The sequence below is a fragment of the Burkholderia sp. Ac-20353 genome, assembly GCF_017104785.1.
GTDB lineage: Bacteria > Pseudomonadota > Gammaproteobacteria > Burkholderiales > Burkholderiaceae > Burkholderia.
In genome coordinates this window covers 1-86889 of record NZ_JAAGPL010000003.1, presented here as the reverse complement: position 1 = coordinate 86889, position 86889 = coordinate 1, and the positions used below count along the sequence as shown (strand labels likewise).

General features: G+C 59.4%; 78 protein-coding genes and 8 pseudogenes. 41 read left to right on the top strand and 45 right to left on the bottom strand.

Annotated features, from left to right (window positions below; genetic code table 11):
- Positions 1-275: 275 nt before the first annotated feature.
- Complete coding sequence (locus tag G3N94_RS01280; protein ID WP_205790151.1) at positions 276-2012, bottom strand: AMP-binding protein; 1737 nt, start codon at positions 2010-2012, stop codon at positions 276-278.
- A 240-nt stretch (positions 2013-2252) separates the two neighbouring features.
- Here G3N94_RS01280 and G3N94_RS01275 point away from each other — a divergent pair, with 240 nt between their 5' ends.
- Positions 2253-2921, top strand: coding sequence for a MarR family transcriptional regulator (locus G3N94_RS01275; RefSeq protein WP_205790149.1), 669 nt, complete (start codon positions 2253-2255; stop codon positions 2919-2921).
- A gap of 777 nt (positions 2922-3698) precedes the next feature.
- Positions 3699-4652, top strand: coding sequence for an alpha/beta hydrolase (locus tag G3N94_RS01270; RefSeq protein ID WP_205790141.1), 954 nt, complete (start codon positions 3699-3701; stop codon positions 4650-4652).
- 325 nt (positions 4653-4977) lie between these two features.
- Here the strand turns inward: G3N94_RS01270 and G3N94_RS01265 are convergent.
- Positions 4978-5570 (bottom strand): annotated as a pseudogene (locus G3N94_RS01265) (IS5 family transposase); the annotation flags it as partial.
- Positions 5571-6583: 1013 nt separating this feature from the next.
- Positions 6584-7732 (bottom strand): porin, encoded by a 1149-nt coding sequence (locus tag G3N94_RS01260; RefSeq protein ID WP_205790139.1) that lies wholly within the window; start codon positions 7730-7732, stop codon positions 6584-6586.
- 366 nt (positions 7733-8098) lie between these two features.
- Between G3N94_RS01260 and G3N94_RS01255 the strand changes: the two are divergent.
- Positions 8099-8924: pseudogene (locus G3N94_RS01255) on the top strand (IS3 family transposase); the annotation flags it as partial.
- A gap of 261 nt (positions 8925-9185) precedes the next feature.
- On the opposite strand, the gene G3N94_RS01245 reads toward G3N94_RS01255, so the two are convergent.
- The 6 genes from G3N94_RS01245 to G3N94_RS01220 form a co-directional block, all read right to left on the bottom strand.
- Positions 9186-10037: a sugar phosphate isomerase/epimerase family protein gene (locus G3N94_RS01245; RefSeq protein WP_205790133.1), complete on the bottom strand. Its 852-nt coding sequence runs from the start codon at positions 10035-10037 to the stop codon at positions 9186-9188.
- Positions 10034-11032: a D-glycerate dehydrogenase gene (locus tag G3N94_RS01240; protein WP_205790131.1), complete on the bottom strand. Its 999-nt coding sequence runs from the start codon at positions 11030-11032 to the stop codon at positions 10034-10036. Before G3N94_RS01240 ends, G3N94_RS01245 begins: the two co-directional genes overlap by 4 nt.
- A complete protein-coding gene (locus G3N94_RS01235) occupies positions 11029-12180 on the bottom strand; it encodes an alpha-hydroxy acid oxidase (RefSeq protein WP_241021481.1) in 1152 nt (383 codons plus the stop codon). Before G3N94_RS01235 ends, G3N94_RS01240 begins: the two co-directional genes overlap by 4 nt.
- A 17-nt stretch (positions 12181-12197) precedes the next feature.
- Positions 12198-12479 carry a Rieske 2Fe-2S domain-containing protein gene (locus tag G3N94_RS01230; protein WP_205790127.1) on the bottom strand — a complete coding sequence of 94 codons (282 nt, stop codon included), beginning with the start codon at positions 12477-12479 and terminating at the stop codon, positions 12198-12200.
- Between the two features lie 43 nt (positions 12480-12522).
- Positions 12523-13509, bottom strand: a complete 987-nt coding sequence (locus tag G3N94_RS01225) for a PDR/VanB family oxidoreductase (protein ID WP_205790119.1) — start codon at positions 13507-13509, stop codon at positions 12523-12525.
- 116 nt (positions 13510-13625) lie between these two features.
- Positions 13626-14087, bottom strand: coding sequence for a hemerythrin family protein (locus G3N94_RS01220; RefSeq protein ID WP_241021480.1), 462 nt, complete (start codon positions 14085-14087; stop codon positions 13626-13628).
- Between the two features lie 465 nt (positions 14088-14552).
- Between G3N94_RS01220 and G3N94_RS01215 the strand changes: the two genes are divergently transcribed.
- Complete coding sequence (locus G3N94_RS01215; protein ID WP_346778624.1) at positions 14553-14990, top strand: porin; 438 nt, start codon at positions 14553-14555, stop codon at positions 14988-14990.
- A gap of 547 nt (positions 14991-15537) precedes the next feature.
- Here G3N94_RS01215 and G3N94_RS01210 read toward each other — a convergent pair.
- Positions 15538-16803 (bottom strand): MFS transporter, encoded by a 1266-nt coding sequence (locus G3N94_RS01210; RefSeq protein WP_205790117.1) that lies wholly within the window; start codon positions 16801-16803, stop codon positions 15538-15540.
- A 540-nt stretch (positions 16804-17343) separates the two neighbouring features.
- Here G3N94_RS01210 and G3N94_RS01205 point away from each other — a divergent pair.
- Positions 17344-18099 carry a 3-oxoacyl-ACP reductase family protein gene (locus G3N94_RS01205; protein ID WP_205790116.1) on the top strand — a complete coding sequence of 252 codons (756 nt, stop codon included), beginning with the start codon at positions 17344-17346 and terminating at the stop codon, positions 18097-18099.
- Positions 18100-18249: 150 nt separating this feature from the next.
- Here the strand turns inward: G3N94_RS01205 and G3N94_RS01200 are convergent.
- Positions 18250-19243: pseudogene (locus tag G3N94_RS01200) on the bottom strand (IS630 family transposase).
- Positions 19244-19371: 128 nt separating this feature from the next.
- Here G3N94_RS01200 and G3N94_RS01195 point away from each other — a divergent pair.
- The 3 genes and pseudogenes from G3N94_RS01195 to G3N94_RS01185 form a co-directional block, all read left to right on the top strand.
- Entirely contained in the window at positions 19372-19797 is a 426-nt protein-coding gene (locus G3N94_RS01195) for a lipocalin-like domain-containing protein (RefSeq protein ID WP_205790114.1), read from the top strand.
- 41 nt (positions 19798-19838) lie between these two features.
- Complete coding sequence (locus G3N94_RS01190; protein WP_205790173.1) at positions 19839-20354, top strand: DUF2867 domain-containing protein; 516 nt, start codon at positions 19839-19841, stop codon at positions 20352-20354.
- A pseudogene (locus G3N94_RS01185) lies at positions 20332-20411 on the top strand (MerR family transcriptional regulator); the annotation flags it as partial. The gene G3N94_RS01190 and the pseudogene G3N94_RS01185, both read left to right, overlap by 23 nt.
- 823 nt (positions 20412-21234) lie before the next feature.
- Here the strand turns inward: G3N94_RS01185 and G3N94_RS01180 are convergent.
- From G3N94_RS01180 to G3N94_RS01120, 13 genes and pseudogenes are all read right to left on the bottom strand, one after another.
- Positions 21235-22811, bottom strand: a pseudogene (locus G3N94_RS01180) (IS66 family transposase).
- A 62-nt stretch (positions 22812-22873) separates the two neighbouring features.
- Positions 22874-23221: an IS66 family insertion sequence element accessory protein TnpB gene (gene tnpB, locus G3N94_RS01175; RefSeq protein WP_148092775.1), complete on the bottom strand. Its 348-nt coding sequence runs from the start codon at positions 23219-23221 to the stop codon at positions 22874-22876.
- A complete protein-coding gene (locus tag G3N94_RS01170; RefSeq protein WP_346778623.1) occupies positions 23209-23592 on the bottom strand; it encodes a transposase in 384 nt (127 codons plus the stop codon). Before G3N94_RS01170 ends, tnpB begins: the two co-directional genes overlap by 13 nt.
- A 1827-nt stretch (positions 23593-25419) precedes the next feature.
- Positions 25420-25767, bottom strand: a complete 348-nt coding sequence (locus tag G3N94_RS01165; protein ID WP_205790112.1) for a hypothetical protein — start codon at positions 25765-25767, stop codon at positions 25420-25422.
- Positions 25768-25816: 49 nt separating this feature from the next.
- A complete protein-coding gene (locus G3N94_RS01160; RefSeq protein WP_205790105.1) occupies positions 25817-26839 on the bottom strand; it encodes a hypothetical protein in 1023 nt (340 codons plus the stop codon).
- Between the two features lie 210 nt (positions 26840-27049).
- Positions 27050-27304 (bottom strand): hypothetical protein, encoded by a 255-nt coding sequence (locus tag G3N94_RS01155; RefSeq protein WP_141661961.1) that lies wholly within the window; start codon positions 27302-27304, stop codon positions 27050-27052.
- A 9-nt stretch (positions 27305-27313) separates the two neighbouring features.
- On the bottom strand, positions 27314-27658 hold the full coding sequence (locus tag G3N94_RS01150; RefSeq protein WP_057929566.1) for a hypothetical protein: 345 nt from the start codon (positions 27656-27658) through the stop codon (positions 27314-27316).
- 311 nt (positions 27659-27969) lie between these two features.
- Entirely contained in the window at positions 27970-28308 is a 339-nt protein-coding gene (locus tag G3N94_RS01145; RefSeq protein ID WP_205790103.1) for a hypothetical protein, read from the bottom strand.
- Positions 28280-28573, bottom strand: a complete 294-nt coding sequence (locus tag G3N94_RS01140) for a hypothetical protein (protein ID WP_205790101.1) — start codon at positions 28571-28573, stop codon at positions 28280-28282. Before G3N94_RS01140 ends, G3N94_RS01145 begins: the two co-directional genes overlap by 29 nt.
- 363 nt (positions 28574-28936) lie before the next feature.
- On the bottom strand, positions 28937-29407 hold the full coding sequence (locus G3N94_RS01135) for a hypothetical protein (RefSeq protein WP_205790099.1): 471 nt from the start codon (positions 29405-29407) through the stop codon (positions 28937-28939).
- Between the two features lie 899 nt (positions 29408-30306).
- Positions 30307-30657, bottom strand: a complete 351-nt coding sequence (locus tag G3N94_RS01130) for a type II toxin-antitoxin system ChpB family toxin (RefSeq protein WP_205790097.1) — start codon at positions 30655-30657, stop codon at positions 30307-30309.
- Positions 30651-30902 (bottom strand): AbrB/MazE/SpoVT family DNA-binding domain-containing protein, encoded by a 252-nt coding sequence (locus G3N94_RS01125; protein ID WP_205790095.1) that lies wholly within the window; start codon positions 30900-30902, stop codon positions 30651-30653. The genes G3N94_RS01130 and G3N94_RS01125 overlap by 7 nt, the downstream gene beginning before the upstream one ends.
- A 202-nt stretch (positions 30903-31104) precedes the next feature.
- Positions 31105-31785 carry a site-specific integrase gene (locus tag G3N94_RS01120; protein ID WP_205790093.1) on the bottom strand — a complete coding sequence of 227 codons (681 nt, stop codon included), beginning with the start codon at positions 31783-31785 and terminating at the stop codon, positions 31105-31107.
- A 168-nt stretch (positions 31786-31953) separates the two neighbouring features.
- Between G3N94_RS01120 and G3N94_RS01115 the strand changes: the two genes are divergently transcribed.
- The gene (locus G3N94_RS01115) at positions 31954-32280 is read left to right on the top strand and encodes an H-NS histone family protein (RefSeq protein WP_205790091.1); all 327 of its coding nucleotides are present in this window, start codon (positions 31954-31956) and stop codon (positions 32278-32280) included.
- Between the two features lie 37 nt (positions 32281-32317).
- On the opposite strand, the gene G3N94_RS01110 is transcribed toward G3N94_RS01115, so the two are convergent.
- The 3 genes from G3N94_RS01110 to G3N94_RS01100 all read right to left on the bottom strand — a co-directional run bounded on the left by G3N94_RS01110 (position 32318) and on the right by G3N94_RS01100 (position 34726).
- Positions 32318-33079: an SOS response-associated peptidase family protein gene (locus G3N94_RS01110; RefSeq protein WP_205790089.1), complete on the bottom strand. Its 762-nt coding sequence runs from the start codon at positions 33077-33079 to the stop codon at positions 32318-32320.
- Positions 33080-33626: 547 nt separating this feature from the next.
- Positions 33627-33875 carry a hypothetical protein gene (locus G3N94_RS01105; RefSeq protein WP_205790082.1) on the bottom strand — a complete coding sequence of 83 codons (249 nt, stop codon included), beginning with the start codon at positions 33873-33875 and terminating at the stop codon, positions 33627-33629.
- A gap of 539 nt (positions 33876-34414) precedes the next feature.
- Positions 34415-34726, bottom strand: coding sequence for a winged helix-turn-helix domain-containing protein (locus G3N94_RS01100; protein ID WP_205790080.1), 312 nt, complete (start codon positions 34724-34726; stop codon positions 34415-34417).
- 338 nt (positions 34727-35064) lie between these two features.
- On the opposite strand from G3N94_RS01100, the gene imuA reads away from it, so the two are divergent.
- Genes imuA through G3N94_RS01085 form a run of 3 tightly spaced genes read left to right on the top strand, consistent with a single transcriptional unit; the run spans position 35065 to position 40336 of the window.
- Entirely contained in the window at positions 35065-35781 is a 717-nt protein-coding gene (gene imuA, locus G3N94_RS01095; RefSeq protein ID WP_205790078.1) for a translesion DNA synthesis-associated protein ImuA, read from the top strand.
- The gene (locus G3N94_RS01090; RefSeq protein WP_205790070.1) at positions 35702-37180 is read left to right on the top strand and encodes a DNA polymerase Y family protein; all 1479 of its coding nucleotides are present in this window, start codon (positions 35702-35704) and stop codon (positions 37178-37180) included. Before imuA ends, G3N94_RS01090 begins: the two co-directional genes overlap by 80 nt.
- Before the next feature lie 6 nt (positions 37181-37186).
- Entirely contained in the window at positions 37187-40336 is a 3150-nt protein-coding gene (locus tag G3N94_RS01085) for an error-prone DNA polymerase (protein ID WP_205790068.1), read from the top strand.
- Positions 40337-40348: 12 nt separating this feature from the next.
- Here G3N94_RS01085 and G3N94_RS01080 read toward each other — a convergent pair whose 3' ends face one another.
- Genes G3N94_RS01080 through G3N94_RS01065 form a run of 4 tightly spaced genes read right to left on the bottom strand, consistent with a single transcriptional unit; the run spans position 40349 to position 43291 of the window.
- The gene (locus G3N94_RS01080) at positions 40349-40897 is read right to left on the bottom strand and encodes a hypothetical protein (protein WP_205790066.1); all 549 of its coding nucleotides are present in this window, start codon (positions 40895-40897) and stop codon (positions 40349-40351) included.
- Positions 40898-40908: 11 nt separating this feature from the next.
- Positions 40909-42000, bottom strand: a complete 1092-nt coding sequence (locus G3N94_RS01075; RefSeq protein ID WP_241021479.1) for a type VI immunity family protein — start codon at positions 41998-42000, stop codon at positions 40909-40911.
- The gene (locus tag G3N94_RS01070) at positions 42000-42764 is read right to left on the bottom strand and encodes a VRR-NUC domain-containing protein (protein ID WP_205790059.1); all 765 of its coding nucleotides are present in this window, start codon (positions 42762-42764) and stop codon (positions 42000-42002) included. Before G3N94_RS01070 ends, G3N94_RS01075 begins: the two co-directional genes overlap by 1 nt.
- A complete protein-coding gene (locus G3N94_RS01065; protein WP_205790057.1) occupies positions 42761-43291 on the bottom strand; it encodes a PAAR domain-containing protein in 531 nt (176 codons plus the stop codon). Before G3N94_RS01065 ends, G3N94_RS01070 begins: the two co-directional genes overlap by 4 nt.
- A gap of 217 nt (positions 43292-43508) precedes the next feature.
- Between G3N94_RS01065 and G3N94_RS01060 the strand changes: the two genes are divergently transcribed.
- From G3N94_RS01060 to G3N94_RS01045, 4 genes are all read left to right on the top strand, one after another.
- Positions 43509-44015 (top strand): DUF2471 family protein, encoded by a 507-nt coding sequence (locus G3N94_RS01060; protein WP_241021478.1) that lies wholly within the window; start codon positions 43509-43511, stop codon positions 44013-44015.
- The gene (locus G3N94_RS01055; protein WP_205790055.1) at positions 44012-44170 is read left to right on the top strand and encodes a hypothetical protein; all 159 of its coding nucleotides are present in this window, start codon (positions 44012-44014) and stop codon (positions 44168-44170) included. The genes G3N94_RS01060 and G3N94_RS01055 overlap by 4 nt, the downstream gene beginning before the upstream one ends.
- Before the next feature lie 96 nt (positions 44171-44266).
- On the top strand, positions 44267-45193 hold the full coding sequence (locus tag G3N94_RS01050) for a tyrosine-type recombinase/integrase (RefSeq protein ID WP_205790053.1): 927 nt from the start codon (positions 44267-44269) through the stop codon (positions 45191-45193).
- 71 nt (positions 45194-45264) lie between these two features.
- Positions 45265-45738, top strand: coding sequence for a hypothetical protein (locus G3N94_RS01045; RefSeq protein WP_205790045.1), 474 nt, complete (start codon positions 45265-45267; stop codon positions 45736-45738).
- Between the two features lie 197 nt (positions 45739-45935).
- On the opposite strand, the gene G3N94_RS01040 is transcribed toward G3N94_RS01045, so the two are convergent.
- A complete protein-coding gene (locus G3N94_RS01040) occupies positions 45936-46256 on the bottom strand; it encodes a metalloregulator ArsR/SmtB family transcription factor (RefSeq protein ID WP_205790043.1) in 321 nt (106 codons plus the stop codon).
- A 127-nt stretch (positions 46257-46383) separates the two neighbouring features.
- On the opposite strand from G3N94_RS01040, the gene G3N94_RS01035 reads away from it, so the two are divergent.
- The 4 genes and pseudogenes from G3N94_RS01035 to G3N94_RS42100 all read left to right on the top strand — a co-directional run.
- On the top strand, positions 46384-47634 hold the full coding sequence (locus tag G3N94_RS01035) for an outer membrane protein transport protein (RefSeq protein WP_205790041.1): 1251 nt from the start codon (positions 46384-46386) through the stop codon (positions 47632-47634).
- Positions 47635-47725: 91 nt separating this feature from the next.
- Positions 47726-48175, top strand: a complete 450-nt coding sequence (locus G3N94_RS01030) for a YeeE/YedE family protein (RefSeq protein WP_205790038.1) — start codon at positions 47726-47728, stop codon at positions 48173-48175.
- Positions 48172-48615 (top strand): DUF6691 family protein, encoded by a 444-nt coding sequence (locus tag G3N94_RS01025; RefSeq protein WP_205790036.1) that lies wholly within the window; start codon positions 48172-48174, stop codon positions 48613-48615. The genes G3N94_RS01030 and G3N94_RS01025 overlap by 4 nt, the downstream gene beginning before the upstream one ends.
- Before the next feature lie 329 nt (positions 48616-48944).
- Positions 48945-49016: pseudogene (locus G3N94_RS42100) on the top strand (glyoxalase); the annotation flags it as partial.
- A gap of 104 nt (positions 49017-49120) precedes the next feature.
- Here G3N94_RS42100 and G3N94_RS42095 read toward each other — a convergent pair.
- Complete coding sequence (locus G3N94_RS42095; protein WP_241021477.1) at positions 49121-49603, bottom strand: hypothetical protein; 483 nt, start codon at positions 49601-49603, stop codon at positions 49121-49123.
- A 366-nt stretch (positions 49604-49969) separates the two neighbouring features.
- Positions 49970-50506: a PaaI family thioesterase gene (locus G3N94_RS01015; RefSeq protein ID WP_205790034.1), complete on the bottom strand. Its 537-nt coding sequence runs from the start codon at positions 50504-50506 to the stop codon at positions 49970-49972.
- Between the two features lie 60 nt (positions 50507-50566).
- Here G3N94_RS01015 and G3N94_RS01010 point away from each other — a divergent pair, with 60 nt between their 5' ends.
- The 3 genes from G3N94_RS01010 (at position 50567) to G3N94_RS01000 (ending at position 53197) form a co-directional block, all read left to right on the top strand.
- A complete protein-coding gene (locus G3N94_RS01010; protein ID WP_205790032.1) occupies positions 50567-51022 on the top strand; it encodes a MarR family winged helix-turn-helix transcriptional regulator in 456 nt (151 codons plus the stop codon).
- Between the two features lie 177 nt (positions 51023-51199).
- Positions 51200-52315, top strand: coding sequence for an alkene reductase (locus tag G3N94_RS01005; protein WP_205790030.1), 1116 nt, complete (start codon positions 51200-51202; stop codon positions 52313-52315).
- Between the two features lie 138 nt (positions 52316-52453).
- The gene (locus G3N94_RS01000) at positions 52454-53197 is read left to right on the top strand and encodes an SDR family NAD(P)-dependent oxidoreductase (RefSeq protein ID WP_205790028.1); all 744 of its coding nucleotides are present in this window, start codon (positions 52454-52456) and stop codon (positions 53195-53197) included.
- Positions 53198-53980: 783 nt separating this feature from the next.
- Here G3N94_RS01000 and G3N94_RS00995 read toward each other — a convergent pair.
- The 4 genes from G3N94_RS00995 to G3N94_RS00980 all read right to left on the bottom strand — a co-directional run bounded on the left by G3N94_RS00995 (position 53981) and on the right by G3N94_RS00980 (position 58705).
- The gene (locus G3N94_RS00995; protein WP_205790164.1) at positions 53981-55276 is read right to left on the bottom strand and encodes an IS701 family transposase; all 1296 of its coding nucleotides are present in this window, start codon (positions 55274-55276) and stop codon (positions 53981-53983) included.
- A gap of 62 nt (positions 55277-55338) precedes the next feature.
- Positions 55339-56406 carry a porin gene (locus G3N94_RS00990; RefSeq protein ID WP_205790026.1) on the bottom strand — a complete coding sequence of 356 codons (1068 nt, stop codon included), beginning with the start codon at positions 56404-56406 and terminating at the stop codon, positions 55339-55341.
- A gap of 299 nt (positions 56407-56705) precedes the next feature.
- On the bottom strand, positions 56706-58388 hold the full coding sequence (gene actP / locus G3N94_RS00985; protein WP_241021476.1) for a cation/acetate symporter ActP: 1683 nt from the start codon (positions 58386-58388) through the stop codon (positions 56706-56708).
- Positions 58385-58705, bottom strand: a complete 321-nt coding sequence (locus tag G3N94_RS00980; RefSeq protein ID WP_205790024.1) for a DUF485 domain-containing protein — start codon at positions 58703-58705, stop codon at positions 58385-58387. Before G3N94_RS00980 ends, actP begins: the two co-directional genes overlap by 4 nt.
- Before the next feature lie 1279 nt (positions 58706-59984).
- On the opposite strand from G3N94_RS00980, the gene G3N94_RS00975 reads away from it, so the two are divergent.
- Positions 59985-60995 carry an IS630 family transposase gene (locus tag G3N94_RS00975; RefSeq protein WP_241021483.1) on the top strand — a complete coding sequence of 337 codons (1011 nt, stop codon included), beginning with the start codon at positions 59985-59987 and terminating at the stop codon, positions 60993-60995.
- 345 nt (positions 60996-61340) lie between these two features.
- Here the strand turns inward: G3N94_RS00975 and G3N94_RS00970 are convergent, their stop codons facing one another.
- From G3N94_RS00970 to G3N94_RS00960, 3 genes are all read right to left on the bottom strand, one after another.
- Positions 61341-62402, bottom strand: coding sequence for an alpha/beta hydrolase (locus G3N94_RS00970; protein ID WP_205790020.1), 1062 nt, complete (start codon positions 62400-62402; stop codon positions 61341-61343).
- A gap of 170 nt (positions 62403-62572) precedes the next feature.
- On the bottom strand, positions 62573-63103 hold the full coding sequence (locus G3N94_RS00965; RefSeq protein WP_205790019.1) for a 2,4'-dihydroxyacetophenone dioxygenase family protein: 531 nt from the start codon (positions 63101-63103) through the stop codon (positions 62573-62575).
- Between the two features lie 81 nt (positions 63104-63184).
- Complete coding sequence (locus G3N94_RS00960) at positions 63185-64276, bottom strand: zinc-binding dehydrogenase (RefSeq protein WP_205790017.1); 1092 nt, start codon at positions 64274-64276, stop codon at positions 63185-63187.
- Between the two features lie 251 nt (positions 64277-64527).
- On the opposite strand from G3N94_RS00960, the gene G3N94_RS00955 reads away from it, so the two are divergent.
- Positions 64528-65613 carry an AraC family transcriptional regulator gene (locus G3N94_RS00955; protein WP_205790015.1) on the top strand — a complete coding sequence of 362 codons (1086 nt, stop codon included), beginning with the start codon at positions 64528-64530 and terminating at the stop codon, positions 65611-65613.
- 73 nt (positions 65614-65686) lie between these two features.
- Here the strand turns inward: G3N94_RS00955 and G3N94_RS00950 are convergent, their stop codons facing one another.
- Complete coding sequence (locus tag G3N94_RS00950; protein ID WP_205790013.1) at positions 65687-66376, bottom strand: TetR/AcrR family transcriptional regulator; 690 nt, start codon at positions 66374-66376, stop codon at positions 65687-65689.
- 583 nt (positions 66377-66959) lie between these two features.
- On the opposite strand from G3N94_RS00950, the gene G3N94_RS00945 reads away from it, so the two are divergent.
- The 7 genes from G3N94_RS00945 to G3N94_RS00915 all read left to right on the top strand — a co-directional run bounded on the left by G3N94_RS00945 (position 66960) and on the right by G3N94_RS00915 (position 74617).
- Entirely contained in the window at positions 66960-67721 is a 762-nt protein-coding gene (locus G3N94_RS00945) for an enoyl-CoA hydratase/isomerase family protein (protein WP_205790011.1), read from the top strand.
- Positions 67722-67723: 2 nt separating this feature from the next.
- On the top strand, positions 67724-68953 hold the full coding sequence (locus G3N94_RS00940) for a CoA transferase (RefSeq protein WP_205790004.1): 1230 nt from the start codon (positions 67724-67726) through the stop codon (positions 68951-68953).
- A gap of 9 nt (positions 68954-68962) precedes the next feature.
- The gene (fahA, locus tag G3N94_RS00935) at positions 68963-70327 is read left to right on the top strand and encodes a fumarylacetoacetase (RefSeq protein ID WP_205790002.1); all 1365 of its coding nucleotides are present in this window, start codon (positions 68963-68965) and stop codon (positions 70325-70327) included.
- A complete protein-coding gene (locus G3N94_RS00930) occupies positions 70324-70758 on the top strand; it encodes a 3-hydroxyacyl-CoA dehydrogenase NAD-binding domain-containing protein (protein ID WP_205790000.1) in 435 nt (144 codons plus the stop codon). The genes fahA and G3N94_RS00930 overlap by 4 nt, the downstream gene beginning before the upstream one ends.
- A gap of 80 nt (positions 70759-70838) precedes the next feature.
- Positions 70839-71962 (top strand): IS3 family transposase gene (locus tag G3N94_RS00925; RefSeq protein ID WP_205789999.1). Its coding sequence is split into 2 segments (ribosomal slippage): positions 70839-71106 and positions 71106-71962, totalling 1125 coding nucleotides; the frame shifts between segments, so codons are not numbered across the junction.
- Positions 71963-72017: 55 nt separating this feature from the next.
- Positions 72018-73198 (top strand): IS3-like element ISBcen17 family transposase gene (locus G3N94_RS00920; RefSeq protein WP_205789997.1). Its coding sequence is split into 2 segments (ribosomal slippage): positions 72018-72270 and positions 72270-73198, totalling 1182 coding nucleotides; the frame shifts between segments, so codons are not numbered across the junction.
- Positions 73199-73624: 426 nt separating this feature from the next.
- Positions 73625-74617 (top strand): NADPH:quinone reductase, encoded by a 993-nt coding sequence (locus tag G3N94_RS00915; RefSeq protein ID WP_205789995.1) that lies wholly within the window; start codon positions 73625-73627, stop codon positions 74615-74617.
- A 44-nt stretch (positions 74618-74661) separates the two neighbouring features.
- On the opposite strand, the pseudogene G3N94_RS00910 reads toward G3N94_RS00915, so the two are convergent.
- Positions 74662-75012, bottom strand: a pseudogene (locus G3N94_RS00910) (transposase); the annotation flags it as partial.
- A 1003-nt stretch (positions 75013-76015) separates the two neighbouring features.
- Positions 76016-77647: an AMP-binding protein gene (locus G3N94_RS00905; protein WP_205789993.1), complete on the bottom strand. Its 1632-nt coding sequence runs from the start codon at positions 77645-77647 to the stop codon at positions 76016-76018.
- Between the two features lie 627 nt (positions 77648-78274).
- Here G3N94_RS00905 and G3N94_RS00900 point away from each other — a divergent pair.
- Positions 78275-78937: a winged helix-turn-helix transcriptional regulator gene (locus G3N94_RS00900; RefSeq protein ID WP_241021475.1), complete on the top strand. Its 663-nt coding sequence runs from the start codon at positions 78275-78277 to the stop codon at positions 78935-78937.
- Between the two features lie 872 nt (positions 78938-79809).
- Here the strand turns inward: G3N94_RS00900 and G3N94_RS00895 are convergent.
- Positions 79810-80359 (bottom strand): annotated as a pseudogene (locus G3N94_RS00895) (helix-turn-helix domain-containing protein).
- Positions 80360-80577: 218 nt separating this feature from the next.
- Between G3N94_RS00895 and G3N94_RS00890 the strand changes: the two are divergent.
- The 8 genes from G3N94_RS00890 to G3N94_RS00855 all read left to right on the top strand — a co-directional run bounded on the left by G3N94_RS00890 (position 80578) and on the right by G3N94_RS00855 (position 86668).
- Positions 80578-81423 (top strand): alpha/beta hydrolase, encoded by an 846-nt coding sequence (locus G3N94_RS00890; protein WP_205790153.1) that lies wholly within the window; start codon positions 80578-80580, stop codon positions 81421-81423.
- Between the two features lie 55 nt (positions 81424-81478).
- Positions 81479-82573, top strand: a complete 1095-nt coding sequence (locus G3N94_RS00885; protein WP_205789991.1) for an alkene reductase — start codon at positions 81479-81481, stop codon at positions 82571-82573.
- A 90-nt stretch (positions 82574-82663) separates the two neighbouring features.
- Positions 82664-83452, top strand: coding sequence for an SDR family oxidoreductase (locus G3N94_RS00880; protein ID WP_205789985.1), 789 nt, complete (start codon positions 82664-82666; stop codon positions 83450-83452).
- A gap of 52 nt (positions 83453-83504) precedes the next feature.
- Positions 83505-83696: an SDR family NAD(P)-dependent oxidoreductase gene (locus tag G3N94_RS00875; protein ID WP_205789983.1), complete on the top strand. Its 192-nt coding sequence runs from the start codon at positions 83505-83507 to the stop codon at positions 83694-83696.
- A 920-nt stretch (positions 83697-84616) separates the two neighbouring features.
- Positions 84617-85462, top strand: coding sequence for an alpha/beta hydrolase (locus G3N94_RS00870; protein ID WP_205789981.1), 846 nt, complete (start codon positions 84617-84619; stop codon positions 85460-85462).
- Positions 85463-85577: 115 nt separating this feature from the next.
- On the top strand, positions 85578-85937 hold the full coding sequence (locus G3N94_RS00865; RefSeq protein ID WP_241021474.1) for a helicase: 360 nt from the start codon (positions 85578-85580) through the stop codon (positions 85935-85937).
- Between the two features lie 14 nt (positions 85938-85951).
- Positions 85952-86263: a helix-turn-helix domain-containing protein gene (locus G3N94_RS00860; protein WP_205789977.1), complete on the top strand. Its 312-nt coding sequence runs from the start codon at positions 85952-85954 to the stop codon at positions 86261-86263.
- A gap of 51 nt (positions 86264-86314) precedes the next feature.
- Positions 86315-86668 carry a hypothetical protein gene (locus tag G3N94_RS00855; RefSeq protein WP_205789975.1) on the top strand — a complete coding sequence of 118 codons (354 nt, stop codon included), beginning with the start codon at positions 86315-86317 and terminating at the stop codon, positions 86666-86668.
- The last annotated feature ends 221 nt before the right edge of the window (positions 86669-86889 follow it).

The window sequence follows — 86889 nt, the reverse complement described above, 5'->3', positions numbered from 1 at the left end:
GGCTTACATGCAATCTTGAGGTGCACTGAAACAACGCTCGATCGAACGGAGCCTGCCGTCGTTTTAACTTGGGGACTGGAACGCAATGGAGGCAATAGACCATTGGAACTCCCGTTCCACCCAAACGTGATTTAGCGCCATCCCATCATCACGCTCATCGGAGTCCATTGACGAGCCAGCCGCTACTTGAACTGGGCAGGCCTGAGCGATATTTAGTCTCACCCCAACCCGCACAATCATCTTGCTGGCACGCGGCCATTGCCTATTGAATTCCGTTATGCAGTCTTGCTTTCGGGCAGACTGAGTTCGCGGATCATGCTCTCGCGCATGACGAACTTTTGCGCTTTGCCCGTCACCGTCAGTGGCATGTCTTTAACGAAGCGGATATAGCGAGGGATCTTGAAGTGCGCGATCTGGTCGCGGCAAAAGAATCGAATCTCGTCCTCGGTGGCATCCTGGCCCGGCTTGAGCACAATCCAAGCGCAAATTTCCTCCCCGTACTTCTGGTCGGGTACACCAAACACCTGCACCGTCTGCACTTTGGGATGGAGAAAGAGGAATTCCTCAATCTCGCGCGGGTAGACGTTCTCACCGCCCCGAATGAGCATGTCTTTCACGCGGCCGACGATATTGCAGTAGCCGTCGGCATCGATCGTAGCCAAGTCACCGGTATGCATCCAGCCGTCGCGAATCGATTCGTTGGTTCGCGCTTCATCATCCCAATAGCCAAGCATGACCGAATAGCCACGAGTGCACAGCTCGCCGGTTGCGCCGACCGGCACGACATTCCCGTCCACGTCGACGAGCTTGCACTCCAAATGCGGCTGAATGTGCCCCACAGTAGAGACCTGCTTATCGAGCGGATCGTCCGTAGCGCTCTGGAAAGAGACCGGACTTGTTTCCGTCATGCCGTAGGCAATCGTGACTTCAGCCATGTGCATATCCGCCACCACCCGCTTCATCACTTCAACCGGACAAGGTGCGCCGGCCATGATGCCCGTTCGTAAACTGGAGAAATCGTACTTACCGAAGTCGGGGTGATCAAGCTGCGCGATGAACATCGTCGGGACGCCGTGCAGCGCGGTGCAACGTTCCTCGCTCACAGCCGCCATGGTGATCAACGGATCAAACGTCTCGCCTGGGAATACCATGCACGCGCCGGTCGCGCTACACGCGAGCACAGACATCACCATGCCAAAACAGTGATATAGCGGCACGGGCACGCACAATCGATCCGTCTCGCTCAGATTCATGGCCATGGCCACAAACCGCGCGTTGTTAACAATGTTCCGGTGCGTCAAGGTTGCCCCCTTGGGGGCGCCGGTGGTGCCACTGGTGAACTGAATGTTGATCGGGTCGTCGGCATCGAGCCCGGCCGTAATCGCGTCCAGCTCATCAACCGACACCCCCTCACCACAGGCGAACACCTGTCGGCAGGTCAGCATGCCAGGCGTGGGCACGTCCTCCATGCGGATCACCCACCGCAACGCGGGCAGCTTTGCTGCGCGCAAATCGCCTGGCTCGCTGCTTTGCAACTCAGGAGCTAATGCTTGCAACATCTCCAGGTACCGCGAACTCTTGAAGGACTCTGGCGCGACGATAGCCTTGCAGCCAACCTTGTTCAGTGCGTACTCAAGTTCTGCAAGCCGATAGGCTGGGTTGACGTTGACCAACACCAGACCGAGCCGAGCGGCCGCGAACAGCGTCACCGCCCATTCGAATCGGTTTGGAGACCAGATGCCGATACGATCCCCCCGCCGCAGCCCCAACGCATGCAGGCCAGCCGCCATGGCGTCGATCTCTGAGGCAAATTCCTGCCAACTCCAACGGACGCCCTGCGCACGAAATACGACCGCAGGACGCTGCCCGTGGTGCTTCACTGTGTCGGCTAGCAGCGCGGAAACGGTAAAACCGCTCAGAGGGCAGCTTGTGTCGCCTTTTACATAGGACAGTCCGTTGATCGGCAGAGTCGCACCGGCGCTACACCCGGATGTCTCAGACTGCATCTTCATACTTGTCTCCATAGTTCCCCAGACGAAAAGCGCTTCGCAACGCCCATCATATTATCTTCCCCGGAAGATCTCAAGATGAAGTTTTCTTGATTGAGGCTGAAAATTGTAGAGCGCGCGAATCGCCGATCGTCGGCTCGTTTCCGGCCGCATATTGATTCTTGTCGCCTGGAAAAACTGCGTAAGATGATGCGCAGTCGCTCATTCGGCGGCAGTCGTGACATCGTCCAAGGAAGCAATTCTATGAGTACCGCCGCCGAGAAGCGAGCCAGCAAGGACCAAGTAGCTGCCGCACCTTCTGACTCGAACAGGAGGCCCTTCTTATCAAGCAGCAGCCACATCGAACTCATCACGCGGCAATGGCGGTACGAGCGGAACGATCTCGATCTGTCGAATTTCCTGCTGGCGATTTGCTCTATGCGCCTGGGCACTCTGGTGGAGCGTAGCTTTGATCGGATGTGTCAGCATCTATGGAACATCAGCGGGTCGGACATGTGCGTCCTGCTAGCACTGCGCCGAGGAGGCCCGCCCTACGCAATGCGCCCGACCGATCTGTATCGGGCACTCATCGTCACATCTGGGGCGGTCACCAAGAAGATCGACCGACTTGCCAACCACGGCATGGTCGAACGCATGGTCGATCCGGGCCACGCCGGCGGCTTCATCGTCCATCTCACCAAGAAAGCGCTGGATACCGTGGAGCGAGCGGTGGTGCAGCTCGCAGAGGAATCGTCGATCGCCCCTGCAATGTCGTACTTCTCAGAAATCGAGCTCTCTGCCGGCAGCGACTTCTGCCTTGGAACGCTTGCTGTCATGGAAGAGCTAGCTCTTCCTGCAAGGGAAGTGGAGAACGAGGAAAACACCCCAACGACGCAACTGCAGTCCGAGGGACGGGCTCGACGAGATAGGTGACGGTCGCCAACGGAGGCGCAGGAATGTCTCGCGGCGCGGAATCACTATGCTCGAGTCTGCGCACTGATTGTGGTCGGCCCCGTTGCGCGGGCACGGCGCATGAGGCGAGAAGCTCTGCACTTTGGCACTGTTTCCTGCAGCGCGCCTTATCGTACTCCCCGATCAAATGATCAGCGCCGTCATACGCGTGACGAATCGCACTGCTTGGAACGGCCACACTACCCCAGCACACCGTTCTCGCACAACTTCATATTCACGACTAGCAACGTCATCGCCTTATCAGTGAAGCCGATGCGGACGGTGATGCCGCCGAATCAGCAAGGCTAGCGGCGAAGGTACCCCTGCGGCGTCCCGAACCCGGCAATCGCCGCCTGTCCGAACATCTTGCAGCGTTGACTGCTTCATTGTTTCTACCCAATGCGTTTCCTGAGATCGACGCCCCCGACCGCACGGCCTCGATGGCTTGCAGTACGAGCGAAGTGACTGCGCACGGCGGGATCCCTGCGAGCATGACTTTTCAAGGGTGCATTCTCCCATGGACTCACCAATTCCATACAAACTTCCACGAAAGACGCTTTTTCAGAGTCATCCGCACGCCAAGCCGATAAAATCGACTTACAACGCCATAGGTCGCCGTGTCACAGCAATGTCTGGGTAAATACCACTTTGACATTTCACCTTCCACGGACGATCCTACCACCGCCAACCAGCTTCCACCGCTGCTTCATCCGCGGTCGCTTTTACCTCGGCTGCACAACATCCTCGAACGAGCTCTATATGAACCAAGTGAACTCTCGCCGCACTTTTCTAGGGCGCGTATCGTCCGGACTTTTGGGGGCTGGATTGGCTGCTTGCGGCGGCAGTCAGGCAAACACCAACTCCAAACCGGCTTTTGTGCTGGTGCATGGCGCTTGGCACAACGCCAGTACTTACACAGAAGTCATTGCACAGCTAGCTGGACTTGGACACTTTGGGATTGCACTGGACCTGCCGGGTCACGGCGTGCGTGCGAAGCTACCCAGCACGTGGCAGCGGCGTCCCTTCGATGCCACCGCGTTTGCGAACGAGGCATCACCGATTGCGGGGATCACGCTTACAGATTACGCGTCCCACGTCATCGAAGTTATCGATCAGGTCCGCGCACTAGGTTACGACCGCGTCGTACTGGTAGGTCACAGTCTCGGTGGCGTGACGATCACTCAGGTTGGTGAGCAGGCAGCGGAAAAGATATCCAAGTTGGTGTACTTGAGCGCATTCCTGCCGTTCAATGGAAAGGCAATGCTGGATACGGCGACGAGTCCCGAAGGTGCAGGCAATCAAGTCTTTGGATTGGTGATCGGCGATCCAAGGGCCATCGGCGCGCAGCGCATCGATCCCGCCGATCCTGATGCTGACTATCGAGCCCGCGTGAAATCGGCCTTGTATGGCGACGTGCCCGACGACGAAGTCGCTGCCATGTGCAACCTGCTGACACCTGATGAGCCGGTGCAGCCAGCGGTGACACCAATTGTGCGCAGCGCGTCAAACTGGGGGGCGTTACAACGTCACTACATCAAGTGCCTGCAGGACAACGCTGTGACGCCCGCGCTGGCACAAAAAATGATCGATGTCGCCGACGCTGAATTCCCTCAGCAAAAAACCGTTGTCCACACTTTGAACTCAAGTCACTCGCCATTCCTATCGAACCCCGCTGGCGTGGCGCAGTTGCTCTCGACAATCGCACTTTCGTGATGTGGGGCGCCTGTCGTCACGGGAAAGGGCGACGCCCGAACTTCTTCATCTGATTACTGACGGCAGTGTGCCCGGACCCCAGGCCTTGCGCCGAGTGCGGACGTCCGGTGCAACGCAGCGCGATACGCTAGGGTGGTCACCCGTGGTGAATGCGCTGCCCCGCCCCTCCAATCCCCGCGTGACATGTCCTTGAGGCTGCGGGTCATCTTCTGTTGATCATTCTGGAACGAACAATGGAAACCGACCTCATCTTTAAACTTCGACTCGATGGGGCGTTGTTGCGTAATTCAAGCGTAAGGACTGAAAGGGTCCTATGTTCATGATTTCAAGCAATGCGAACGGATTGCGGGTGTGCGAGATCCGCCATGCGGTTCAGCACGCCCACGCGGATGGCGATCTCGGCCGCCCGCGTGTCGGCGTGTCGTGCCCACGGGCTGTCACCCGTGAGCGTCTTGAAGCGATACATCGCGCTCTCCGCGAGCGAGCGCCGATGGTAGCCGCTGACCTTCTTCCATTCGCGTCGGCCGACTTGGGCGATCGCATCGACTGCGTCGTTGCGCCACGTCGCGCCCGACGTGTTCGCGGGCCAATGAGCGGCGCGCGCGGCGGAATCGAGGGCATTGCGCCGCGCGCGGCGATCGCGGCGTGGCACGCCTTGGAGTCGTAGGCCCCGTCATCGCCGATAACATCGAACTGCTCGTCGTCCGGGATCTGGTCGAGCAGTTCGGCCAGAACGTCGCCGTTTGCGACATTCTGATGTGTCATCAGCGCGGCGCGCACCTGGGCCGTGTTCGCATCGAGCGCCAGATGCACCTTGCGCCACGTGCGACGCTTCGAGTGGCCATGCTGGCGCACTTTCCACTCGCCTTCGCCGTAGACCTTCATGCCCGCGCTGTCGACCACCAGATCGATCGGCTCGTGCGGCACGTCTGACGTTTACGCGCAACCGCCGGGGCGGTACCCCTGGTGAGGCATCCACGAAGCTTGAGGTTTCACTCCATGCGCGCTAGGCGAAATTGCGTCCACCTGTTCGCGTCGCGAAACTGGACAGGCATGTTCAAGGCCGAAATGTAGAACTCCGATAGTCGGTCTATATCGTTCGCTACGATATAGACCGCTTGCATGTCAACTTCTGCCATGTTTGTGCTTCGGAAAACTGTGGTGGTGGTATGCTCGATATAAGAAAAGGAGACTGATGTGCCGAGAATCGTGGTCAACGGCAGTGGACTGGCCGCAGGTTAGTAGTACCCAATCTCGAATCAGGGCTTGGCGCACCTGAGGTAATGTTCCACGCGTTTCCTGCGATTCCATCTTCGCGGGCACGACCGCATCACGGGGTGTGCAGCGGCGTCGCAAATTGCATCCGCCTAAAGGAAGCCCTTCTTGCCCCCCCTTGACGAGCGGGTGCACGAATTGATGAGAGATCGGCGTGACGGCATGCTCATGCTGATTGGGCTTGCGTGCCATCCAGTGAACGCTGCGCAGACCGCTTCCCGCGCCAAAAATAAAATGCCGTTCAATCGCTTAACTGAACGGCATTCCCATTTAGGTCTCACGGCACTGCCGGCGACTTCGATCACGAAATCAGATTCGCAATCCCTTCTTCCAGACTGTCGCCACAGCGGCGACTGGACCCTGAGCGCTTCCGCCCCGCGATCGAAAGCGTGTCGCTAAACGCATCCAAACTCGAGTAACGCTGCAGGGCCGCATACATGGAGATGGCCGCTATTCCTCCGCCAACAAGTTTCGGTTTCAGGCCAGCCAAACGCCGCAATGGTCGAAGCAGAAGTTCACGCTCCTGAATCTCGACACGCAGAGAGCCGATTCACAGCCCCCGCCGAAATCTGAATCGCGCGGGCAGCACCCGCACTGTTCCGTGACGACGCCGCTCACGACTGATGTGAAAAGGTCCGAGTTTTGCGTTCGCCAGGCTAGAATTGATGGCGGATGCCCACCATCACCCCTGTTTGATTCACTCCGGGCACTGGATTTGAGCCGCTCACCACGCCGCCGTCGATCGTGAATGTAGCGTTGCGCTGATTGAACATACGTCCTGCAGTGATGTATACCGCGGACCGCTTAGACAACAGGTAAGTGGCCCGCGCGGCGATCACGGAAGCCCCTACTGAACTCCCGCCATTTACCGATAAGTGGCCGAACTGGGCATCAAGGGCGATCTGCGGATCAGGGTAGTACGTTCCGCCAAGCCACCAGTAGTTGCTAACCGCGTCGAACACTGTCGGAGTCTGCGCCCCGTGGTTAATCCGATGAAGGAACCCGGTACCAATAGTTGCAGTACCGAACTTCACATAACCATCGACGACGATACGCGTGTCAGTCAGAGAACTGGTACGCAACGGCGATCCCGTACCGCCTCCGCCGTAGTTACGGTCAAAAGCAGTGGCTATCCCCCAGGTTGCCGCTTCATACTTCACCATCGCAGACATTGACTTACAGGCCCGCCAGTCTGTCGGCGACTGGCCTGCACATCCTCCCGCCTGTGCAGGAGCTACACCGTCACGCCCAAACGAATACGTCGCGCCTATAGTCAGACCAGACGACGAGAACGTGTATGCGACAGCGTTGTCGAGCCGCGGTTGAGCAAGGTACGTGTCCAGATCAGCAGCCGCATAGATGTTCGGTCCGATCGTGTCGCCGGGCAGCGCCCAAAAGATCTGTGAGTATTGCCGACCAAGCGTGAACGTCCCCCACCGCCCTGCCAACCCTACGTATGCTTGCCTACCAAACAAGCGACCGCCTTGATTCAGCGTCCCTTGCGCTGCAGCGAATCCTGATTCCAACACAAACACCGCGCTGAGACCGCCGCCAAGGTCCTCTTTGCCACGGAGGCCCCATCTCGAGGGCATCGATCCTGTCAGCGATGGCATACGCACAGCGCTCGATTTATTTGGACCAGTGTTGGTCACATATTCAACGCCTGTATCTACGATGCCATACAACGTGACGCTGCTCTGCGCCTGCGACACTGTTGGCCCACAGACAGCAAGCGACGAAACGCCCAAACAGATCGTTCGACGCCACGAGAAAACACTCCCCGCTCGACCCCATCGTGAACCCATTCTCCTGTCTCCATTTGGTTATATGCTTCCACGGAAGATACGCTTTGATCATCTTCCATGTCAAACATTTATCATTAAGGAGTTACCCGAATTTCACGACAGATCAGCTGACGATATCGACATCTAACAGTTCTGACACACAAAATTAGCAGCGTTTCACGTATACGCATTTGCCCTATCTCGACACCACTTCTCCCAAACATAATCTTCCTAGGAAGGGCTGTTATGATCAAAGAGTAGCCAGGTGTGCAGCCTGTCTCGCCGCTGAATGCCGAATGTGTCCCCGATGACATGGGAATCGAATGGACAGATAGGTCAACCCCAGCGTGCAAACAAAGGAAAGTCCTTCTAGAAGGGTACGGATTCATGAAGGCAAACCAGGCGCGGTGGCCCATTGCCACGATGGCACGGCTGCTGAAGGTCTCCACCAGCGGCTATTACGCGTGGCTGGAACGAGAGCCATCGAAGCAGGCGTCCAGCGATGCGCAGTTGCTGTCGCGTATCCGCCCGCTGCACGCGAGCTCGCGCGGCACCTACGGCGTGCCGCGCATCCACGCGCAACTCGCCCGTGAGAGCGTACACGTCGGACGCAAGCGCGTGGCGCGCCTGATGCCACTGGCTGGCCTATGCGGGGCAAGCCGCAGGCCCTGGAAGAGCACGACGCGTCAGCGCGCGGGCGCGCGGCGCGCGCCCGATCTGGTACAGCGGCACTTCAGCGCCGACGCTGCGAACGTACTGTTGGTGGCGGACGCCACCTACATCCCGACCGGCGAGGGATTCCTGTATCTGGCGGTGGTGCTCGACGTGTTCAGCCGGCGCATCGTCGGCTGGGCCATGTCCAACCACCTGTACACGGAACTGATGCTCCGGGCGTTGGACATGGCGCTTGCGCAGCGGCACGCCGACGGCGTGATCCATCACTCGGACCAAGGATGCCCAATATACGTCGATTGCCTTCGGGCGGCGCTGCCGTGAGGCGGGCGTGCAACCTTCGATGGGCACCGCGGGCGACTGCTATGACAACGCGATGTGTGAGTCGTTCTTCGGCACGCTGGAGGCGGAGTTGCTCATGCGCGAGCACTTCGATACGCGAGAGCAGGCACGACGCGCGATCTTCCGCTTACTCGAGGGCTGGTACAACATCCGTTGCTTGCACAGCAGCCTCGGCTATCGTTCACCGCTCGAATTCGAAGACGCGCACACAAAGGAAACAACCGTGCCAACTTGCGGGTTGCCCACCGTCGGGCGGCGTCGTGGTCGTGACAGGCGACCCGCCGCCCGCCCATGGACAACCCGCGACTCAACACTCAATGGAGGCTAGACCGTATATCGATTCCAACTGCAAACCTCTCCGTTGAAGCGGGTCAATCTCAGTCATGCCTTAAACAAGTATTTGTGGCCACAGGTTATGTTCCGAGCTCCTCCTCACCCACTTGCTCGGACGCCGCCGCGACTAGCTTCCGAATGCTGCCGCGTCCAACCGTCGCAACGTCTCCAAACCACGCTTTTCACTTGGCAGTCCAGGGGTTCGCCAGTCATACTCCAGTTCTACGAGTCCGGTATAGCCGTGGCCCGCAAGCTTGCGCAATACACTTTCGAAATTAATTTCGCCGCTGCCGGGCTCAAACCGACCAGGATTATCGACGAGCTGCACAATCTCGATGGCATCCCAGGTCTGATCCAGATGAAACAGGAGGTCCCCGTCCATCGACTGCACGTGGGAGGTATCAAAGATCAGTCGGACAGCGGGATGATTTGCCGCCTTGATGATCGCGTACGCGTCAGTGATATGCTCGAGCAGCATGCCGGCGACGCGCTTGCGACTCACCGTCTCCAGGCAGAGCGTCAGCCCGTGCCTACCCGCAATGTCCGCTGCCTCGCGCAGGTTTACGACAAACGCGCCAAGCTGTAGCGCGAGCGGACGATGCGGATCCGCACCTCCAAGCACCGCAAGCCGGCGGGCACCCACCCGCTCAGCGGCGGCAATCGCATGTTGCATCTCGTGCGCGATCCATGCACGAGCCTCTGCGCTGTCGTTCCCCCAACTAATGTTTCGAAGTTGATCGAACGTTGTGTAGAGGATGCACCCCGGTTCGAGCCCGTGGCGAGCAAGAGCCTCTCCCACGCGCATTTGTTCCGATGCGTCCCGCGAGCGCGCGGCAGCATAGAGCACGCCGGCAAAGCCCCTATCGGCCGCGAAGCCGATCTGATCGACGGGATCGGCGCTGCCCACTGTTGCCGAGAACATCGGCAGGAACGGCGGACGATATCCGAGGTGAGGTGCGTAGCGTAAATTCCACTTCATAGATCGCTCCCGAAATGAACCTTAGGTGTGGGCACCGACGGATTTAGGCAATTTGCTGACGTTTTGCCTACGTACAGCCATTGCTCAAGTGCTTCGATTGCAAGTCGCCCCATGGCAAGTCGTGCTTCGTAGGTGGCACTGCCGACGTGTGGCAAGAGTGTTGTGCGCGGCAGTGTGAGGAAACGTCGATCAATGTGCGGCTCGTTGCAGTAGACATCGAGTCCTGCGCTAGCGATTCGACCAGACTCAATCGCGTCCATCAGTGCCGCCTCATCGACGAGATCGCCGCGTGCGATATTGACGAACACTGCGCCTTCGGGAAGCAGTGCAATCCGATCCGCATTCAATGCACCCCGGGTCTGTTCGGTCGACGGCGCACATACGCACAGGACATCGCTTATTCCAAGCAGGGAATCGAGGCTCGGGTGGTATGTAATTCCAGCGTCTTCGGGATGCCGGGAGCGGTTGTGATAGTGAATGCGCATCCCGAAGGCTTGTGCACGCCTCGCCACGGCCAATCCTATCCGCCCCATTCCGAATAGCCCGAGGCGGCGCCCGGTCAATTCCTTTCCAAGAAAACGTGTTGGCGACCACGGTCCCCATTCGCCCGCACGAAGGATGGTCTCGGCTGTCGAAGCATCACGCGCGGCGGAGAGGATTAGAAGCAAGGCCGTTTCAGCTACAGCATCGCTTAGGACATCGGGCGTATAGAACACCGGCAAACCGAACTCGGTGGCGGCTTCAAGGTCAATATGGTCATAGCCCACCGAGTAGGTCGCCAGCGCTTGCACGTGCGAACTCATCGCCCGCAGCCTCACGCGATCCAGTCGGTCGGTGGCCATGACAAGCACAGCGTCGCTGGACTGTACGTAGGTCATCAGTGCATCGCCGATAGGCTCGTCATGTGGCCATAGTGTCACGTCGAATCGCTCACGTGCGAGGTCAAGCGCTGCGTCTGGCAGCGTGCGTGTGATCAGCAATCGCGCCCTGGTCATGCCCAGTATTCCTTACGCTGAACAAGCGTCGAATCGATGTCGCTCACACACGCGGTACCGCACAGTCGCATGGCACGCCGCAATTCGTCGGTAAGAATAGCTAACGCACGCTCGGCCCCGGCTTCGCCCCCAGCGGTCACGCCATAGAGTGTCGCGCGGCCGATCGCGACAGCGCTAGCCCCGAGCGCCAACGCTTTGACGATGTCGACGCCTCGGCGCACACCTGAGTCGATGACGACGGGAATCCGTCCGCGAAGCGCGTGGATAATTTCCGGCAATACATCAGCCGCGGCAACTGCTCCATCTAGTTGGCGTCCGCCATGGTTGGAGACCCAGACACCGTCAACGCCTAGATTGCAGAGTCGCGCCGCATCTTCACCGCGTAGCACGCCCTTTACCAACAGGTTTCGAGGCCAGCGATCACGTAGCCGTAGCAGCGCCTCCCAGTCAAAGGACGCGTCTAGGTTCTGTCCAACCTTCGCCGCGATCGCGGCGCGCGGATCCCTATTGCCCTCGAATCCGACCAAGTTCTCAAAGCGCGGTTGTCCATGGCGCAGCACCTGCAAGCACCAGCCAGGCCGGCTGGCAAAGTCAAATGCCGTACGCCAACTCATACGGAACGGCACGGTAAAGCGGTTGCGCAGATCGCGCTCGCGTTTGCCACCGGTCGCGAGATCCAGCGTGACCACGAGTGCTTCATAATCGGCCGCGGCCGCACGCTCCAGCAACTTGCCGGTGAACGCCTTATCGCGAAGCGTATAGAGTTGGAACCAAAGTCGTCCACCGGCCTCATCGGCTATGGTTTCTATCGAAGAGGTAGCCGTGGTAGACAGCGTGTATGGAACACCGAGTCGCGCAGCGGTACGTGCGATTGCGACATCTGCCTTCGGCCATCCGGCTCCGATCGCGCCCGTTGGTGCGATGACGATTGGTGCGGCAGCAGTCGCGCCCAGAATAGTCGTGGAGATATCCGGATTCTCTACATTCTCCAACAAGCGGGGCCGTAGCGAGATCCGCTTGAAGCCCTCTCGATTTTCGCGCAACGTGATTTCGTCCTCTGCTCCACCGTCAAAGAAGTCGAATACGCCCCTTGGTACGCGGCGGCGTGCCAACTTCCTCAGATCCTCGATGGAGTGGGCATCCTGCAATCTCGTCGTCCGCATGATTATGCAGCCCCCACGGCGGCGCTCAACATGTCGGCGACGCGCGCCAAGTGCAATGAAGCGCCACGGTGCAGACAGGCCTCGGCGTAGACGCCAGGTCGGCCTTGCTGGTCACGCCAGACTACCAAGCGCTGCCCGAGCACCTCGATCGATTTCGGGCCGGCGTTCGGCGGTGGCGTATCCGACGACTGGATCACGGGCAACCAGAAACGGCGCATCGCATTTCCCATCGGGGTTCCCTCACCCGTCCGGCACATCATTTCGTTATCTTGGTGGTTCAACATATGAATCTCCGGGACTTTTAGGTAGTGGTTGAATGGCCAGCCTTCAAAGGTCGAGGACCAATCGTTTCGATTTGAACCGTGAGCAACACGGCATGAAGCAATCGTTGCGCGAGCGCTCGTCGTCAGTGAGGTAAAGGTCCCGATGGTCGGGCTCTCCGTCGAGTACCCTCGTCATGCAGGTGCCGCACACACCCTGTTCGCAGGACAGCGGAAGCGCGAACCCAGCATCAAGCGGCGCGTTTGCTGGAGTCTGGTCCGCCGCCACTCTGATCACTTTGCCGCAGCTACGGATTTCGATTTCGAAGGGAGCATCTTCGTCTGACGACTCTATCTTCGGGCCCGCGAAATATTCGCGATGCAGATGCGTGTCGCTCCAGCCAAGTTCGCGCGCAGTCTGCAGGATGTGATCCATGAAGCCCGCCGGCCCGCACACGTACAAGCGCTTGTCGGGCGACGGTACACCGATCGAGGCTCGCGCATCCAATCGCTGCTCGGGCGGACCGTCGTCAATATGCACCTGCAGATCATTTCCAAGCGCCATCTCCCGAACACGGTCAACCAGCGCCATGCGCGATAGAGAGCGGCCGCAATAGTGCATCTTGAACGGACGGCTTTCGCGTGTCAGTTGTTGAGCCATGCATAAGATCGGCGTGATGCCGATGCCGCCCGCAAAGAGAATGGACTGGTCAGGACCGCCGTGCAGCGCGAAGTGATTGCGCGGGACGCTGATCGTCAGCGTGTCGCCAGCCTGAACGTCCTCATGAAGTGCGACTGAACCGCCGCGAGACCGCGGATCGCGGAGCACGCCGATGCGGTAGCGCGAGCGCTCGTCCGGAAGATCGTAAAGAGAATATTGACGAACTAGTCCACCAGGCAAGTGCACGTCAATGTGCGCGCCGGCCTCAAATTTGGGCAACGGCGCCTCGGACAAGGACGCAAGTTCGTAGCCAAGGATGTCGTCGGCCAGGCAGGTCGGTGCCGAGACTTTCACTTGCAACGTAGCGTTGAATTCGGGAATGGGAATTTCCATGGGGAGATCCTCGTAAAAGCAAATACGTCAGGCAACAACGGGCAAGCGGCGCCGTACGCCTACTGGATCTCAGCCTAGTTTTTGCTGAATGAGCCAGCGCGCAAGACCGTAGTCCATCACGCGACGTGCTCGGGAATCCAGTCCATAAGCGCACGACCTAACGACCCGACAACCTGCGTCCGCCCCTCTGCAAGAGCCTCGCAGACCTCAACGACGGATCGAAGCACTGCTGCGTGCTCGTCGATATGGCAGCCGGCTGACTCGTACGCTGTTCTCCGCATGTCGTCATCCTCCTCGCCAAAACGGCGGCGCGCGTGCTCGTCGAAAGACTCGAGCGCAGCTGCAAGGCCATCGTCGTCTACGGTAAGTAACGCGTTCACGCACCCGACAAACTCGTGGTCCATTTCGTCCATCGACGTGTGACCAAGCATAAGGGCGTCCTTCCACTCAAAGGCTGGAGAGACAGGCTCCGGACCGACAACCTGTCGCGCCTTTCGCGAGACTGCCGACACGTCAGCGGTCAGCGCCTGCGCAGCCGAAGGCAGGTTGCGCGCGCTAATATCTTGGGAGATTTCCATAGTTCACGACTCTCATGCAAACGCAACTTCAAAAACCACCTATCTTCCATGGAAGCTACCTAATCCAAAGCGAGGTGTCGAGGTAGGGGAAACGAGAATGCGGTCAATTATCGACTCTAAGGGCCGAACGATCGATTCCAATCGGGATCCTAAAACCCTTGTCCGCGGGAGGGGACGTCTGCTACGGGTAATTCCGGTGGCTCCGATGTGTGACATGGAAGATGTTGTATTTGTATCTTCCTCATCAGATATCAACCATAAAACACATCGGAGGAGATCCGTGGAGACGTCATCGAAGTCGTTGTTCGGTTACGCGCCGTTGTCGCGTTCGGTACTTTGTTGGGGGGGCTCGGCGCTAGCGGCAAGTGCGCCGGGCGCGGCGCAAGCATAGTCCAGCGTAACGCTCTACGGGATCATCGACGCGGGCGTCGAATACCTGACAAATATCGTCCGCAGAAATCGAGCGTGGTGAAGGTTCCACAGCTTACGGGAACGATTCCTTCACGATGGGGCTTCCGAGGCAAAGAGGATTTGGGCGGCGGTCTCAGTGCGGTGTTCGTGTTGGAGTCGGGATTCGCGCCGGGGCGGGGTACGCTCAACCAGAGTGGCCGTTTGTTTGGACGGCAGGCGTACGTGGGGCTTTCAAGCCGATGGGGAACTTTGTCGTTCGGTCGCCAATATTCCCAAATCTTCTGGGCAATGCCCGGGGATTCTATGGGCTCCAACATCTATGCTGCGGGCTTTCTTGACGGCTATCTTTCGCAACCGCGTCTCGATAACGCAATCGTCTACAGTTTCTCGTCCTCCGGGGTGACGTTCGGCGTTAGCTTTTCTCTCGGACGTGACAACGTGGCCCCGGCTGCAGCGGCAGGCTACCCGGGCTGCTTTATCAAGACGTCCTGATTGTCCCGATCATGTACCGATGGACCGGTTGCTAACGAATTAGGGGCTGGGTTTATCCGTTGCGTAAAACGGCGTGGCGCGCAAGCCGAGTAAGATCTAGCAAATCGATGAGAAGCTGCGCGGCGACCTATCTGCTATTGCATGCGATGGATTACCATGGCGCCGAATCGGTCGTGTTGATCCAGAAACGGCGCGACAAGGTCTCGGCAAAGCGCTTTCTGCGGCTCTTGCCGCGTTCAGAACCTGAACTGAGCAGAGTCGTTGCGGACCGGCTCCTAATCCTCCCTGCGACCAGCGGGTTCGCGCTAGTTTCGCAGTAAGCAGCAGTGGACTTGCGGAATCGCAGTGATGCCAATAACGATGAAGTTTTTATCGTGTCAACATGGGCTCTGCTGTCGGTGCAATCCAGAATGTCCACCCACTGCTCGCCGAGGTCCGCCCCGCCCTCCTAAACCTACGGCTACCTTGCAAGCCACGAGAACCACGCGGCTGCCCGCTAGTGGAAGACGAGGCACTTCGCGGCGTGCCGGCGTGATAGCGCCACTCGCTACCTGCTTGCGACGGTCGTGCCGTTATAGACCTCCTCGCGATGGGGAGGAAACGCATATGGACCTACGCGCAGAACCGCAATGGCGCCAACACCAACTGCTGCAATGAACGAGATTATTGCGATATTGTAAGAGTGAACCAGGTCAAATGAGAGTCCCAAGAGATAGGTACCCAATGCGCCTCCCCATGCCCACGATACCCAGATGGCACCCGTAACGCTCCCGAAATCGGTCATCGGAAAGTAGCGGCTCACGAGGAAGGTTAGGATGTCGCCTTCGGCACCGGCTGCGATACCTACCAGAACCCCAGCGAACGTCAAAGCCGTAAGGGAACTTGCCGTAGTCAACACTCCCATTCCGACCATTGCAAGTGCAAAGACGCCAGCAGTGACATATGGAGCGAAGATCCGGTCCATAGCGAAGCCAATCGCCAGGCGTGAGATGAGCGACCCTACGCCGACGCTCGTGAGAATCCCCGCTGCAGCCAACGAAGAGTAGCCACGGTCGGTGACAATTGGGACTAGCTGGGAGATGATCCCGAACGTTGCCACGGAGACATTGAAGATGCCGATCACAATCAACCAAAACGGTCGGCTTGATCGCACGACCGAACCCAACGAGCGAGAACTGCCACCGGTCCATTTATTTTTCGCCTCACGTCTCATGCGCCGCTCCTGCTCGTAGTCCGAAGGCAGCCGCACAAAGAAAAGCAACATGACAATTGGCACAAAGGTCACCAGCGCAGCAACGCCCCAGTATCCTCCCCGCCAGCCGTATCTCGACAACAAGAAGTGAGCGTACAACGGCATCAGAGCCGCGCCGATACCGGTCCCCGCGTTCACCAACCCTAGTGCAAGGCCTCGCTTGCGATTGAACCACGCACAAACCGCTGTCGCGTACGGCAACACCGTAGCAGCGGAACCAAAAAAGCCGGCGACCCCAAACGTAGCGATAAATAAGCCAAGGCCTGCCGGGAGGAATGGCACGAGCGCAATCGAAAGCCCGAACATTAGTACATAAATGATTGTGACCTTTCTCATTCCCAGTCTATCGATCGCCATTCCGAGCGTGAATGACCCGATACCCGAGACAAGCGCGAAAGCGGTTAACCCTAGGGACACCGAGGCTCGCGACCATCCAAATTCCTCACCAATCGATTTGGCAAATATGCCAAACATATAGACGCCGACTACCCCTGCGCCAACAGAGGCACTTAGAGCACCGGCGACCACATTCCACCATCGATTAATAGGCTGATTGAACATCCGGTGTCTCCTTTCGATGTACGTGCTTTTAACTACAAAAGACCTGCGCAAGGCTAGATGGGCCGAACTCAACGGCTTGCCTGCGTAACTCGACTAATAAGTCGCCCCCTGAACCGCCCCTCTCTCTGCTCGAACATCATTGGCGTAGCCAAATAGCGCACACGTCCTGGAACACCTTGGTGGCCGCATCCGACACTCGAACTTCCGAGGAAGATTATATTTCGATACCTAACCAGTCAACTCATTGATTTCCCTACTCTGCGAGTCGGCGTGATTCCCGCGATTCCGCTCTTCATACGACATCATCCAGCGAGTTTGACGTAGGGGTTTTCCTTATCTCGACACCCAGTCGTTTCGCGTTGTATCTTCCGTGGAAGTTAAATAATCGAGGCAGGCGTCGACTGTCACGACGTGGTGGATATATCGGTTTTCCATGTGTCGAAGGCCCCACCTATTCGGGGCTAAATGAGCAGGCACCCTGATCCCGAACTCCGTGAGCGCCAGGCTCCATTTTTCACTCGCGAATAGAGGTTCAAAACGATGAGGTTTGTGGACAAAGTGGCGATCGTGACCGGCGCAAGTACCGGCATAGGCCGGGCGATCGCAGAGAGACTCTCTTCCGAAGGCGCCGCGATCGTGCTTGCCGACATTGCGAATGCCGAAGATGTGGCGATCGAACTGCGACAAGGCGGCGCCTCGGTTTTGGCGGTAAACGTCGACGTGGCAGACGAGGATGCGGTGAATGCCATGGTGGAGCGCACGATCGAGCAGTTTGGACAAGTCGATGTTCTGGTGAACAACGCGGCTATCGCCTCAACCATACAACTCCGGCCTTTCGAGCAAATCTCGGTAGCCGAATGGCGTCGCATGCAGGATGTCAATGCTATGGGGCCGTTTCTGTGCGCTCGTGCTGTGTCGCCGCACATGAGGTGTCGTCGATATGGTCGTATCGTCAATATCACTTCTGGCACGGCGTTCAAGGGTGCGCCTTTTATGCTCGACTACGTGGCCAGCAAGGGTGCCCTGATGACGATGACGCGCGCGCTAGCGCGCGAATTGGGATCGGAGTTCGTGACCGTGAACGCTGTCTCACCAGGCTACACGTTGAGCGAGGGCAATCTCGCGAACGAGGAATTTCGCGACACGTATCGCGAATCGGCGATCTCGACCCGTGCTTTACCGAGAGATGCATGGCCGGCCGACATCGTGGGTGCTGTCGCTTTTCTCGCGAGCGACGACGCGTCATTCATCTCTGGTCAGATCCTTGCCGTCGATGGCGGGTCAGTCTATCACTGACAAAGATCCAGCGCGGCGAACCCACACATCTGGGGCTCATGAAGCGCCCGCACAAGCGTTGATTTTTACTCGATGTGGGCCGTGTTCGAATCGCGCGAACAAAGCCCCACGCTGAATGGTGGATTATTGAGACTTCCATAATTCATGACGTCACCACAGCGTAGCCTGCATCCAGCAAGCGGCAATGATCGAAGGCCGCTTTTGAGCGTTTTGAGCTTGTTGCGGGCGCTCGCGCGCAGTTCGCCGAGATCGTTGGGGCAGTAGTTGGCCAGTGCGTGGCGCTTCAGCCAGGCCCACAGGTATTCGACCGGGTTCATGTCCGGCGCGTACGGTGGCAGGAACGCGATCTGGATGTGTCCGTCCAGGCTGTCCAGGTACTCGCTTACCAAACGACTCAGATGCGCCTTCAGGCCATCCCAGATCACCGGCAGCGGCTGCCTCAGGTGGGCCTTGAGCGCTTTGAGGAATTCGACGATCTCCTCCTTCTTGATGCTTCCCTCGTGCAGCCGGAACAAACAGTTGGTACGCGTGAGTCCGGCGATGACCGAGACATGATTCCAGTTGAAGTGAAACTGGATGATCGGCGTCTGTCCCTTGGGCGCCCAGGTGCGGACTCTGGTCGGGCGCTCGCTGATGCCAGACTCGTCCACGAAGACAATCAGTCGGCCTTCTCGTCGGGCTTTTTTTTAAGGCTCGGCCAGGTGCGGCGCTTCCAGTTGCGCACGGCATCCTCGTTGCGCTCGATGGCCCGCTTCTCGGGCTTTTGCGGGCTAAATCCCAGTGAGCCCAAGATGCGCCAAACCTGCGTCTGGCCAAAGCGAACGCCGTACATGCGCTCGATGACCGCGCCCACACGCTTGAGTGTCCACAGTTCAGTGCCAAATCCGTGCTCGACGGGACTTTGCAGCAGGGCGGCACGAACAGCCGCCAACTGTTGCTCATCGAGTTGGGCCGGGCGCCCTCGCTCGCGCACCTCTCGCAGGGTATCGATGCCGCCTTCATCGAGCAGCCGCTTCCATGTGTACACCGTCTGCCGAGCCACACCTACCGCCAACGCCACTTCGGTGCAGCCCTTGCCCGCCAGCAACAGCCGACCCGCCTTCAATCGCTTCTTTGCTGCTTCGCTCAACCGCGTTTGTGCCATGCCAACTTGTCTCCAGGACGTTCCTGGAAATATAACGCTTGCGACGCTCAACGGTTGTCATGATTTACGGAAATATCACTAATCGCCCGTGTCTGACTTGTAGGTTGGCGAAACCAAGGAGTGGTGAGATGGCTATGTCCGACATCGAAGCCCACCCGTTGTTCGGGTGGTGGAAGATTTTATCTTTTCAGGTCGAGTTCGAGGATACAGGCGAGCGCGCGGACAAATACGGTGTCGAACCACTCGGCCATATAGTCATCGAACGCGATCGGATGATGTCGATACTCACATCCAGAGAGCGCCTGAATAGTGATCCGGCAGCCCTTTTCGAGACAATGATTGCTTATTCTGGTTTGTGTCGTGTCGAGGATGAGGACAAACTCATCATCAAGGTCGACACGGCTTGGCATCCAGGCTGGATTGGCTCCGAGCAGGTTCGGTTCTTCAAGGTAGATCGCGGCGTCCTATCAATAACAACTGCGTGGCAGCCCCATCCATCGTTCCCGGGGCGAATGGCTCGCGGTGTGCTGATGGCGCAGAGAAACAATGCCTAGCGCAGGCTCGCGCTATTCCCAAACTATGGAGAGATTGGTTGATGATCAATGCCCATAAAGCTCATGCGATACCCGCGCCATTCGACAGCATCCTGGCGCCACTCTATAAGAGCGCGGACCTGCTGGATGCGTATGCGGTTCAGTTGCCGGCGGGGGCCAGCGACGATCTAGAAGTGTTGGCGCGCGCTGGATTTGAGCGGCAGGCGTGGTGGATTCGTGCGCTGACGCGGGTGCGAGACACGATTATGGCGACAGTCAGCGTCAAATCGTCTCGTGCGGTCGGTATTGCTGCGGCGGCGCGGGGGCCGGTGATCGGTTTCTTTCCACTGCTGTCGAAGAGTGCGGGGGAACTGGTGATGGGCGAGGACGATCGGCATCTCGACTTCCGGCTCGCGATCCAGCAGCGTGCGGGCGCGGCACGCGGCAGGGAGCTCGTCGTGGTGACCGTGGTGCATTGCCATAACTTGCTGGGGCGGACGTACCTCGCGGTAATCACACCGTTCCACCGTGTAATCGCGCGGGCTAGTCTGGAACAGGCGGCAAGCCGTGCTGTCTGAACTGGTCTGCGCCTGCCATGCACGAAAAGGGAATTTTCATACCCGCTGATCGCGTAACGACAGGGCGATACGAGTCAGGCAAGCTCGGCTGTACCTTAGAGACGGATTCAAAAGGGCTGTGTTGGCGAGCGTTTAAATTTGACCCACGGGTCAATTCTGCGCGCCCGTTAACACCGTCTTACTAACGCTTGCTGTGCCGCGGTACTTTCAGGGTATCGAAGCATCGAAGGATACGGTGCTGCACGAAAACCTGCGAATCATGCGTGAGACCATCGACAAGTTCTATGCAGATGTCGGGCGTTACCCCGATAGTCTCACCGAACTTGTGGACAAAAGGTATCTACGTGCGATCCCCATTGACCCAGTTGCCGGCCCGACGGCTGAGTGGAAGATCTTGCAGCCCGACGATCCGGACCAAGGGCAGGTCTACGATGTTAAGAGTAACGCGGCGGGAAGCGACAGGCATGGGACAAGGTATGCCGACTACTAGGAGCAGACGTGGCATACCGCCAAGGGGATTCACATACCTTGGATTGCTGATTTTTGTCGCCATCCTTGGAATTGTGTCCGCGGCTGCGGCCGCACTAGGTTCGATCGCTCAGCGCCGGACCGCAGAGGAGGAGCTTCTATTTGTGGGCGCGCAGTATCGTTCGGCCCTGAAGAGCTACTACGAAGCCACGCCTCGCGGCGGCAATCCGTACCCCTTGTCACTTCAGGCATTGCTGAAAGACCCGCGTTTTCCAACTGTCGTTCGTCATCTACGCCACATCTACCCCGATCCAATTACCGGACGACCAGACTGGTTACTGGTCGTGGCGCCGGGTGGCGAAATCATGGGGATAAGTGTAAGCGGCCAGCCAATACGTCTTGACGACCGAGTTTAGGCGGCGGTCGAGAGAGGCTGCCAGCGATGCGGCAGCAGCGCGTCGATGTCGCTGGCCTTGTGGGTCGGCAAGCGTGTCAGGACGTCTTTCAGATAGGCGAGCGGATCGAGCCCGTTCAGTTGCGCTGAGCGGATCAAGCTCATGATGGCGGCCGCGCGCTGACCCGCGCGCAACGACCCGGCGAACAGCCAATTGGACCGTCCGACTGCCCACGGACGGATCTGGTTTTCGACCCAGTTATGCCGATCGGCACGTTCCCGTCATCGAGATAGCGCGTGAGTGCTTCCCAACGTTTCAGGCTGTAGTCCAGCGCCTTCGCAATCGCCGAGCCCTCCGCAACGGGTTTGCGATGCGTCACCAGCCATTCATGGAGCGCATCGCACACCGGTTTGGCCTGGCGCTGGCGAAGCCGCTGCCGTTCGTCGGCATTCAATGCCGCGGCCTCGCGTTCGATGTCGTAGAGCGCGGTATAGAACGACAGGGCCTGCCCGGCAATCTGGCTGCTGTGATTGGCATGCAATTCGAAGAACTTGCGTCGGGCATGGGCTGCGCATCCGATCTCGGTAATGCCGTGCTGGAACGAGGCCTTGTACCCGCTGTAGTCATCGCACACCAGCTTGCCGTGCCAGCCCTTCAGGAACGTGCGAGCGTGCGCACCGGCGCGGCTCTCGGCGAAGTCGTAGACCACTGCGCGCAGGTCGCTGAAGTGGGTCGGCGTATACGCCCACAGGTATGCCCGGTGCGTCTTGCCCTTGCCGGGGCTGAGCATCTGCACGGGCGTCTCGTCCGCGTGCAGCACTCCCTGTTGCAGGATAGCCTGGCGGAGTGCGTCGACCAACGGCTGCAACTGCACGCCACACCGGCCCACCCAGGCACCGAGCGTGGATCTCGGGATAGCCAGTCCCGCACGGCCAAAGATCTGTTCCTGGCGATACAGAGGCAAGTGGTCGCCGTACTTGGCGACCAGCACCTGCGCGAGCAACCCGGCAGTGGGCACGCCCTTGTCGATCACATGCGGTGGAACCGGCGCCTGGATCAGCGTCTCGCATGCCTTGCACACCCACTTGCCGCGGATATGCCGCTCCACCGTGAACACGCCCGGCGTGTAGTCCAGCTTCTCGCTCACGTCCTCGCCGATGCGCACGCGTTCGCAACCGCACTGGCACGTCGTGCTATCTGGTTCGTGATGGATGTCGGTGCGTGGCAGTTGCAGCGGCAGCGGTACGCGTTTCGGCTGCTCGCGTTGCCGATCAACTCGTGTCGGCTCAAGCTGCTCGAGCTCCATCTCGATAGCAACCAGGTCGCCATCGATGGCCTCGTCGAGCAGGTTCATCTGCTCACTGTTGAGCTGTTCGCTGCGCCGGCCGAACTGCTGGCGCTTGAGGACTGAGACCTCGTGGGTGAGTTGATCGATACGGGTCTGCCGGTAGCGTAGTTCCCGGTCTCGTTCACTCGCTTCCCGCTCCTTCTCCTTGATCTTCTGGTCCTTCGCCTCGACCTCGGCTATCAGTCGCGCTGTCAGGGCGCGTAACTGTTCCGGGCTGAGTGCGTCGAGGTCGGCAGGCAAGTTCATGCAGGCCAGTCTGCCAGAACCCTGCAGACGGCGGAAGCGCAACTGTTTACGTCTCCCCGGACTCAGACGACGCGGATCACGCCGTCCTCGCCGATGCGTTGCCACGGCAAGCCCAGCACCAGGCCGGCGAGCTGTTCGTGCGTCAAGGCACGCTGCTTGGGTTCGCTGCCGAGGTGAGGCCAGGCGAACTGCCCCTGGTTCAGGCGTCGCGCGGCCAGCCAGATGCCAATCCCGTCGTGAATTAGGACCTTCATGCGGTTGGCGCGCCGATTGGCGAACAAATAGGCATGGTGTGGGTGAGCGGCGCCGAACACCTTGACCACGCGCGCCAAGGCCGTATCGAAACCGGCACGCATGTCCAGTGGATCGACCGCCAGCCAGATCTCGTCGACACGGATCACCGCAGCCACTCACGCAGCCAGGCGGCGCACTGGGTTGCCTCGGACACCGGCCAACTCACCGTGATCGACTGATCTCCCCGGCGCACCTCGATGCGGATCTCCGGCGAATGCGGACTCGGCGTTCCCAATGCCAACGGCACAAAGGCTGGCAGTGACGGTGGAGTGGCCGGTGGACGGCCCAACGGCCTCTTGGGAAGTCGACCTTCCGCCTGATCGATCCAGCGCCGCAGCAGATTCGCGTTGAGCCTGTGTTCCAGTGCGACCGCCGCCACCGATACGCCGATTCCCTGGCAGGCCGCAACCACCTGCGCCTTGAACTCCTCGCTGTAGCGTCGCCGCCGACGACGCTCCGGGAGTGATTCCGATTCGATAGTGTTCACGTGTCCGCTTATTCGTTTAGTGGACACGATACTCCCAAGCGTCTCGGCCAAACTCAAGACGGGTTGGCTGGCCGCTTACGGATAAGTAGCGCCTCCTCCCGGCGACCGATCAAGACCGCCGGATTTCCCGAGCCGTTCGAAGCCTTTGCCGGCAAGAGTAGTTATTCCGAGTGGGTTTTCTATTATCAAATTTCGCCCATCGCTGTCGCGCATCCCTCTGCCACCTCGGCCCCCTAGTCAGTGAAGGTCGTGGGTTGCTTCTGGAGGCGGAAGATTTGGCCATCTGGGCTGGCTCCGGCGAAAGCCGAACACAAGCAGCACTTCCGGCGTTACAGGCCTTGACGTGAGTCGGACGCTCGGCATACTAGGCGTGAGGGTTCCACCACCGCTGATCGGTGCGAATTGCCGAAAATCACACCCTCTAATGATCGCTAGCTCGCGTGGATACCGGGACAGCGATACGCTGCTGCCTGGGCAGGACTGCAGCGGTTCATCACATGCGACGCGTAATCGCCCCTGCCCTTGTGGTACCGCCGTGAGCCGCGCAGACCTTGGTGTGCTCGCGGATAATTCGCAAGCTCGCACACCATTTTTTGCGACTTTTTACTTATAAATCAATGGCATCGCTATACAACCGTCCCTAAGCGCCGCCGTTGGAATCGAAAAATCGCAGTGAAATCAGCGAACCCACTATACAACTTTATTTTTCGTTAACAGGTATTTCGCCAGCAAGCGATCTTTCGCGCGCATCGTGTTTTCCTAGATATTCCTCATCGCCCTTCAAAATTTCTGCTGAGCGTCAAGCCATTTGTACCTCGCACGTTCCGCGGCTTCTCGGCGTGTCGTCGAGCCGGTAGCACCGAGCTGTCGCGAGACCCGCGCCAGCAGCTCAAGATCGCCTTTTGGAAATTTCACGGCGCAACCCTTACCCAATGCCAACCCGTCAGTTACGTTGCATGACGCACGTAGAGCATCCGCCGTCCTTATTGCACCAGTTGTCGGTTAGCGTATTTCCGTCGGGCGACAGACTCATTTTATGTCGCGAACCAACGGTACTGCTTACTTCTGCCGTCGAGTTCGAAGCGGTTCCATTTAGCTGTGCCGAGAAGGAGTAACTGGGGCTGGCGTCCGCGAGTTCCCCTGTCACCTGACCGTTTCGCACCGAAAGAGAGACTGTGACGTCTTGAGGTGGCCCCCCACCTCCCCACCACCCAGGGGCGCCAGGGCATGACTCACCGTGCCACCGACCTGACAAGCTCCTGCGCTCAGCTATGCTCGGGTCGTTGTCGCGGTGTTGTTGGTCAACGCGTTGGCAAATCCTGCATTGGATCTCTGAGATTGAACGACGTGTGATTGGCTTTTGTCCGAATACTCGGTCGTCACCTTTATTCCCCTGGCTGAGAATCGTGAAGTACGGTGTGTTATCGACGTAGTAATCCACCTTGCTACAAACTGGAGCCGTGGACTGGATCATAAGATCCGCGCCATAGGATCCTGATGTGCTACTCGTCGGCGCCACGGAGATTGACGCCTGACACGTACCGACTATTTGCTGGCAATCGCAGTTGTTCCCTTGGGCGATGGCCGCGGCGGAAGCGAAGCACAAGAGGGCCAGCGCCAGTAGCTTTGTTATCATCTGCCGACTCCAGTTTTCCCTAGGATTTAGCGCGCACCGCGTACAGCGATGTGCAGGTCAGGCAGCCAAGCCTTGCCTTGTTAGCAAAGGCAGCTGAGCACTCCGATATCGATCGTGCCTGCAGCACATGACATCCTACAGTGAGATGCGTCAGGCGCTTGCGTGACATTGACTGTTTTCCTTGGTCTCGGTCACGTGTTTCGAACGGAGATAGTCACCGGTTCCGCGCCTCTATCGCCGCGCTGGCACTCCCCTCGCCACCCGTTGCGATCCCCGCCTTCGTCGAGTTCACCCTCGGGCGCTCGCATGTAACGCATCCAGGCGTGACGTGGTGCTGGAAAATCGTTACCGCCCTCGCGCTGCATGGCCTCGGCAGCCGCTTCGAGGTCAACATACCCTTCGATAACCAGCATGTCGCAGCGCTCGTTCACGAGCCAATCAACTTCCATCCCGTGACGAGCTATCACGTGATAGCTCCACGATTCAGTGACCACAGCAATCAGCTTCTTCGACTTACCATCTGCATAAAGTCGGGCCATGCTTTTCCCCTAGTTTCCGTGGTGCCGGCCCCGCCAGCACTTTCTAGTTTCATTCGCTAGCCGCCGATGACGTTTCGTCCCAACGATCGGCGTCTTTCGTACACCAGAGCGGCATTGCTTCGAGGAGCCGCTCGTAATGCACGCCAAACTTAGGGGCGCTCATCGAGCCCAACCACTCGTCGGTAGCATGTTGGTCGAGCATCGTGGTAATGAGCGCTTGGCTGCGGAGAATCGTGGCCTGCAGAATGCGGGTAACGGCGTTTGGCGGGATGTCGAGTACACCATACTCAAGGGTAGTGGCGAAGATGGTTTTTAATCGGAACGGAGCGGGTGGATGCTTCCACGTCGCCGGATCACGTTCGCGATCGCCTGGCACCTCGGTCATCTGAAAGTAGATGTAGACAATCGTACCGACAAAGATCGCGAGATCTTCGTCAGACCCTGCGAAATGGGAGGCTAGTAGCGTCCGGACTGGATCGGCATACGGAGTCAGAAGATGCTCTCGCTGGAAGTGCATCAGTCGTTGGAATGCGTATGTGTCAGCAAGCAACTCCTTAGCTTGTTGATCGATGTCACCTAAACTGGATGGAGCCGCCATCTCGTCAAAGTCCATAACGTGCTCTGCTTGCTTTGGGCCGCCGTGCTCGTGAAAAAAATGCCCCAACTCATGAAACACAATGAATCGAAACATCGTATTCGAGATGAACATGAACAACGCCAACCTCTCGGGAGACAATAGCCACGGGAATTGGCCTACGTCGTTCTCAAACGGCTCTAAAGATGCGAGTGTTTCGCTCGGTGTACGAAACAGCAGGGCGTAGTCTGGTGTCCAACTTTGGCCTGGGAGACTGCCGATCAGTGGGAAAGCACCTCGGCCCACTAGCCGTGCCGAAATTTTGAAAATTGCCTCCATCATTCCGCGAAAGACAACAACTGTCTTTTCAGGATAGAGCGCCGCGGCATTCATCTCGGGGCCGTTCGCGAAGTTAAACGAAATCTCACCGCACGTGACCCTGGGGCACAGTTTTCCGCCATCGAACTCGAATAGTTCGAACAGCGGGTTGTGCTTCATCTCCTTCCCTCGCAAGATCCCGGATACGCCTAGGAGCCGCAACTTCCAATCGACATCCTCTTCTCTGGTCATCGTCGAAATTCTCAATTAGTGTGTTGGCGATGGGGTCAGCTTATCTGCGAAGCTGACCCGGCTTACGAACCGATTGTCAGCTCGATCTCGCTCTCTTCGCGATCCATGAGTCGTTTTCCGGTATGTGTTCTCGTCGACTCATTTGCGCCGCCGATATGCCTCGGCTGTCTGAATGGGATCATCAAAAGAGCGCATGACCGAGTACGCCTGCTCACGCGCCTGGAGCTCGGACAACGTCCCCCCTGCGTCGACAAGCGGGGCGCCATGCGTTTCGAACCAGTGAATCTCTCGTATCGGTTCCAGCGTGCCTTCGGACCATATGCGGTAGCAGCCGCTTCTTGAGAATGGCGGGTGATCGTAGGGGCCTTCATGTGTAACGTAGTAGCGCGCCATCTCGGTTTCCTACGCTCCGTGGGCAGCACAATAGCCGCCCACCGCGCGCTGCGCCTTCCACTCATCCGGCTGCAACCAGGTCGCGCCGACGATGGTATTTCGACACTGCTTGCCCTGCTTTGTGCGGGCAGAGCAATAAACCGAACCTTGCGACTCGTGCCATTCGATGTACTCGGGCTTGGTTAGGCCCATCACGTCCGCGAACAATGCTTGCTTGTCCGTGGTGAGCAGAAACGCTTGCTCTGGCGTCAAGGCCACCGTCGAGCTGCCGCCAAGTGACGGCACGCCGACGACGAACTGGCAACCGGCGGCCTGTGCAACTTGCAGTGCCGCGATGAGATCAGCCTTGTCCATTGTTCCTCGCTTTCCGATGTTAGCGTCCTTTGTTTCCTTCGTGTTTGCGATGCGCGGCTAGGGCAGCTTCAAAAGTGGTTCCTAGGTATTGTCGCGTTACCTGATCCATATACTCGAAAAGTGCTTTGGCCTCACCTCTTGTCAGGTCGGCATCTTTCCATTCGCGCTGCGCTATGGGCGCACCATCATCTCTTCTGTAGACGGTGAACGCGCTCTGGATGTCATTTCTGAGATAGCGTTCTGCTCTGATGTCCTCATGAGCAATGAGAACATCATTGCCTCTTCCTGGGAATTCCCTAACGGTGATTTTCCTATCCGAGGCGGCCGCGCATTCCTGTCACGATCGCATCAAGGGAATCATCGACGTTCTTCCGCGCGATTTTTTCTTGCAGCGTCTTGCTCACCACCGTCCGAAGAATGCCGTTCAAAACCGGAGCCTTTGTCAAGATAGCCCAGAGAAGTTCGATCGGAAGCTTCTCGACGATGGCCACGAACTCGGCATAGTCATCAATCGAGGGAACTTGTCCGTCCAGCAGTGCGTTGAATTTTTGCTCGTCCATTTCGTCCACCATGCCAGCTACCGGCTGACGTTCGGGGTCCTTGCGTGCCAGTTTTCCTACCCTAATCCCGATTGAGACCGCAGGCTTCAAGAAGCACTGAAATCGCCTCATCCTTTCCCTTGAAGCCTGGGCCGAGCAGCATCGCCGCGCGCGTACCCCGACCAAGTGTTACGGAGCTGCCGGCCTGCTTTGCGAACCAACGCCACTTTGTAGCCATGCGCCGTGGCTCCGTGAGCTTGCTCACAACCACTGAGACCTGTTCGCGCCACACTTCACCGATAGGGGCGTCAGCGAAATGTACAAGTTGATGCGCTGACATTTTGCTTCGTGCAACTTTCTTCACGACGAGGCTCATGGAAGCTTTCCGTCTTCAAAAATCGATCGCGTCGACCGGGACATCAATCCCGTGGTGTTGGAGAACAGCCTCCCGAAACTCTTGCCACTCCGCCTCTCCGGCCGGCTCATGCGTGCAATGCAGGCACTGATCGCCGCCCGCTAACTGCTCCGTCACGGTTCGGTGCACATCGATCCCAAATCGCTTGCTAAAGCGGCCCACGCACGATCCGTCGTGTGCAGTTACCCACAAGGTATCTCCCATCGAGGACACGTCAATGCTGTGAGGTTTCGTCACGCTCTCGTCCCCCTATCGAACCGTTCCGTTCTTGCAGTGACGGCACCATTTTCCGTCGTTTTACTCACGCGTTTCGAACTGCGCCCGTCATCGGTTTCGCGCCGACGCACCGCGACCGCGCATCCACTCCACATATGCACAGGTTCCGAAAATCGCAGCAATCATCGCTGCTCCGAACAGGACCCATGAAAACGCCTCGACTACATTTGAGAAGGTGAACATCCCGCGCAGCTGCGAGTTGGTCTGCGTGACGCTCGGGACATTGACGACATAGTCGGTCGCACCGAGTGTCAGCAACATCACAAGACCCAGCGCAACAGATGCCCAGCCGAGCCGGCCCTTCCCGATGCGAATGGTCGTGAACAAGATCACGGCGAAGTCTCCGGCACAAACCGCAAGTGCCCAGGTCGGCAGAGCGCCGGCTACGAACCGCGCGCCACTTGCGATTCCATAAACGATCGCGCTTACAATGCAACCAAGCACGCCCAAACCCAGGATGCCGCGGATACTCAGGTGTCGACCGAGCGACGGCCGGTCGCTGAAAGTTTGGTTTTGCATGGTGTGGTCCTCTCAGTTCTGTTGTGTGGTTTTCCTATCTCGCCGCGAAGTAAGCGCGCAAGGCGTTTCCGGCCGCGTGCTCATACCTCCACGCCAAATCCGGACCGTCGTCGCAGGATAGCGCGATGATGGTAGCCAGATGCGGCACCGCGCTCCGTCCCGGCTCGCCCGCCTCAGCCGCCTGTAGCTCGAACACTACAGCCTCGGCTGTTTGCTCGTAATCCTGCCAGCGGAACGCGTTCCCACGCGCGTCGCCTGGACGCTCCGGCTCCTCTCCACAGGCGGCGCAAATGGCCCGAGCCACCGCTGCGCGTACTTGTTCTTGACGGCCACCCATCAGGTCTTTCCCCTTGCGCCACCCACGCCGGCGTTTTCCTAGATATTCTTCATTGCTCTTCAAAATTTCTGCTGAGCGTCGAGCCATTTGTACCTCGCACGTTCCGCGGCTTCTCGACGTGTCGTCGCGTCAGTAGCTCAAGATCGCCTTTTGGAAATTTCACGGCGCGACCCTTACCAAATGCCCATCCGTCAGTTACGTTGCATGACGCACGTAGAGCATCCGCCGTCCTTATTGCACCAGTTGTCGGTTAGCGTGTTTCCGTCGGAAGACAGGCTCATTTTATGTCGCGAGCCAACGGTACTGCTTACTTCTGCCGTCGAGTTCGAAGCCGTTCCACTCAGCTGTGCCGAGAAGGAGTAACTGGGGCTCGCGTCCGCGAGTTCCCCTGTCACCTGACCGTCTCGCACTGAAAGCGTGACTGTGACGTCTCGAGATGGCCCCCCGCCTCCCCACCACCCAGGGGCGCCAGGGCATGCCTCAGCATGCCACCGACCTGACAAGCTCCCGCGCTCAGCTATGCTCGGGTTGTTGTCGCGGTGTTGTTGGTCAACGCGTTTCCCTACTCGATTATCGTTTGAAGCCGAGCCAGCGCATCTTCAACCACCTCGGCCGGTGCCCGTTCGATCTTGCGCGCGCCACGCGCTTCCAGATCGAGCATACGAACCATGTTCACCAAGGCCACGCCCTGCGTCTCGGTGCCCGAGCCTGAGAGCGGTACGGCGAATCCTGCGAAGCGCGCAAACTCCCCGCCCTGCGTGATCGGCGCAACGAGCGCCACCCCCAATGCATTGAACGCGGCGGGAGACAGCACAAGCGCGGGACGAAAATCACCCTGCTGCTCGCGCCCGACGGTCGGGTTCAGGTTCACGCGCACAATGTCGCCCCGATCGAACTTGACCCGCCTCACCATGCTTCACGACCTACCGGCTTGACCTCACCCCATACAGCCATGTCCGCCGGGAATGGCGCCTTTGCGTCACACTGAGCGACCAGATCGTCCAGTGCGTACTTGCGGCGAGCAGGGGTCAGCAATACGCCATCCGGGCGCACGTCCGCGTTGAGGGAGCCGCCGACCGAGGCGTGCATCTGCTCAAGCAACACGGTGGGCAGGCGAACCGCCGCACTGTTGCCCCATTTCTGAATTTTGAGTTCCATCGCGTCTCTCCGAATGTTGATCCATTGTAGAAACAGCGCTGCAAGACGTCAAGAAAAATGTATCTACTTTGGATATACGTCGTTCGAGGGTGAAGCGCTCTGCATGCACGTCAATTTATCGGCGAGGCGAGGCCGATCCTGAATGGGTCCAGTGAGACGAATGCCAGAGGCATTCGCGCGGCAGCCGGACACGACCCAGCAGTCAAATCGCGTCCTCCAAGATGCGGCAGAGAACCTCTTTGTCCACGTCGATATAGCGCCGGGTGTCATCAATCGATTCATGACCTAGCAACATCTGCACCTGCTCAATCGTCGCACCACGTCCGAGCAACCGGGTCGCGAACGTGCGGCGGCCGCTGTGGCTGGAAGCCTTGAGCCCCGCCCCTTTGTAGAGGCCCGTCACATACGCTTGAAGGGAGTCCGCTGCCCAGTAGTCAATTTGCTCGCCGTCGGCTGCAATGCGCATTTTGCGATTCAGCGCATACGGATAGCCCTTGCGACTGAGGATCAGCGGAAGGTCAGGGATCAGTCCCCGAAAGTGAGACCTGTCGAGAGTGGTGCCCAGATCGTGCGCGACTCGGAACTCCAGATATCGCTCGATCGCGTCGACCAGTTTGCGGGCCGAGAAATATACGGCGCGCCGGCGACAGCCCTTGGTAATTGCCGCTCGAAGGGAGACTTCCGTGCGGAGCACGCCACTGCGAAACATGACGTCGGCCACCGTGATTTGCGCGACCTCGGTGATCCGCATGCCGACACTCAGTCCAAGCAGCAGGATCACGGCATCGCGCTCTCGATGCCTGCTTGTCGCTTCAGTGACGCGAAGCAGATGACGGATCTGGCCGGGCGACAGGACGGCGGCTCGCTTTGTGGCGTTGGGCATGATGTCTCTCTGAACGGGATGGAAATCGGGATCGTTCAGAGAGAAAACCGCAAGGGCTCTTTTTCAAGGCTAACACACCGTCCTATAAGGCAACCTCGGAAAATTCGGATTCGCGTCGACTATCCGCTACCATCTCATTTCTCTTTTCGACCTGCTCGACAATCGACCGTGACCACCGAACTCCACCATCTTCAGGCGCAGTTGCACGAATTGAATATCCGTTTGGCGGACGCCAAGAACGACGAGAAAAAGGCATATTTGGCGGCGGTTCAGGAGCACGTTGCGCGATACGGCATTACGCAAGAGGAATTGCTGCGCGCAGCGGGATTCGCGAAAGCACCCAAGCGGCGGGCACCAGCAAAATACTATGACCCGTCGTCAGGCAAAGAATGGTCCGGCTTCGGCCCGCGCCCGAAATGGCTCGAAGGGAGGAATCTGGAGGACTACCTGATCGACCGCAGCGCAAAACCGTGGTGGCCCGAAAAGGTCGAGTGACGGCGGTCGAGCGGCCGTCACGCCGACTGACCCCCGTTCAGAACAATGTGCCGTTGCTCGGATCGGCCGATGCGGTAGCCCGTCTGGTTTTCGTTGTCCTCGGCGCCGCCTCCATTGACAATGCGTCGGCCGGCAGCAACGACAAGAACGTTCGCGCGATTTCCGGATCTCGGCAGTTCAACCAGTCGTCGTATTGGTCGGGCCGAAGGATCACGACGCCACGCTTCTCGTTCGGCTTGCCGTCACGATCGAGATGTTTGTGAAACTGGCGCAGGAGCAAGTGCTCGTCCGCATTCACTGTGATCATCGTGAACGAGTAGGATTCGCCACCGTCGGGTTCTTCCCATGCGAGCCACACGCCCGCAACGGCGAATGGATCGCCAGATGCAACACTGACGCCCCACCGCTCCGACTTTTGCTTCAAGACCACCTTGATGACCTCGTCGCGGTTCGGTACGTCGAGATCCGGGAGCGCGGGATAGCGCGGTTCGAAAACGGCTTGGGCTGTCACGAGACCGAGTTGGCAGGCAGCCCACGGCTTCGCGAAACTGCGCAGCTTGCCGACCGTCTCGGCACGCGCGTTCATAGTGTCGTAATCGCGTACATGATCCGGAATGCGTTGGCGCGGCACCATCCCAAAGGTGCCAAGTAGCGACTCGCGGCCGCCGTCCGAGCCGCGACGGATGAATGGGGCAACGTAGTCACGGTAGATCTCTTCGGGCCAGTCGCCGGCGGGCGGCTCGATACCGAAGTGCTTCGCATATCGGCTTCGCTGCGTTGCGACGTAGTTGGTGCACACGTCCTGCTCCTTTCGTACGGGCGACGTCGAAAATCATACTGCATAACTGCCGAAGGTAAGGCGGATGCTGCGGGACCGCCTTCGTTGTCGGGAACCACACGCGCCGAAATGAAAAAGCCCACGGCGACCCCGTGAAGGGGTGCGCTGTGGGCGTGATTTCAAGTCATTGATGTGGGTTGCCAGCTGGGTGGGGTAACAGCGGTCACCACCATGGTTGGACGTAGTCGGAATCGATAATCCGAGGCCGGCCAAGCAGTCTGAACACGACCCACTCTTCTTCGGTCTCAGAGAGCGTGATCGACAGGGTGCTGGCGCACTCCAGTACAAGGTCAATTACGGAATCGTCGTCGAAGTGGCAGAGACTGCGAAGGGTGGCCTTTGCGTGGCCGATGACCTTCCCGACCTCGTCCACGCGGATGCCAGGTGGCCGAAGCTGGGCTAGGGGTTTCTTTCTTTTGCGTCTCATCTGTGATCCTCATCAAAGCCGGAACTCCCTTCCCGTTGGGTTTCCCGGCGTGCTTGGGGGGTGATCGAACGAACGCGCCCATCAACCAAACAGCCAGATACTGGATTGGCGTATTCCAATTTGCTTGAGCAGATCGACAAGCTCAGACTCGAGTACCGCTTGCGTGTTGGCGACGCTCTGCAGATGGACGAGAAGGCCGAATACGGCTTGGCCAACGTGCGATTCCGCGTCAAGGTCCGCGACCTCGGGGTCGAGGTCCGACCAGAAATCCAAGTCGATGCGGCGTCGAACCTGCACCGTGCCGGAAGTGGTGTCGTGTTGGGATTCCATAAGGGTTCCAGAATAAATATGGGCGGCCCGATCGGGTCGCCCAGTGGTTGAAATAAGCCGCTTGCGCGGCGATGACAGACGCGTTGCCGTGCTTTTCACACGGCAAGAGATAGACGGTATTGGTCGCCTTCTGACGGGCGCGTGCGCGATAGTGCAGCCTTCAACCAACGGGTCATTTCCGCCGACCGGTGCGAAGGTACGCTGCGCGTCTACTACGCATGGCAAAACGCGCTCGTGCGCTCCCGTGAAGCCCAGACACCGCAGAACCTGATTCGGATCCCCACCCCTGTCATACAGGCATGGTCCGCCTCGACATACCAACGGAGCCTGGAACTGACGCTGGAGGTGTGGGAGCGGTGGGTGGCACCACCGACGCTTATCGGCGTCGGCTCAGTATGCCGGCGCAGTCTCTCTGACCCGCAACATGGTCTGTTCGCCATCCTTGACCGGCTCGAATATGCGAGCAGGCCCTTGCGGGCGTGCCCGCAAGGGTTGAGTGGGATCTCGGCCTGCATGCAGCAGGCCGGCGATCGATAGCGTCAGGCCGTCTCGATGTCGAGCACGAATGTGCCGCGACGGGCGAAACCGTGGGTCAATCCTCGCCGAGTGAGTTCCTTGAACGCGGCGTAGATGGTGTTCAAATGGAAGCCGAGCGAGTCGGCAATTGCTTGTTGGGTCGGCAGCTTGTCGCCAGGCTTGAAAACGCCAGAACGAATGGCATCCTCGATCTGGTCGGCGATCGCGTTCGCGACGTGTCCGCGGATTCGGGCGAAGTCCGGGCGCCATTGGCTCGGACTCACGGTCGCAGCCCGCGAGTGGCCTGGCGAGGTAGCGAAGAAAGCGGATGGCATAGGTACTCCAGTGCTGCGCGTGCCGCCTCCATGCGGAAGCAAGGCCCGCATGCAGGGGGTGGAAAGGGATTGGGGAAGAAAGCGACGGCGATTGGGAGACCGTCGAAGAATGAGACTTTCGATGCGCTGGATCGCGCGGTAGGCCGATCCAGAATAGCGCCGTCGCGTCCCGTATTCGCCGCGAAAGCTCACGGTTTCCGTGCCGCTTTCGCCGTTTTGGTCCGTTTGGGCGCGATTATACGATTCGGCCCCGTTTTGTCATCCGGGCGGCGCTCGCCTATCCGGTCTGCGTAGGCTAGAATAACTGTATATTTATACAGTGTTCGTACATTTCGCCCATGCAACCCGCCCTTGCCCACCCCGAGCGAATCCACCCATCGCTCTGGCGCGCCTCGCAACTGGCGCGCTCGAGCTTCCGCGGCGTCGACACGGGCCATCCGGAGCTGACGGTTGAGCTGCCGGGCGGGGGCTGGCCGGCGGGCGCGCTGGTCGAGCTGCTCGCTCAGCAGCCCGGTATCGGCGAACTCCGGCTGCTGGCGCCAGTACTCGTGCGCGCGGCAGGTCGGCCGGTTGTGCTCGTCCAGCCACCGCACGCGCTGCAGCCGCTCGCGCTCGCGTACTGGGGCGTCGATCCGTCTGGGTTCATCACGCTGCCGGCACCGCGCACGGCCGACGCTCTGTGGGCAGCCGAGCAGGTGTTGCGCGCCGGCACGTGTGCCGCCGTGTTGCTCTGGCAGTCGGCCGTGCGTGCGGACGCCCTGCGCCGCCTCAATCTGGCCGCGCAGAGCGGATCCGCATTGTTCTTCCTGTTCCGACCGGCGGCCGCCGCGCGCGACGCGTCGCCGGCGCCGTTGAGGCTCGCGCTTGCTCCGAAGCGTGACGGCGTCGTCGTCACGTTCGTGAAGCGTCGCGGGCCGCAACGCGATACGCCGCTGTTCGTCCCGTTGTCTCCCTCGCCGATTTTGTTGAACCGCCATGCAAGTCTGGATCGGCGTGCATCTGCCGCACCTCAACCTCGAAGCGTTCCGGCCACGATCGCCGGCGCCATCGCCTGACGATGCGCGTGGTCTCGTCGTGCTCGAGAGCGGCCGTGTCGTGGCGCTTGATCGCGCGGCGCATGCGCTGGGTGTCGTCGCCGGCATGCGCCGCGGTGGCGTGCTGTCACTCGCGCCGGACGCGCAAATCCGCGAGCGCGATGTCGCGCGCGAACGCGAGCTCACGCTCGGCGTCGCGTACGCGCTTCTGCAGTTCACCCCCAGCGTCGTTGACGCTGACGAGGCCGTTGTGCTGCTCGACGTGACAGCCTCGCTGCGGCTGTTCCACGGCATCCGCGCGCTGCGCCAGCGCGTGCGCGATGTCGTCGCGTCGTTCGGCGTCTTCGCGGCTATATCCGTCGCGTCGACGGGCCCGGCCGCGTGGGTGGTCGCCCGAGGCCTCCGCGGTGGTCTTGCGCTGTCTGCCTGCTCGCTGCGCCGCGCGCTCGCGCGCGTGCCACTTGCGGTCGCACCCGACGCACGTCGGCATGCAATGTGGTTCGATGAACTCGGCTGTGAAACCCTTGCGGATCTGCAGCGCCTGCCGCGCGCCGGCCTGAAAAAGCGTTGCGGTGTGCCGCTGCTCGACTGGCTCGACCAGGTTACCGGCACCGCGCCGGCCGCCTACGAATGGCTCGAGATGCCGCCGACCTTCGACGCGCGTGTCGAATTGATGGACCGGGTCGAACACGCCGAGGCGCTGCTCTTCGTCGCGCGGCGGCTCATCCTGCAGATGACCGGTTGGCTCACCGCGAAGCAACTGGACGTCGCGGCGTTCGCGCTGCTGCTCGAGCACGAGCGCGGCCGAGACGCGATCGCGCCGACCGATATCGAAATCGCGCTGGGTGCCCCAACCCGCTTCGAGGAACACCTGACGCGGCTCGTCAAGGAGCGACTCGCGCACGTCGGGCTCGTCGCGCCCGTGATCGCCGTGCGCCTCATCGCACGCCGCGTGCAAGAGGCGGCCGCGCCGAGCGACTCACTGTTTCCGGAGCCAGGCGGCACGCCGCAGGATCAAGCGCGGTTGCTCGAGCTGCTGACCGCGCGTCTCGGCGCGGAAAACGTGCTCGTCCCGGCTCCCATAGCCGACTACCGTCCAGAAGCGGCTGCCCGATGGGTACCGCTGCGCGACGCGCCAAAGGCCACTCCGCTGCCGGCGGATCTGCCACGCCCGGCGTGGCTGCTCGAGAAGCCTGTCCCACTGCTCACCCGTCAGCATCGTCCGTTCTACGGCACACCGCTGCGCATGGTGTCGCCGGGCGAGCGCATCGAGGGCGGCTGGCAGGACGGCCAAACCGTCACGCGCGACTACTTTGTCGCGGAAGACGACAACGGCATCTGCTACTGGGTCTTCAAGGAGCGGCCGACAGCCAGCGACGACAGCGAACCGCGCTTTTTCCTGCACGGCCTGTTCGGTTGATCTGCCATGAGCGCCGCGAGCTACGGCGCCCTGCCCGCCTACGCGGAATTGCAGGTCGCCAGTGATTTTTCGTTCCTGCACGGCGCGTCGCGCGCCGAGGAATACGTCGCACGCGCCGCGCAACTTGGCTACAGCGCGATCGCGATCACCGACGAGTGCTCGCTCGCCGGCGTCGTGCGCGCGCACGTGGAGGCGAAGTCGGCTGGCTTGCCTCTGATCATCGGCTCGCACTTTCGGCTGACGTCCGCCGACGGCTCGCCGGCACTGGCGTTCACTGCGCTCGCGATGAACCGCGACGGCTACGGCAACCTCTGCGAGCTCGTTTCGCTCGGCCGCATGCGCGGCAAGAAAGGCACGTACCGGCTGGCACCGCTCGATCTCGAGCACCCTGAAGCACCCTACATGCACCTGCGCGGCCTGCCCGACTGCATCGTGATCCTGTCGCCGGACTTCCCTGCCAACGAGCGCCGACTCGACGCCCAGGTCGAATGGTTCGCCCGCGTATTCGGCGAGCGCGCGTGGGTCGCGCTCACGCTGCATGCACGCGCGATGGACGACATTCATCGCGGCTTGGTCGAGCGCGTTGCCGCGCGCCACGGTGTGGCGGTGGTGGCCACGAGCTGGCCGCTGATGCATGTGCGCTCGCGCAAGCCGCTGCAGGACGTGCTGACGGCGATCCGGCTCGGCCGGCCCGTGTCCGAGTGCGGTTACGAACTCGCGCCAAACGCCGAGCGCCACCTGCGATCACGTCTGCGCCTCGCGAATCTCTATCCGGCGGGTGCGCTCGAGGAGAGCGTGCGCGTCGCGCGGCGTTGCACGTTCTCGCTCGATGACCTGAAATACGAGTACCCGGACGAAGTAGTGCCGACCGGCTACAATCCGGCGACGTATCTGCGCGAACAGACCTACATTGGCGCGCGCCGTCGCTTCCCGGCCGGCATCCCGGTCGATGTGCAGGCACAGATCGAGCACGAGCTGCAACTGATCGCGGACCTGAACTACGAGGCGTACTTCCTGACCGTGTACGACATTGTGCAATTCGCGCGTCAGCAAGGCATCTTGTGTCAGGGCCGCGGGTCGGCGGCGAACTCGTCGGTCTGCTATTGCCTTGGCGTGACGGAGGTCGATCCGTCCCGACAGTCAATGCTGTTCGAACGGTTCATCAGCAAGGAGCGCAACGAGCCGCCTGACATCGACGTCGACTTCGAGCATCAGCGACGTGAAGAAGTGATGCAATACATCTACCGGAAGTATGGGCGCACGCGCGCGGCGCTGACGGCGGCCGTCACCACCTACCGGCCGCGCAGCGCACTGCGCGAAGCCGGCAAGGCGCTTGGCGTCGATCCGGCGATTGTCGACCGGGTCGCTAAAAGTCACCATTGGTTCGACTCGCGCGAGGATCTGCTGCAGCGCTTCGCTGAGGTCGGGCTCGCTCCCGAAGCGCCGCTCAACCAGCAGTGGGCCGCGTTTGCCGCGCAGCTGCTCGGTTACCCAAGGCACCTGTCGCAGCACTCCGGCGGCTTCGTGATCAGCCGCGGCAAGCTCACGCGACTCGTGCCGGTCGAGAACGCCGCGATGGAGGACCGCACGATCATCCAGTGGGACAAGAATGACATCGAAGCGCTCCAGATTCTGAAGATCGACGTGCTTGCGCTCGGCATGCTCTCGATGGTCCGCCGCGCCCTTGACATGATTTCCGAGAAGCGCAGCGAGACGTTCGAGCTGCAGGACATTCCGCCCGAGGACGCGGCCACCTACGACATGCTTTGCAACGGTGACAGCATGGGCGTGTTCCAGGTCGAATCGCGCGCGCAGATGTCGATGTTGCCGCGATTGCGGCCGCAGTGTTTCTACGATCTGGTGATCGAAGTTGCGATCGTGCGGCCGGGCCCGGTGCAAGGCGGCATGGTGCATCCGTTCCTGCGCCGGCGACAAGGACTCGAGCCCGTGACCTTCCCGTCCGAAGGCATGGAGAAGGCGTTGAAGCGCACGCTCGGCGTGCCGATCTTCCAGGAGCAGGTGATGCAGGTCGCCATGCTGGCGGCCGGCTTCTCCGCCGGCGAGGCCGACCAACTGCGCCGCGCGATGGCGGCATGGAAGCGAAAGGGTGGCCTTGAGCCGTACCACGATCGGCTCGTCAGCGGCATGCTCGCGCGCGGCTACGATCGGGAGTTCGCGGAGGCAATCTTTGCGCAGATCAAGGGCTTCGGCGAGTATGGGTTCCCCGAGAGCCACGCGGCCAGCTTCGCCCTGCTCGTCTACTCGAGCGCGTGGCTGCGTCGGCACGAGCCGGCCGTGTTCCTGGCGGCGCTGCTCAACAGCCAGCCGATGGGTTTCTACACGCCGTCGCAGCTGCTGCAGGATGCGCGGCGCCGCGGCGTCCAGGTGCTGCCGGTCGACGTCGCCGTGAGCACGTGGGATTCGGAGATCGAGGGGCCAACGACGTCGGCGCCCGTGAGACTTGGCTTCTCATTGCTGCGCGGCATGCGCGAGGACGTCGCCGGCCGCATCGAGCTCGCCCGCGCGGTGCGACCGTTCGTCGACGTCGCTGATCTCGCGCGCCGGGCGCAGCTCGATCGGCACGACCTGCAGGTACTCGCGCGCGCGAACGCGTTGCGCACGCTCGCCGGCGGCAACCGACGCGCGGCCCTCTGGCTCGCGGCCGCTGCGGTGTCCGATCGGGATCTGTTGCGCGGTACCGAACGCGACGACGCCGTGCCGGTGTTGCCGCAGGCCTCCGAAGGCAAGGAGATCGTCACGGACTATCGCGCGATGGGTTTCACGCTTGGCCGGCACCCGCTGGCGCTGCTGCGCGAACGCCTCAACATGGATCGCCTGCAGTCCGCCGAACAGCTGGCGACGCTGCGCAACGGACAACTCGCGCGCGCGTGCGGGCTCGTCACGGTGCGGCAGCGCCCTGGTACCGCAAATGGCGTGCTCTTCATCACACTCGAGGACGAGACGGGGCAGGTCAATGTGATCCTGTGGCCCGGCCTGCTGGAGAAATTTCGGAAGGAAGCGCTTGGTGCATCGCTGCTCGCCGTCTACGGTGTATGGCAGGTCGAAGGAAAAGTGAGGCACCTGATCGCGAGCAAGCTCGTCGACCGGACCGAGCTACTCGGAGCGTTGCCGACGTCAGCGCGGGAGTTTTGTTGACGCGACGAACCGTCAGCGAGCCACGTCACGCACGGGCGCGACAGTACTGAAATACTGCTTCGCGAACTCGACAACATCCAATATCGCTTTCCAGTTTCTTCCTCCCAGACTGCCGTATATGTACATCGTCGGGGTTAGGTAGGACCGGCCGCGTTCGTTTTCTTCCATATCGAAGTGCCAGTGACTCGCATGGATGACCTTGTTGCAGGCTTCGCGCAACTCCAGATCAGCAGCCTCCTCTGGCCGCTCAGCGTTCCGGAGCAGGGTTCCACATGGCCCCGCGGCCAGATCGAACACCCGATTGTGAGCATCGTCGACAGCACGTGCAGTGACCGCGAGGCTCAATAAAATCCGTGAGATCTCGTCCTCTTCGCATTCCTGAAGGTTGAAGAGAGGATCATGTAGCTCGGCATTGTGGCCTTGTGCCACGTTGATCCGATTCGCGAATTCTTTGCTCGCGAGAAATATCGCCAACAGACGATGCAAGTCGATATACGTGGCCTGAATGTTCGGCAGATGTGCACCCCGACCAGCACCCTGCGGAGGAACGAATTCCGCCATTGTGGCCCCCTTCAAAGATGATCCGGTAACACCGTAGCAGCCGTGAGTTTTGGCATCTTCAGCAGCTTCGCCTTGTAGTCGAACAGACTGTTCTCGTCGACGTCGAATCGGCGTAGCCAATCATCGCTTTCCGCTGTCGTATCGAAGTACGGCGCAGCGGCCCCCATCAAACCGCGCTGCAAACGCCAAACTGTCGTGGCACGAACAGCATTCAGGGCATTGTTCAGAATCACATAATTCGCTGGTGCGACGGGTGGCCCCTTTCCCGCATCGTCGGTCGCACCACCGGCCTCTGGCTCAGGGCCAGCCTGAATCACGACCCCGCCGTTCACGTCGTACAGCGCAAACCAGCCAGGGGGGAGCTCGTTTCGAAGCGCGGAGACCCCGCCGACCTGCTCCAACATCGTCTTGTCCAGACACGTGAGCCAGGACACCGTTTTCAGTTTGGATCGCAGGTGTGTCGCATTCAACAGCGGATTCCCGACGTCGAGCGCAATGTAACGCTTGGCCAACCAGTACTCCGTCGGGGTGTTGGCCTCGGCTTCCGTCAGGCTCAGATTCACGGCGAATCCTGCATAGCCGTTGTAGACATTCAGCCGTTTCGCGAAGTCGACGAACAGCTGCTGAAACGCGTGCGGATAGGTAACTAAGAACGGCGCGGGAACCGAGAAAGTCAATGCGCTGGCGCCGCCTTCCGGCATCGCTTCCTCATACTCTAAGATCCCGAACACGCGGAACTCCCACAATCCGGCATCTTCAGCTTTCTCGCCAGACGACAGATAGGCCGTGACGCCAGCGTCCCCTCGCGCTCGGAACGCCTTCGGGTCGACCTGGCCGTATTTCAGCTGCACGGGCTTTCGGCCATCCTGCGTCAGCCAGCGAAGGCGCGGGACAGAGTGGGCCGCGTACGCGGCGAAGCAGTTTGCAATCTCGTCTTGCACGCTTTCCTGATACGCGTTCGGAAAGAACAGCGCCGCGCGCACGACCATGGCAGCGCCGACGTAGTCGTGGCGTTGCTTGGGCAGTAGCATGCCCCCTTTCAACAGGGCATCAGTCTGGGCATTCTTCGCCCACTCGATCAGTGCTTGTTCGTTCATGGTCATCAGAATAGCGGAATCAGGTTCGGCGGTGCGGAGGGCGCAGCACCATCCGGTGGCCGCGGGCCGAAGACACTGCGCGAACGTGTCGTCGCGTCATCAAGTTCATCGAAAGGGCTCCAGGGCGCGGCCTTCGATGCACCATCAGAGGAATTGAGAGGGACCGGCCCGATCACCGGGACTTCGCCGGTCTTGGCTTGCTTCTTCTCTTCGTCGTCGGGACACCCACAGTCCTCCGGCGTCAACAGGACCGCGGATGCGTGGGGGCCGGCGATATCCTCGTCCTGCTTTTGGTGCCGCGTCGAATACGAGTCGCCCTTGAACTTCATTTCGACCACCGCGTCGAGATTATCTTGCGTCGGCTCCTTCGCGGGATCCTTGACAATCACCACATCGGGGATCCGCACATTGCCGGCGCCGCGTTTGTACTCCCCTTCCCAGTTGTCTTTGATCCACTGCGGCAGCCAGCCGTACGTCTTGTTCGGCGTGCGAGGACTCATAATCGGCACTGGCGGCCGAACCGTCATGAGGTACTTCACTTCCGCCTTGTACATGCTGGTCGTGAAGTTGCGATCTTCCGTTTTCAGCGCCGATGCAACGCAGATCTGTCGTAAGTCTTTGCCATCGACCGACTGAGGCGGATTATTCTTGCACGTGCACATGAGGCTGCACAGCTTCGCTTGGTCCTTTGGGCGCAGTTTCGAATTGAGGTACACCCGACTGGTTTCACCGTCGCCTTGCGCCGTTCCTCCGATCGACCACTTGCTCACGTTTCGGTACTCCCCGCGCCGTGAAACGTGATCGAACCCGGCTCGACGGACTCGTGCCACTGCGTGAAGCCTTGCGAGTCGGTCTGCCCGGAAATCGTGGAACCGTCAGTCGTCTGGAATGAGTACGGGTGATTCGCAACGGGGCTTCCCGTTGCGCTGTTCAGGACTTGAAAACGCCCACGGTATTGGTCGGTCGAGTTCGGGTCCTGCTGTGGGACGACACTCTTTCCACCGCCGATGCCGCCGGCGGCACCCGACACCTGCTCGACGTCTGCCGAGCCTTGGGAGGCGATCAGCGACGCACCGCAGGCTGTCTTGTCCCCTTCGGTCGCGACCGGCCGTCCGCCGAAGGTCATGCTTCTCACCTTCACGTCGACGATTGGATAGACGCCGCCGCATTTCGGACAGGCCACCATGTCGCCAAGGAGCGCGACAGGTTTGCCAAACATCATGTTCGTTGATGTGCAGGCGAGTACACGTCCGCCATGCGATGTCGTATCGCCTTCGCGAATAAACGCGTAGGTCATAGCCAGCCCTCGGTTTGTTATGTCGCACGAATTTAGCACTGTTTCATAGCGACATACCGCGACACGACGTTGGGCTGAGTGTCAAAATTTGTCAGGAACCGGCGTCAAAGACGCCTTGACCATCGTTGGTCGCGATCGGGGGCCCCCTATGTCTTTCGTTAAGGGGGCGTGAACAAGGTAAGCGCTTATCTTGTTCGCCCCCCAATTACGAGCCATCTTGAAAGACAACCGGGCACTGGATATATTTACAGTGCCGTTCTTCCATGTGCCGCGTGACGCGCGCGAAGCGATTTTCGCGCGAATCGCCACCGGCTACCGAAAAGCCATGCACCACCCCACTGCTTTCGATCAAGAACAGCCGGACTTCGATCCGGTCGAACACGAGCATGCTGCCGCCCGCGCGGCGCAGGATCTACAGCGCATCGTGGAGACGGTTGCGCAACGCTATCTCGGCTCGTCGAGCGTCGCTGGCAAGACCGCGGCGCAACCGTTCACGTGGCGCGCGCTTCTCGACATCGAGGAGCAAGCCTTTTCCGATCTCGGCTTCCAAGGGCGCCACGAGCAGACGATCATCGACGCGTTTGTGCGCTTGCGCGATAGTCGCTTGCCAGGCCCGAATCTCGACGAAGCGGTCGACTGGCGGCGTGACGACGTCAAGTTACCTGCCGTTTATCTGATCCTGCGTGCGGTCATCGACGCAACCGCCGCCCCGGAGGCCGTGTGAGCGACACGATCCTTGGCTCGACTACGCCTCCTTCTCCCGCCTTCGAGTGGCGCGAAACCGGCGACTATGGGCTGTCTCACCCGGACGGCAAGTCGCGCGGCCCATACGGAAGCATTGCGGAAGCGATCGCGGCGTTCAACCAGCAGCGCGCGTGAGCGGGGCGTATGACCCCTTCCGGTTGGTAGCCCATGCGCGAATCGGAGATTCGCGGTCGATGGGAAAGGGCGCACATTCAGTATATAAGGCATGCCATGAACGAACTCGACCACTGGATTACCTCTCCGACTGAAGCCTACCGACAATGGCAACGCACCGAGGCCGCCGGCGCAGACCGGCGAGCCTTTTCTCCGCGCTCGATCATCCAGCACGAAGCCATGTTCGAGCGCTTTATGCGCCACCTCGCGGCCGTTCAAAGGTCGCTCGCCACCTTCGGCCCCGAGCATCTTGAATCCTTCTTTGCCGACGTCGACAACCGCTGCCAGCCCGGCACGACGACCCGGCTGCGCTACCAAAAACTGATTGACCGGCTTTGCCGGCATCTGACGGATCTGGGTGTGCGGCAAACCAACCCCGCCGCCGCCTTTGCGCTGGCGCAAACGTGGCCAGAGGACGAGCCTGATCCGGTGTACATCGCCGAGCCCGATGACGTGCGCCTGCAGACGCATCTGGCCGACCTGGGCGCGCTCGACGACCGCGCTTTGCGCAATCGCGCGATCGTGGCGCTGCTACTGGCCACGGGTATCACGGCGCAGGAGATCCGCCTTGCGAAAGCTGGCGAGCTCGACCTTGCGCCCGCCCGGCCACATATCGATATCCCGAAGCGCGGCTCTCGCGATGCGCGCCGCGTCGGCATCGCGGACTTCGCGCGCCCGGTGCTGTCGCGTTGGCAATCTGATCACCCGACGGCTGACGACACGTTGCTATTCCCGTCACCACGTGCCGCCGGACCCATGACCGACGAATTACTCGGCCGGATCGTGCGCGACGAGCTGCTCGCGATCGACGTGCGCTTGCCCGACATGAGCCCGCGCACGCTCCGTAACACCTACGCGCGGCGGCTCCTGATCGCCGGCCGCAGCAACGAGGACGTGGGGCGACTGTTGGGTTTGTCCAGTCAACGAACCGCCGTCCGATTGCGCGCCACCCTTACCCAAGCAGGAAGCGACGCGTCGCCTTGACTTCGCCGACGGCTCGATAGGTTGGAAGAGCCAGCAACCGCGCTGGCTTTTCTTCCCCTTGGAGCCGTCACATGCCCTACGCAACCTCCTACGTCGATCTGGTTTACGCCACCAGCAGCAACCTTCCGGCGGTCTGCCGCTACCGACTTATCGTCGCCGAAGCCCCCCACCAGGTCATCGTCCAGATCGACAATCACCGCGGACCGAATCAGGTGTTGCTCGGCGATCACCACGTTCGCCACGCCATCGTGAATCGCATTGTCGATCAGTTGCTGGGTGTCCCGCTCGACTTGGTCCGCGTGGTGTTGAGCGAACAGGACAACCATGTCCATGTTCGCGTCGATCCCGACATCGAGGACTACATTCAAAGGGGAAACCGCTACAAACTCGCTCCGGAGCCGGGGAAGCGCGGCCGCATCTATGATCGCATCGCGATCGACTCTCGGGACCTCGTTTCGGGCCGCGTACGCATCCACACGGTTCATTCTGTGGCCACGCCAGTCTCGGCCGACTTCGCAGCGTTGCTCGATAGCATCCGTGGATAGGTGGCGTCGGAAAAACGATCAGTGTCGACAGGCAGACTGTAGTCGGCCAGAAACCGTCCTCCGTTTTCTCCCGGAAGAAGAGACCCAGCGTCCATTCCGGTATGGGACTGCGGACGTTGGCTTTCACCGCATTAGAGCCCGCAGTCGGCGCGGATGCGGTGATAGCGAGGGCAACAAGGCATGCGCTGTTTTCGGGGTCAGGCGGCGGCACAGAACTGCTGATAGAGCACGTCCATCACGGCAAGCGCCTGTACGCTCGCCACCGAGTAGAAGATGTTCTTGCTCTCGCGACGCGCAGTGACCAGACCGTTCTCTCGAAGCACCGCCAACTGCTGCGACAGCGTCGGCTGACGAATGCCGAGTTGCTCCTCCAGTTCGCCCACGGACATCTCATCTTGGGACAAGCGGCACATGATCAGCAGGCGATCCGGATTGGCGAGCACCTTGAGCAGGGCGCAGGCTTTCTCCGCTGAGGCCTGCATGGCGCGAAGGTCAATGGAAGAATCGGAAGAACTCATCGGCAAAATACACTTTATATTTTGATAATCTATCAAAAGCTTATGTGAATAACTTGGTTTGAGGTGCGAGTCCAAATCAATAGACTCTATCCCCGTTAGCTATTGCAACTATTATTCGGGGAAACGCATGAGGCTACAAGGGACCACTCGCGCATTCATTGTCGTTGTCGCAGCAGCACCAACCTTCGCATGGGCCACCAACGGCTATTTTTCCAACGGCTACGGGGTTGCGTCACAGGGTATGGCGGGCGTTGGCATCGGCCTGCCACAGGATGCACTCGCCGCAGCAGCCAACCCCGCAGGCATCGCCTTCGTTGGAAACCGCTTCGATGGCGACATCAGCCTCTTTCTGCCGAGGCGCGGCGCAGAGATATTGGGCAACGGTTACGGCGCTGACGGCGACTACGCCGGCAATAACCGCTCGATTTTCTCGCTGCCCGAGTTCGGCGTAACGTACCAGTTCCTGCCGAATACGTATGCGGGACTCGCCCTGTACGCAAACGGTGGGCTCGATACCGGCTACGCCCATAATCCTTTTCGGGCATTCGGTGCCACGGGCTCGGCAGGCGCCGATATCGAGCAGGTGTTCCTCTCGCCGACGATCGCCTACAAGCTGTTCGACCGGCACGCGTTCGGCATCGGCCTGAACATCGCCTATCAACGCTTCACGGCAAGCGGACTGCAGCCGTTCACCGGCATGTCGGTCGCGCCCGGCAACGTAACGGATCGGGGTGCCGACTCGACGGTTGGCGTAGGCGTGCACCTCGGCTACACCGGCCAGATTACGCCTGCACTGACCGTCGGCGTAACATGGGCGTCGAAGATTCACGGCAGTTTCGACAAATACAAAGGTCTCTTCGCGGATGGCGGCTCATTCGACATCCCGGAGAACTACGGTATCGGGTTTTCCTGGAAGGTTACGCCGACATGGACGGTGGCGGTGGACTTTCAGCGCATTCTGTACGGCAACGTGAATTCGATCGCAAATCCGCTCACCAATCTGTTTGCAGGCAATGCGTTGGGATCGGCCGACGGTCCGGGTTTTGGCTGGCGCAATACCAACGTGATCAAGATCGGCACCAGCTACGATGTGACCAGCCATCTGACGCTCCGTGCAGGCTACAGTCATTCGAGCCAGCCCGTGGCCAATACGGAGACATTCCTGAACATTCTCGCTCCGGGTGTCGTGCAGGATCAGGCGACGCTCGGCGCGACCTGGACGACCGATGCGAAGACATCGTTCGGAATCTTCTACGGCCACGCGTTCAAGAAAACAGTAAACGGCGACGACTCGATTCCCGCGGCCTTCGGGGGCGGCAATGCAAACGTGCATCTTGCAGAAGACGTGGTGGGCGTTTCGTTCGGCAAGCAATTCTGAGCTTCACCATCGAGTGATGCCGACGCCCGCGCGCTTGCCCGGCTCCCGCGGCGTCGCCTGACTGAGGCCCGAGAGGAGGGTAACCGCGGCGATGACGACATCTTTTACTCCGTGGAGCGCGCTCGTCGGTGGGGTGCTTATCGGGCTGTCCGCGTCCCTGCTGCTCGGCCTGAACGGAAAAATCGCGGGCATCAGCGGTATCGCGCGTCGGCTTGTCTGGAGCCCTCGCAACGGGTCGGCCTGGCGGGCAGCATTCGTTCTCGGACTGGTCGCTGGCGCAGCGTGCTGTTACGCGGTCGCACGCGCAATCGGAGATACCGGGTGGCTGCTACACGTGCGCTCCGGATTCCCGCCGGTCCTTCTGGTTGTGGCCGGTCTGGCGACCGGCTTTGGCACGGCGCTCGCCAATGGTTGCACCAGTGGACACGGCGTGTGCGGGGTCGCCCGCGTGTCGAGGCGTTCGGTCGTCGCGACCGTCACGTTTCTGGCGGCAGCGATGGTGTCGACCTATGTAATACGTCATGTGATCGGGCTGCCATGAGCGCTTTGAAACAGCTAACGGCCTTCGGTTGCGGGCTTCTCTTTGGGTTGGGTCTTGCGCTGTCCGGCATGACTCACGCAGAGAAGGTGCTCGGTTTTCTCGATGTGACCGGCCAGTGGGATGGCAGTCTTCTCCTTGTCCTCGGCGGCGCCGTCCTGACCGCGATGGTTGCCTTCCATTTCATACTGAAGCGCAATTCCCCCTTGCTGGGCGAAAGTTTCGATCTGCCGAAAGAAACCTCCGTCGATCTCCAGCTAGTTGCCGGCGCGGTGATTTTCGGCCTTGGATGGGGGGCTGCCGGATACTGCCCTGGCCCTGCGATCGCCCTGCTAGCCCAACCCAACATCGAAGCGGTCTACTTCCTGCCCTCGATGATTGCCGGGTGGGGACTGTATTCGTTAACCCGTTCAAAGCTAATGAAGTCCGCACACAACCAATGACGCCAGCGAATGCAGTCTGATCGACCGAACGCAACAGTGCGGTCAAAGGACAGTGTCCGAAGTACGGCTTGATTGAGCCGTTCAGGACCGAAAAGGCGAGTGGCCCAAACGGGTCGACTACGGAAATTCGAGGCCGAGTCGGGAAGCTCGATCGTCCTCGGACGACGAACATTCGGGTTCGGCCATCTACGGCCGCTCGACCAAAGTCGGAACGGGACAATCAAGCGTCAGCAGTACGCCTCCGACGTGACGCACACAGTCGATGCCGCGGGCGCTACCGATCCCGCCCGATCGCTGTTCGCTGCCGGGTGGAGATGCCTGCCGGCCACAGTCGCTTCATCGGGCCGGAAGGATTGCTGGTAGGCATCACCTTTACGCCATCGATGCGGGAAGAGAAATGATGGCGGCCACCGTGGCGGTCCTGCGTGCGGTGACTGATTGCGGATTCAACCGGTCGCTCAAACTGGCCGCCTGGCATCAGGGCGCGGCGGGCTCCGTAGCATAGTCACCTGACGAGTCTGGTGAATACGCGCCGTGAGCGAGCTTGACGCGCGAGACGCGCCACGCCACGCCTGAAGTTTCGGCTTACCATGGTTGGCATAGGTGCAGGCTCCGTTAACCGTAACGGCGTCCGCACGGCCGCTCGTCGGCTCCCCAGCGCGCACCGCGCAGCGTGACGATCGAGCGGGAAGCAAGGAGCCTCCACGATGAGGACACGAAATGTGAGCCGACCGCTCGCCAAATCCCCCGCATGTCGTTCGGCGCGTTCCACTTCCAATGCGTCGAGCGCCAGGAGATAGCGCAGCAACCGAATACGCTCGTGGTAGCCGATCACGTCCGGTTTCACCGCAAGATATTCCGCGGCGCTGAGCTTGCGTCCGACCAACTCCCGCCGGCCAAGATCCCACTGGGTCGCGAGAAGATAGTTGCGAAAGCGGTTCAAACCCTCGAGATGTCGATGTGCATTCTCTTTCACCATCGATTCCATTGACCGATCCCGGTCGCCGGAGACGCAACAGAATGCGCAGCCAAAACCGTAACCCCGACAGCTGTGCCCAGGACGAGGCCGCAGGCTAATGATCGACCCGACTTGCATTCCTCTGTCGTCGCGTAGCATGGGTATTGACTCGGCTCCAGCGTGCAACACCTAGGATGTAGTCAATCCGTCGGGGAACCACAAGATGCCCCCTTTTTTTCGGTCTATTCGGCTGATTCAACGTCCTCGCGCGCAACTAGACCATCTCTTGCCGTGCCTAGACTTCGGCAAACCTACTTCGAGCATTTCACACCTCGGAAGCACGAGCCTCACTGAAGTCAGCAATGACCTGCACCCAGTTGCATCAGCCCTGTGCCATTAGGTGCCAGCCGAATGGTCGAAGATCAAGCATGTCGTGCTTGCATGTGCATATAGCTTGCCGTCCGGCCCGACAATGCGCCCCTCTGCCGTGGCTACTTGTCGCCCGACATGAAGCACTTTGCCTTCAGCACGCACGATGGGGATCCGATCATTCAGAGCACGCACCATGTTTACTTTGAGCTCCAGCGTGGTATAGCCCTTGCCGGCGGGTAACGTCGAATGCACTGCGCAGCCCACTGCAGAGTCAAGCAGCGTGGCAAACCAGCCTCCATGCACGGTCCCCAACGGGTTGTAGTGGCGGCGCTGCGGTCGCCCCTGGAAGACTGCAGCCCCCGGCTCCATGTGGATCGGCACGAAATCCAGCGTATCGCCGATTGGCGCAGGTGGCAGTTCTCCAGCGAAGATCGCCTCGAACATCTCCATCCCCGAGCGACTAAAGACCTGCCCCTTGGGTTCGGCATCTGGTGCACTCAGGTGTGCGCGTACTCTCGCCTCGTCTGCCTGCCAAAGGGCCACAATCTCATTTACATCCACGGACACCTCCTTCCTTCAAATTTAATTGCATATACAATACTTGTAGATACAATATACAGCATGAAGAATATCACCAAGCCGACGGGATGCACCAACCTGAAGTTGCGCCAGCTCACTCGCATGGTGACGCGCCACTACGACCACTATGTCGCCGCGACAGGACTCAAGAACACTCAGTACGCTCTGCTTTCCTATGTGGTCAAGCTCGGCCCCATCCAGCCAGGAGATCTGGCCCGACACATGCAGATGGACGCCTCGACGTTGACGCGCAACCTACAGCCATTGACCGTCCAGGGCTACCTGGAGATCCGCGCAGGCAAGGACGCGCGTAGCCGACTCGTCGAAGCAACCACGGCAGGTCGTACCAAGCAGGCCGAAGCGCAGCGCGCCTGGAAAGCAGCGCAGATTGCGCTCAATGAACGGTTGGGCGACAAGCGCGTCGCGGCGTTGCACGACCTGCTCGACGGGTGTATTGCATGTCTCGATGAAACGCCTCCCGAGGAAATCACTCACTGAGCCTTGCCCCGGAAGACTGGCCTGCGCAATCGGATCCTCCAGGCGCCGCGCCTTTGTTGTCGCATACGGCCGAGAACTTACCAGGAAGGCTTGTGGATGTGTTTTTGGATAGTTTCCGTGAACTGACGGAGCACGTGATCAATCGCTGACAGATTTAATTTCAAAAAGACTCTCGATATGACTCAAACATTGTTCTCACCGCTACAGCTTGGCCCGCTCACACTCGCCCATCGTGTGGTGATGGCTCCGCTTACACGTATGCGCGCTGCTCAACCCGGCAACACCCCGCATGCACTGAACGTCGAGTACTACCGTCAGCGCGCCACGCAGAGCGGGCTGATCATCACCGAAGGCGCGCAAATTTCACCCACAGGTCAGGGCATGCCCGCGACACCAGGCATTCACAGCCCAGCGCAGATTGAGGGGTGGAAGGCGGTCACCCAAGCGGTACATGCCAAGGGCGGCCTAATTTTTCTGCAACTCTGGCATGTTGGTCGCATCTCGCATTCGTCACTCCTGGGTGGCGAACGCCCGGTCGCGCCATCTGCAATCGCGGCTCCCGGCAACGCGTTCACCGCCAATTTCGAACGGGAGCCGTTTGAGACACCGAGAGCACTGGAAACGCAGGAAATTGCGTCGCTGGTCGATGACTTTGAGCAGGCAGCACGCAATGCGCTGCAGGCCGGCTTCGACGGCGTGGAGATCCACAGCGCCAACGGGTACCTGCTTGAGCAGTTTTTGCAAAGCCGCAGCAATTACCGCACGGATGCGTACGGCGGCTCGATCGAAAATCGATGCCGCATCGTGGTGGAGGTAGCCGAAGCAGTTTCAGCTGTATTCGGCGCCGACCGCGTCGGCATCCGCCTATCGCCCTTTGGCGTAGCCAACGGCAGTGGGGAGGACGCGCCCCTGCTGCTGTATACCCATCTCGTCAAACAGCTTGCACGTCTGGGTCTCGCCTATTTGCATTTGATCGAGCCTCGAGCCAGTGGCGCGGGTCAGGCCGACGTCGATCACCAGAACGTGCCATTCGCGTCGGAGTTGTTCCGTCCACACTGGCCGAATGTATTGATTGCGGCAGGAAACTACACGCCTACCACCGCGGAAACAGCGATCGAAGCGGGACGCGCGGATGCCATCGCGTTCGGGCGTTTGTTCATCGCCAATCCCGATCTGCCCGAACGCGCACGCCTGGGCGCCAGCCTCAATGCCTACAACCGTCCGACCTTTTACGGTGGCGGCGCAGTCGGCTACACCGACTATCCGACCTTGGGCGAGGCCGCCCGCGCCTAAAACGGGAAGACCTATGCGGGTTCGTGGCTTTAACCCTGCTCCTCGCCACACTTTTTGCCCGACGCCTGAACGTCACCTCACAGAGCGTCGCCACACCACGCCACATCTGCAGTATTTGAACTAATAGGGAGGGAAGTAATGAGTCAACCCACCTCGATTGTCTTTGGTGCGGGTTCGGCGCGCGGCATTGGCGCGGCGGTCAGCCGGCGTTTCGCCCGCGAGGGCTACCACGTGATCGTCACGGGGCGCACGTTGTCCAAAATTGAGCCTGTCGTAGCACAAATCAATGCTTTGGACACGGGGAGCGCCGAGGCACTACAAGTGGATGCAACCGACGAGACGCAGGTGACCGCCGCCTTCGATCGTGCAATGAATCCAGGGAGCAACCGTGCGCCAGTCGATGTTGTGATATCCAATGCCGGCAACAATGCCCACATCGACTTCACTCAACTGACCGCAGCACAATTCGAAGACTTCTGGCGCGTGGGCTGCTATTCGGGCTTTCTCGTCGGCCGAGAAGCAGCGCGACGGCTGGTGCCTCAGGGGCGGGGTACGGTCATCTTCACCGGTGCCTCCGGCAGCCTGCGAGGGAAACCAGGCTTTGCCCACTTTGCGGCGGCCAAGGCCGGATTGCGCATGATCTCTCAAAGCATGGCCCGCGAGTACGGGCCGCTGGGATTGCACGTGGCCCACGTTATCGTCGACGGCGGAGTGCTTGGCGACCGCCTCGAACGTGCTTTCCCACAACGGGTCGAGCACTTGGGCGCGGATGGTTTGCTGGATGTCGACGCCATTGCCGAGAATTACTGGTCGCTGCACAAGCAGCATCGATCGGCTTGGACGCAGGAGTTGGACCTGCGCCCCTACAAGGAGACCTGGTAGGGGCGCATAGGCGGGCCGCCCCATTTCACCGACAGGCACCATCGCCATTAGCACCATGGGCTACACACCGTAGGCTATCCACTCTGGCGCTCGGGCACGGCGGTATCGTGCCTGAGCACGGCTACATGCTGGTGATCGGCACCAATCGTGGCTCAGACTACGTCCCTCGTCCTGCTTGACGGCTGAGATGTCGCGTGATCGCCGCGACCGCCTGGAGGAATCCGCCTGCCTTCGTGAACTCTGAGTTGCCGAGATCTGCAATCGCCACACCGGTGTCAGATACTGCTAGGTCACTCGCGCAGGAGCGCTGTGCCGGCTCGAGCGACACCATTGACAGCCACACCTTGGCCAATCTACGGCAGCAGGACTTGCATCGTGGTGCGACGACGACCGTCGGTATGGCCCAGGAAATCGTCGCTCATCACCACTGCACGTTCACCCTTTCGATCGCGTTTCTATCAGTACCCTGTCAAATGTACTGCGGAAACGCAGAGATAGGTACTACGTGCTCCAAGGCCGACTACCACGATTTCACGATCGTCGACCAACTCCCGCTCCAGGGACTCTCGGTTAATACAGCATTGTCCGACCGCGCCTTGGCCTCAATATCCGCACCATCGCAAGGTGGGCTGCATAACAGAGTCCTCTCTTTGACTATCAATGCTCACTAGCGCCTAGTCTTACTGTGTCAATAAATTAGCATTGGATGCTGAACAAACCGGACATCGCTCGAGCCGGCGCGCGATGTATGCAGCGATACGCCAGCGCAGCGTGGTGATGGAATCAGCCACGTGGCGCTGTGCGCGCTGGGGACCCGCGTGGCACGTAATCCGAGGGTAAGGCAAATGGGTCGCGGATCGCGGAGTTTTTTTTACTGTCGCCTTGAATGAGGCGTTGAGCAACAAGAAACCCATAGGCAGCAATACACAACGATGCATGGTGATGGAATCCACGCCAGCCACGTCCTTCGAAGTGCCCCAGGCCGAACTCCTGCTTGAGATCCTGATAGTCCCGCTCGATTCGCCAGCGCATCTTGGCGACATGAACCAGTCGTTCGAGCGTCGTGTCTGGGGGCAAAGTCGAAAGCCAGTATTTGAGGGGCTCCGCATCACCTTCGGGCCATTCGATCAGCAGCCATTCCTCATTTCGCAGTGTGGAGCGCCAGTAATCGCGGTGTGAAGCACGCACGCGCACGGCGGCAAAGCGCGAACTGAGTGCGGCGCACGTACCTTCGCGCCATATCACGTTGCGATAGCGTGAGACATCGAGCGTCGAGGCCAGATCCTTGACTCCGATCGGCTCATGTCCCGGTGCGCGCCGTAATAAGCTGCGTGGCCGGCCCGATTTCCCCGCGGCGGGCTCGGGCGGTAGAGGAGCTGTGCCCGGCGCCCATACGCGCGTGTTCGAGCGAATGCCCACCGCATACTGCAGCCCGAGTTCGCTGACGGCCTCGCGAAACGAGGTGTCGTCTCCATAGCCCGCATCGGCCAACACGATACCGTCGGGCGCGCCGCTTTGCCGTGCCTCGCGCAACTGCCCGGCCGCAATCTCCGGTTTGGTTGCAAACTCGATTTCCTCGGGCACGCCAGCTTTCTGTCGTCGCACGGGATCGTCGCTCCATTCACGCGGCAGATACAGTCGGTACGACACTGGTAGGCTCGCGTCTTCCGTCGCCACCGACAGGCTCACCGCAACCTGGCAGTTGTCCTGCTTGCCCAACTGACCGCAGTATTGCCGTGCCACGCCGACCGAATGCTTACCCTTCTTGGGAAATCCCGTGTCGTCAATGATCCAGTACAACCCGCCAGCCGGATCCATGTGCGGCAGCACCCAGCGCCGCACCTGCTCGAGCAGCGCCGGATCGGACCATTCCGACTTCGCCACGAAATGATGCAGCGACTGGTGCCGCGCGCTCACATGCTCCGGTTCCAGATGTGCCGCCAGCGGCTCGACGCTCTTGCGCCGAATTGGCAGCATCACCCCTTGGCAATAGCCTCTCAATCCTGACTCGCGGTCGCTATGCCCAAGCGATTCACACAAATGTTCCAGATACGCCTCGAATGACGTCTCCCAGTCCATCATTCCTCACGTCATGGATGAAGAAGGTCCTATAATGGCATGAATTTATTGACACAGTAAGACTAGAAGATGTGTCGCAACCCTAGATTAACACCCAGCGTAGTACCCGACGCACCATACAACGCACCATTGATAGATAGGCCAGTGTTCATTGCTCCATGGTTATTTACGACGCCAACTTGCGTGTAGAGTGTGGTCGCTTTCGACAGATAGTATTCAGCACCCAGAGCCACCATCAGTGAGTGATTCTTCGTGCCGTTTCGATCGCTCGTCACCCAGACGCCACCGTTGACATCAAGCTGTGGTTCAACAAGCCAATCGAGACCGCCACTGTAGACATTGTTATTGAACGATCCCGAGACCTTGTAGTTGACGAACGACGCCTTGGCAGTGATCGGACCGAAGTTGTATGCAACGCCGAGCGTACGGCCCAGAAACGCTTCGGTACTGGGAATCGGCGTTTTCACTTCTCCGCCGCTATTCCCCTTATACATTGCCGCGTTGATCATTAGGCTTCCAGACTCATATTTCAGGCTTGTTGAATACTGGCGCCCCGCCTGAAAATTGCCAGCTTCACCACCCAGTGCGAACATCACTTTACCCGTGAACCCGGCGAATGTAGGACTGGTATATAACACCGCATTCGCATTGAAGAGCCCGGTTACAAGTACGTTATCCACATAGTTGACGAGGCCACTACCGAATTGGGAATAACTGCGGGGATCTGAATCATGGATCGCCTCGAAGAACGGCGAGAACTGCAGACCCGCCTTGAACTCTCCAAAATTCCCCCCCAACGCCACCCAGGCCTGACGGCCAAACGGATTACCGTTTGAATTGTCGAAACCGCCATTGCCAATGCTGACACCGCTTTCGAGCTTGAACGTTGCCTTCAGTCCTCCCCCCAGATCCTCCGTTCCCGTGAGACCAAACCCTGAGGCCGTCAGCCCGGCATTGATCATCGAAAATTGTCGACCCGCGTTTCGACCAGTTGCTAAATCAAGCGTCTTGCTCGTGAAAAGCAAACCACCGTCTACCGCACCATATAGTGTCACGCTGCTCTGTGCAAAGCTGCTCGCACACATGGTGAAGCCGAGTGAAGCTGCCAGAAAAGTCACCTTCTTGCTCATCAATGTCTCCTAGCGTCTCTAGTTTTCTGACCTATGATTCCGCAACGCATTGAAGTTCGTTGCTTGTCTCGTGCGTAGTTATTTATTGCCCGAGAAAGACGTGATAAACAAACGCCTCAAAGCTTTGTTCGAGAAACGCCTTCGCGTCTTCATCGTTTTCTGAACGAGACGGAGAACTCTAGTCACGGCCGCGTCCTCTGGCGGCGTGCGAACGTACTACCGCGTGCGGCGACGCTCGACTCGACTCTCTGATTGAATAGGAATCCGAATATTTACTTCATGCAGCATGATGTTTATCGTCACTGAATGGCCTCCAAATCTGCATCGATCTCAATCGGAGCGAGGCCGATCTCGGAGCGGACAAACTGCATCGCGAAAGCCGCTCGTTCCGACTCGGCACTTCGACTGTGATCGGAGATCGAGAATAGCCAGATGAAGGCGAAAGCGACCGGCATTGAGAACAGCGCTGGGTTTTCGTAGGGAAAGACGGGGGCCTTGTATCCAAACAACGTGACCCAGACAGTGCGACTGAGCACAACCAGCGTTACTGCCGCGATCAACCCTGCGAGACCGCCCGCGACTGCACCCCGCGACGTCGTTCCGCGCCAGAAAAGCGCCATCAGCAGAACCGGGAAATTGCAGCTTGCCGCGACCGCGAGTGCCAAGCCAACCATGAATGCCACGTTCTGGTTTTCGAAGGCGTAGGCCAACGCCACCGACACCACGCCAGTGACCACCACGGAGATACGCGAGATTTTCAGTTCCTGCCGTTCGTCGGCTTGTCCCCGAGCGATAATCTGGCCATAAATGTCATGACTGACGGCGGACGCGCTCGCCAATGCCAAACCAGCAACGACTGCGAGAATTGTTGCGAATGCAACAGCCGACATGAATCCTTTCAGCAGTGGTCCCCCAGTTGCGTCGGCCAGGTGAATGGCCGCCAGATTCGGTCCGCCAATAAGGTTGCCAATTGGGTTGTACGTTCCGGTCGAACTCAGATTGAAATAGCTTGTATCCCCCATCAGCACAGCAGCAGCCCCGAATCCAATGATCGGGATCACCACGCAGAAATAAGCGACGATGATGGTCGCGTAGAAGACAGAGGTGCGCGCACCGGTCGCATCCTTCACCGTGAAAAATCGCATCATGATATGCGGCAGGCCTGCCGTGCCGAAGACGAGTGCGAGGCCAAGAGAGACTGCTGAGACGGGTTCCGCGAAGAGGCCTCCGGGGCGGAGGATGGCATCGCCTTCAGGGTGAATGCTGGTGGCTTTGGCCAATAGTTGTGCGATGCTGAAATCGAAACGAAGCAAAACGACAAACACCATTAGAGTGCCGCCCCCAAGAAGCAGGCAGGCCTTCGTGATCTGCACCCAGGTCGTCGCCGTCATGCCGCCGACGGTCACATAGAAGATCATCAACAGGCCTACCCCGACGATTGACATCCAGTACGGTAGGCCGAAGAGCAGTTCGACAATCTTCCCTGCCCCAATCAGTTGGGCGGTGAGGTAAAACAGAACGACGACGAGGCTTCCGATCGCCGCCACGAGCCGGACCATCGGATGAGTCAACCTGAACGAAACCGCGTCGGCAAACGTATATCTTCCGAGGTTGCGCATTCGCTCCGACATCAGGATCAGGACGATCGGCCAGCCGGTAAGGAAACCGATGGCATAGAGAACGCCATCGAACCCTTTCGAGTAGACCAGCGCGGAGATCCCGAGAAAGGCCGCCGCCGAAAGGAAGTCACCGGCGATTGCCATGCCATTTTGAATTGGGGTGATGGAACCGCCGGCGGCATAGAATTCACTCTTTGACCGGGTGTGCCTTGCCGAGCGCGCGGTAATGACAAGCGTGACAGCCACGATGACGAGAAACATCCCGATAGCAACCCAGTTCGAGGGTCGCCGGCCCGGCTCGGCAGCGAGGGCAACGCAAGGCACTTCGAAAAGTGTGAGGGCGACGGGGACGCGAGCGATCATTGCCTGGCCTCATTTTTTGCAATTTTCGTGGACAGGGGGTCGAACAGACAATTCGAGACAAAAACATATGTGCCTGTAATCGCGACCATGAGCACGACCATTGCCAAAGCCAGAGCGAATCCGATCGGGAAATGGATATCAGGCAGGTCGCGCCCCAACACCTCGGGAACGACGGGTAGGATCAGAACGAATCCAAAAAACAGTGCAAGCGTGATTCCGGACAACCCCCAACGCAGTCGCGCACGATTGGTCACGAGCCACTTGAAATCGGATTTAGCCCGCATCGTCTGCTGCAACTTCAGGGTCGGTTCTGACATGGATTCCTCGCTTGAAATTTGCCTGATCGCAACGTCACAGTGACTGACGGAAGCCGTGACATGGATATCCAGCCACGTATTACTATTCAGATCATTTTTATTCGTTAGTATTCGAAATTTATATGCCTGACATTATTTGTCACGGAGCACTTCGATACCTCATTTGCCGAGACTGTTGATGCCGCTCACTGGTGCCAGCCGCGGCATCGTGAGTTTTCACGACCTGCTAAACATGCGTCACTGAGGCTCAGGCGATCCGCCACCCTTTAAAATTGGACAGATCAATACAGCCTGTTCGGCCCGGAGAGTTCCGTCGGCGACTGACTTCATCTGTAACAACCGTTTTCCCATCGTTAAGTTGAGCATCCAGCGCACTCGACGCGGCAAAGGGAAATCTCTAGATTGGCGGCACACCGGACGAGTCGACACGAACCGACCATGACACAACGTAAGACGTCTCACACACGACAGGAAGCACGCAGTGGAACACGACCGTCACAGTTGCATGCGGCTAACAGTGATCACTAGGTTACTCGCCCATCTCGAAATTCGCTAACACTGTTAACCCTTAGGGGTAGACTATGACATCGATAGCATATTATTATTAGTAGTCCATATCCACCGACGTCATCGAGGTTGGGCCACACCGGCGGGTTCTCTTTGATGTCGCGGAGACACTTAATGGCTTACTGGCCAACGATCGTGATTGTGATGAACGGGATCATGCGCTCGTCGGCAACAGGCTTGTGACATCACACGAATACCGGAACAGGAGGGAAAGTCGCAAGAGATCCTCTTCGCGCCAGATAGGACGGTAACCGTTCTTGCCAATGCGCGGAACGCTCGGTTACACGCCTTCAAGGAAGGTCAGCCAGCGAGGTCTCCAGAGCTTCGGCTGACAGGGCCAATGGTGTATGCGCACGCGTCGACGCCTCGCGAATTCATGTCGCCGCCTGTTCAATAATTTCGTGCAGCAACGTGACAGCGCGCCTGAAGCAGAAGTCCATCGGACAAAGCTAGCAGCTTCGCTTCCATCCGTAGTAGCAAACTCCCGTCGAACTGGCAGGAAGGTCCGCTCGGAGACAGATAGGCGTACACCGTCATGAAATTCGAGAACCAGACTCATATGCCAATTCCCCTGGGCGTTATCTACAGACTACTTGGCGTGCGAGATGTGCTAGTCCACTGAAACATTGAAATTGGATGTATCGTTCCCATATGCTTGGGCATGACTAGAACGATGCTGACGAGCGAACAACGTACCGAACTGGAGGCCGTGATGCGCAAGCGTCATGGCAATGCAGCGCTCGCGCGGCGGGCACGCTGCGTGCTGCTTTGGGCCGATGCAGAGCGCCGGGTCGATATTCGATCCAAGCTTGCCTGCAATGACGCATTCATCTCGCGCTGGACCCAGGCGTTTGAGGCGCAAGGCTTGGCCGGTCTGGTCTCGTTTCATCCGGGGCGAGCCCCCAAGCAGCCGGTCGCCAAGCTTGAAGCGCGGGTGCTGGCGCGAACTCTGAAGCATGTGCCGCGCGACGGCTCCACGCACTGGAGCAGCCGCAAGCTGGCTGACGAATTGGGCGACGTGTCGTTCTCCACGATTCAGCGGATATGGCGCAAGCACGGCGTGCGCCCGCATCGGCTTGATACCCACATGGTCTCCAACGATCCGGATTTCGAGACCAAGGCGGCCGACGTGATCGGCCTGTACCTGAATCCGCCGGCGCATGCGGTCGTGTTCTGCGTGGATGAGAAGACGGCGATTCAGGCGCTGGACCGCAAAGACCGGATGTTGCCGCTGTCGCCAGGGCGGGCCGAAAGCCACGGCTTCGAATACAAGCGCAATGGCACGCTCAGTCTGTTTGCCGCGCTCAACACCAGTACCGGCGAAATCCTTGGCAAGACAGCCGCTCGCCACACCAGCGAGCAGTTCGTCGGCTTCCTTCAGGATGTGCTCGCCAGCCAGCCCCGTCGACGCCAAATCCACGTCATCTGCGACAACGTCAGCAGCCATAAGACCGATCTCGTGCAGGCGTTTCTGACCAAGCATCGGCGCGTGCATATCCACTACACCCCGACCTACTCATCATGGCTCAACCAGGTCGAGAATTGGTTCGCACGCATCCAGCGCGACGTCATCAGCCGCGGCGTCTTCACTTCCATCAAAGACCTCGACAAGAAGCTCATGCGTTACATCCGTCAGTACAACAAGGACCCGAAACCATTGCAGTGGACCTACAACGATCCAACTCGCCGCATCACCACCAATTCTTCTGATTCAATGGACTAGGTACTGGACATTGCATCGACCTGCGACTGTGCCCGGATGCATGGGCTGCCTCAAAGCGTGCGCAAGAAGATGAACACCTATTGCGGTGAATTCGCGCGTTCGTCGGATACGCGAAGTTGCGACCACGAGAACAAATGAGTGAAGAAGCGGATTTACAAGGACAGGGCCGCCGTACTCATAGGCACCCGCACTAGATCGGCAGCGTCTACAATCGAGTACGGCGACATGTTTATCTGCAACGCATGGTCCAGACAGAATACAAGGCAGCAATCACGCGGCTCTGTCCCGCTGTCCGTGAGATGCCAAGAACTCCATGCAGTACCGACCGCGTATATGAAAATCAGCTCACAGCGATCTCAGGAACGCCAGAAGTTCACGATTGACCGCTGCAGGCTGCTCCTGTTGAATCCAGTGCCCGCAGTTTGGAAGGATGACCGTTCCGCGCAAATCGGTTAAATTCTCCTTCGCACGGCGGATTGATTCCTGTCCCCAGATCGTCACAATATCCCGGTCGCCGCCGATATATAGCGCGGGGACGGTGATGGGCTTGCCCTGGTACTGACCAAGCAGTTCCCAATCGCGATCACCGTTCATATAGTAATTAAAGGGACCAGTCAGCCCACCATATTCCAGCTCAGCCACGCAGTAGTTGAGAGTTTCGGCATCGATCCACGCTGGCAGCACCTCCGGCACTTCCAGAACACTGCCCATCCCCTCCGACCGCGGCACAGACATAGCAGCACGAACGAACCCACGGACCATTTCGTCGGGCATGTTCGTCAGATCCACGCCCGCAAGCTGTGGCGGCAACGGACGATCCGCCGACAGACTATAAAACGAGGCGGACAACCAGGCACGCAGATCCTGCTCAGCCTCCTGTATCGCGGCCGAAGCATGAAGTGTGAAGTATTCGTGATAAAACATCCGGTCCGGACCAGCCAATTGCTCGCCCGCTTCGCTCAACCGGATCTCGCCGAACGGGCTCCCCGGAAGACCAACCAAGCCGCGCGCCCCAAAGGGAACACTCATCCCGACAACCGCGCGAAAGACGTCAGGTCGAGTCCACGCCGCGGTCCAAGCGACGGGGGCGCCGAGATCATGACCAACAATCACGACAGACGTCTCGCCCAAGGCCTTGACAACGTCGGCGCAGACGTCGACCAGTTCAGTTACGCCATAGGCCGTCGGATCGGTTGGTTTCGACGACCGGCCGTATCCTGGCATATCCATCGCGACGGCGCGAAATCCTGCGGCGGCGAGCGCATCGAGTTGATGCCGCCACGAATACCACGATTCCGGAAACCCGTGACACAGCAGCACCATAGGCCCCGATGATCCGGCAATCCTTAGATGGATACGCTGCCCGTTCGCCAGGACGGTCCGCTGAACCCAGTCCCTATTACTCATGGCCATTTCTCCTCGATGATCTCCTATTCCGCCTGCGCCCCCCCGTACATGAACCGTTTGAAGCACCGAGCGGAATTCTTTATGTATCAGACCAGCACCCGATCGTCACAGGTTTCACCATGACGACCAGGCGCTGCACACGGCCCGTTCGACCGAGCTAGACCAAGCTGTTATTTATCGGTGCTGTAGTGCACCGAGCCGCCTTTCAGATAACGGACCTGGTCGATCCCCTGCTTCTCCGAGCACATCTTGATCAGGTTCTGGAGGGTCATGGCATCGAGGACGGAGTGGAACTTTCCTTCGTCGTCGAAATTGATATTTCCGCCGAAGACGATGAACAGAACAACTGTGTCCTCGGTGTTCGTTTCCGGGACGACAAACGTGTGCACCGATGCAGCCGGCTCATAGAGATAAGAGCCTGCCGTCTGCGGCTGGTCGCGATACTCCGCGTAGTACCACATGCCGCTCAGCGTATATCCATGCACTGCGCCGGTGTGATAGTGGGCCGGCACGACGGCGCCAGGAGAGAAGATACCGAGCACGGCCGATACCGCGCCCTCCGGATCCGCCAGCAGCGCCTTGAAGTGAACTCCGGGACCCATAGCATCCTGCATCACCGGAAGGTCATTGACGTTGAGGGTGAGCAGTTGGTCCTGCGGAAGTGAAAAAACGGGCAATTTTTCTGCGGTTTTGACGTTCATAGTTGCCTCCATAGGCTTTGATTGTTTTGGGCAACCCGCTAATGGTTGCCCTCAGACATACACGTACGTTTTCGCTCGAACTTACCGGGCGTGGGGATGGACGACGATCTTTACGTCCTTTTCGGGGTCGCCGAGCCTGGTAAAGGCGTCCGGCACACCGTCAAGCCCGACATGCCCTGTGATGAGCGCATCCACCTTCAACTCGCCCGATGCGATATACGTGAAGGCTTGAACGAATTCTTCAATACTGAAGGCGACGCAGAAGACAAGGTCTATTTCTTTTAGGATTGCATAGGATGGTTGAAAGCTGTCCTTCTCCATGCAAAGACCAACGACCACGACCCGCGAGCATGGCGCAGCGCCTGCCAGAATCTGCTGAATAATCCCGGGGGCGCCCACGCACTCGAACACGACCGAAGGACGGAAGGCTGCGCCTGGGAACATCGGGGTCTGGCGACCCAGACGGTTGGGGTCTGATACAGCGGCAGCCGAACGCCACGATTCATATGGCGATACTTCGCGTGGATCGACCACAATGTCTGCCCCAAGCTCGGCGGCCATCGCGCGACGCGCTGGCGAGAAATCCGCTGCGATGATCGGGCCAATACCGCGCATCTTGAGCACCGCGATGATCGCGAGTCCGATTGGACCGCAACCGATCACGATAGGTACGTCGTCGGAACCGAGATTGCCACGGTTGACAGCATGCAATGCGACCGCCACCGGCTCAGCAAGGGTAGCGAGATCGTCGGACACGTGATCCGGGACCGGAAGAAGCAGAGGCTCCGACAACAGCATGTATTCGGAAAAGCCTCCAGGAGTGTCCAGACTTCCGAATCCTAGCGTGACCGGTTCTGGGCGAATGAGGAATGGGGCCGAGACGACGCGGGTGCCCACTGGGATAGTGCCCTGACAGCCTGGGCCGTACTCGACCACTTCGGCGCAGATCTCATGACCGAGCACAACAGGCGCATCGAAATCGAAGAGCTCGACGCCGGCAATCTCCCGCGCTGCCGCGAGTAGTTGCGCACCATGCTTGCAGCAGTGCAGGTCGCTTCCGCAAATGCCGCACGCGAGGGTCTTGACTAAGACTTCGCCGGTGCTGGGCCGGGGACGGGGTACGTCGGCCACGCTCAGGGTCCCTTGACGCATGACAACAGTGCGCATCGTCATCGCGGACTCCTGCCTACGTACTCACTGACCGATTTGGGTAAACCACGACCGCATGGGACGCAGGTTCCCTCCTTGCCGCAGGCGCCGGTTTCCCGGACAAAGCTGCGAATTGTCCTGAAGCTCATGCCTCGCTCCTCTCCAGTGGAATCTATATTTGACGCCATCTTCATGCCGTGGCGTTGATGAATGATGGCGCTTCTCGTGGAGAGCAAACTTGACTTCTCGCGAAAATAATTTATCTTTTGACGACTATGGCTGACCTGATCCGCGGCACAGCGCTGCTCCACTTCGCGAGTTTGGTATCCGACCTCGGTGGCAACCCGGACGCGGTCGCGCGTGGTTGCGGCATCGATCCGTCGGCCGTGGGTGATCCAGACCGATTCATCACCTATTCAGGAATGGCTGCATTGATGGGCGCAGCGGCACGCGAGTTGAGCTGCCACGACTTTGGCATGCGTCTCGGCCGCAAGCAGGGGATTCAGTTCCTCGGTCCAGTTGCGGTGCTCTTGCGGCACTCTGAGACCGTCGCCGACGCACTCGAGGGCGTCTGTCGCTATCTCAAGGTATTGGCGCCCCCCGATGTCGCTGAACTGCGACGCGGAAGGCACACGGCGACTTTTTCGTATGCAATTTCCCTGCGGCAACTCGCGCACAGGGATCAGATGATTGAGAAGACCTTCTCCGTCACGATGGAAGCGTTCCGGCTCATGCTCGGTGGGGAATTCGTCCCGCTCAAAGTCACCTTGCAGCATCCCCGCATTTCTTCTCCGGAGAGATATCGCGAGGTGTTCGGTTGCCCGGTCCAATTTGAGGCTGAAGAAAACTCAGTGCAATTTCCCATCGACATGCTGGACAGGCGGGTCCCGGGGCGGGACGCTGCAGCGCTGGCACTCGCCGAGAACTACCTCGCTTTAGCCGAGCCAAGAGTCTCGATTGTCGATCAAGTGCGCGAGACAATTCACCATCTGCTGAAAATCCGCCGTGCTACGCTGTTGACGGTCGCCGATGCAATGGCACTACATCCACGTGTGCTACAAAAACGACTAGCAGAAACAGGCACGTCTTTTGAAGAAATTCTCGATGCCGTGCGCCGTGCGTTGTCCTGGGAATTGTCGGCTACTGGCATGCGTGTCTCGCTGATCTCGACAATGCTTGGCTACTCCGAGCAAAGCACCTATGCACGTGCCTGCCAGCGCTGGTATGGCATTTCACCGCGCCAACTGATTGCACAGCGCCGAACCGCCACCGCCTTCGAATCCACTACTGAAGTCTTCTCCCTGCCGTCAGATCTGTTCCGGACTGCGGAAGAGACTGACGAAGCAGGCAGTGCTCGATAAACGTAACCGTTCCCTGCGTATTTTCTCCGACAGATCATCTGCAGCAGGTCGAGCATGCGGCGACTCTGCCGGCTCAACGCGGCGTGCGACGCCTTTTGGCAGAATATACAAGCGGCGACGGCAATGAGCCGGCTACCCCCGGACCCGCCTGGATAGCACGCAGAAGAAGGCCTACCGAAAACTCGATGATGCTGTCGAGATCCAGCTCGCTCTCCTCACGCGGTATCACTTCGGCCAGCATCAAGGCGGCGATTCCATGTTCCAGCCCCCAAGCCGCATGTGAGAGTAGATCGAGTTGCTCGTCCGGCCAACCATGTTCGCCCGCGAGCGTTCGTATGGCATCGGTAAAAAGACCATAGGATTCAGAGGCCGCTTCGCTAAGCTCTCCTTGTTCTCTGAATTTTCGCAGTCGAGGGCTGATCATCATATCGAACAGCCCTTCGTTCTTGCGAGCAAATCGGACGTAACTCATCATCATCTGGTACGCCCGCGTGAACGAGTCGTGGTTTGCAGCAGCGATCTTCTTACGTTGTGCGGCCAGTTCTCTGAATCCGCTGGCCGCAATGGCGGCGAGCAGGCCCTCTTTGCCTTCGAAATGTTTGAAGGGCGCGGCCTCGGATACACCAACGCGCCGTGCCACCTCCCGCAAGCTCAGTTCCTTGGCACCATTCTCTTCGAAAATCAAACGCCCCTCCTTCACCAGGGCTTCCCGCAACCCGCCCTCCTTCTTGTTCGCATCCTTGCTCTCGATGATTTTCGGCACCGCTGCTCCTGCGAGATCAAATGAATGGCGACACTCCCACCGAAGCCATCCATCTTGAGGATGGTCAGTTTGGTCCGATAGACAGCGCTATCGCCAGTAGCCATTAGGGTAAACAATGTTAGCAGATCACCGGGTTCCCGAGTAAGCTGGTTAACACTGTTAGCTAGTGGAATTGCAATGAACGATCGTTCCCCGCGTCGCTCGCCTTTGTGTGCGCACGCGCTCCTGCGCACCCGAAACAGTCCACGGCGCCTCACGTCTTATTCAGCAAGTCAATCGATCAACGAGCCGTATCCAGAACAGTCGGCGCATGGGTTTGTTTACTGCTCGAGCCGTCATCTTTGCAGATGCAACACCCGCCCCAACATCCGGGATGGTCAAACCAACATGAGAGACACGCAACAAGTGCACGCATATGGTGATGACCTCACACGAATGACTAGGGTATCGCGTTGACCCCTTGCGCCCTCTCAATAGCTTGAAAGTTTAAGAGCACAATCGACGGTCTTTAGGCTCAGCGGACATACCAGTCCCCGACAGCACAATATTCTCGTCTCTAGAGAAATTAGATAAGGAATACGAAATGAAAACAGTGGATTTTAAGAAAGATGGCGCCGTAGGTGTCGTCACAATGTGTAAACCGCCGCACAATCTTCTGAACAACGCCATGCTTGCAGACCTCGCTGATGCGCTGCAGGCGAGCGTCGAGGAAGGCTGCCGTTCGATACTACTGCGCAGCTCGATGAGACATTTCTGCGCCGGGGCTGACCTCGATGTGATCTACGAGGAGCGTCTGAGCGACGACAGCCTCTATCGTCTCTGGAAGCAGTTAGAAGAGGTGCCTGTTCCGGTCGTCGCAGCGGTGCAAGGTGCTGCGCTTGGAGGCGGACTCGAGCTGGCGATCATGTGCGACATGATCATTGCGGCCGATACATCGACCTTCAGCATGGCAGAAGCCTCGCTTGGGCTGCTGCCGCTCCTTGGCGGCGTCCAGAGGATGGTTCAGCGTGTGGGGCCAGCACGCGCAAAGGAACTCGCGATGTTTGGGCGACGACACGATCCGCGTGCAATGGAACGCTGGGGAGTCGTCAATCTGGTAACTCCCGAGCAGGAACTTGCCGCGGTATCTATGTCTTGGGCACGACAGCTCGCCTCCGGGCCGACGATCGCATACCGTTGTATCAAGAAAATGGCAGACCTCTCGGCACGCGGCGGCATCCAGGCAGCTGACGCAAGGCAAACAGAAGTCAATAACCTCATGTGGAGCTCCGAAGATCAAAAGCGCGGCCTCGCGGCATTCGCACGCGACGGCCGCCCTGCGACCGCAGTATTCGAGGGAAACTGAGAATGAACGCACCGCTTTCCGGAATCAAGGTCATCGACTTCACGCGCGTGCTCGCGGGGCCCCATTGCACCAAGCTCCTTCGGGATCTCGGCGCAGACGTCATCAAGATCGAGCCGCCAGCGGGCGACGTGGGCCGGGCCGGAGTACCGCACGTAGGCCCTATGTCGCTTTACTACGTGCAACAGAACGCAGGCAAGCGCAACATTAGCCTTGACCTGAACTGGCCAGAGGCGAGGGAGATTGTCGCCGATCTGTGTAAGGGCGCGGACGTCATTGTCGAGAATTTTCGTCCAGGAACCCTTGCGAGGTTCGGTCTCAGCTACGACGAAGTGTCGAGGACAAACAATCGGGTCGTATATGTTTCCATGAGCGGATACGGGCAGACCGGCCCGTGGCGCAACCGGCCCGCTTTCGCGCCAACCATTCAGGCGGAAACCGGCCTCACCGCAATCAATGAAGAGCATTACGGATCCGCTCTGACCGAACTGCTGAACGACTCCTGCAGTCATGCGGATCTCTATACGGGCCTCCAGGGCGCGATCGCGGTCCTAGCCGGACTGCAGCATCGCGAGCGTACTGGCGAAGGTCAACACGTGGACGTTTCCATGGCTGCCACAATGCTTTCGGTCAACGAGCGTGCTGGCGCGCTCATGTCGGGTTTGGACGTGAATGACGAACCTTACGCGCTCAGTGCAGCAGACTCTCCCGTGTTCGCCCTACCCGACGGACGAAAACTCACGATTGCCTCGAGCCCCGTGTTTTCTCCGATCTTTTTGAGCTACTGCGCCATGATGCGGCGGATGGACCTGATGTCGAGGCCGGAGTACGCCACGCCCACGCTTCGACGCAAAAACATCGCTTCGTTGCTCGACGAAGTACGCTCCTGGATCCTCACCTTCAGTGACCTCGATGAGCTTCAGGCGCAAGTAAGCGAGGCTGGGCTCGCTATCGGCGAGGTCCGCACGACTGAGGAATTCACCGATTCGGAGTGGGCGTCACATTGGGGAGCAGTTGTCGAGGTCGATGATCGCAGCGGCGGCAAGGTGCGCATGCCTGGAGTTCCGTGGAAATTCAGCAAGGCGGCACTGCCAGAACCGGGTATTCCGTACTTCCAGGGCGAATGCAACGATGAGGTGCTCGCGTCCCAAGGCGTCCAGCACGACGAATTGCAGGCACTCCGCACCAAGGGCGTACTACGCGCGCGTCGCAGTCCGACCGGTTCCTTCGAATAGGCAAACACCATGCCTATCGATTTCACTCACAATGCCTCAGCTATCAGTTGGGTTCTGAGCGCCAATGAACCGGACACTGATTTTCCATTACAGAATCTGCCCTACTGCGTGTTCCGGCGCGCGAACACGGGCGAACCTTTCCGCGGAGGAGTGGGGATCGGTGACTACATCGTCGACCTATCCTTGCTACAGAAATCTGGATTGCTTGACGGTTTGGCGGCGCAAGCCGCCGCCGCCGGTTCACGGCCCATCCTCAATGATCTTCTAGCCTTTGGGCGTGCTGCATGGCGAGCACTGCGCCATGCTCTCTTCAACCTCTTGCATCACGTGGCGCCGCCGGCTACGGTCACGGCCGTTCGCAAATGCCTCGTGCGGCAGAGTAACGCTGAATACGATCTGCCCATCCGCATTGGTGACTACTCAGATTACTTCACGTCAATACACCACGCCCTCAATGGTGGGCGGCTGCTCGGCCCGAACTTCGAGTTGCCTCGTAGTTTTCAGTGGCTGCCCATGGCCTATCACGGCCGAGTCTCAACGATCGGTGTCGCTGGGCAGGAGGTCCACCGGCCACACGGCCAAGTGCTCGATTCAAATTCAAATTCCCCGATCTTCCGGCCTACTCGCCGACTCGACTTCGAATTGGAAATCGGCATAGTCATCGGTACTGGAAGCTCGCTCGGCGAACCGGTGGGCATCAGCGCGGCGGAAGATCACGTCTTCGGCCTTTGTCTGTTGAACGACTGGTCCGCCCGCGACATTCAAGCATGGGAGATGACCCCGTTGGGTCCATTCCAGTCGAAGAATTTCGCAACCACTATCGCGCCATGGATTGTCACCCTCGACGCCTTAGCTCCATTTCGCTCCCCGCTAGAGCGGGTCATTGAGGGACCGGATCTTCTGCCCTATCTGGATAGCGAGTACGTCCGCATTAGCGGCGCCCTCGACATTCACCTCGAGATCTCTCTAGAAACCGCAGCAATGCGAGCGGACGGGTTGCCGCCGGAAGCAATTTCCAGGACCAACTTCGTGCACCAGTACTGGACCATCAGCCAGATGGTGACGCATCACACCGCAAGCGGCTGCAACCTGCAAGTCGGTGACTTGCTGGGGACGGGTACCATCTCCGGCCCGCAGCCGAAGAGCGCGGGTGCGCTGATCGAGCTGAGTTCCGCCGGCCAACATCCACTGCGGATGACGTCCAAGGAAGAACGCAGCTTCCTCGAAGATGGCGACAGAGTCATCTTCACCGGGTGGTGCGAGCGCGCTGGGTCCAGGCGAATCGGCTTTGGAGTCAATGACGGGATTGTGCTTCCAGCAGTTGACCTGGATACCCCTGCCCAGAAACGGTACAAGTGCGAGGCACAAACATGAAAGTCGCCATCGTGGGTACGGGCTTCATCGGCCAGGCCTGGGCCATTGTCTTCGCACGTGCCGGTTGTGAGGTCTACCTCTGGGACGCCGACCCGGTCGCGCTGAACGAATCGCTGCACGGGATCACTGCCCGCCTCCAGGAGTTGGATAAGCATGGTCTCATCGATGCGAGTGACGCTCGCGGCCGTATCCAGACGCGCGCCACGCTTGAGCAGGCTGTCGAGGACGTCGAATATGTCCAGGAAAATTTACCGGAAGTTCTGGAGATCAAGGTTGACGTTTTCCGGGATTTGGACAGATTGGCACCACGGAACGCAGTGCTGGCAAGTTCTAGTTCCGGTCTACCTGTCTCGACCTTCGCGTCGGATCGCGGCCGTCTTCGAGCGCACATAGTCGATCGAACTGTTAGCGTATTGGCGCAGCTGCCGTGACACGGCCATCTGTAGTGGTCTAATTTCCTCGGACAGGTCGATAGGAGGACAATCCGGAATCGACGAGGAAAAAGAGCAAGATGACAAGAAGGCGCCGACAATTTGACGCCAGCTTCAAGCTGGAAGTGGTACGGATGGTACGAGACCAGGGGTTATCGGTCAGCGAAGTCTGCCGGTCGATGGACCTTGTCGAGACAGCCGTTCGGCGCTGGGTGGCCCAGTACGACGCGGAGCGTGCTGGAGGCCCCGGCGAGGGCAAGCCGCTGACGGCTGAACAACAACGCATTCGGCAACTGGAAGCGGAGAACCGGCAATTGAGAGAGGACAACGCGCTGCTAAAAAAAGCGTCGGCCTTCTTTGCACGGGAACTGAAGTGACTTACCGCGTGATAACTCACTTGCAACAGGAGGCCGTATCGGTCAGTGACGCCTGCCGGGTTTTGCAGGTGAGCCGCTCTGGCTACTATGCGCATCGAGGTGCCAGGCCAAGCGCAAAGAGCCTGCAGGAACAGACCCACGTCAAAGCGGCATTCGTCGCCAGCGGCGCGAGCTACGGCAGCCGGCGTGTGATGCATGCGCTGCGCAAGCAAGGGCTGCGTATAGGACGCCACCGGGTACGTACGCTGATGCGCGAAGCGGGCCTGCGCACGAGCTGGAAGCGCAAGTTCGTCTCGACGACTGACAGCAGGCATGCGTTACCGGTGGCAGAGAACGTGCTCGACCGACAATTTGACGTCGCCGAGCCCAATCGAGCGTGGGTTTCGGACATCACGTATATCCGCACGGCGCAGGGCTGGCTGTATCTGGCGGTCGTGCTAGACCTGTACTCACGCAAGGTGGTTGGCTGGTCCATGGCGCCCACCATGCCGGCCGGACTGGTCATGTCGGCGCTAACCATGGCGCTGCAGCAACGCCGGCCAGCGCCAGGACTGGTTCTGCATTCGGACCGGGGCAGCCAGTACGCGAGCGATGAATACCAGGCCTTGCTCAAGCCGCATCACGTGGTTTGCAGCATGAGCCGCAAGGGAAATTGCTGGGACAACTCGGTAATGGAACGGTTCTTCCTGAACCTTAAAATGGAACGCGTGTGGCAGCGTCAGTACGCCAACCACGACGAGGCACGGTGCGACATCAACCAGTACATCGTCGGTTTTTACAATGCCGTACGCTTGCACTCGACTTTGGGCTATCTGAGCTTCCCCTGAAATTTCGCCTTCCAAGAGGTCGTGTATAAACTCGACGCAAAGGAAGGAATCAGGCATGTTCAAGGTACCGAAACAGTCGTACACGGCAGAGTTCAAGTTGGCCGCCGTACAGCGGGTCAAGGATGGCCAGGGAGTGGCCGTGGTGGCCCGCGAGTTGGGCATTTCTGAGCAGACGCTTCGCAACTGGGTGAAGGGCGAAGCGTCGGGCAAGCTCAACGGCGCCGGAGCGAAGCCGGTTACGCCGGAGCAGATGGAACTGTCGCGTCTGCGAGCGGAGAACAAGCGCCTGCAGATGGAGCTTGAGATCGCAAAAAAAGCGGCAGCATACTTCGCGAAGGACCTGCTGTGAGGTATGCCTGGATCGACCGGCAGGTCGGGCAATATCCGCTGTCGTCGTTGTGCTACGTGCTGTCGGTCAGCGTGAACGGTTATCGCGCGTGGAAGCGCGGCGGTAGACCGGGGCGAACGCGATTGACGGACACGCAATTGCTGACGCTGATCCGGACGGTGCACGCCGAGGTTAAGGGCGCATACGGCTCGCCACGCATGACCAAGGAAATCCGTGATCGAGGCTTTCCCGCCAGCAAGGAGCGCGTGGAACGGCTGATGCGTGAGAACGGCATCCGAGCCCGGCACAAGCGCCGTTACCGAGCGACGACCGATTCGAAGCACAAGCTGCCGGTTGCGCCGAATCTGTTGAATCGCGAGTTCACGCCCGCCGAGCCGAATCAGGTGTTCAGCTCGGACATCACGTATATCTGGACCGACGAGGGTTGGCTGTACCTGGCCGTGGTGCTCGACCTGTTCAACCGGGAGGTGGTTGGCTGGTCGATCAAGCCGCGGATGACGGCGGATCTCGTGACGGACGCGCTGACGATGGCGTGGTTCCGCCGCCGACCCGCGCCGGGCGCACTGTGCCACTCGGATCGGGGCAGCCAGTACGCGAGTCACGAGTTCCAGCGCAAACTGGCCAGCTACGGTATGCGCTGCTCGATGAGCCGCAAGGGAAATTGTTGGGACAACGCTCCGACGGAAAGCTTCTTCAACAGCTTGAAGAACGAGCGGGTTCACGCCACGCGCTATCGGACGCATCAGGACGCGAAGGCCGATCTGTTCGAATACATCGAAGTGTTTTACAACCGCAGTCGTCGCCATTCGTCTCTCGGCCTCGTTTCTCCGGAGCAGTTCCTTCGGGACTGGATCAAGGCTCAGCAGACCAAGGATGCGGCTGCATAACTCGGGACCGTTGGAAGGCGAAAAACCGAGGGAACCTCAATCTGTCGCCCGCCGCCTACGAGGCGAAACCGACAGTGAAAGAACCTATCTGCCTGTCCGAAATAAGTTGACCACTACAATCTCACAATCGTAAGCCACGTCACGAACGCATCGTTGGGATCTGATGCAAAACTAGTGCGGTCGTGAGTCGCCAGTAGTTGCTTTGCAAATGGGTGCCCACCGAGCTGTTGGATGCCTGGTTTGCAAAGTTCTGCGGCTCGACGCGCTGACGCTGGTGCGTCTCCCACACCGGCATTCGGCAGGTAAGGTTATCTGGGAGAAAACAATGAAATTCGAAGCAGTGCTCACAGCAAAGACAGAAAAAGCGATTTCGACTGGCGCGCGTCGATGGGAGCGCCTCTTATGGAGAAGCGAATGAGCGGGACCATGAAAGCAACCTGGTACGAGCGAACCGGCCCCGCCACCGATGTGCTGGTGGTGGGCGAGATGGCCCGGCCCGAACCGGGACCGGGCGAGGTATTGGTGCGCGTACGAGCCTCGGGGGTAAATCCGTCCGACGTGAAAGCCCGCGCGGGCACGCGCGCTGGCGGTAGCGGGATGCCCTTTCCGCGCGTCGTGCCGCATAGCGACGGCGCAGGCGTGATCGAGGCCTGTGGCGCGGGCGTGGACCGCTCTCGAATCGGCCAACGAGTATGGCTGTGGAACGGGCAATGGCGGCGACCTTTTGGAACCTGCGCTGAATACGTTTCGCTGCCTGCAAAACAGGCCGTGCCCATACCCGCGGGCGTGGACGACGCCACAGGCGCCTCGCTCGGCATTCCAGCACTCACCGCCGCACACTTGGTTTTCAGCGACGGTCCAGTGCGTGGGCAGACCTTACTAATCAGCGGCGGCGCCGGTACTGTGGGTATTCTAGCGGTACAGTTGGCGCGCTTGGGCGGTGCACATGTCATCGCAACAGCACGGCCGGGCGCAGACACTGAGCGCGTGCTTGCCGCCGGCGCGCATCACGTCGTCGACTACGCGAACGAGGGACTTGACGCGCGCGTCCTAGAGGCTAACAGAGGTCGATCGGTGGATCGTATCGTCGAAGTGGAGTTTGGACTGAACATCGATGCAGATGCGGGGATTATCAAACCTCGGGGCCACATCGTGACGTTCGGATCCGCTTTGCGCCCCCGTCCGGAACTGCCGTTCTACCCACTGATGTTCAAAGGTGTACGGCTAGAATTCGTCCTGATCTACCTGCTGGATGACGTGGAACGTGCCCAAGCGATCTCGCACATAAACCAGGCGCTACAATCCGGAGCGCTGACGGTGCCCGTGCACGCGCGCTTCTCCTTGGCGAACGTGGCCCAGGCACACCAAACCGTCGAAAGTGGACGTCGCACGGGGGTAGTGATTGTAGAGATCAACTAACCGAAGAATATTCGTCGGTGCATCTGCGCCATTCGCCAGATCGGATACTCCACTGCTTCGCGGAGAATTTCCACTTCCATCGTCTTCTTTCCCAGCAGCCGCTGGAGCTCGCGAATCTGCTTCATCGCTTCGGCCAAGTCCGAGGCCGGCACGACCTGTTCGCCGGCACTGACTGCCGACAGGCTTCCATCCTGATAGAGCTCGCGCCAGGCGAAGACCTGGTTCGCGTTCACCTGATGGCGACGGGCAACCCCTGAAACCGTGGCGCCAGGCTCGAAGGTCTCGCGCACAATCGCGAGCTTTTCTTCGACAGAGCGCCGGCGGCGCTGCTCCGGCTGGGTCAGAACTTCGACGGGTTCTACGTTGTGACTAGGCTTAAAATCGGGTAAGGCCACGGCGTTGCCGCCGCGGCCTCCCCTAAGAACCGTACGTGCAAGTTTCCCTGCATACGGCTCAAGCATTCCAAAAACCGCACACGTGTGCGACCGGCGCCCGCAAGCTGACGCCTGCGCATCGCATTGCCAAGGTTCTTCCGCTGCAGCGGAGGGCGCAGACACCGCGAACGGTGCTCTCTCATGCTTCCCTCTATGGAGTCTTTCGACAGCTTTGCGCTGGAACACCGGACGGAAGTCGGCCCGCTTTCGCGTAGGGTAATGTTGCAACCCCTATCCAGACCGTTACAGCCCAGCATTCGCTTTTTCCGCCTTCTCATACCCGCACAGTAGTCAACGATTCGCCTTGCGGTCTATCTGCCACGTGGGCAACTGTACGGGCTTACCACGTTCCCGTTTCATCACACGACCGGGTTAGGGCCCGCCTTTTCGCCGGCGGGAGTTTTGACGACGTGCTCCGACCTATGAACGGAGCAACCACCCGCGCACCTGTTTGGTTAATGCCTGACAGCAGCTTTGGCACCGTTCTTCTGACGACGTTTATCAGCGGTTCACATGTGTTACCCATACCGATCAGCCTTGCGTCTCAGCCCCGTCGCTGCTCAGAGCCTCTATGCGTCGCCTCGCGGCGGCACATACAGTTGGACTACGTTGCCGGAAAGGCTTCATCCGCCATTGTTACCAACGAAAGATGCTTTCCTAGGCTACCGCTGGTCGCACAGCGGGTCCGCTATCGTACGAACGCGTTCGCGCGACTGGACAATGATGAAACGGACGTGCACTGCGCTCGCCAGTCAGTGACGAGCCTCATGCTTCGTGTCGCACCATAGGCAGAAGACTACCTCATAATTTAAGCGTTACCCCATGTCCGGTATTCGCGGGGGCCGGCCCAGGTTCCGGTCGGCACGAAACTAGAGCGTCCTTCTGCAGGCAATACGTTCTGGTTTGTCGCCGTTGGTCTTAGTGATCACCAAATTGAGGTTCCTACTATCTCGCCACCTGACGCTCATGCAATATTGCGAAGCTCCCGCCGAAGTATCTTTCCCACCGTCGATTTCGGAAGTGCATCCACGAACTGGATAATCCTTGGTACCTTGTACGCCGCCATGCCGGCCCGACAGTGGGCAAGCAACGCTTCTTCAGTCACATCGGCTCCAGGAGCCTTGATGACGAACAGCTTGACCGCCTCTCCTGTCTTCTCGTCAGGCACGCCGATGCAGGCGCACTCGGCAACGCCGAAAAATGTGGTAGCTACCGCTTCCACTTCGTTCGGGTAAACATTGAAGCCCGAGACGATAACCATATCTTTCTTGCGGTCGACGATCTTCAGGAAGCCCTTGTCGTCGAAGATGCCGACATCGCCAGTGCGGAAATAGCCGTCCGCGGTAAACACTTTGGCGTTTGCCTCCAAATTTCCCCAGTAGCCGTACATCACCTGCGGTCCCTTGACATGGATCTCGCCAGACTCCCCAACACCGACATCCTTACCCTCGTCGTCCAGCAGCCTGACGTCGGTGGAAGGTAGCGGCAGACCAGTGCTACCAGTGAAGTCACTTACGAACTGCGGGTTAAGCGAAACGACAGGCGAAGTCTCCGACAATCCGTAGCCTTCACGGATGAAGCTGCCCGTTATCGCCTTCCACCGCGCCGAGATGATGTCGATCACCGCCGCCCCGCCGCCGACGGAAAGTTTCAGTCTCGACCAGTCCACCTCCTTCAGGCGTGGATGAGCAACCAGGCCAGCGTACAGCGTGTTGACACCCGAAAATACCGTCGGCCGTGCGGCCTTCAGCACATCGATAAGGCGATCAGCCTCTCGCGGGTTGGCCACGAGCCAGTTTTCGGCGCCCACGGAGAAGTAGGTCAGGAAATTCACCATAAGCGCGAAGATGTGGTAAAGCGGGATCGCAGTAACGACAACCTCCTTGCCGGGCCGCCGGGCATCCGGCATGAAGGCTTTGAACTGCTCGATGTTGGCAATGAGATTGCGATGCGACAACGCCGCGCCCTTCGAAAGACCGGTCGTGCCACCGGTGTACTGCAGGAAGAGCAAATCCGTGCCGCGCACCTCCACAAGATCAAGTTCGAGCTTCTCACCCAGGCTGATTGCTGCTTGCAGAGTGATTCCTTCGCATAACGACTCATCGATGGTGGGCACTGTATTCGCAGAGGCGCCGTTGTCGGGCCCGGCCGTGATCATGCATCTGACGCCCGTCTTACCAACCACTTGCGCAAAGGTGGATGTTGAAGCGCTGTGGACAACAATTACTTCGGCGCCCGCGTCGTTAAGCTGATACTCGAGCTCCCGCGCCGTGTATAGCGGATTGACGTTGACCTGAATGCCACCGATTTTCGCGATGGCGATGAAGGCGATCGGAAACGACAGCAAGTTCGGCAGCATCACGGCCACCCGATCCCCCTTTTTCACGCCGACAATTTTCTGAAGGTAAGCGGCGAATGCAGAAGAGAGGCGATCGATATCGGCATAGGTCAACGACCGGCCACCGGCACGGAAGGCTGGTTTGTCAGCGAACTGCCGCATTGCCTCCTGCAGCAGCACGGTCACGGACGGATAGCGATCGGCGTCGATCTCCGGGGGGATCGAGCCGTACGACTGGATCCAGTGTCTGCTGCTCATTTTGGTCTCCATAGACTTCATGCGAAAGCATCATACCGTCGGGCCCGCTACCACACTGTTCTTGCTTGGGACAACCTCGGACGGGAACCGCCCGAGGTTGCAGACTAAAGATGCGCAAACCCAAGTTACGCTCGCGCATGCTACTATATAGTTTGTATATTCACAACACTATACAACATGCATAGTAAATTAAAGGGCACTCCAAGTATCGGCTCGAGAGCAAAAACATAGACTCGATTCCGAAAGTGGCGCACTAGGAATTCGAGGAACCCCTGCCGTTCGAGCCAGCTGACGTGTGGGTATGGCGTCTCTTCTGGGTAGCCGTGACGATGAATGTTTATTTCGCAGTCGCAGCGATAGCACGGCTACTCAACCAATTCCGGGACGGACCAGCCTATGCACCGTGTCGGGGCCCGACGCGAAGTTTCCGGTCATGGCCAGATGAGCAGACGCTGCCCGGCCGCCAATCCGTGACGGCTGGGTGCGGCCCTTTAGGGAGCTCGAGGTGCTACTGATGCAGGCGACCCCGTAGGCGCCAAGACACCTGATTACTATCGGATTTGCGAGGCAAATTTCCCGATTGGTCCGCGACTATCGAGATCCATCGGCCTTCTCTTGAGCAGTGGCTTGTACAATATTGAAATGCCAAACAAAACCTACGGTCAACTTTGCCCAATGGCCCGGGCATTAGACGTCCTCGGCGATCGTTGGACGCTCCTCTTGATCCGCGAACTCCTGCTGGGTCCGAAGCGGTTCAAGGATCTGCTGGCGATCATGCCTGCCATGGGCACAAACCGGCTGGCCGAACGCCTGGTAATGCTGGTGGAAAGCGATGTCATCCAACCGACCAAGTCGCCAGCACCGGCTTACGAACTGACGGAATTGGGCGAACAATTGCGAAAGCCACTGATCGCACTTGGACTCTGGGGTCTTCGCCTGCCGGTCGACGAGCGCATCGATCCTTCCAGTGCCCGGGCGGAACTCATCGCACTGTGCTTGGCGGGCTCGAGCGATCCGGCGTCAAGCGCAGGAATGCAAGCGCTGTACGAGTTCCATGTGGGGGCGGAAGTTTTCCATGTCCCGGTGAACGACGGGGAGGTGCTGGTCCGCTCCGGTCCCAGTGCGGTGCTCGCCGACGTCACGGTACAGTGTGACATGGAAACGTTCATGGCGCTCGCCCTGCACCAGGTCACACCTGCACATGCGCTCCGCGAGGGGCACGCAACCCTGCTACACGGAAGCCGAAAAGCGTTCACGCAGGTTTTCAAGGTTCTCGAATACAAGCCCTGATGCGTCGGCCCGACCTGCATGCATCCGCGCAACTGGTCTTTCTGCCCTCCCTCCTTACCTCGTCGCGAGACCACCGACCGGTGGTCTCGCGCGCCGACGCTCACTCAGCGGCACGTATGGCGGTGATAGTCCCGAGGATTTAGCGGAGCGAAAACGGCCCGGTGAATGCGTCGGAGGCGCGACGTTCGCGCCGTTGCCGCTCCGCTAGAAATTCGTTGAGCTCCGATCCGCTGCCGCTTGCTGTGAGAGTTGAAGCGGCGCAGTAACCGTTACGACAGTCGGCTGCGGCGATTGATGCGCCGATACGGGAGGATGCAGACCCACCCCGCGACAGGATTGCCCGGTTACCGCGTTCGGCGAACGGGTCAGGAAAGTGCTGGCGCGCCCACATAATCTGCGTCGAATGTCTGCTACCTGCGCCCCACCCCCGCGCACCGCCGAACGGTCCAAGAGACCCACATCCCGATCCGCCCAGGATGTGCGGAGCGCTCGCCCCTTTAACAGTCGGATCGACCCATCCCGGAAAACGGGAGCAAAATCAAGAGTCCCCGATGCCTGACGAGATGCTGCGGTTGTCAGCGCACGGCTGGCCCGAGTTGTCGGAATGACGTGCCGTGGACGCCGTCCTGCAAGCGTTCGCCTACTCCCAGACACGAACGGACGCTATCAGTCGGCGAAGTCGTCCGGTGCAAGTCGCGCCTCCTCAATCCCGGCACGATCCGTTCGACGAATTCGTCGAGCTTACCGCTTGCTGCCTATCTCGACCTCTTCGGTCCCCGAAAATTATGACCCGAAGATTTTCTACGGAAGGCTGACCGATCCAGATCAGTCGCGCCACGACAGTCAGCAAACGATTCTTCGAGGTGAGAACCTCAAAGGTCGATTTTGCTGCGCTCACGTGCCAGCGCGCTCGCTGCCGCAGATAATCTCGGTGACGCGAGGATCTCATCGGCCAGAGAGGAATCGTCCGGACAAGCTCTGGACATGACAATTGCGCCTACTACGTGCGCCAGCATATCGAGGGTCTTAGCCCGCTGCCGGCCTGAGTCGGCACAGTCCGACGGTGCATCCTCATCGCTCACCGCGACCAGTAGGCTCTCGATTCCGGCCGCAAACGTGGCCTGAACTGCCTCTGGCTGACGCGCAACATCCCCACCCAACGCGGCCATCGTACAGCCGGTCGCGCGAGTGTCGCGATGTTCGCGTGAGAGATATTGCCGCACGAATTCCGATGTGGCCAAACCGGCGGAGCGCTGCCGTCTGCGCAAGGCTGCTGGCCGCCGCCTCTGCCATCAGGTCAGCCTTGGATCGAAAGTGCTTGTAGAACCCGCCATGAGTGAAGCCGACGGCCGCCATCAGATCCGCAACACCTACCCCATCGTAGCCACGCTCACGAAAAAGCGTCGACGCCGTCTCGACGATGTGTGCTCTATTCGCCTGGGCCTGGGCCTGGGCCTGGGCCTGGGCCTGGGCCTGGGCCTGGGCCTGGGCCTGGGTGACCTTCATATCGAGAAGACTCTTCATTCATACCTATTCTGCCAACAACATTATACATTGATGTCAACCATAATCAAAACCATTGACATCACTGATGATGACCATCATCATTACCTCGACACGACTCCAAAGAGAATTTGATGATGAGTGACACCCATCTGACCGCACCGACGCAATTCGTCGAAGTTGACGGTGACAGGTTCGCCTACCGCCGCTGGGGCAACACGGCCACCGGGCAGCCGCCGTTGTTCTTCGTGCAGCACTTCCGTGGCGGTTTAGACCACTGGGATCCACTGCTGACAGACGGTCTGGCTGCGGGCCGTGAAGTAATCCTCTTCAACGGGCGAGGTGTCGCATCGTCCACTGGTACGCCACGCAATCGGATCGAGGATATGGCTGACGACATCGCCCTGGTGATTCAGGCGATGGGTTTGTCGCTGGTCGATCTCCTGGGCTTCTCGATCGGCGGCTTTCAAGCGCAAGAAATCGCACTTCGTCACGGGCCATTGGTGCGCAAACTGATCCTGCTGGGTACCGGGCTGCGTGGCGGCGATCCGAAAATGGAGCCCAGGGTGCTCGAAGTCGCGCCGAATCCGGTGCCAACCGCCGAGGATTTTCTTTACCTGTTTTTTGGCCGATCCGAAGCTGCAATGCAAGCCGGGTTGGCCTTCTGGGAACGCCGCCATCAGCGCGCTGATCAGGACCCAGCCAGTTCCGCGGCAGTTGCCCAAGCGCAGATCGAGGCGCATGGCACATACCTGCGAAGGGTTCCGGAAGAGAGCCCGTATGCGTATCTCAACGCGATCACGCAGCCAACTCTGATTCTCAACGGGGTGAACGACGTAATGATCCCCACCATCAACTCTTGGCACCTGTCGCAGAACATCCCAAATGCACAGTTGTTGATCTATCCGGATGCCGGACACGGCGCGCAGTTCCAGTATCCCGAGCGCTTCCTCAAACATGCCATCCAGTTCCTGGACGAATGAGGCGCGAGCAATAACTCCTCTGACTGACCCTATACATCCACGCAGCAGGCATCTGATGACCGAAAAAACGCTTTTCGAATCCTATTCCCTTGGCTCCTTGACGCTGTCTAACCGTATCGTCATGGCGCCATTGACTCGCAATCGCGCCGACGCCGGTCTAGTGCCAAGCGACCTGGCCGCTACTTACTATGCTCAGCGCGCATCTGCCGGCCTGCTAATCACCGAGGCCACGCAGGTCTCGGCGCAGGCCCAGGGCTATCAGGACACCCCCGGCTTGTACACGCAAGCGCAGATCGACGGCTGGCGAAAAGTCACCGGTGCTGTGCACGCGAAGGGCGGCCGAATCTTCGTCCAGTTGTGGCACGTCGGACGCGTCTCGCACGTCGATCTCCAGCCTGAGGGCGCCGCGCCAGTCGCGCCATCGGCGATTCGTGCAGAGACCAAGACGTTCGTCAATAACAGCTTTGCAGACGTGTCCGAGCCGCGCGCGCTTGAACTCGATGAGTTACCGGGAATCGTGAACGACTTCCGCCAAGCTGCAGCCAACGCAATCGCCGCTGGCTTCGATGGCGTGGAAATTCACGGCGCCAACGGCTATCTGCTGGAGCAATTCATCAAGGACGGTGCCAACCAACGCACCGATGCCTATGGCGGCTCGGTCGAAAACCGCGCGCGGCTATTACTGGAGGTCGTCGCCGCAGTATCGAAGGAAATCGGTGCCGACCGCACCGGTGTGCGCATTTCGCCGGTTTCGCCGGCAAATGGCATTTCGTGCAGCGACGCGCAACCGCAGTATGACTACATTGCCGAGCAACTCAACGAGTTGGGCGTCGTCTACCTGCATGTCGTCGAGGGCGCCACGGGGGGGCCACGCGACGTGGCGCCGTTCGACTACGACTCGCTGCGTAGCCGCTTCAAGAAAACCTACTTGGCTAACAACGGTTACAACCTGGAGTTGGCCAACGATAGACTTGCCGAGGGCAAGGCGGACCTATTCGCCTTCGGCCGCCCGTTCATCAGCAATCCGGATTTCGCCGAGCGCCTAAAAATCGGCGCGCCGCTGGCGGTGCTGAACCCGGCCACGCTCTATGGCGGAGGAGCCGAAGGCTACACCGACTACCCGACGTTGGCCGAGGCTGACGCCGCGTAAGCATGTCGGGGCCATACCGGGCACGGTACGCGCCCCGGACCGTATGTCGCGCCATCGCGGCACCACTTACACTTCGCTGGAGAGCAGCACATGTCCACCCACCCTACCGTTCTCATCACCGGCGCCTCCACAGGCATTGGCGCTACGTACGCCGAGCGCTTCGCACGACGGGGCCATAACCTCGTGCTAGTCGCGCGCGACAAAGCTAGATTGGACTCGCTCGCCGCACGCCTTCGCGTGGAAAACACAGTCGCTGTCGATGTGCTTAAGGCCGACCTGACCAAGCAAGCCGATCTGGCTGCCGTCGAGGCGCGTCTTCGCGACGACGCCAGCATCAGCATTCTCATCAACAACGCCGGCATTGCCCAGTCGGGCGGCTTCGTTGAGCAAACGGCTGACAGCATTGAGAGCCTGATCACGCTTAACACCACTGCGCTGACGCGACTGGCCGCTGCCATCACGCCGCGCCTTGCACAGTCAGGCGGAGGCGCAATCGTCAATATTGGCTCGGTCGTGGGTCTGGCGCCGGAGTTAGGCATGTCGGTCTATGGTGCGACCAAGGCCTTCGTGCTCTTCCTGTCGCAGGGCCTGAATGTCGAGCTCTCGTCGAAGGGGGTTTACGTGCAGGCAGTGCTGCCCGCAGCCACGCATACAGAACTTTGGGAGCGCGCCGGCATCGACGTCAACACGCTACCGGAAGTAATGGAAGTAGGCGAGCTTGTCGACGCGGCGCTGGTCGGCTTCGACCGTCGTGAACTGGTCACTATCCCGCCGCTGCACGTTGCCGAGCGTTGGGACACGCTAGACGCCGCACGTCACGGGTTGATTTCCGACCTCCGTCAGGCGCACGCCGCCGAGCGCTATCGGACATCCTCATGACCACTTCGATGCATTAATTTCAAACTCCCGATCCATTCAGCATAGAAATGCCATGGGTCAGCCGACGGTAATCCCGTTCGGTGCAGGGTCGGTTCGCGGAATCGGAGGTTCGGTCGCCAAACGATTCGCGCGCGAGGGTTATCACGTCATCGTGACCGGACGGACCCTTGGCAAAATCGAGGAAGTGGTTGTGGAGATTGCTGCGTCACAGGGCGGCAGCGCCGAAGCGATAAGGCGCAAGTGATCGCCGCATTCGACTACGCGATGAACGCAAAGCCCAGGCGCGAACCAGTAGACGCCATCGTGTCCAACTCAGGTAGCAACGGGTTCATCGATTTCACGGTACTGACTGCAGCGCCGTTCGCGGATTTCTTGCTCGTGGGTCGTTACTCCGGCCTCCTAGTCGAGAGGCTGCACGCCTACTGGGTTCTGCTGGCCCATGGCACAGTGATCTTAACAGGTGCGTTTGGAATGCGAGGCAAGCCCGGGTTGCGCATCTTGTCGCAGCAAAGGCGGGCCTACGCATGCTCTTCGAGCATACCCCAACCCCTCGATTACGGTCCAAGCGGGATTCACGTCGTCCCTGCCATCAATGACGACGGTAGCCGATGCACAGCGGTGCACCTCAATGCTACCGCAGCTGCCTTGAGGTCGGGTGAGCGAGTTGTTGTTCCTCAACGTCGCACCGTCGTCGGCGCTCGGTCACCGCGTGACCGATTTGATCAGCCAGCTGGGCAGCGCCATCGTAGGCCGCGCGTCACCGACATCAACGCTCGACGTCCAAGTCCCCTCGCTTCCGACTGACCGCCGCAAACGTGCCCCCTGGTGTCCGCCATTTGTTTTCCGTGCATGATTCCGCACGTGACGTCCGAGGACACACATGGACCGCGTCGCAGCCGATCGACCGTCTGCAGTTTGTGCGACAGCACCCGCTTCCATTCAGGAAGCGAGCGGCATTTCTCTTGCTTGGGTGAAGAGCGCCTTTGGGTAATGACCAGGGGCACGGAAAACCTTGGCCACCGAACCTCGATTTCGGTCACGAATCCAGCCATATTTCACTATACATTTTATATAGTTGTATGGCACAATGTTCGCAATGAGTAAACGGAGCTGCAACCGAAGCAGCGCGGATTTCAGGACCCGAACAGCGTGTGAGCCAAGCATATGATCGATACGCATCAGACAGCCCAAACCCGATTAGTTGATGTCGGCGTAGATCGACTCGCCTATCGTCGGTGGGGAAATACCGAGACGGACCAGCCTCCATTGTTACTCCTCCAGCACTTTCGTGGAGGCATGGACCACTGGGATCCGTTAATGACCGATGGCTTGGCGGAGAGCCGAGAAGTTATCCTCTACAACGGTCGCGGGATCGCGTCGTCGTCCGGTCAGCCCCGCAATCGGATCGAGGACATGGCCGACGATGCAGCGGCGTTCATCCGCGCACTTGGTTTGAAGCAAGTCGATGTCCTGGGTTTTTCGCTGGGTGGATTTCAGGCGCTAGACCTAGCCTGGCGCCATCCCGAACTGATTCGCAAGCTCATGCTGCTGGGCACCGGTCCGCGTGGCGGTAATCCGGATATGGAGCCATTGGTATTGACAACGGCACCGCGGCCGGTGCCCGTCTTTGAAGACTTCGAATACCTGTTCTTCGGACGTTCTCAGGTAGCCCGGCAGGCCGCGCGCGAATTCTGGCAACGTCGCCACCAACGCGTCGACCAGGATCCGCCTACCTCGCCAAAGGTCGCGCAGGCGCAGATCGAGGCGAACATGCTATATCTGCCGAGACTGTCAGAGGAAGACCCCTTTTCCTACCTGCGAGAAATCAAGCAACCGACCTTCATCCTCAATGGTGTAAACGACGTGATGATTCCGACTGTCAATTCGTTCTACATGGCGAGAAATATCCCGAACGCGCAGCTGTTCATCTATCCGGATTGCGGTCACGCCGCGCAATTCCAATGCCCGCAGCGCTTCCTGTACCACTCCGTTCGATTTCTCAGCGAGTAAAGTCCCCCTTCCCGAACCGGTCTCTTGATTGAAAAGAGCGGGTTCATGTTCAACCACACAAACACCGCCCGCCATGTTCAAGTTCAAGCTCCTGTTGTGGCTCTTCACGAAACTGTTGAAGAAGCAGGTCAGGAAGAATCCCAATTGTGCTAGGTACATTGAAGGCAAGGATCTGGTATTTCAGATCCGTACTGTTTCCGGAATCGGTCGGCACTTCGTGATTCAAGATGGCGCTATCCGCTCCTTTTCCGGTTTGGCTGCGCATCCTCGGTTCACTCTGACTTTCAAAGATGCCGCCAAGGGTTTCGAGATCCTGTCGAGCAAGGAAAGCCAAGCAGCATTTCTGAAGGGGCTTGGCAGCAGAGATTTAGTCATCAGCGGCGACTTCCTGGAAGTGATGTGGTTCCAGGGACTGACTGCGTTCTTGCAGCCGCTGAAAATTACCTCTCCATATGACCGCACTGCCTTTGAGTGAGTGACTCATTGTCTATGCAGAGCAAGGCCTACGGTCAACTTTGCCCGATGGCCAGGGCGCTGGACGCCTTGGGCGAACGATGGACGCTGCTGCTGATCCGCGAGCTGCTATTGGGACCAAAACGCTTCAAGGATTTTCTTGCGATCCTGCCCGCGATGGCGCCCAACCAGCTCTCCGCGCGCCTCTCTATGCTGGTGGATAGTGGGGTCGTGCAATCTATCGAGCTGCCAACGTCGGCTTACGAGTTGACGCTACCAGGTGAACAGCTTCGGAAGCCGCTGATTTCGCTTGGTCCCTGGGGCCTGATTTTGCCGGTCGACGAGTGAATCGATACTGACACAGCACGTGCAGAACTCATCGCATTTTTCCTGACCTGCATGAGCAATCCGGCCGCAAGCGCGGGCCTGCAGGCGTCATACGAGTTTCATGTAGGGGCGGAAGTCTTCCATATCCTCGCGAGCGACTGTGAAGTGCTGGCGCGCTCCGGTCGAAGTTCTACGCCTGCGGACGTCATGGTCCAGTGCGATCTGGAAACCTTCATTGCTCTGGACTTGCGCCAGATCGCGCCGGCGGCCGCCCTCCGAGAGGGTCGGGTTAATCTACTACAAAGACAACGAAACATATTCATGCAGGCATTCCGTGTGCTCGAATATTGTCCTAAATTCCGCGAGTTTCCGGCTCAACTGCATTCCAACCCAGCGGTTTTTTACCATGATGGAAAAATCTCTTGAAGTAGGCTTGCTCAATCAGCCTCTGCGCTTGCCGAATGGCAGTGTGTTACGCAATCGCCTCGCCAAGGCGTCCATGAGCGAGACACTTGGCACTTACTAAGATTTCCGAAAGAAATGTCACATAGCCGCGTATTGGCATTCGGGTTGGCGAAAGAAGGATTTCACCAGCGCGGGCAACTTTTGGATTCGGCGCAAAGCGCCGATGGCCAGCCGTTTCATCT

What these genes read in the sequence shown, in the direction of transcription:
- G3N94_RS01280 (WP_205790151.1), bottom strand. Translation starts at nt 2,012, where the DNA reads ATGAAGATGCAGTCTGAGACATCCGGGTGTAGCGCCGGTGCGACTCTG.
- G3N94_RS01275 (WP_205790149.1), top strand. Translation starts at nt 2,253, where the DNA reads ATGAGTACCGCCGCCGAGAAGCGAGCCAGCAAGGACCAAGTAGCTGCC.
- G3N94_RS01270 (WP_205790141.1), top strand. Translation starts at nt 3,699, where the DNA reads ATGAACCAAGTGAACTCTCGCCGCACTTTTCTAGGGCGCGTATCGTCC.
- G3N94_RS01260 (WP_205790139.1), bottom strand. Translation starts at nt 7,732, where the DNA reads ATGGGTTCACGATGGGGTCGAGCGGGGAGTGTTTTCTCGTGGCGTCGA.
- G3N94_RS01245 (WP_205790133.1), bottom strand. Translation starts at nt 10,037, where the DNA reads ATGAAGTGGAATTTACGCTACGCACCTCACCTCGGATATCGTCCGCCG.
- G3N94_RS01240 (WP_205790131.1), bottom strand. Translation starts at nt 11,032, where the DNA reads ATGACCAGGGCGCGATTGCTGATCACACGCACGCTGCCAGACGCAGCG.
- G3N94_RS01230 (WP_205790127.1), bottom strand. Translation starts at nt 12,479, where the DNA reads ATGTTGAACCACCAAGATAACGAAATGATGTGCCGGACGGGTGAGGGA.
- G3N94_RS01225 (WP_205790119.1), bottom strand. Translation starts at nt 13,509, where the DNA reads ATGGAAATTCCCATTCCCGAATTCAACGCTACGTTGCAAGTGAAAGTC.
- G3N94_RS01220 (WP_241021480.1), bottom strand. Translation starts at nt 14,087, where the DNA reads ATGGAAATCTCCCAAGATATTAGCGCGCGCAACCTGCCTTCGGCTGCG.
- G3N94_RS01210 (WP_205790117.1), bottom strand. Translation starts at nt 16,803, where the DNA reads ATGTTCAATCAGCCTATTAATCGATGGTGGAATGTGGTCGCCGGTGCT.
- G3N94_RS01205 (WP_205790116.1), top strand. Translation starts at nt 17,344, where the DNA reads ATGAGGTTTGTGGACAAAGTGGCGATCGTGACCGGCGCAAGTACCGGC.
- G3N94_RS01195 (WP_205790114.1), top strand. Translation starts at nt 19,372, where the DNA reads ATGGCTATGTCCGACATCGAAGCCCACCCGTTGTTCGGGTGGTGGAAG.
- G3N94_RS01190 (WP_205790173.1), top strand. Translation starts at nt 19,839, where the DNA reads ATGATCAATGCCCATAAAGCTCATGCGATACCCGCGCCATTCGACAGC.
- G3N94_RS01165 (WP_205790112.1), bottom strand. Translation starts at nt 25,767, where the DNA reads ATGGCCCGACTTTATGCAGATGGTAAGTCGAAGAAGCTGATTGCTGTG.
- G3N94_RS01160 (WP_205790105.1), bottom strand. Translation starts at nt 26,839, where the DNA reads ATGAAGCACAACCCGCTGTTCGAACTATTCGAGTTCGATGGCGGAAAA.
- G3N94_RS01155 (WP_141661961.1), bottom strand. Translation starts at nt 27,304, where the DNA reads ATGGCGCGCTACTACGTTACACATGAAGGCCCCTACGATCACCCGCCA.
- G3N94_RS01150 (WP_057929566.1), bottom strand. Translation starts at nt 27,658, where the DNA reads ATGGACAAGGCTGATCTCATCGCGGCACTGCAAGTTGCACAGGCCGCC.
- G3N94_RS01140 (WP_205790101.1), bottom strand. Translation starts at nt 28,573, where the DNA reads ATGAGCCTCGTCGTGAAGAAAGTTGCACGAAGCAAAATGTCAGCGCAT.
- G3N94_RS01135 (WP_205790099.1), bottom strand. Translation starts at nt 29,407, where the DNA reads ATGCAAAACCAAACTTTCAGCGACCGGCCGTCGCTCGGTCGACACCTG.
- G3N94_RS01130 (WP_205790097.1), bottom strand. Translation starts at nt 30,657, where the DNA reads ATGGTGAGGCGGGTCAAGTTCGATCGGGGCGACATTGTGCGCGTGAAC.
- G3N94_RS01125 (WP_205790095.1), bottom strand. Translation starts at nt 30,902, where the DNA reads ATGGAACTCAAAATTCAGAAATGGGGCAACAGTGCGGCGGTTCGCCTG.
- G3N94_RS01120 (WP_205790093.1), bottom strand. Translation starts at nt 31,785, where the DNA reads ATGCCCAACGCCACAAAGCGAGCCGCCGTCCTGTCGCCCGGCCAGATC.
- G3N94_RS01105 (WP_205790082.1), bottom strand. Translation starts at nt 33,875, where the DNA reads ATGGAATCCCAACACGACACCACTTCCGGCACGGTGCAGGTTCGACGC.
- G3N94_RS01100 (WP_205790080.1), bottom strand. Translation starts at nt 34,726, where the DNA reads ATGCCATCCGCTTTCTTCGCTACCTCGCCAGGCCACTCGCGGGCTGCG.
- imuA (WP_205790078.1), top strand. Translation starts at nt 35,065, where the DNA reads ATGCAACCCGCCCTTGCCCACCCCGAGCGAATCCACCCATCGCTCTGG.
- G3N94_RS01090 (WP_205790070.1), top strand. Translation starts at nt 35,702, where the DNA reads ATGCAAGTCTGGATCGGCGTGCATCTGCCGCACCTCAACCTCGAAGCG.
- G3N94_RS01085 (WP_205790068.1), top strand. Translation starts at nt 37,187, where the DNA reads ATGAGCGCCGCGAGCTACGGCGCCCTGCCCGCCTACGCGGAATTGCAG.
- G3N94_RS01080 (WP_205790066.1), bottom strand. Translation starts at nt 40,897, where the DNA reads ATGGCGGAATTCGTTCCTCCGCAGGGTGCTGGTCGGGGTGCACATCTG.
- G3N94_RS01075 (WP_241021479.1), bottom strand. Translation starts at nt 42,000, where the DNA reads ATGACCATGAACGAACAAGCACTGATCGAGTGGGCGAAGAATGCCCAG.
- G3N94_RS01065 (WP_205790057.1), bottom strand. Translation starts at nt 43,291, where the DNA reads ATGACCTACGCGTTTATTCGCGAAGGCGATACGACATCGCATGGCGGA.
- G3N94_RS01050 (WP_205790053.1), top strand. Translation starts at nt 44,267, where the DNA reads ATGAACGAACTCGACCACTGGATTACCTCTCCGACTGAAGCCTACCGA.
- G3N94_RS01045 (WP_205790045.1), top strand. Translation starts at nt 45,265, where the DNA reads ATGCCCTACGCAACCTCCTACGTCGATCTGGTTTACGCCACCAGCAGC.
- G3N94_RS01040 (WP_205790043.1), bottom strand. Translation starts at nt 46,256, where the DNA reads ATGAGTTCTTCCGATTCTTCCATTGACCTTCGCGCCATGCAGGCCTCA.
- G3N94_RS01035 (WP_205790041.1), top strand. Translation starts at nt 46,384, where the DNA reads ATGAGGCTACAAGGGACCACTCGCGCATTCATTGTCGTTGTCGCAGCA.
- G3N94_RS01030 (WP_205790038.1), top strand. Translation starts at nt 47,726, where the DNA reads ATGACGACATCTTTTACTCCGTGGAGCGCGCTCGTCGGTGGGGTGCTT.
- G3N94_RS01025 (WP_205790036.1), top strand. Translation starts at nt 48,172, where the DNA reads ATGAGCGCTTTGAAACAGCTAACGGCCTTCGGTTGCGGGCTTCTCTTT.
- G3N94_RS42095 (WP_241021477.1), bottom strand. Translation starts at nt 49,603, where the DNA reads ATGGAATCGATGGTGAAAGAGAATGCACATCGACATCTCGAGGGTTTG.
- G3N94_RS01010 (WP_205790032.1), top strand. Translation starts at nt 50,567, where the DNA reads ATGAAGAATATCACCAAGCCGACGGGATGCACCAACCTGAAGTTGCGC.
- G3N94_RS01005 (WP_205790030.1), top strand. Translation starts at nt 51,200, where the DNA reads ATGACTCAAACATTGTTCTCACCGCTACAGCTTGGCCCGCTCACACTC.
- G3N94_RS01000 (WP_205790028.1), top strand. Translation starts at nt 52,454, where the DNA reads ATGAGTCAACCCACCTCGATTGTCTTTGGTGCGGGTTCGGCGCGCGGC.
- G3N94_RS00995 (WP_205790164.1), bottom strand. Translation starts at nt 55,276, where the DNA reads ATGGACTGGGAGACGTCATTCGAGGCGTATCTGGAACATTTGTGTGAA.
- G3N94_RS00990 (WP_205790026.1), bottom strand. Translation starts at nt 56,406, where the DNA reads ATGAGCAAGAAGGTGACTTTTCTGGCAGCTTCACTCGGCTTCACCATG.
- actP (WP_241021476.1), bottom strand. Translation starts at nt 58,388, where the DNA reads ATGATCGCTCGCGTCCCCGTCGCCCTCACACTTTTCGAAGTGCCTTGC.
- G3N94_RS00980 (WP_205790024.1), bottom strand. Translation starts at nt 58,705, where the DNA reads ATGTCAGAACCGACCCTGAAGTTGCAGCAGACGATGCGGGCTAAATCC.
- G3N94_RS00975 (WP_241021483.1), top strand. Translation starts at nt 59,985, where the DNA reads ATGCGCAAGCGTCATGGCAATGCAGCGCTCGCGCGGCGGGCACGCTGC.
- G3N94_RS00970 (WP_205790020.1), bottom strand. Translation starts at nt 62,402, where the DNA reads ATGAGTAATAGGGACTGGGTTCAGCGGACCGTCCTGGCGAACGGGCAG.
- G3N94_RS00965 (WP_205790019.1), bottom strand. Translation starts at nt 63,103, where the DNA reads ATGAACGTCAAAACCGCAGAAAAATTGCCCGTTTTTTCACTTCCGCAG.
- G3N94_RS00960 (WP_205790017.1), bottom strand. Translation starts at nt 64,276, where the DNA reads ATGACGATGCGCACTGTTGTCATGCGTCAAGGGACCCTGAGCGTGGCC.
- G3N94_RS00955 (WP_205790015.1), top strand. Translation starts at nt 64,528, where the DNA reads ATGGCTGACCTGATCCGCGGCACAGCGCTGCTCCACTTCGCGAGTTTG.
- G3N94_RS00945 (WP_205790011.1), top strand. Translation starts at nt 66,960, where the DNA reads ATGAAAACAGTGGATTTTAAGAAAGATGGCGCCGTAGGTGTCGTCACA.
- G3N94_RS00940 (WP_205790004.1), top strand. Translation starts at nt 67,724, where the DNA reads ATGAACGCACCGCTTTCCGGAATCAAGGTCATCGACTTCACGCGCGTG.
- fahA (WP_205790002.1), top strand. Translation starts at nt 68,963, where the DNA reads ATGCCTATCGATTTCACTCACAATGCCTCAGCTATCAGTTGGGTTCTG.
- G3N94_RS00930 (WP_205790000.1), top strand. Translation starts at nt 70,324, where the DNA reads ATGAAAGTCGCCATCGTGGGTACGGGCTTCATCGGCCAGGCCTGGGCC.
- G3N94_RS00915 (WP_205789995.1), top strand. Translation starts at nt 73,625, where the DNA reads ATGAAAGCAACCTGGTACGAGCGAACCGGCCCCGCCACCGATGTGCTG.
- G3N94_RS00905 (WP_205789993.1), bottom strand. Translation starts at nt 77,647, where the DNA reads ATGAGCAGCAGACACTGGATCCAGTCGTACGGCTCGATCCCCCCGGAG.
- G3N94_RS00890 (WP_205790153.1), top strand. Translation starts at nt 80,578, where the DNA reads ATGAGTGACACCCATCTGACCGCACCGACGCAATTCGTCGAAGTTGAC.
- G3N94_RS00885 (WP_205789991.1), top strand. Translation starts at nt 81,479, where the DNA reads ATGACCGAAAAAACGCTTTTCGAATCCTATTCCCTTGGCTCCTTGACG.
- G3N94_RS00880 (WP_205789985.1), top strand. Translation starts at nt 82,664, where the DNA reads ATGTCCACCCACCCTACCGTTCTCATCACCGGCGCCTCCACAGGCATT.
- G3N94_RS00875 (WP_205789983.1), top strand. Translation starts at nt 83,505, where the DNA reads ATGGGTCAGCCGACGGTAATCCCGTTCGGTGCAGGGTCGGTTCGCGGA.
- G3N94_RS00870 (WP_205789981.1), top strand. Translation starts at nt 84,617, where the DNA reads ATGATCGATACGCATCAGACAGCCCAAACCCGATTAGTTGATGTCGGC.
- G3N94_RS00860 (WP_205789977.1), top strand. Translation starts at nt 85,952, where the DNA reads ATGCAGAGCAAGGCCTACGGTCAACTTTGCCCGATGGCCAGGGCGCTG.
- G3N94_RS00855 (WP_205789975.1), top strand. Translation starts at nt 86,315, where the DNA reads ATGAGCAATCCGGCCGCAAGCGCGGGCCTGCAGGCGTCATACGAGTTT.